The organism is Microcoleus sp. PH2017_35_SFW_U_B, from assembly GCF_020737865.1.
GTDB lineage: Bacteria > Cyanobacteriota > Cyanobacteriia > Cyanobacteriales > Microcoleaceae > Microcoleus.
In genome coordinates, this window is the sequence record NZ_JAEQDE010000021.1 from 115,344 (window position 1) to 230,686 (window position 115,343).

108 protein-coding genes, 1 tRNA gene and 1 pseudogene (1 of these 110 only partly in view) are annotated in these 115,343 nt (G+C 45.5%); 63 read left to right on the plus strand and 47 right to left on the minus strand.

Annotated features, from left to right (window positions below; all coding sequences use genetic code 11):
* From JGK36_RS01965 to JGK36_RS01975, 3 genes are all read left to right on the plus strand, one after another.
* Positions 1-89, plus strand: partial view of a hypothetical protein gene (locus JGK36_RS01965; RefSeq protein ID WP_293176437.1) — the final stretch only. 394 nt of this gene lie to the left of the window's left edge; 89 of the gene's 483 nt are visible here — the last part of the coding sequence; the start codon falls outside the window, past its left edge; it ends in the stop codon at positions 87-89.
* Between the two features lie 190 nt (positions 90-279).
* Positions 280-1,077, plus strand: a complete 798-nt coding sequence (gene cysE, locus JGK36_RS01970; protein ID WP_293176439.1) for a serine O-acetyltransferase — start codon at positions 280-282, stop codon at positions 1,075-1,077.
* Positions 1,078-1,085: 8 nt separating this feature from the next.
* Positions 1,086-1,250: a hypothetical protein gene (locus JGK36_RS01975; RefSeq protein WP_293195854.1), complete on the plus strand. Its 165-nt coding sequence runs from the start codon at positions 1,086-1,088 to the stop codon at positions 1,248-1,250.
* Positions 1,251-1,315: 65 nt separating this feature from the next.
* On the opposite strand, the gene JGK36_RS01980 is transcribed toward JGK36_RS01975, so the two are convergent.
* Both JGK36_RS01980 and JGK36_RS01985 read right to left on the minus strand, forming a co-directional pair.
* Positions 1,316-2,516 (minus strand): ISAzo13 family transposase gene (locus tag JGK36_RS01980; RefSeq protein ID WP_293195857.1). Its coding sequence is split into 2 segments (ribosomal slippage): positions 1,316-2,275 and positions 2,277-2,516, totalling 1,200 coding nucleotides; the frame shifts between segments, so codons are not numbered across the junction.
* A gap of 122 nt (positions 2,517-2,638) precedes the next feature.
* On the minus strand, positions 2,639-3,220 hold the full coding sequence (locus JGK36_RS01985) for an Npun_F5749 family FMN-dependent PPOX-type flavoprotein (RefSeq protein ID WP_293190330.1): 582 nt from the start codon (positions 3,218-3,220) through the stop codon (positions 2,639-2,641).
* A gap of 381 nt (positions 3,221-3,601) precedes the next feature.
* On the opposite strand from JGK36_RS01985, the gene JGK36_RS01990 reads away from it, so the two are divergent.
* Positions 3,602-4,720 carry a tocopherol cyclase family protein gene (locus JGK36_RS01990; protein WP_293176445.1) on the plus strand — a complete coding sequence of 373 codons (1,119 nt, stop codon included), beginning with the start codon at positions 3,602-3,604 and terminating at the stop codon, positions 4,718-4,720.
* Between the two features lie 179 nt (positions 4,721-4,899).
* Here JGK36_RS01990 and JGK36_RS01995 read toward each other — a convergent pair whose 3' ends face one another.
* Positions 4,900-5,619 carry a pentapeptide repeat-containing protein gene (locus JGK36_RS01995; RefSeq protein ID WP_293176447.1) on the minus strand — a complete coding sequence of 240 codons (720 nt, stop codon included), beginning with the start codon at positions 5,617-5,619 and terminating at the stop codon, positions 4,900-4,902.
* 617 nt (positions 5,620-6,236) lie between these two features.
* Here JGK36_RS01995 and JGK36_RS02000 point away from each other — a divergent pair.
* Complete coding sequence (locus JGK36_RS02000; RefSeq protein WP_293176449.1) at positions 6,237-6,950, plus strand: tetratricopeptide repeat protein; 714 nt, start codon at positions 6,237-6,239, stop codon at positions 6,948-6,950.
* A gap of 129 nt (positions 6,951-7,079) precedes the next feature.
* Here the strand turns inward: JGK36_RS02000 and JGK36_RS02005 are convergent, their stop codons facing one another.
* Complete coding sequence (locus JGK36_RS02005; protein WP_293176451.1) at positions 7,080-8,435, minus strand: peptidylprolyl isomerase; 1,356 nt, start codon at positions 8,433-8,435, stop codon at positions 7,080-7,082.
* A gap of 480 nt (positions 8,436-8,915) precedes the next feature.
* Here JGK36_RS02005 and JGK36_RS02010 point away from each other — a divergent pair, with 480 nt between their 5' ends.
* A complete protein-coding gene (locus tag JGK36_RS02010; RefSeq protein ID WP_293195860.1) occupies positions 8,916-10,163 on the plus strand; it encodes a transposase in 1,248 nt (415 codons plus the stop codon).
* A 79-nt stretch (positions 10,164-10,242) separates the two neighbouring features.
* On the plus strand, positions 10,243-10,794 hold the full coding sequence (locus JGK36_RS02015; RefSeq protein ID WP_293195862.1) for a peroxiredoxin: 552 nt from the start codon (positions 10,243-10,245) through the stop codon (positions 10,792-10,794).
* A 552-nt stretch (positions 10,795-11,346) separates the two neighbouring features.
* Here the strand turns inward: JGK36_RS02015 and JGK36_RS02020 are convergent.
* A complete protein-coding gene (locus JGK36_RS02020; RefSeq protein WP_293195865.1) occupies positions 11,347-11,886 on the minus strand; it encodes a phosphate-starvation-inducible PsiE family protein in 540 nt (179 codons plus the stop codon).
* Positions 11,887-12,258: 372 nt separating this feature from the next.
* Here JGK36_RS02020 and JGK36_RS02025 point away from each other — a divergent pair, with 372 nt between their 5' ends.
* The 7 genes from JGK36_RS02025 (at position 12,259) to JGK36_RS02055 (ending at position 22,920) form a co-directional block, all read left to right on the plus strand.
* On the plus strand, positions 12,259-12,861 hold the full coding sequence (locus tag JGK36_RS02025) for a superoxide dismutase (protein ID WP_293176460.1): 603 nt from the start codon (positions 12,259-12,261) through the stop codon (positions 12,859-12,861).
* A 998-nt stretch (positions 12,862-13,859) separates the two neighbouring features.
* Positions 13,860-18,203, plus strand: a complete 4,344-nt coding sequence (locus tag JGK36_RS02030) for an amino acid adenylation domain-containing protein (protein ID WP_293176462.1) — start codon at positions 13,860-13,862, stop codon at positions 18,201-18,203.
* A gap of 469 nt (positions 18,204-18,672) precedes the next feature.
* Positions 18,673-18,966: an ATP-dependent Clp protease adapter ClpS gene (gene clpS, locus JGK36_RS02035; protein WP_293145351.1), complete on the plus strand. Its 294-nt coding sequence runs from the start codon at positions 18,673-18,675 to the stop codon at positions 18,964-18,966.
* Positions 18,967-20,085: 1,119 nt separating this feature from the next.
* Positions 20,086-20,817: a cytochrome c biogenesis protein CcdA gene (locus tag JGK36_RS02040; RefSeq protein WP_293145339.1), complete on the plus strand. Its 732-nt coding sequence runs from the start codon at positions 20,086-20,088 to the stop codon at positions 20,815-20,817.
* Between the two features lie 188 nt (positions 20,818-21,005).
* Positions 21,006-22,412: a cytochrome c biogenesis protein gene (locus tag JGK36_RS02045; RefSeq protein WP_293195951.1), complete on the plus strand. Its 1,407-nt coding sequence runs from the start codon at positions 21,006-21,008 to the stop codon at positions 22,410-22,412.
* A 69-nt stretch (positions 22,413-22,481) separates the two neighbouring features.
* A complete protein-coding gene (locus tag JGK36_RS02050; protein WP_293176464.1) occupies positions 22,482-22,742 on the plus strand; it encodes a DUF4258 domain-containing protein in 261 nt (86 codons plus the stop codon).
* Positions 22,729-22,920 carry a DUF2283 domain-containing protein gene (locus tag JGK36_RS02055; protein WP_293176466.1) on the plus strand — a complete coding sequence of 64 codons (192 nt, stop codon included), beginning with the start codon at positions 22,729-22,731 and terminating at the stop codon, positions 22,918-22,920. Before JGK36_RS02050 ends, JGK36_RS02055 begins: the two co-directional genes overlap by 14 nt.
* A gap of 157 nt (positions 22,921-23,077) precedes the next feature.
* On the opposite strand, the gene queF is transcribed toward JGK36_RS02055, so the two are convergent.
* Complete coding sequence (gene queF / locus JGK36_RS02060; RefSeq protein ID WP_293176468.1) at positions 23,078-23,497, minus strand: preQ(1) synthase; 420 nt, start codon at positions 23,495-23,497, stop codon at positions 23,078-23,080.
* A gap of 145 nt (positions 23,498-23,642) precedes the next feature.
* Here queF and JGK36_RS02065 point away from each other — a divergent pair, with 145 nt between their 5' ends.
* Positions 23,643-24,233: a hypothetical protein gene (locus tag JGK36_RS02065; protein ID WP_293176470.1), complete on the plus strand. Its 591-nt coding sequence runs from the start codon at positions 23,643-23,645 to the stop codon at positions 24,231-24,233.
* Between the two features lie 293 nt (positions 24,234-24,526).
* Here JGK36_RS02065 and speD read toward each other — a convergent pair whose 3' ends face one another.
* The 5 genes from speD to JGK36_RS02090 all read right to left on the minus strand — a co-directional run bounded on the left by speD (position 24,527) and on the right by JGK36_RS02090 (position 29,894).
* Complete coding sequence (gene speD / locus JGK36_RS02070) at positions 24,527-24,949, minus strand: adenosylmethionine decarboxylase (RefSeq protein ID WP_293176472.1); 423 nt, start codon at positions 24,947-24,949, stop codon at positions 24,527-24,529.
* 288 nt (positions 24,950-25,237) lie between these two features.
* Positions 25,238-26,299, minus strand: coding sequence for a pentapeptide repeat-containing protein (locus JGK36_RS02075; protein WP_293176474.1), 1,062 nt, complete (start codon positions 26,297-26,299; stop codon positions 25,238-25,240).
* Positions 26,300-27,819: 1,520 nt separating this feature from the next.
* Positions 27,820-29,028: a general stress protein gene (locus tag JGK36_RS02080; RefSeq protein ID WP_293195867.1), complete on the minus strand. Its 1,209-nt coding sequence runs from the start codon at positions 29,026-29,028 to the stop codon at positions 27,820-27,822.
* A gap of 277 nt (positions 29,029-29,305) precedes the next feature.
* Positions 29,306-29,467 (minus strand): hypothetical protein, encoded by a 162-nt coding sequence (locus JGK36_RS02085; protein ID WP_293195869.1) that lies wholly within the window; start codon positions 29,465-29,467, stop codon positions 29,306-29,308.
* The gene (locus JGK36_RS02090) at positions 29,415-29,894 is read right to left on the minus strand and encodes a BON domain-containing protein (protein ID WP_293195871.1); all 480 of its coding nucleotides are present in this window, start codon (positions 29,892-29,894) and stop codon (positions 29,415-29,417) included. Before JGK36_RS02090 ends, JGK36_RS02085 begins: the two co-directional genes overlap by 53 nt.
* 582 nt (positions 29,895-30,476) lie before the next feature.
* Here JGK36_RS02090 and JGK36_RS33785 point away from each other — a divergent pair.
* Positions 30,477-30,587: pseudogene (locus JGK36_RS33785) on the plus strand (single-stranded DNA-binding protein); the annotation flags it as partial.
* Between the two features lie 44 nt (positions 30,588-30,631).
* Here the strand turns inward: JGK36_RS33785 and JGK36_RS02100 are convergent.
* Positions 30,632-31,177, minus strand: coding sequence for a hypothetical protein (locus JGK36_RS02100; protein WP_293176482.1), 546 nt, complete (start codon positions 31,175-31,177; stop codon positions 30,632-30,634).
* A 65-nt stretch (positions 31,178-31,242) separates the two neighbouring features.
* Here JGK36_RS02100 and JGK36_RS02105 point away from each other — a divergent pair, with 65 nt between their 5' ends.
* Both JGK36_RS02105 and JGK36_RS02110 read left to right on the plus strand, forming a co-directional pair.
* Entirely contained in the window at positions 31,243-32,643 is a 1,401-nt protein-coding gene (locus JGK36_RS02105) for an S-layer homology domain-containing protein (RefSeq protein WP_293176484.1), read from the plus strand.
* 493 nt (positions 32,644-33,136) lie between these two features.
* Entirely contained in the window at positions 33,137-34,171 is a 1,035-nt protein-coding gene (locus tag JGK36_RS02110) for a histidine kinase (protein WP_293195875.1), read from the plus strand.
* A gap of 195 nt (positions 34,172-34,366) precedes the next feature.
* Here the strand turns inward: JGK36_RS02110 and JGK36_RS02115 are convergent, their stop codons facing one another.
* Entirely contained in the window at positions 34,367-35,113 is a 747-nt protein-coding gene (locus JGK36_RS02115; RefSeq protein WP_293176488.1) for an FkbM family methyltransferase, read from the minus strand.
* Positions 35,114-35,278: 165 nt separating this feature from the next.
* Between JGK36_RS02115 and JGK36_RS02120 the strand changes: the two genes are divergently transcribed.
* The 5 genes from JGK36_RS02120 to JGK36_RS02140 all read left to right on the plus strand — a co-directional run bounded on the left by JGK36_RS02120 (position 35,279) and on the right by JGK36_RS02140 (position 38,050).
* On the plus strand, positions 35,279-36,325 hold the full coding sequence (locus JGK36_RS02120) for a M42 family metallopeptidase (RefSeq protein WP_293195877.1): 1,047 nt from the start codon (positions 35,279-35,281) through the stop codon (positions 36,323-36,325).
* A 90-nt stretch (positions 36,326-36,415) separates the two neighbouring features.
* Positions 36,416-36,488, plus strand: a tRNA-Glu gene (locus tag JGK36_RS02125).
* 188 nt (positions 36,489-36,676) lie between these two features.
* Positions 36,677-37,087: a HEPN domain-containing protein gene (locus tag JGK36_RS02130; RefSeq protein ID WP_293176492.1), complete on the plus strand. Its 411-nt coding sequence runs from the start codon at positions 36,677-36,679 to the stop codon at positions 37,085-37,087.
* Positions 37,066-37,455 (plus strand): hypothetical protein, encoded by a 390-nt coding sequence (locus JGK36_RS02135; protein ID WP_293176494.1) that lies wholly within the window; start codon positions 37,066-37,068, stop codon positions 37,453-37,455. The genes JGK36_RS02130 and JGK36_RS02135 overlap by 22 nt, the downstream gene beginning before the upstream one ends.
* 382 nt (positions 37,456-37,837) lie before the next feature.
* Entirely contained in the window at positions 37,838-38,050 is a 213-nt protein-coding gene (locus tag JGK36_RS02140; RefSeq protein ID WP_325315532.1) for a type II toxin-antitoxin system HicB family antitoxin, read from the plus strand.
* Positions 38,051-38,151: 101 nt separating this feature from the next.
* Here JGK36_RS02140 and JGK36_RS02145 read toward each other — a convergent pair whose 3' ends face one another.
* Positions 38,152-38,487, minus strand: coding sequence for a type II toxin-antitoxin system PemK/MazF family toxin (locus JGK36_RS02145; RefSeq protein WP_293176496.1), 336 nt, complete (start codon positions 38,485-38,487; stop codon positions 38,152-38,154).
* A 2-nt stretch (positions 38,488-38,489) separates the two neighbouring features.
* Positions 38,490-38,708: a hypothetical protein gene (locus JGK36_RS02150; RefSeq protein ID WP_293176498.1), complete on the minus strand. Its 219-nt coding sequence runs from the start codon at positions 38,706-38,708 to the stop codon at positions 38,490-38,492.
* Between the two features lie 120 nt (positions 38,709-38,828).
* Between JGK36_RS02150 and JGK36_RS02155 the strand changes: the two genes are divergently transcribed.
* The gene (locus tag JGK36_RS02155) at positions 38,829-39,128 is read left to right on the plus strand and encodes a DUF433 domain-containing protein (RefSeq protein WP_293176500.1); all 300 of its coding nucleotides are present in this window, start codon (positions 38,829-38,831) and stop codon (positions 39,126-39,128) included.
* A gap of 78 nt (positions 39,129-39,206) precedes the next feature.
* Here the strand turns inward: JGK36_RS02155 and JGK36_RS02160 are convergent, their stop codons facing one another.
* From JGK36_RS02160 to JGK36_RS02175, 4 genes are all read right to left on the minus strand, one after another.
* Positions 39,207-40,886, minus strand: coding sequence for an AarF/ABC1/UbiB kinase family protein (locus tag JGK36_RS02160; protein ID WP_293176502.1), 1,680 nt, complete (start codon positions 40,884-40,886; stop codon positions 39,207-39,209).
* Positions 40,887-41,442: 556 nt separating this feature from the next.
* Positions 41,443-43,656 carry a GAF domain-containing protein gene (locus JGK36_RS02165; RefSeq protein ID WP_293176504.1) on the minus strand — a complete coding sequence of 738 codons (2,214 nt, stop codon included), beginning with the start codon at positions 43,654-43,656 and terminating at the stop codon, positions 41,443-41,445.
* A gap of 110 nt (positions 43,657-43,766) precedes the next feature.
* The gene (locus JGK36_RS02170) at positions 43,767-44,957 is read right to left on the minus strand and encodes an RNA-guided endonuclease TnpB family protein (RefSeq protein ID WP_293176506.1); all 1,191 of its coding nucleotides are present in this window, start codon (positions 44,955-44,957) and stop codon (positions 43,767-43,769) included.
* Between the two features lie 552 nt (positions 44,958-45,509).
* Positions 45,510-46,379, minus strand: coding sequence for a hypothetical protein (locus JGK36_RS02175; RefSeq protein WP_293176508.1), 870 nt, complete (start codon positions 46,377-46,379; stop codon positions 45,510-45,512).
* A 178-nt stretch (positions 46,380-46,557) separates the two neighbouring features.
* On the opposite strand from JGK36_RS02175, the gene JGK36_RS02180 reads away from it, so the two are divergent.
* Positions 46,558-47,106, plus strand: a complete 549-nt coding sequence (locus JGK36_RS02180) for a 3-isopropylmalate dehydratase (protein WP_293176510.1) — start codon at positions 46,558-46,560, stop codon at positions 47,104-47,106.
* Positions 47,107-47,423: 317 nt separating this feature from the next.
* Here the strand turns inward: JGK36_RS02180 and JGK36_RS02185 are convergent, their stop codons facing one another.
* The gene (locus tag JGK36_RS02185) at positions 47,424-47,846 is read right to left on the minus strand and encodes an NUDIX hydrolase (RefSeq protein WP_293176512.1); all 423 of its coding nucleotides are present in this window, start codon (positions 47,844-47,846) and stop codon (positions 47,424-47,426) included.
* Here JGK36_RS02185 and JGK36_RS02190 point away from each other — a divergent pair.
* Both JGK36_RS02190 and JGK36_RS02195 read left to right on the plus strand, forming a co-directional pair.
* Positions 47,832-47,969: a hypothetical protein gene (locus tag JGK36_RS02190; protein ID WP_293189541.1), complete on the plus strand. Its 138-nt coding sequence runs from the start codon at positions 47,832-47,834 to the stop codon at positions 47,967-47,969. The two genes, JGK36_RS02185 and JGK36_RS02190, sit on opposite strands and share 15 nt — an antisense overlap.
* 43 nt (positions 47,970-48,012) lie before the next feature.
* Positions 48,013-48,180, plus strand: coding sequence for a hypothetical protein (locus JGK36_RS02195; protein ID WP_293195879.1), 168 nt, complete (start codon positions 48,013-48,015; stop codon positions 48,178-48,180).
* Positions 48,181-48,310: 130 nt separating this feature from the next.
* Here the strand turns inward: JGK36_RS02195 and JGK36_RS02200 are convergent, their stop codons facing one another.
* Positions 48,311-48,742, minus strand: coding sequence for a DNA-binding protein (locus JGK36_RS02200; RefSeq protein ID WP_293176516.1), 432 nt, complete (start codon positions 48,740-48,742; stop codon positions 48,311-48,313).
* 153 nt (positions 48,743-48,895) lie between these two features.
* On the opposite strand from JGK36_RS02200, the gene folD reads away from it, so the two are divergent.
* The gene (gene folD / locus JGK36_RS02205; RefSeq protein ID WP_293176518.1) at positions 48,896-49,771 is read left to right on the plus strand and encodes a bifunctional methylenetetrahydrofolate dehydrogenase/methenyltetrahydrofolate cyclohydrolase FolD; all 876 of its coding nucleotides are present in this window, start codon (positions 48,896-48,898) and stop codon (positions 49,769-49,771) included.
* Between the two features lie 303 nt (positions 49,772-50,074).
* Here folD and JGK36_RS02210 read toward each other — a convergent pair whose 3' ends face one another.
* Together JGK36_RS02210 and JGK36_RS02215 are read right to left on the minus strand one after the other, a co-directional pair.
* Positions 50,075-50,905, minus strand: a complete 831-nt coding sequence (locus JGK36_RS02210; RefSeq protein WP_293176546.1) for a class I SAM-dependent methyltransferase — start codon at positions 50,903-50,905, stop codon at positions 50,075-50,077.
* Between the two features lie 23 nt (positions 50,906-50,928).
* On the minus strand, positions 50,929-51,417 hold the full coding sequence (locus JGK36_RS02215) for a GNAT family N-acetyltransferase (protein ID WP_293176520.1): 489 nt from the start codon (positions 51,415-51,417) through the stop codon (positions 50,929-50,931).
* Between the two features lie 111 nt (positions 51,418-51,528).
* Here JGK36_RS02215 and JGK36_RS02220 point away from each other — a divergent pair, with 111 nt between their 5' ends.
* Positions 51,529-52,416: a LysR family transcriptional regulator gene (locus JGK36_RS02220; protein ID WP_293195882.1), complete on the plus strand. Its 888-nt coding sequence runs from the start codon at positions 51,529-51,531 to the stop codon at positions 52,414-52,416.
* 89 nt (positions 52,417-52,505) lie between these two features.
* Here JGK36_RS02220 and JGK36_RS02225 read toward each other — a convergent pair whose 3' ends face one another.
* From JGK36_RS02225 to JGK36_RS02235, 3 genes are all read right to left on the minus strand, one after another.
* Positions 52,506-53,912 (minus strand): family 2B encapsulin nanocompartment shell protein, encoded by a 1,407-nt coding sequence (locus JGK36_RS02225; RefSeq protein WP_293195884.1) that lies wholly within the window; start codon positions 53,910-53,912, stop codon positions 52,506-52,508.
* A gap of 394 nt (positions 53,913-54,306) precedes the next feature.
* The gene (locus tag JGK36_RS02230; protein WP_293195886.1) at positions 54,307-55,716 is read right to left on the minus strand and encodes a family 2B encapsulin nanocompartment shell protein; all 1,410 of its coding nucleotides are present in this window, start codon (positions 55,714-55,716) and stop codon (positions 54,307-54,309) included.
* A gap of 155 nt (positions 55,717-55,871) precedes the next feature.
* Complete coding sequence (locus tag JGK36_RS02235; RefSeq protein ID WP_293195889.1) at positions 55,872-58,139, minus strand: family 2 encapsulin nanocompartment cargo protein terpene cyclase; 2,268 nt, start codon at positions 58,137-58,139, stop codon at positions 55,872-55,874.
* Positions 58,140-58,595: 456 nt separating this feature from the next.
* Between JGK36_RS02235 and crtE the strand changes: the two genes are divergently transcribed.
* Both crtE and JGK36_RS02245 read left to right on the plus strand, forming a co-directional pair.
* The gene (crtE, locus tag JGK36_RS02240; protein ID WP_293176548.1) at positions 58,596-59,525 is read left to right on the plus strand and encodes a geranylgeranyl diphosphate synthase CrtE; all 930 of its coding nucleotides are present in this window, start codon (positions 58,596-58,598) and stop codon (positions 59,523-59,525) included.
* A gap of 14 nt (positions 59,526-59,539) precedes the next feature.
* On the plus strand, positions 59,540-59,998 hold the full coding sequence (locus tag JGK36_RS02245; protein WP_293176530.1) for a divergent PAP2 family protein: 459 nt from the start codon (positions 59,540-59,542) through the stop codon (positions 59,996-59,998).
* Positions 59,999-60,179: 181 nt separating this feature from the next.
* Here the strand turns inward: JGK36_RS02245 and JGK36_RS02250 are convergent, their stop codons facing one another.
* On the minus strand, positions 60,180-60,683 hold the full coding sequence (locus JGK36_RS02250) for a YbjN domain-containing protein (RefSeq protein WP_293176532.1): 504 nt from the start codon (positions 60,681-60,683) through the stop codon (positions 60,180-60,182).
* A gap of 203 nt (positions 60,684-60,886) precedes the next feature.
* Positions 60,887-61,792: a ferritin-like domain-containing protein gene (locus tag JGK36_RS02255; protein WP_293185554.1), complete on the minus strand. Its 906-nt coding sequence runs from the start codon at positions 61,790-61,792 to the stop codon at positions 60,887-60,889.
* A gap of 417 nt (positions 61,793-62,209) precedes the next feature.
* Here JGK36_RS02255 and JGK36_RS02260 point away from each other — a divergent pair, with 417 nt between their 5' ends.
* The 9 genes from JGK36_RS02260 to JGK36_RS02300 all read left to right on the plus strand — a co-directional run bounded on the left by JGK36_RS02260 (position 62,210) and on the right by JGK36_RS02300 (position 71,555).
* Positions 62,210-62,611 carry a fasciclin domain-containing protein gene (locus JGK36_RS02260; RefSeq protein ID WP_293185555.1) on the plus strand — a complete coding sequence of 134 codons (402 nt, stop codon included), beginning with the start codon at positions 62,210-62,212 and terminating at the stop codon, positions 62,609-62,611.
* 386 nt (positions 62,612-62,997) lie between these two features.
* Positions 62,998-63,135: a hypothetical protein gene (locus JGK36_RS02265; RefSeq protein WP_293200767.1), complete on the plus strand. Its 138-nt coding sequence runs from the start codon at positions 62,998-63,000 to the stop codon at positions 63,133-63,135.
* Positions 63,136-63,278: 143 nt separating this feature from the next.
* The gene (locus tag JGK36_RS02270; protein WP_293195892.1) at positions 63,279-64,445 is read left to right on the plus strand and encodes a GTP-binding protein; all 1,167 of its coding nucleotides are present in this window, start codon (positions 63,279-63,281) and stop codon (positions 64,443-64,445) included.
* Between the two features lie 246 nt (positions 64,446-64,691).
* Entirely contained in the window at positions 64,692-65,147 is a 456-nt protein-coding gene (gene dtd / locus JGK36_RS02275) for a D-aminoacyl-tRNA deacylase (protein WP_293195895.1), read from the plus strand.
* Positions 65,148-65,692: 545 nt separating this feature from the next.
* A complete protein-coding gene (locus JGK36_RS02280; protein ID WP_293195897.1) occupies positions 65,693-66,931 on the plus strand; it encodes a HetZ-related protein in 1,239 nt (412 codons plus the stop codon).
* Between the two features lie 13 nt (positions 66,932-66,944).
* Positions 66,945-67,094: a hypothetical protein gene (locus JGK36_RS02285; RefSeq protein WP_293189555.1), complete on the plus strand. Its 150-nt coding sequence runs from the start codon at positions 66,945-66,947 to the stop codon at positions 67,092-67,094.
* 334 nt (positions 67,095-67,428) lie between these two features.
* Entirely contained in the window at positions 67,429-67,911 is a 483-nt protein-coding gene (locus tag JGK36_RS02290) for a hypothetical protein (protein ID WP_293195900.1), read from the plus strand.
* A 196-nt stretch (positions 67,912-68,107) separates the two neighbouring features.
* Positions 68,108-70,609 carry a bifunctional serine/threonine-protein kinase/ABC transporter substrate-binding protein gene (locus JGK36_RS02295; RefSeq protein ID WP_293195903.1) on the plus strand — a complete coding sequence of 834 codons (2,502 nt, stop codon included), beginning with the start codon at positions 68,108-68,110 and terminating at the stop codon, positions 70,607-70,609.
* A gap of 226 nt (positions 70,610-70,835) precedes the next feature.
* On the plus strand, positions 70,836-71,555 hold the full coding sequence (locus JGK36_RS02300) for a PHP domain-containing protein (RefSeq protein ID WP_293185546.1): 720 nt from the start codon (positions 70,836-70,838) through the stop codon (positions 71,553-71,555).
* A gap of 237 nt (positions 71,556-71,792) precedes the next feature.
* On the opposite strand, the gene JGK36_RS02305 is transcribed toward JGK36_RS02300, so the two are convergent.
* The 5 genes from JGK36_RS02305 to JGK36_RS02325 all read right to left on the minus strand — a co-directional run bounded on the left by JGK36_RS02305 (position 71,793) and on the right by JGK36_RS02325 (position 77,727).
* The gene (locus JGK36_RS02305) at positions 71,793-72,167 is read right to left on the minus strand and encodes a type II toxin-antitoxin system PemK/MazF family toxin (RefSeq protein WP_293185545.1); all 375 of its coding nucleotides are present in this window, start codon (positions 72,165-72,167) and stop codon (positions 71,793-71,795) included.
* Positions 72,160-72,384 (minus strand): hypothetical protein, encoded by a 225-nt coding sequence (locus tag JGK36_RS02310; RefSeq protein ID WP_293185543.1) that lies wholly within the window; start codon positions 72,382-72,384, stop codon positions 72,160-72,162. The genes JGK36_RS02305 and JGK36_RS02310 overlap by 8 nt, the downstream gene beginning before the upstream one ends.
* A 195-nt stretch (positions 72,385-72,579) precedes the next feature.
* Positions 72,580-73,746, minus strand: a complete 1,167-nt coding sequence (locus JGK36_RS02315) for a CO2 hydration protein (protein ID WP_293185541.1) — start codon at positions 73,744-73,746, stop codon at positions 72,580-72,582.
* Between the two features lie 174 nt (positions 73,747-73,920).
* Complete coding sequence (locus JGK36_RS02320) at positions 73,921-75,435, minus strand: NADH-quinone oxidoreductase subunit M (RefSeq protein ID WP_293189627.1); 1,515 nt, start codon at positions 75,433-75,435, stop codon at positions 73,921-73,923.
* A 417-nt stretch (positions 75,436-75,852) separates the two neighbouring features.
* A complete protein-coding gene (locus JGK36_RS02325) occupies positions 75,853-77,727 on the minus strand; it encodes an NAD(P)H-quinone oxidoreductase subunit F (protein ID WP_293185539.1) in 1,875 nt (624 codons plus the stop codon).
* Positions 77,728-78,363: 636 nt separating this feature from the next.
* Here JGK36_RS02325 and JGK36_RS02330 point away from each other — a divergent pair.
* The 7 genes from JGK36_RS02330 (at position 78,364) to JGK36_RS02360 (ending at position 85,368) form a co-directional block, all read left to right on the plus strand.
* Entirely contained in the window at positions 78,364-78,675 is a 312-nt protein-coding gene (locus tag JGK36_RS02330) for a carbon dioxide-concentrating mechanism protein CcmK (RefSeq protein ID WP_006635059.1), read from the plus strand.
* A gap of 108 nt (positions 78,676-78,783) precedes the next feature.
* On the plus strand, positions 78,784-79,125 hold the full coding sequence (locus JGK36_RS02335; RefSeq protein WP_006635058.1) for a carbon dioxide-concentrating mechanism protein CcmK: 342 nt from the start codon (positions 78,784-78,786) through the stop codon (positions 79,123-79,125).
* A gap of 421 nt (positions 79,126-79,546) precedes the next feature.
* On the plus strand, positions 79,547-79,852 hold the full coding sequence (locus JGK36_RS02340) for a EutN/CcmL family microcompartment protein (RefSeq protein ID WP_293185538.1): 306 nt from the start codon (positions 79,547-79,549) through the stop codon (positions 79,850-79,852).
* A 176-nt stretch (positions 79,853-80,028) separates the two neighbouring features.
* Positions 80,029-81,657 (plus strand): ribulose bisphosphate carboxylase small subunit, encoded by a 1,629-nt coding sequence (locus tag JGK36_RS02345; RefSeq protein ID WP_293185537.1) that lies wholly within the window; start codon positions 80,029-80,031, stop codon positions 81,655-81,657.
* Between the two features lie 375 nt (positions 81,658-82,032).
* On the plus strand, positions 82,033-82,728 hold the full coding sequence (locus JGK36_RS02350; protein WP_293189569.1) for a carbon dioxide concentrating mechanism protein: 696 nt from the start codon (positions 82,033-82,035) through the stop codon (positions 82,726-82,728).
* A 340-nt stretch (positions 82,729-83,068) separates the two neighbouring features.
* The gene (locus JGK36_RS02355; RefSeq protein ID WP_293185534.1) at positions 83,069-83,845 is read left to right on the plus strand and encodes a BMC domain-containing protein; all 777 of its coding nucleotides are present in this window, start codon (positions 83,069-83,071) and stop codon (positions 83,843-83,845) included.
* Positions 83,846-84,312: 467 nt separating this feature from the next.
* On the plus strand, positions 84,313-85,368 hold the full coding sequence (locus JGK36_RS02360; protein ID WP_293185533.1) for a tetratricopeptide repeat protein: 1,056 nt from the start codon (positions 84,313-84,315) through the stop codon (positions 85,366-85,368).
* A gap of 392 nt (positions 85,369-85,760) precedes the next feature.
* Here the strand turns inward: JGK36_RS02360 and hemL are convergent, their stop codons facing one another.
* Complete coding sequence (hemL, locus tag JGK36_RS02365) at positions 85,761-87,059, minus strand: glutamate-1-semialdehyde 2,1-aminomutase (RefSeq protein ID WP_293189571.1); 1,299 nt, start codon at positions 87,057-87,059, stop codon at positions 85,761-85,763.
* Between the two features lie 327 nt (positions 87,060-87,386).
* Between hemL and hisIE the strand changes: the two genes are divergently transcribed.
* Positions 87,387-88,037 carry a bifunctional phosphoribosyl-AMP cyclohydrolase/phosphoribosyl-ATP diphosphatase HisIE gene (hisIE, locus tag JGK36_RS02370; protein ID WP_293195905.1) on the plus strand — a complete coding sequence of 217 codons (651 nt, stop codon included), beginning with the start codon at positions 87,387-87,389 and terminating at the stop codon, positions 88,035-88,037.
* A gap of 163 nt (positions 88,038-88,200) precedes the next feature.
* On the opposite strand, the gene JGK36_RS02375 is transcribed toward hisIE, so the two are convergent.
* Together JGK36_RS02375 and JGK36_RS02380 are read right to left on the minus strand one after the other, a co-directional pair.
* Positions 88,201-89,460 carry an MFS transporter gene (locus JGK36_RS02375; RefSeq protein ID WP_293195907.1) on the minus strand — a complete coding sequence of 420 codons (1,260 nt, stop codon included), beginning with the start codon at positions 89,458-89,460 and terminating at the stop codon, positions 88,201-88,203.
* A gap of 260 nt (positions 89,461-89,720) precedes the next feature.
* Positions 89,721-90,041, minus strand: coding sequence for a nucleotidyltransferase domain-containing protein (locus tag JGK36_RS02380; RefSeq protein ID WP_293185527.1), 321 nt, complete (start codon positions 90,039-90,041; stop codon positions 89,721-89,723).
* Between the two features lie 265 nt (positions 90,042-90,306).
* On the opposite strand from JGK36_RS02380, the gene JGK36_RS02385 reads away from it, so the two are divergent.
* Positions 90,307-90,813 carry a DUF4149 domain-containing protein gene (locus JGK36_RS02385; protein ID WP_293195909.1) on the plus strand — a complete coding sequence of 169 codons (507 nt, stop codon included), beginning with the start codon at positions 90,307-90,309 and terminating at the stop codon, positions 90,811-90,813.
* 79 nt (positions 90,814-90,892) lie between these two features.
* Here the strand turns inward: JGK36_RS02385 and JGK36_RS02390 are convergent, their stop codons facing one another.
* The 3 genes from JGK36_RS02390 to upp form a co-directional block, all read right to left on the minus strand.
* Positions 90,893-91,195 (minus strand): TMEM165/GDT1 family protein, encoded by a 303-nt coding sequence (locus JGK36_RS02390; protein ID WP_293176024.1) that lies wholly within the window; start codon positions 91,193-91,195, stop codon positions 90,893-90,895.
* 189 nt (positions 91,196-91,384) lie between these two features.
* Entirely contained in the window at positions 91,385-91,855 is a 471-nt protein-coding gene (locus JGK36_RS02395) for a TMEM165/GDT1 family protein (protein ID WP_293176022.1), read from the minus strand.
* 217 nt (positions 91,856-92,072) lie between these two features.
* Positions 92,073-92,723, minus strand: a complete 651-nt coding sequence (gene upp / locus JGK36_RS02400) for a uracil phosphoribosyltransferase (RefSeq protein ID WP_293176030.1) — start codon at positions 92,721-92,723, stop codon at positions 92,073-92,075.
* Between the two features lie 501 nt (positions 92,724-93,224).
* On the opposite strand from upp, the gene crtH reads away from it, so the two are divergent.
* Complete coding sequence (gene crtH, locus JGK36_RS02405; protein ID WP_293195911.1) at positions 93,225-94,769, plus strand: carotenoid isomerase; 1,545 nt, start codon at positions 93,225-93,227, stop codon at positions 94,767-94,769.
* Positions 94,770-94,947: 178 nt separating this feature from the next.
* On the opposite strand, the gene JGK36_RS02410 is transcribed toward crtH, so the two are convergent.
* A complete protein-coding gene (locus JGK36_RS02410; RefSeq protein WP_293195913.1) occupies positions 94,948-95,388 on the minus strand; it encodes a pentapeptide repeat-containing protein in 441 nt (146 codons plus the stop codon).
* 571 nt (positions 95,389-95,959) lie between these two features.
* Between JGK36_RS02410 and JGK36_RS02415 the strand changes: the two genes are divergently transcribed.
* Positions 95,960-99,286 (plus strand): EAL domain-containing protein, encoded by a 3,327-nt coding sequence (locus tag JGK36_RS02415; protein ID WP_293195915.1) that lies wholly within the window; start codon positions 95,960-95,962, stop codon positions 99,284-99,286.
* A 268-nt stretch (positions 99,287-99,554) separates the two neighbouring features.
* Here the strand turns inward: JGK36_RS02415 and sipA are convergent, their stop codons facing one another.
* A complete protein-coding gene (sipA, locus tag JGK36_RS02420; RefSeq protein WP_293176014.1) occupies positions 99,555-99,776 on the minus strand; it encodes a regulatory protein SipA in 222 nt (73 codons plus the stop codon).
* A gap of 148 nt (positions 99,777-99,924) precedes the next feature.
* On the opposite strand from sipA, the gene rbfA reads away from it, so the two are divergent.
* The 3 genes from rbfA (at position 99,925) to JGK36_RS02435 (ending at position 102,727) form a co-directional block, all read left to right on the plus strand.
* Positions 99,925-100,374: a 30S ribosome-binding factor RbfA gene (rbfA, locus tag JGK36_RS02425; protein ID WP_293176012.1), complete on the plus strand. Its 450-nt coding sequence runs from the start codon at positions 99,925-99,927 to the stop codon at positions 100,372-100,374.
* A 119-nt stretch (positions 100,375-100,493) separates the two neighbouring features.
* Entirely contained in the window at positions 100,494-102,140 is a 1,647-nt protein-coding gene (locus JGK36_RS02430; protein WP_293195917.1) for a glycoside hydrolase family 3 N-terminal domain-containing protein, read from the plus strand.
* 356 nt (positions 102,141-102,496) lie between these two features.
* A complete protein-coding gene (locus tag JGK36_RS02435) occupies positions 102,497-102,727 on the plus strand; it encodes a DUF4327 family protein (protein WP_293150704.1) in 231 nt (76 codons plus the stop codon).
* A gap of 86 nt (positions 102,728-102,813) precedes the next feature.
* Here the strand turns inward: JGK36_RS02435 and JGK36_RS02440 are convergent, their stop codons facing one another.
* The 3 genes from JGK36_RS02440 to JGK36_RS02450 all read right to left on the minus strand — a co-directional run bounded on the left by JGK36_RS02440 (position 102,814) and on the right by JGK36_RS02450 (position 105,517).
* Positions 102,814-103,224 (minus strand): hypothetical protein, encoded by a 411-nt coding sequence (locus tag JGK36_RS02440; protein WP_293176008.1) that lies wholly within the window; start codon positions 103,222-103,224, stop codon positions 102,814-102,816.
* Between the two features lie 442 nt (positions 103,225-103,666).
* A complete protein-coding gene (locus tag JGK36_RS02445) occupies positions 103,667-104,800 on the minus strand; it encodes an ABC transporter ATP-binding protein (protein ID WP_293176006.1) in 1,134 nt (377 codons plus the stop codon).
* 141 nt (positions 104,801-104,941) lie between these two features.
* Positions 104,942-105,517 carry an HD domain-containing protein gene (locus tag JGK36_RS02450; protein ID WP_293189575.1) on the minus strand — a complete coding sequence of 192 codons (576 nt, stop codon included), beginning with the start codon at positions 105,515-105,517 and terminating at the stop codon, positions 104,942-104,944.
* 77 nt (positions 105,518-105,594) lie between these two features.
* On the opposite strand from JGK36_RS02450, the gene JGK36_RS02455 reads away from it, so the two are divergent.
* From JGK36_RS02455 to JGK36_RS02470, 4 genes are all read left to right on the plus strand, one after another.
* A complete protein-coding gene (locus tag JGK36_RS02455) occupies positions 105,595-106,218 on the plus strand; it encodes a Uma2 family endonuclease (protein WP_293189576.1) in 624 nt (207 codons plus the stop codon).
* 288 nt (positions 106,219-106,506) lie between these two features.
* A complete protein-coding gene (locus JGK36_RS02460) occupies positions 106,507-107,943 on the plus strand; it encodes a thymidylate synthase (RefSeq protein ID WP_293195919.1) in 1,437 nt (478 codons plus the stop codon).
* Positions 107,944-107,981: 38 nt separating this feature from the next.
* Positions 107,982-108,851: a hypothetical protein gene (locus tag JGK36_RS02465; RefSeq protein WP_293195921.1), complete on the plus strand. Its 870-nt coding sequence runs from the start codon at positions 107,982-107,984 to the stop codon at positions 108,849-108,851.
* Positions 108,852-109,308: 457 nt separating this feature from the next.
* Positions 109,309-109,860 (plus strand): dCMP deaminase family protein, encoded by a 552-nt coding sequence (locus JGK36_RS02470; RefSeq protein WP_293176028.1) that lies wholly within the window; start codon positions 109,309-109,311, stop codon positions 109,858-109,860.
* Between the two features lie 122 nt (positions 109,861-109,982).
* On the opposite strand, the gene JGK36_RS02475 is transcribed toward JGK36_RS02470, so the two are convergent.
* From JGK36_RS02475 to JGK36_RS02485, 3 genes are all read right to left on the minus strand, one after another.
* Positions 109,983-110,486 (minus strand): hypothetical protein, encoded by a 504-nt coding sequence (locus tag JGK36_RS02475; protein WP_293175996.1) that lies wholly within the window; start codon positions 110,484-110,486, stop codon positions 109,983-109,985.
* Between the two features lie 76 nt (positions 110,487-110,562).
* Positions 110,563-111,168: a VWA domain-containing protein gene (locus JGK36_RS02480; RefSeq protein WP_293133918.1), complete on the minus strand. Its 606-nt coding sequence runs from the start codon at positions 111,166-111,168 to the stop codon at positions 110,563-110,565.
* A 123-nt stretch (positions 111,169-111,291) separates the two neighbouring features.
* Positions 111,292-111,768, minus strand: a complete 477-nt coding sequence (locus JGK36_RS02485; RefSeq protein WP_293133916.1) for an NAD(P)H-quinone oxidoreductase subunit N — start codon at positions 111,766-111,768, stop codon at positions 111,292-111,294.
* 432 nt (positions 111,769-112,200) lie between these two features.
* Between JGK36_RS02485 and rplC the strand changes: the two genes are divergently transcribed.
* From rplC to rpsS, 5 genes are all read left to right on the plus strand, one after another.
* Positions 112,201-112,836: a 50S ribosomal protein L3 gene (rplC, locus tag JGK36_RS02490; protein ID WP_293133914.1), complete on the plus strand. Its 636-nt coding sequence runs from the start codon at positions 112,201-112,203 to the stop codon at positions 112,834-112,836.
* Between the two features lie 137 nt (positions 112,837-112,973).
* Entirely contained in the window at positions 112,974-113,606 is a 633-nt protein-coding gene (gene rplD / locus JGK36_RS02495; RefSeq protein WP_293175994.1) for a 50S ribosomal protein L4, read from the plus strand.
* Positions 113,599-113,907 carry a 50S ribosomal protein L23 gene (locus JGK36_RS02500; RefSeq protein ID WP_293133910.1) on the plus strand — a complete coding sequence of 103 codons (309 nt, stop codon included), beginning with the start codon at positions 113,599-113,601 and terminating at the stop codon, positions 113,905-113,907. Before rplD ends, JGK36_RS02500 begins: the two co-directional genes overlap by 8 nt.
* A gap of 155 nt (positions 113,908-114,062) precedes the next feature.
* On the plus strand, positions 114,063-114,926 hold the full coding sequence (gene rplB, locus JGK36_RS02505) for a 50S ribosomal protein L2 (RefSeq protein WP_293175992.1): 864 nt from the start codon (positions 114,063-114,065) through the stop codon (positions 114,924-114,926).
* A 131-nt stretch (positions 114,927-115,057) separates the two neighbouring features.
* A complete protein-coding gene (rpsS, locus tag JGK36_RS02510) occupies positions 115,058-115,339 on the plus strand; it encodes a 30S ribosomal protein S19 (protein ID WP_041623488.1) in 282 nt (93 codons plus the stop codon).
* The last annotated feature ends 4 nt before the right edge of the window (positions 115,340-115,343 follow it).

Sequence of the window (115,343 nt, forward strand, 5' to 3'; positions counted from 1 at the left end):
CAGACTGGCAAGCAGGCTCATACAAAATTTGGGTCGGCACACTCGAACCCGGAGTCAAGTCTAACTATACGATCTCAGTACAGGAATAGGGTGCAGTGGCGCTGTGAGGTGGGGACAATCGAATATCTTCAAATTTTATCGCAATCTCCCCCAATCTGCTCCAGGGACACTCCCCCAATCTCCGACTCCCCAAATCTCGCGCTCCGCCACTAACTTCCCCCATCAAGTAAAATGTAAGATCGAAAGTGCCGTGTTTAACCAAAATTGGTAAATCCGAAAGTGCTAAAGACTCTTAGAGCTGACTTCAGTATAATTTTCGATCGCGACCCAGCCGCTCGCAACTGGCTGGAAGTTTTGTTTTGTTACCCAGGTCTTCAGGCCCTAGTGCTGCACCGCCTCGCACACTGGCTTTACGTACTGGGTCTTCCCTTCATTCCCCGCTTAATTTCCCACATTGCTCGCTTTTTGACCGGCATTGAAATTCACCCAGGGGCAACGATCGGCAAAAGCGTCTTCATCGACCACGGTATGGGGGTTGTGATTGGCGAAACAGCGATCGTCGGCGATTTTGCCCTAATTTACCAAGGTGTCACCCTCGGCGGCACAGGCAAGGAAAGTGGCAAACGTCACCCTACCGTCGGTGAAAATGTAGTTGTCGGTGCCGGCGCCAAGGTACTCGGCAACCTGCTAATTGGCAACAACGTTCGCATCGGCGCCGGTTCCGTCGTCCTGCGAGACGTACCATCTGACTGTACCGTTGTAGGGATTCCCGGCCGCATTGTTTATCGATCGGGAGTGCGCGTCAATCCCCTAGAACACGGCAGTTTGCCGGATTCCGAAGCTGCGGTAATTCGCTCTTTAGTCGATCGTATCGAATCCCTCGAACAGCAACTAAAAAGTTTGATTCCCCAACCATCTGCCTCATTAACTTCTGTTTCCGATTTCCATTCAGCATTCTCAACTTTAAATCAAACCAGTCATGTAGCTGTAGCTGAAAAAAACCAATTAGCTGTTGCCACCGCTTGTCAGTTAAAAGATAAAGCAATTCAAGAATTTTTCGACGGCACCGGCATCTAAAATTTGAATTGGGAATTGGGAATTGGGAATTGGGAATTGGGAATTGGGAATTGGGAATTGGGCATTGGGCATTGGGCAAACAGGGCATTGGGCAAACAGGGCATTGGGAAGAAGGCCCGCGCAGGGAAGAATGCCCGCGCAGGGCATTGGAACCAATAACCAATAACCAATAACCAATAACCAATAACCAATAACCAATAACCAATAAGAGGCCTCCACAAAAAGAATGATCCAATAGCTATGTGGGTTTAGCGAAAATTTCCACAAACCATTTGTGAAGATTGGGCAGACGATTTATCTGGGTTTCAATTTCTGCCATAGCTAACTTGTTAATTTTAACTCCCGTGGAATAAATTATTTCTACTAATGTCACTACTGGATTTTTATCGTTAAATGTGAGAGTTTTGGCGAAATTTACCACACTCTCAACACTGTCAAGTAAACTACCATTCCAATGCTTTTCTAACCAACCAAAACAACGCTCTACTGGGTTATATTTACTATGATATGGCGGATAATAAGCCAATTGTAACGTCAGTTGAGATTTCTGGGAAAAATCTAAAATTCGTTTCATAAACTGAGTACGACGAGAATGATTTTCCGGCCCATTATCCTGATTGATAACCAATTTTTGAATGTGACTAAAACGGTGTTTAACCGTTTTCCACCAACTTTCAAGTAAGTCAACTATACAATCAGCCGTCAACTTAGAAGTAACGAAGAATAAAAATAACTCGTTGTACTCAGGCAGAAAAATGCCATAGGGAATCACAGTTGATTCAGTCGCAAAATCGTGATCGAGTGCAATAGTTGGCGTCCGATTTTTACCACCTCTATCAAATTCTCCAATCTTGACGGAAGCCTTGGCATCAATGGAGATTCGGAGAGTATTAGGGTTATTATCAGCTTCTGTATTGATTTGTCCAAGTTGTTCAAAAATAGCTGATGTTTCCGGGATTTTTTTAATCGGTTTAGTTTTAAGAACTCGTTTTAAGGTATAACCCAAATCATTCAATTTTCGTCGAATTGTTTCTGTACTTGGTAGTTCTTCGTCACTATAACCAAATTGTTCAATTAATTGACGATGCACTTCCTTGGCAGTAATGCGTGTATATAATCGCGTACTCTTAAAGCTAGGATCAGTTTGACTGTGTGGGTCTACTAACGATTTAATATCTTTCAATAAGTTGGGTAATGAAAGTTTCAACCCGCTTTCGTCCACTGCGCTTGAAACCATCGACAATTGGCTCACCACTTTTCAATTCTTTCATCCCTTTACGAATGGTGCGTCTGTTCCATCCTAACTCCCGTTCTACTAACGTTTGTCCACCTATTCCTAAACCTTTGACTACCGATGCCATGAATTGTCGTCTGTCTGTCCCCTTGAGTTTTTGAGCTGTTTTGATGTAAAGAGATTTGGCGTGTTCGGTCAGTTTCATGATAGATTTTAGAGACATAAGATACGCTGCACACTGAAATTATCTTTGGGTCATTATAGGATCAATCATTCTGTGGTGCTCCCTAACCAATAACTAATAACCAATAACTAATGACTTCTTTTTCAGGGATTGACCGATCGCACAAACCAATTGCCATCCCCGTCGCGCCCGTAAAGCGATCGGTTCTGGGGTTCCCCCCGCAACTCCAAAAAATCCACCGTTTCCGGTTCCAACAGCAGCAAGCAAAAACTAGGCAGCGGCTCGATCGCATCTGGGGAAGCACAATCAAAAGCAGTAGCCTCAGCCTTGTCTTTCCCAGGTTCGGGCCAACCAAACTGCACCCGCGCCCCCTCAGAAAGCTCCTGCCAAGCTGTGCGGCGGGCTGCGTACAACTCTACATCTGGACAATCTGCCCCTGCCAAAATCAGTTGTCCAGCAATCCGAAATTGTTCCCGAGTTTTAGGGAAATACCAGCAAATCTCCCCCCAAGGATAGAGATTAATTTCCTCTGCCTTTTGACTGCGAATATCTGTAATAAACTTTAACTGGTTGGTGTTTTCCAAAAAGCCTCGAAACACCACAGTGCGGTTAGCAGGACGCCCGTCAGGACGAACCGTTGCTAGTTGCAAGTAGCGGGCATAGGCAAGACTGCGGTTGCGGTGGAGCGATCGCGCTAAGGGCGATCGCCAAAGTGCTAAAGACATAATGAATATCCTATTATATGGGTAATTGGCGATCGGTAGTTGGCAATCAGTAATCGGTAATCGGTAATGTACTAAGCCTGCTTCTTCCTTTTAGTTAATGACCAATGACTAATAGACCTCTTGCAAAAAAGATATATGTTATAATCAGAGGCTTTGAATTAAACATCTCCCATAATTGTGGAACAGGCATCCTGCCTGTTATTCACAGGCTTTTTGGGAGATATCTAATCAACTAAAGCAAAACTTTCCATTATATCAGAAAATTATTTTGCAAGAGGTCTAATGACTAATGCCCTATGCCCTATGCCCTATGCCCAATGACCAATGACCAATGACCAATGACCAATGACCAATGACTCTTGTTTTGCTATTAGTAATATTATGTCAAATACAGCCTCAAAACTCAAAACTATTGAAACTCCCCACAGCGGCTACCACTGGGACGGCAGTTCCCGGCGCTTTTTTGAAGGCTGGTACTACCGAATAACATTACCAATTCACGGACAATCCTTTGCATTCATGTATTCCATAGAAGACCCCAGAGGCGGTCAACCTTACAGCGGCGGTGCCGCCCAAATTCTCGGCCCCAAAGATAGCTATTTGTGCCGCACCTTCCCCGATGTAAATAAGTTTTGGGCGCACCGAGACACATTGGGTTTAGGACATTGGGGCAAAACAGATTTACAAATTAAACCAGAATATTTAGAACCACAAGTATTCGACAGCCGTATCGAAGAAGGCTATCAAGCTACTGCTACTTTGAATCAAGGTTATCTGCACGATCCAGGAACTGGAAATCACTGTTTTTGGCAATACGAAATCAAACCTGTTTACGGCTGGGGAAACTCCGACGAACTCCAAAAATCCACGGCGGGAATGCTATCTTTTTTGCCAGTGTTTGAGCCTGGATGGCAAATTTTAATGGCTCACGGTTTAGCCACGGGTTGGATCGATTGGAACGGCGAACGCTATGAATTTAAAGACGCTCCCGCTTACACCGAAAAAAACTGGGGCGGTGCTTTTCCGCAAAAATGGTTTTGGATAAATTGCAATTGTTTTCAAGGCGAAAGCGATTTAGCATTAACTGCTGGGGGTGGCAAGCGGGGCGTGCTGTGGTGGATGGAATCGGTAGCAATGATTGGCATCCATTACCGAGGCAAATTCTACGAATTTGTGCCTTGGAATTCCCAAGTAACTTGGAATATTGAACCTTGGGGAAGCTGGAAAATGCAGGCGAGAAACAGCCAGTTTGAAGTTGAGTTAAGTGGCAGTACAAAAAGTTCTGGCACCTATGTGCGAACTCCTACAGCCAAGGGTCTGGCTTTTTGCTGCCGCGATACGACGCACGGCGAATTGCGCTTGCAACTGCGAGAATTGTTGGGGGGAAATGTTGAGAAAAATGGCAAGCAGCGCTCTAAAATTATCTTAGAGGCTCAAAGTTCTTTGGCCGGTTTGGAAGTTGGCGGCGGGCCGTGGGATGCAGTTTGGCGATCGAATTAAGTCAGTAGTCATTAGTCATTAGTCATTAGTCATTAGTTAAATGTCTATTAATTACTGACTGCTGAGAACTCACAACTGCCAACTGCCAACTGCCAACTGCCAACTGTCAACTGTCAACTGTCAACTGTCAACTGTCAACTGCCAACTGTCAACTGTCAACTGTCAACTGTATTCAGACTTTACTTTAAATTAAAGCCAATTTCTTCATTATTAATAGAGCCGTCGGGCATTATCGCTCCATTCAGCACCGCACCTCTGAGATTTGCTCCCGTTAAATTAGCGCCTTCTAGATTAGCATTGCTCAGATTTGTGACTTGTTTGGAACCTCGGAAAAAGAAGCTGTGCAAATCAGCATTTGTCAAATTAGTGTCTGCCAGATTAGCATATTGCAAATCAGCACCGTGCAGGGTCGCATCAGTTAAATTAGCTTGGGTGAGATTGCTTCCCCAAAGTCTAGAATCCAACAAATTAGCATCTTGTAAATTGGCGCGACTCAGATTTGCCAAAGTCAGATTAGCATCCCACAATTTTGTGCGGTTGAAATTAGCTTCGGTCAAATTGGCTCGACTGAGATCCGTGCCCAAAATATCAGCATTTGCTAAATTGGCGCTGGTGAGATCTGCGTCAGAAAGGTCAGCATTTTTTAAATTAGCACCGGACAAGTTGGCGCCGCTCAGGTTGGCACCGCTCAAGTTGGCTTCTTGGAGATTAGCTCCTCGCAAATCGGCAGCGCTCAAATCGCATTGCTTCCACAGAAAGCTGACGCACCAATTATCTTTTAATAGCTGACTCAGATCCTCGGCATTCGCGGCAATCACAGGAGGAGTTAAGTAGAGACTAAATAGGGCGATCGCGAATACTGTCGCGAAGAAAGTTTTTAACGTCAGAACTATTTTCATTGACACTAATTGCAATAGATTCTTGATGTGTAATCAGAGCATATCAAAGAATAAGCAACTTTCATCGGCAATATTACTCAAAAATATCAGTGAAATGTCGATCGCCCTTAGCCCAGCCCCCAACTTAACTCGGCGAGTCGCGGGTGAATCCTCTTACCTAGAAAATGGGTTGCTTCACAGATGCGTCGGTGCTAGAGATTTTTTTTCCCTAAACCCTGTATCAGATGCTCGCAAGTGCGATCGGAATTTACTGATAGCATATATTGCGACAATGCAAGAAGCTGTTGCCCATTTAAATTGTATATTTTAATAAACTATTCTCCTCCAGCGTCAAATATTCTCAACCTCTTCCTCTCTCCCTCTTTCTCTGGTGAATCTGGCTAGCAAAAATAAATTGTTCAGTTCGCTTAAAACTACGAAATTTAGCGGTTTATAGACGCAATTATCCTTGGTTGTGACTGGCGTCACGAACTAAACCCAACTGTCATCACACAAATCAATCCCCGAGCATCACCAAATCTCCTCAAACTTATCACCTCCCCGAGAGTACGGATATCACTGTCAGTAGCTGAAAGATGCAAGAAAATTAGAGCATACAGTTAAACACCCGCCCTCCCATGCGTACTATCCCCTTTCTCCCGAGTCAATTAGCTGTCACAACTATTTTCAATTCGATCGAATTTTTGGGATTCGCCAATACTTCAGGTAAAGTATTTTCGGGCGAGCAAGCCCAAGCGCGACAAGAGGCAAATTTAGACGTTAGCACCAAGAAGGTTTACAGTGCAGGTTTAAAAAGTCTCGAACAAAAGGACTTGCACGCTGCGATTAAAAATTTCACCGCCACAATAAACATTAATCCGCAATTCGCACCAGCTTACAACGATCGCGGTGTTGCCCGCTACAGATTAGGCGACAAACAGTCTGCGATCGCCGATTTAACTACCGCCATCGAACTCAATCCCTATCGAGCCAAGTATTACAACAATCGGGCGTTTATGCTAGCTGGCTCAAAAGATTATGCTGGGGCGATCGCAGATTACAACTCAGCACTGATGCTCAACCCCAATTTGGCTCAAGCTTACTTTAACCGAGGCACTATCCACTTGCAAATGGAAAATTCCCTCGCAGCACTAGCTGATTTTGAATCAGCAATTCGCCTCGATCGCAATTTTGCCAAAGCTTACTTCAACCGAGGAGTGACTAGATATAAATTGAGAGAAGTTCAAGGAGCATTTGAGGATTTTCAGAAAGCAGCAGGGCTATTTAAGCAGCAATCGAGAATGGATTGCTATCAAGATGCTGTCTCTAAACTTAGAAAGTTATGTTATTAATTAAATTTGGCATAAGCCATAAAAAATAGATTGTATAACCAGGGGCTGGCATCTAATAAAAGATATGGATATTGAGCCGAAAAGTATTAGAAATTGGGTCGAGTTGAACTCAACCCAATTCACTTAAAACTACCCAATTCTTAAGGCTACATCGCCAGTGGGTAGGTCATTAGGACGAGGAACAATCGGAGACAAAGGAATTGCAAAAACTGCATTTCTGACGGAATCGACAGTAGCATTTTTTACAATAGCAGGAGACCCAGCTAAGTTAATTAAAGTATCGCTGCCAGATTGAGTGAATGTGGTATCCGATAATTTTCCTGTCAAAGCAATGCGATCGCCTTCACCTGGTTTAAAATCAAGTATTGTATGATTCGTTGGGAGTAGCAGAATAAAAGGCAGACTCGCAGGATCGACTCCGACCAAAACAAAAGTATCTGCACCACTACCTCCGGTGAGAGTATCGTTGCCTGTATCCCCAATCAAAATATCATTGCCATCGCCACCATTTAAGACATCATTCCCTTGCCCACCCCGTAAAAAGTCGTTACCAGCATCGCCATTAAGAGTATCGTCGCCGAAATTTCCGTTGATAATATCGTTGCCAACACCACCGCTAATTAAGTCGCTACCTTTGCCACCTCTGAGAAAATCGTCGCCTGCTTCCCCGGTGATAGTGTCGTTGCCTTTGCCGCCGTTGATGGCATCATCAATCGATGAACCGATAATGCGATCGTTGGCGCTACCTCCGCGCACGCCGCTGGGGTTTTGCTGAGAGTCTTGGGCAGTGACTTGATAGTTGTTCGGCGTATTAGGCAAGTTGAGCGATCGCAAAGGCAGATTTACAAAATTAGTATTATTCACAAAACTATTCAACACAGCAGCATTGGGAATAATACTCGAAACCCGACTGGGGACAATCCCTGCAACAACTTTGGCACTCGAAATGCGATCGCCCTGCTGCACCGCATTAACCGTCTCAAAACCTTGAATTACATTGCCAAAAACAGCATAATTGCCATCCAAAAACGGCAAAGCATCCAAAGTAAAATAGAACTGCGAAGAAGCCGTATTTAAACCACTATTAGAACGAGCCATTGCCACCGCCCCTTTCGTGTGAGGCAACTGTGGCTTTTGCGTGACAACTTGGTTGTAAACTGGCTGTGCCGCCCCTTGCGGCTTGATTTCCAAAGGAATAAAACGCGCCTGATTAGTATCCGGATCGATAAAATTACCCGTTCCCAATTGACCCGCCGGAATGCTAGTATCCTTGCTGCGCGGATCGCCCCCTTGCACCACAAAAGGATCCGGCTGGCGCACAACTCGGTGAAACATCACCCCATCGTAGGTGCCACGTTCAACTAAATCAACAAAATTTCCCCCAGTAATCGGCGCATTAGTGCCGTCTACTTCGATCGTCACCGGTTGACCATTAATTACCTGGACTACTGTAACTTTGCCTGTTAACGGGAGTGCAGCGCTCATAAGTAAATTGCTATTTGAGTAAGTGATATTTCGGTTTGATACCAAATCCTGGCTAAATGTTCCCTTTATTTCCTAGCCAGCAGAAGCGGGCATCCTCTGTATAAAAGCGGTTTTAAACACCGAATCATCAAAGGGGTGGGTAACTCAGATTTAGCAAGCACAGCAGAATCCCCACACCATACCTGTACTCAGGTTAGTGTGGGATGAATGCGAGGCAATGAGGAATTGACCGACGAGCAATATTGAACGCAGTTCAATTAGCGATGTCGGTCGGTGACTCATTGCCAATCTTTGATGTTGGCAATGAGTCAATCAGCTCTTCAATGACTTGAGTCATTGTCTTATCGGATTGAACAGCATATAGCCGTAACTTATGGAAACGTCGCTCAGACATCCTTAATCTTAATTGTTTATTTTTCATGTGGCTACACAATGGTTACACAATCATGCTACCATAGTGCTAACAGGAGGTAAAAGCAAATGAGGACGGCATACCAGTACAAATTACGCCCAGGCAAACAACAAGCAATAGAATTAGACAGGTGGTTGTCTATGCTTTGCGCTCAATATAACTATTTGTTGGCAGATAGATTTAACTGGTACGAGCAAAATCGTTGTCCTATCAATGCTTGTCCTCTTGTTTGTCACCTTCCAGAATTACGGGACAATCCCGATTACTACAGTCAAAAGAAAACACTACCTAACCTCAAGAAAACTCATCCTTGGTATGGCGAAATTTACTCGCAGGTTCTTCAGGATATTGTCAAGAGAGTCAAGGTAACTTTTGATAGATTCTTGAAGGGTGACAGTAACGGAAAACGTAGTGGCAGACCAAGATTTAAGTCTCGCAACCACTACAGAACCTTTACCTATCCTCAAATGAAGGATGGATGCTTGCAAAACAATTTAATCAATCTTCCGATGTTTGGAAAAGTTAAGGTTGTTTTGCATCGTTCCATTCCGAATGGTTTCAAAATCAAAACTGCTTCTGTCACTAAAAAAGCTGACGGTTACTATTTAACCCTCAGCCTGGAAGATGCGACAGTGCCAACAATTAAACCAGATTTCAATCCAGATTTAATAACTGGTATCGATGTTGGCTTAAAGGAGTTTTTGACAACTTCTGAGGGTAAAACTGTTGCTATACCTCAACATTATCGCAAATCTCAAAAACGTTTAAAAGTTATTCAGAAGCGTGTTTCCCGTCGTAAAAAAGGAAGCAATCGAAGATTAAAAGCGGTAAAACAGTTGGGCAAGCAGCATAAAAAAGTTGCCGACAAACGTAAAGATTTTCATTTCAAAACTGCTAACAACTTGTTAAAAAAATATGATGTTGTCGCGGTTGAAGATTTGAATGTCAAAGGACTTGCGCGTACATGGTTGGCAAAATCTGTTCTTGATGCCGGATGGTCAAGCTTTCTGTCGATACTGACAAACAAAGCCGAAAATGCTGGTTTGTTGGTTATCCCTGTTAAAGCGTCTGGTACAAGTCAAGATTGTTCTACTTGTGGCGTTAAAGTTCCTAAGAAGCTACATGAGAGATGGCACGACTGCCCCCATTGTGGATGTAGTCTTGACCGCGACCATAATGCAGCAATAAATATCAAAAACAGAGCGGTAGGGCATTCCGTTCTTAAAGCTCAGTTAACGTCCGAAGCAATAGCTGGAGTCGCTGAGAAGCCTACACTGTACTGTACGAGCGTCAGTGTAGGAGTATGTCACTATTAGAAGCAATTCGCGAATTGCCCCTACCCATTTAATCAGAAAACTGTAAACTTGTGTTAAGTACAGTTCTACTTGTTAATTTATGATTTCCCGGCGCAAGTTTTTTAGCACTTTATTGGCAATTTGTCTAGCCCTTCTGAGTTTCAACTTTGCCCCTCCAGCCTTAGCCCTCGGTGGCAAGCTGCCGGCGGTGAATCAAGCCGCACCAGACTTTAGTCTACCGACAAACAGCGGCGACGGGCAAATCTCGCTGTCCGATTATCGCGGTAAATGGCTCGTAGTCTACTTCTATCCCAAAGATTTTACATCCGGTTGTACGATCGAAGCGCGTCGATTCCAGCAAGACTTGCCGAAATACTTAGCAAAAAACACTCAAATCATCGGCATCAGCGCTGATGATGTCAACTCCCACGCAGAATTTTGTGATTCTGAAGGTTTGAAATTTCCGCTATTAGCAGATACCGACGGCAAAATAAGTAAAGCTTACGGTTCTTGGATGAGTTTTATCTCTTCCCGGCACAGTTTTATTATTGACCCTGAAGGAATTTTGCGGGAAACATTTGTTAAAGTTAATCCCGCCATTCACTCCAAAGAAGTGTTAGCTCGTTTAGGCGAATTGCAGACTAACAGCTAATATTGTGTCACCTCGAATCACCGCAATCAAATAGGTTCGTAGTGAGGACTTTAGTCCTTCCCCTCTGTTTTCAGAGAACTAAAGTGCTGACTGCGAACCCCAATCAGATAGGTTCGTAGTGAGGACTTTAGTCCTTCCCCTCTATTTTCAGAGAACTAACGTGCTGACGGCGAACCGCAATCAAATAGTTTCATAGTGAGGACTTTAGTCCTTCCCCTCTATTTTCAGAGAACTAATATCAATTCCGGCTGCGCCGGAATGACAAGCGAGGACACGGCAGTGCCGTTTCCCTACCGTGATTAATCGTAGGGACACGGCACTGCCGTGTCCTGATTTCGGGTAATATTAATTCAGATGCAACCGGAATTGATATAAAGTGCTGACGGCGAACCGCAATCAAATAGGTTCGTAGTGAGGACTTTAGCCCTTCCCCTCTATTTTCAGATGACTTTAATCCTCACAACGAAAGTTATCATGGTTATTTTACAAGAGACGATAAATGGTAACCAGACAAGCTGTAGAGCAAATCTAAAATCGCCTGTCTCGCCATACTCAATGAGAATTGAACTTACTATTTACCGCAACAGGCTCTGAAGAAGATTCCGGCTCTGACAGATTTCTTTTTCGGCTAGCAAAACGGCGTTCCGGGTCAATTCCCTCAAAAGTTGGCGGCAACCAAACTCGGATGACCAACAACACTCCCAAAACCAGCAAAAATCCACCTGTTGACAATATTTGAACCCAGGGAGTTTCCAGAACTCCCCGCACGATAACTTCTCGCAAAACTGAGACAATACAAACTTCAACCGCCACACCAATCGAAACGCGCTGCTCTTGCAAATAAATAATTAACAGCCGAAATAATTCCACCAAAACCAAGAGAAATAGAATGTCTGCTGTCACTTGCTGAAAATTCAAAGGAGGCAGCAGCGAGAAAAACATTTCTCGCAGTTCCAGTACCATGAAACAGAACAAACCAATACACAAAGAAATTACAATTAAGTCTTGAACTGTTTCCAGACCGCTGACTATTAGTTTCAAATTCAACCATTTAGGAGGGGAATTAGTCTGGTTATTTGAACGGTTTTCCATTGACTGCTCCGGGAATTTGTTGGACTTGCTTACAGCTTAAGTTAAATTGAGCTTATATTTGATAAAAAACAGGTTTAATTTATTTATAACCATCATTAAAATTCTGTCTAGTGACAATTTCCTACCAACTTTTATATATTGCCCAGGCGGGTTGACTTTTAGGCAATGTTTGTGCTATGTGAAACCTGGTATTAGTAGATTTGGTGAAAAGTAGAATTCAAACTTCTAAAATGCTGCAACTGAGATAAAATATGAGAATTGTCAAAAATTAATTACGAGAGCTTGATAAACTCAAGCTAGCGACTCTAGGCTCAAATCATACAAAAGCCGGAAAGTCAACCCAAAAAAGCCACCAAGAGAGGATTGAACACAATGGCATTTACACTCGCACCATTACCCTTCGCCGCTGACGCCCTAGAGTCAGGTCATATGTCGGCCAACACGTTTTCGTTCCACCACGACAAGCACCATGCTGCTTACGTGACCAATCTCAACAAACTGATTGAAGGCACCGAACTAGCCAGCAAATCCCTAGAAGAAATTGTAATGGAATCTGCCAAAGATCCATCCAAAGCCGGCATCTTCAACAATGCAGGTCAAGTTTGGAACCACAATTTCTTTTGGAATTCCCTCAAAGCGGGCGGCGGCGGCACTCCGACAGGAGCTTTAGCTGATAAAATCAATGCCGACTTTGGCAGCTTCGACAAATTCAAAGAAGAATTTAAGGCTGCTGCGACAACTCAGTTCGGCAGCGGCTGGGCTTGGCTGGTTGTGGACAACGGTACTTTGAAAGTTACCAAAACTGCTAACGCTGACACCCCGCTAGCACACGGCCAAACTCCTTTGCTGACTTTGGATGTGTGGGAACACGCTTATTATTTGGATTTCCAAAATCGCCGTCCCGATTACATTGCTAATTTCCTAGACAATTTGGCTAACTGGGATTTCGCAGCAGCAAATTTGGCTGCGGCTTAGTAACATCTGAGTTTTAGAACTGAAGTCCTCACTACGAACTTTTATCGGTTTGTAGTGGGGACTTTAGTTTTTGTTTCCGAGGACTGAAGTTCTCGCTACTAATACCGGTAATGGGTAATTGGTAATTGGTAATTGGTGAGGGGCTTTTAAGCTTTTAACCTGAAAGCTTTTTTCTGATTTCCGACTACTGATTACCAACTATCGATTACCGATTATCCTAATACCATCTTTCAGAAATCGTGCGACATAACAATTGTTGGATTTGTTGATTTTCCCCGATATCTAAGGTGCATCGCCAGTCGAAAAGTCGATTCAATGCCTGGCATTGAAAGAGAGCGACACACTCTGCAAATACAGTCGCATCATTTTTAACAAATGGTATATAGCCTTTCTCAAAAAGATGAGGTATGGCTGACAGCTTACATAAACGCTTAAATCAAGAGGGCCTTCTTCCCAACAACGTCCGCGAATCTTTGTGAGAACCGCTATAACTTAATAGGTTCGCTTAGTCCTGCAAAAGTAATGATGTAATTCGATGTAACCATTTCTATACAAGGATTAAGAATGCGAAAAACATTAATTGTAGACCACTAAGTAGGTCGGCGCTGTAAAATGCAAATATGTAAACGATTGTAAAGTATTCAAATACACATCTAGCAGCACTCGTTAGCCTTGTTTACATATTGTTACATAATAAAGTTTATTTAATCTCGCCTACCTACCTACTTAAATGGATGTAAAAATAGGTGTGGTATTTTAGGTATTTCCACTGCCTTGCACGGTATCTTAACCTGTGGAGATCGAGCCATGTGTGGGACGGAAGGGATAGTAAAGACCTCCCGACCTCGCAAAATCGGCACTTTTCCCCTTGCTATAGCAATTTTGTTGTAACAGATAGATGTGGGGACAGATAAATGTGTGGACAGATAGATGTCTGGAGAGATATATTTTAAATATTGGGTGCAGAAACTTTTAACATAACTTTGGGAGTCTAGAAAATGACAAAAAATGTATCGGTAGTGATTCCATCTTATAATTGCGCCCAATTTTTACCGGAAGCAATTGAGAGCATTCTGGAACAAAGCTACCCTCCGTTTGAGGTGATCGTAGTAGACGATGGCTCTACTGATGATACGAAAGAAGTCTGCGATCGCTACCCGAAAGTAACATACGTCTATCAAAATAACCAAGGTGTGGCGGCTGCACGCAATACTGGTCTGCGGGTTAGTACGGGAGAGTATATTCTTTTCCTGGATAGTGATGATTGCCTGTTACCTGAAGCGATCGAGATTGGAGTCAAGCATCTCAACGCCCTGCCAGAGGTGGGCTTTGTCTTTGGTCGTTATTTCTTCTATTCCATTCAACCTGATGGCTCCTACAAAGTAGAAGAGAAATATGAGAATCAGCCTGAAGTTGCTAATTATGAAACTATTTTAGCTATCCGGCATAGGATTCAATGCGGTTGTATTATGTTTCGCCGTGCTGCCCTCGATACTGTCGCCATTGAGTCTATCGGTGCATTTGATCCAAGTGTATTAGCGATCGAAGATTACAATTTATGTTTGCGAATTGCCCGTAATTTTCCTGTCTATTTCCACGGTGAAGTCGTTTCTCAATATCGCTACACTGGCAATAATATATCCAGTAAATCGACCTACTTTCTGATCCATGCAATTCGAGATCATTCTCAGCAATGGAGTTACGTTGAACAAACTAAAAAAGAAGAATATCTAGTTGCCTATGAAGAAGGAAAAAAACACTGGACTAAGCTTTTTGGCGATCGATTGCCTTACGAAATCCAGAAATATATACGAGCTAAAGAATGGGTTGCAGCCTTGGGGATCCTGAGATTAATCTTGTATTACGATCCCAAATTCCAATCTATCGATCGGGCAATCTACGAAACATCCTATGCAACTCTGATGTCAGAGGTACGAAAGCTCCCCCTTCAAGACTCCTTAGCCTATTGGAAAAAACAACTTGCTGGAGCCCCTCCTTTATTACCCCTACCCACTGACCGACCGCGCCCCCCAGAGCAATCCTTTCGGGAAGCTTCTCTGTCTTTTGGCATTTCTGGGGAAATCGCGACTGCCTTAGGTATATTGGCCGAGCAGGAAGGGGTCACTCTCTCAACAACCCTGTTAGCCGCCTTTAATATTTTGCTGTATCGCTATACAGGTACAGAAGACGTGATTGTTGGCTCCCCTTTTGTGAGCCGTGTGAATTCAGAAAATTTTGTGAATGCTGTCCCCCTTCGTACAGATATGTCCGGCAATCCCACGTTCCTAGAGTTTCTGGGACGAGTGCGGAAAGTCGTTTTGTTAGCGCAAGCCTATCAAGATGTACCCTATTGTTTGTTGGTCGATCAATTTTGTCCCGAGATCGATTTGAGCTATTCTCCTCTGTTTCAAGTGACCTTTGTCTTTGAGGAAAATATTCCCTTCCAAACGATCGATCTGTCAAAATTAACAGCAAGTCCTTGGGTGATTGAAAATAACGAAGGGAAGTTTGACTTAACTTTGTACTTAAAACCAACCAGCGAAGGATTGGAGGGGAGTTGGTCTTACAGCAGGGATTTGTTTGATGCAGAAACCATTGAACGAATGAACGAGCATTTCCAGATTTTGTTGGCTGGGATTGTGGCTCATGCAGAACAACCGATTTCTGCATTGCCGTTGTTGCCAGACAAAGAGAAAAATTTGTTGCTTGTGGAATGGAATCAGACTCAAACAGATGAGTCACAAGATCGATGCCTCCACCACTTAGTGACTCAACAAGCAGAAGCAACTCCAGAGAAAATTGCGGTTTCCTTTGAAGGTCAAACATTAACTTACCAAGAACTGCATCAACGCTCCAATCAACTAGCCCACTATTTACAAAAAAAAGGGGTAAAACCAGATGATTTAGTTGGCATTTGTGTCGATCGTTCTCTGGAAATGCTGGTGGGATTATTAGGTGTGCTGAAGGCGGGCGGAGCCTATGTTCCCATAGACCCGAACTACCCGGACGATCGCGTGGAATACATGATCGAGAATTCCGAAGCCAAACTATTGTTAACACAACAGCAGCTTGTCAAGAACCTGCCTACCAAAGCAGCCAAAGAAGCATTGGTCATCTGTTTGGATGCGGATTGGTCTCTCATTGCCCAAGAGAGTCAGGAAACACCGATCGCAAGTGTTACGCCAGAAAATATGGCCTACGTCATTTACACGTCTGGTTCTACGGGTAAGCCCAAAGGCGTACAAGTTCTTCACCGCGGCGCAGTCAATTTTTTACGTTCGATGCGCGAGCAACCGGGAATCTGTGAGGCGGATATTTTGCTGTCTGTCACCACACTCTCGTTTGATATTGCAGTCTTAGAACTGTACTTACCCCTGACTGTGGGAGCGCAGGTTGTCATCCTGAGTCGGGAAGCTGCCATGGATGGCAGAAAGTTATTAAGGACGATCGTCCAATTGGGGATTACGATCCTGCAAGCTACCCCAGCGACTTGGCGATTATTATTGCTGGAACCGGGTTGGGAAGGTCAGTCCCGGATGAAAATGCTCTCCGGTGGGGAAGCCATGCCCAAAGAATTGGCTGCCCAATTGTTAACCAAAGGTACAGAACTTTGGAATATGTACGGGCCGACAGAAACAACAGTTTGGTCAACGGTTTATCAAGTCAAAGATGCCGAACAGCGAATTTTAATTGGTAAGCCGATCGCCAACACCGATATCTACATCTTAGATCCTCTCCTGCAACCCGTTCCCATTGGGGTGGCTGGGGAATTACATATTGGTGGTTCAGGATTAGCCCGGGGCTATTTGCAGCGTGACGATTTAACCACAGAGAGATTTATTCCTAATCCATTTCGGGAAAGCGAACGAATCTACAAGACGGGGGACTTAGCGCGTTATTTGCCAGATGGAAATATTGAGTGTTTGGGTCGCCTAGATTTTCAAGTCAAAATTCGCGGTTTTCGGATCGAACTCGGTGAAATCGAGTCTGTTTTGGTCAAACACCCCAAGGTGCAGCAGGCCGTTGTCATCGTCAGGGAAGATGTTCCAGGCGACAAGCGTCTAGTAGGCTATATTGTCTCCCTCAACAATCAGAACCCCACCATTCAAGAACTGCGAAGTCTGCTCAAGGAGTACGTACCAGAATATATGGTGCCATCTATCTTTGTTTTCTTGGAAGCTCTACCCCTAACACCTAATGGTAAGGTCGATCGTAAAGCTCTACCCGTACCCGAACAATCTCGCGAAGCAAAACCAGTCGAATCCGCCACACCCAATCCTCCCGCTCCCTCCGAGACGACAAATAAAGTACAGCAAGAAAAGCCAAGAGAATTGGCCCGTCCCCAGGATGATTTGGAAATTCAACTCATCAAGATTTGGGAAAAAGTATTGCATACTTCACCCATCAGTACCACAGATAATTTTTTCGAGTTGGGAGGACATTCCCTATTAGCGATATCGCTAATTCGTGAAATAGAGGAAACCTACAAGAAAGAGCTATCTTTAGCTATTCTTTTCCAATCACCAACGATTCAGCAGTTGGCTAACACCCTTCGCGAAGAAGGATGTTTGTCTTCTGCACAGGCTTTAGTCACGATTCAGGAAGGCAGTTCCAAACTACCTTTATTCTTCATTTACGGCATATTTCTTTACTATGATTTGTCAAGACACCTCGGCAAAGACCAGACCTGTTATGGAGTTTATCTCAACGAGGAAGTCAGTATGTTCCAAAAGGATAAACTTGACAAATCACCAACGGATTTAGTGAGTGTTGCAGATATGGCAACTCGCTATCTCAAAGAAATCCAAAAACATCAACCTAAAGGGCCTTACCTCCTAGCGGGTGAGTCATTAGGTGGCTTAGTAGCCTTTGAAATGGCACATCTACTTCATTTACAGGGTGAGGAGGTAGCTTTACTGGGTCTTTTGGATAGTGCGATTCCAGGAAAAAACAAACTGTCATTCAGCCAGAAGCTGGCTTTTCATCTCAAAAAGCTGCGCCAACAAGGGCTTCCCTATTTGTTAAAAAAGATCCTAAAATCGAAGACTAAATCGACTTCTGGCATGATGATTAATAATCATAAGGTAGATCCTGGAGTAGAGTTTCGGAATTACGCTTTCAACAGTTACAAGCCACAACCTTATCCAGGCAGGGCGGTTTTGTTCCGAGCGAAGGATGAAAGTCACTTTAGCACTTTGGAAAACTGGAAGGATCTGGCAGTTGGAGGATTAGACATATATGATATCCCTGGAGATCATCTAAGTATTCTTCAAGAACCCAATGTCCCTGTCTTGGCCGAAAAAATGAAAGTGCATATCGATCGAGCCTTAGCAAAACTTTAGGCTGTTGAGTTGAACGACTTATAAAAGCGATTCAACAGGCTATGACAGATCGAACAATGCGTCAAAGCGTCGCCAATCTGGCGGCGCAAATCCAATCTGAAAATGGTATTTTGCCAATGCAGTTGCTATCGTACAGGAAATCTAAAATCCTGATACTGTTTGCGAATAACCGGTATTTTAGTGGAGGAATTCAAAAGGGAGCATCTCTTTTTTGAAAAAATTAATTATTATAGTGCGCCCTGTCGCGAGCTCGCGAGTGCTGCAATACTCGCTCTTCGGGGATAGCACTATAGTAAATGCAAAACTGAGATGCTCCCATTCAAAATCCCGTAAGTCATTCCCGAATCTAAAATCTAAAATCCGCGAAGGGGACAGTAAGTGCCGAGTTCGGTTCAGAAATCTCAAATTGTGTTATAGTGCTATCGGTAACTCTTTTACAAATTTTGTAGTTTCAGTGGCTGTTCGCGCGATGACCTCTTCACCAACCATAGCACCCGTTCGATCGAGTCAAGTTACCCGCAAGCCTTATCCAAATTATCGGGTAATAGTCCTCAACGACGATTTCAACACGTTTCAGCACGTTGTGGAATGTCTGACTAAGTACATTCCAGGCATGACGAGCGATCGAGCTTGGAAACTCGCCGACCAAATCCACAACGAAGGCCAGGCCACCGTCTGGGTTGGCCCGCAAGAGCAAGCAGAACTTTATCATATGCAATTGAGCCGTGCTGGGCTGACAATGGCTCCCCTAGAGTCTACTTAACTGCTATTGGCAATCCTGGACGCATTTTAACCAAAATCTCTCCTGGGCTAGCCGTGCGATGAAAGCAATCTCAGCCTCAAAGAGATTGCTTTCATCGTATTGCACCTCAGACAAGGAATCTTGGTGTTGGTGCTGATTTACCAACTCAAATTGTTGATATTTTAGGATTTACACGCGCGGGTGAGAAACCCGGTTTCTTCTTAAATACTGCGCTTCCACACCAATATTTCTCGCACAAACCGGGTTTAGAAGAGCGTTTAGTGTATTTATCTACTTAAATTTTTAAGACCACACTTTGGTTAATACATATAGCCTTTCTTAGAAAGATGAGGTATGACTATAAATGGAGTTTTTAATGCGACCTCGCTTACTATATAATAAATATAAGAGCGCTCGCATCCCAACAACGTACCTCACTTTTTTGAGAACCACTATAGATCTACAGGCTGATTTAAACCCAGAACTTATTGGAGTCCGCTTAGCTAAATTTGAAACCTGCCAAAATGGCAACATGACTCTATCTTGATGATTTAGATTATTGGAAAAGGTGAATAATCTTGCAATCACTTAGGAATGAGAATTAAATAACTTACAAATTGATGGTTTTTGTGGGATGGGCGTCCCGCCCGTCCTCTCATGACTGGCGGGACGCCCATCCCACAAATATGTATAAATTATTTAATTCGCGATGCTTATTGGGCTGGAATTGCCAAAGTCCTTTGAATCAAATTTTCGGACGGGTTCGTCTGTCCATCCCACAAGAAAAAAAAATTGTGGATGGGCTGGCGAACCCGTCCTAGCTATTTTTGCAACAAGTCTATTATCGCAGTTGACGATCGCCCGCGAGCACTCTCAATCAGGCGATCGCGCTCACATCTCAAATCTTGAACCGAAGCGACCCGAATCTGTTACAATTTTCAACATAGCCAGAACATCACACTCGCCGGAACTCACTTGCATAGGGATATAAGCCCCGACTTAAGTCGTGGAGAACCGAAAAAATAGATATTTAGTTGAATATCCCAGATTCATCTGTAGAGTCAATCTAAAATCTAAAATCTCAATTCGATGACACCGGAGTCAATCTAAAATCTAAAATCTAAAATCTAAAATCGACCGATGGAAACCCTGCAAACCCAACTTTATCAACTCGCACAATTTGCTAATAATTTAGTCAACACTCAACTGACACACCTGAGTTTAGTCAGTGTCGGAGTGATTTTTCTGGCAGGGTTGCTAACGAGCTTGACGCCCTGTATGCTTTCCATGTTGCCGATCACGATCGGCTACATCGGCGGATACGAAGCAAAAAGCCGCCTGCAAGCTGCTGCCCAGTCGGCATGGTTTGCCCTGGGATTGGCGACAACTCTTGCGGGTTTAGGCATTGTAGCATCATTTGCTGGTCAAGTTTATGGCAAAATTGGTCTGGGTTTGCCGATCGTTGTCAGCATCATCGCGATTTTAATGGGGCTGAATTTACTGGAAGCCTTACCCTTACAAATGCCGTCTTTTGACGCTGTGGGCTGGGTTCCGAAAGATTTGCCTGCGGGCGTGCGATCGTACTTATTAGGCTTAACTTTTGGTTTAGTAGCTTCTCCGTGCAGCACGCCGGTTTTAGCTACCCTTTTAGCTTGGGTTTCCAAAACTGGAGATCTAGTTTTAGGCGGTGTGTTGCTGCTGTTTTACGCTGCGGGCTACGTGGCTCCGCTGATTGTAGCAGGTACTTTTACCGCGAGCATTAAAAAGTTGTTAGAATTGCGCCGTTGGTCGAGTTGGATTACGCCTGTTAGTGGCGTTTTATTAGTAGGATTTGGCGTGTTTTCTCTGCTTTCCCGCATTCTTCCCGCCTAAAATTCGCAGTAAGATTCGTAGTAAGGTTCGTAGTAAGGACTTCAGTCCTTTAAGAATTACCGAAAACAATACAAAATTGAAGGATACAGAGAATTAATTAGTTGTGATTGGTAGTGTGTTACCCAATTACCAATTACCAATTACCAATTACCAATTACCAATTACCAATTACCAATTACCAATTACCAATGATATCAAAAGAAGTATTTCTATCTAAATTATCAGACTGGGCGACTGCGCCTCTAAAGTTTTTCAAGCGAGAACTTTTGCCAGTGCTGGCAGATTTGCGGCTGGCAATTATCTTGCTGCTGGCGATCGCATTTTTCAGCATTTCCGGCACCGTCATCGAACAAGGTCAATCTGTAGAATTTTACCAATCCAACTATCCAGAACACCCGGCTTTGTTCGGCTTCCTAACTTGGAAAGTTGTGCTGATTTCAGGACTAGACCACGTATACCGCACTTGGTGGTTTTTGTCAATCCTAATTTTGTTCGGCAGCAGCTTGACAGCTTGCACTTTTACCCGACAATTTCCTGCCCTAAAAGCCGCCCGCCGCTGGAAATTTTATGAAGAACCGAAGCAGTTTGAAAAATTAGCTCTCAGTGCGGAATTAGAAACAAGTTCTTTGAGTTCGTTAGAACAACTTTTGCAGCAAAAAAATTACCGCATATTTCGAGAAGGTGAAAAAGTTTATGCTCGCAAGGGCATAATTGGTAAAATCGGCCCGATTATTGTTCACGCGAGTATGCTAATTATTTTAGCTGGGTCGATCTTTGGCTCGATGACTGGATTTATGGGTCAAGAATTGGTTCCTAGCGGTGAAACGTTTCGGGTGCAGAATATCACTGATGCTGGGCCTTGGGCGGGGCCACAAATACCGAAGGATTGGTCGGTGCGTGTGAATCGGTTCTGGATCGATTATAGTCCGAGCGGGGCGATCGACCAATTTTACTCGGATCTGTCAGTTTTGGACAAAACAGGCCAAGAGGTCGATCGGAAAACCATTCACGTTAACGAGCCCCTCAGATACCGGGGAGTAACCTTTTATCAAGCAGATTGGAGCCTAGCCGCTGTCCGAGTTCGCCTCAACAAAAGCCCGGTTTTACAATTGCCAATGGCTCAGTTAGATACCCAAGGTAAAGGCCGAATTTGGGGTGCTTGGATTCCGACAAAACCAGATTTGAGTGCAGGAGTTTCTCTGCTAGCAAAGGACTTGCAAGGTACAATGTTAGTCTACGGTACTGATGGCAAATTGTTAACTACAGTTCGCGCCGGTACAGCGGTGGAAGTTAACGGAGTGATGCTGGCAATTGATGAAGTTGTTGGCAGCACGGGATTGCAAATTAAAGCCGATCCAGGAATTCCGCTCGTTTATACTGGCTTTGGGTTGCTAATGCTCAGCGTGATGATGAGCTATCTGTCTCACTCGCAGATTTGGGCTTTGGAAAAAAATGGCAAGCTATACGTCGGCGGGCGCACTAATCGCGCTCAGGTGATATTTGAACGAGAAGTTGTGGAGATTTTGGACAAGTTGGCAGAATTGAAAACAGCAGAGACCAAAAGTGCGATTACTGAGACTTCTCTAGCTAATTAAAACTAATTGTAGGGTGGGCAATGCCCATCTTACATCCGGGTAAAAACGATAATTAAACAGGAAATAAAGGTGATAAAAAGGATTGAATTCAGTCAACACGCCTTACTAAAAATAGAAATTCTAGAAAGTCGCGGGGTGACAATATCAACAGATTTGATTTCGGAAACTATTAGAACTCCTAGTAAGTTAGAATCAAGTGGTGAAGGAAAGTTTATTTGTCAACAAAGATTGAATGGACTTGTCCTGAGAGTGGTTTACCAAGAATATAATGATAAAATTTTAGTAATTACTGCTTATCCGGGTAAGAGGTCAAGATATGAAAAAGATTAGATACAGCCAAGATGTAGATGCGATGCTGATCGAAATTTCCGATAGCCCGATCGCCTATGCCGAAGATGAAGGGCAAATGATTCTGCACTATTCTAGCAGCGGAGAACTGGTATTGATCGAAATATTAGATGTGAAACAATTTATCTCCTTAGAATCTCTCTCCGAAGCAATTAAGTAGGGTGTTCTACTCTAGCGTTATTTTCGAGCCAAACCAACAATCTCACTGACGCACCGAAAGCAAAAAACGGTGCGTCAGAATCATGCTTTCGGTGCTGATTGAGAATCTCAAGGACGCCCCTACCGCAATCAGTACCAGCCGCAGAAGACTCAACCTTCTACTTCTCGTGCCGCACCTCAACCACAGTGTGCACGTTCCCCCGTGGCAGAAAATCGCCCTTAATCGTCACTTCCAGCGGCGCGCAAGCTGCGACAAAATCATCTAAAATTTGATTGATCGATTCTTCGTGAGAAATGTAGCGATCGCGATAACTGTTAACGTAGAGCTTCAGCGCCTTCAACTCGACCACCCGCTCGTCGGGCACGTAAGTAACGTGAATCGCCGCAAAATCGGGATAGCCTGAAAACGGACACTTGCAAGTAAACTCCGGCAAGGTAATGTTAATCGTATAGCGCCGCCCGACTCGCGGGTTCGGGAAAGTAATTAACTCTCCTTCCAAAATCTCGCGTTCGCCGTATTTCATTTCCTCGGTACTTGACTTTTGCGACATACTTTGTGCAGTTGGGTGGTTGTTCATAGCGATCGACTGAAAACTTCTAAGATTTAATTAAACTCACTCTCAAAATCTGTAACAAATATCTTGACGAATTGTGTTGCGATCGATCTAATTGCAAATACTCTCAGGCTAAACTTAAAAAAGTTCACCCTCGCCATCTACAATTATGCAAAATACTACCTTATCTGACAATACGAACCCTGAAAACTCAAATAGTTACTCTGCATCGGTACCGATTTCCCTCTATCGAGAAGTCACGGCGGAATTGCAAGCAGCCCAAGCAATGCTCGACTCCCTCAAAACCCACAACCAGCAATTAGTTCAACAAAATCAACAACTGCGGCGAGAAGTAGAAACAGTAGTTCAAGTATCCCAGCAGCTACAACAAGTAGTCAACTCGGCTCAGAACGTCACCCAGACTGGGATGCCTCAAATGCCCTCAGTCAAATTCAATTTCAGCGTTGAACCGGAGCCCCCAGCACCTGTAACCTCGCGGACTAGCTCTGCCGTACCTCAACCACCTCAGAAAGTGGCTTTCCCCTTCCCTCTACCGGAGCCAACAGCCCCTCCCATGCCGGATACACTGCCAGAAAAATTATTTGCAGAGGTGCCGGAAACTCCTTACCGCATTCGATCTCAACCCAAAAAAGCCTCAGACTTAAGTGGATTGTGGTTGGCGATCGCCATTTTTCTGATTGTTATTGCTGCCTTCGGTGCAGGTTATTTAGTTGTTCGCCCTTTGTTAAAGGGAAAGTGACACTCCGCGTCCTAAACGCGTGGGGATTCTTGGTTCCGGCGTTGCTTAATCAGGGTATGAAAAAAAATAAGTTAAAAATCCCCAAGCTTTGTCGATAGTGGTTTCTATGACTGGCATATTTAGCCTTTCATACCGTAAATCAGCAACGCCACAAAAGATTTTGAAAGCCGCCCTAGAACGGCGGGACTTTAGACCCAATTCTTCGGTAAATTTCAACAAGAATCCCACGGCTCGAACCGTGGGATTTTAACGAAAACCTAGCATAAAATATTCAAAGTTACGCTAATTGGCTATCATCCTCTGGCTGCACTCGTTTCTACTAAACGAGGTGCATACTGCTCTTCACAAGCAGAACCTAGAATGCCCACCCCGGGCTCGAAACCGCGCGTGAACTCAGTGAGTTTTACCTGTTTAGCTTCCAAAGCTGTCTGTAGCACCTTCATGGCTCGGTGAGGGTCGCCGGCTCCGCAGAAAAATAAGTCTGCTGCAAAATAACCGTGTTCAGGCCAAGTATGGATTGCTATATGAGACTCTGCCAAAGTTGCAGTAGCCGTCACTCCGTGAGGACTAAACTGGTGTACGCACAAATCGATGAGAGTAGCTCCTCCGGCTTCGATCGCATCGAGTATGGCGCGGCGGATACGTTCAGGATCGTTGAGGAGGTCTCCAGGAGACTCCCAAGCATCAGCGACCAGATGGGTTCCCAATTGTTTCATTCTGCGGGGTTTTACCTCTAACTCACAATGTCTCAAACCTTTTGACAATAGCACGGATTCTAGAAATTTTCAAGTAAATTACCAAAAAAATTCCAAAAAATAGTTGCGAGGGCCCTCGCAACTATTTTTTGGGGCGCTTTGTCGCCAGTCAAACGCCGGTGCGAGATCTCGCACCGGCGAGTAGCGCGCCACTGCAAAAAAGCGACGTAACGTAAGTGAAGCTTTTGACTTCACGCGCGATCGCTAGCCTGCTCGCAACTGACAATCAACACGCTACCGGACATCCGATCAATCGCGGCTGTGAGTAGCCCCATTCGGCAAAATAGCCCCGCTCAAAGCCGCTTGGTTCAAATTAGCAACATTCAAGCTAGCCCCAATCAAATTAGCCTCCGACAAATTAGTTCCTGTCAAATTTGCCCCTGTCAAAGAACTCAGCAGCAAACCCGCTCCCGACAAATTGGCGTGACTCAAATTCGCTCCCCGCAAATCTGCTTCCAGCAAGCTAGCACCCGATAAATTTGCACCGCTCAAATCAGCTCCCCTGAGAGAAGCTTTGTTCAAATTCGCAGCCCTCAAATCAGCATTATGCAGAATTAAACCATTCAAATTAGCTTTACTCAAATTAGCGCCTTGCAAGTCAGCACCGCTCAAATTAGAACCATTTAAATTAGCTCCTTTCAAGTCAGCACCGCTCAAGTCAGCACCGCTCAAATTAGCAGCACAAATACAAGCCTCCCGCAGACTTGCTTCGCTCAAAATCGCCCCAACCAAATTGACACCGCTGAGATTTCCGCGATTGAGATAAGCCCGAATTAGATTTGCACCGCTCAGGTTTGCTCCGTTCAAATCTACTTCGCTCATAATTGCTCTAGTCAGATTTGCTCTGCTTAAATCAACCCCGCTCATAATTGCTCGGCTCAGCGTCGCCCCGCTCAAATTAGCCTCAATTAGTTTCGAGCCACTTAGCAAACAAGCTCCGACTAAACTCGCTCCAGTCATCACAGCTTTGCTCAAGTCAGCGCGAGACAATATTGCTCCGCTGAGATTTGCTCCGCTAAAATCGGCTCCGATCGCCACAGTTCCCGTTAAACTACAACTGCCTAGGTTCGCTTCAATTAATTTCGCCTTAGATAAATTAGCCCCGCTCAAGTCGGCACCATTTAAATTAGCTCCTATTAGTTTACTTCTAATTAAGTTGGCCCCTTTCAAATTAGTGCTGCTCAAATTAGTTCGACTGAGATTAGATTCAATCAAATGAGCGGCAATGAGGTTGGCTCCTCGAAAATCTCGTTCCCCGTTTCTATGTCTAGTTACAAGTTCATCGGCACTTAAAATCTCAGTGAAATTCATAAAAAAATTGAGTGAGTTTCCTTAATTTCTCGATGTTCAATGTTGTCTGAAAGTTTGTATGCTCGTGTTTGCTAGTCAGTTCTTAAACCAATACTGCCGCAGTAATAATTATCAAAACTGGTTGATTTCTAGCATCACCCTGATAATTTACGTAGAACTCACGAAAAGCCACCCGGTTTTTCGTAAAAGTAGGGCTTGGCTAGGGGCATTTATGAAGAAACCGAGTTTCTCGCTTCCGCCTGTAAGTCTTATGCTGCTAAGAGTTAGTTGCGGCTGATGTTAGTTGTTAATTGTTAGTTGTATTTATACTAACTGCTAATCACTAACTATTAACTACTAACTATTTACAAAATATCGATAAATCGATAAGTTGTCGATCGCATATTTTTGGGGTTCTTGCTGGCGGCACCCGCGCCACATTCACAGCCCACAAATTGCTGGTACAGGGGAGCAAATCTATTCTATTAGTTCCCGAAAGAAATAAGGACTCGAAGCTTCAACTCCGAATATCTTTTAGTTTTTGCCTTCTTTCTTCGATCGCCCATGAAAGCAGAGCCCGGTCAGCTCAGCTAGTGTCACCTCCCCCCACTGTGCTCAATGCAGCGTGAAATCGAACAGGAAGGCTGTTTCGCTCGCCTGGCCGATCGAGTCCCAGGCGAAACCAGCAATAGGCTGCCATGGGCCTGAGATTTCGCCAAAAAAAGCGCCGCGAGCCGTTCCCGTACTCCCGCGCTGCTGTGCTTGTTGTTAATGTTTACTCGATCCATGAGCGCTTGCGCTTCTAATTAACAGAACGCCCGACACCAGACGCGCTCCCGGACATAAAAGCTGTTCCTGGGCTGGAAAAAATGCTTCGCTGAGGCATTCCCAGAAAAACTATATTCCTTTAGCCGGTCTTGCCAAAGGCAATTGGGCTGCTACAGCCAACCAATGACCAGCCTAAGTCTTGCCCCAAGGCGACGACAATAATTATTCTAATAATTGCCGACCACCGCAGGCCGTACTCGGCGCGCGGGACTGGCTACTTCACCTGATATAATTTGCTGAAATTAGCCACCCCATAATTAAAGATAGTCGCTCTTTGACTAACGGGGCAATCTCTGCTGCAATTTTAGTCATCCAATTTGATAATACTCCAGGGTTTGCAACCCTTGCAGTAGTGAGTGTTACAGACTCACAAATCGCTGCGGATTTAGAGTGTAAAAATTTATAGAGCCGATCGACCAGCCGACCCAAAGCCCAGCTCGCACTCTCAAAATTCAACTTTTGCTTGGTCGCTTTTTTGAGGTTTCCCGAACAAAACAAAAGCCGGCTTTCACAGAAAAAGCCGACTTTTGAGAGAATTTTACCCGCATTCGGCTAAACGCCTGCGCCCTAAACAATCCGAGTGCGCCAGTGCGATCGTCCCAGCCGTCGGTAGAAATAATAGACATCTCCAATAATTATTGTGGAACAGGCATCTTGCCTGTTCCAGACTTGCTTTTTTGGAGAGATCTAATACCCAAACAAAGTCTGAAGGATCAAACCCGACGCTTGCCAGCAACGCCCTGATTGGGGTCGTAAATACCAGGCGTAGTATCAGCGCCGGGAGTGCCGGGAGTGCCGTAATCTGCCCGAGCGGTATCCACGCTGGGAGAGTCGTAGGTGTTCCAATCCTGAATGCCTCCGCGGCTCAGAACAGCCCCAGCTTTAGCGACTTCTGCTTCGCTGCCGTCAACCAGTACCAAGTAATCTCCCCTCGCCACTCGATCGTTATAAGCTCTGGCTTCCTCTTCAGGAATTCCCAAACCGACTAAAGCTCCGATCAAGCTACCCGCAGCCGCACCCAAAGCAGTACCTGCTAGCGTAGTGGCGATCGCCGTAGCCGAGGCTCCAGCCAGCATAATCGGCCCGATACCCGGAATTGCCACCAAGCCGAGACCTACCAACAAGCCAGTCAAACCGCCCAGGGTTCCGCCTGTGAGCGCACCCTTAGTCGCCCCTTCATCGGCCTTGTTGTCTGCGCTGTCGTGCACGTCAATGCCTGCGATATCCCCTTTAGAATCGCCATCCTTAGCAATGACCGAAACCCGATCCATGTCGAAACCCCCTGTTCTCAGTTCTCCCAGCGCGTGTTCAGTCTCGCGGCGAGTGGAAAACACGCCCACAGCGCGCTTGTGGCGACCCATCGATCTGCGGCCGGTGTCTGTAGGCACATCGTAAATGCCCCAATCCTGAATGCCCCGCACGCTCATAATTCCTTCGGCGGTGGCCAACTCAGCATCCGTTCCTTCTACGAATACCAAATATTCTCCGCGCGAGAGGCGATCGTTATAAACTTTAGCTTTGGCTTCGGGAACACCCAAACCCACCAAACCGCCGACCAAACCGCCCGCAGCAGCCCCGATCGCGCCTCCGACTACAGTATCAGCAAGCAGAGTGGCGATCGCGCCCCCCGCCATCACCGGGCCAACTCCCGGAATCGCCAGCGCCCCAATACTTCCGAGCAACCCAATCAAACCGCCCGTCACGACTCCCGCTGTCGCGCCTGCTTTTACGCCGCCGCCGACTTTCTCGTCGGTACTCTTACCAGCGGTAGCGCCCGCAATTTCGCTGCGATCGAGATTTTCTCCAACTACCGAAACCTGATTCATCGGAAACCCGGTACTTTGCAGTTCGAGCAAAGCTAGTTCCGTATCGCGGTAATTAGAAAACGATCCTACAGCCCGTTTGTGTTGACCTAAAGCCATTTCTTTTCTCCTTCAAAAAATACTGTTTTTACACAACTACAGAATTTACGATCTGCTTGCTGCAATCAATCACATTTAGTCATTTTTCCCAACATTTTTCATCGGTCGCTGGGAATAAACTCCGTCTCTATCTTTCGACCTGTTTTCTCTAATTATCAGGTCTTGGCAATCAGAAATTTGGAAGAAAAAATTGCGGGTATTAGGCGAGTTTTGAGTTTGACTTTAGAGTACCTGCTTAAACTCTATAAATTAAAACCCCGCTACCCGGAAGAGTCACCTAAGCGTTACGATCCGCTTTGAAAAAAATTTTATAATTCCCAACTTTCCTTCTTCCTTCTTCCTTCTTCCTTCTTCCTTCTTCCTTCTTCCTTCTTCCTTCTAATTTATTACTTGGTAGGCGATGCGGCGGGTGCAGCGGGGGCGACAACAGCCGTAACATTCACGCTTTTGACACCCTTAATTTCTTTAGCTAGCGGCTCTATTTTAGCTAAATCAGTTTGATTTGGAACTGTGCCACCTACGGTGACAGCCCCGTCTTTTGCGTCCACAGTTAGCTGACCTTTAGTAATGTTCACTTCTAACTTAGAACGAACTTCACTTTGCAGATCGCCATCGGCTCTGATGGCATCGCCACCAGTCACGTTGTTGCGCTGTTCTCTGGCTCTGATATCAGAATTTGCTTGGGCTTTGCGAACATCGCTAGTTGCGTCGGACTGAGTTTTTTGAACATTCTCGGCTGGGGGCGGGCTCTTGACATTTTCTGTGGTAGAATTAGGAGCATCGGCGCTAGTTTTAGCCCCCTCAGTGCAAGCAGCAGCTCCAAATAATAGGAGACCGCTGATGAGAATTGGTGTTAGTTTATTCATAATATGTTAATACCCTCCGGGTAAGCTGTCGATGAGTGAGACTTCGTTGAGTGAGATTAAGCCACACAGAATTTTAGCTGCTGCTTTCTGCTCTCTAAAAAGCCTTATATCAAACATATATAATTGAGCAATCCGCTACATCGCTCTACAGGTGTAAAATTTACCTCTGTCTTTAGATAGAGTACAAAAAAGAAAATAAGGTCTTAGAGTATTTTAGATTTTAAATTTTAGATCCTAGATTCTAGATTTTAGATTATAAATTTTAGATTTTAGATTTTAGATTTTAGATTTCGGCGCGAGCGCTTGTCGGAGTGTCGAAGGATTTGCGATTGGGGATGAGTTACTGAATATGGGTTTGAAGCTTCTAAGCCAGTTGCATTCTTTTTTCAAACTGGTATTAGATTAAATTTAACTTAATTATTCCGGGACGCACTATTCATCATCAATCAGGTTGATTCCGAGATTTTTAGTTACCAAACCTAAAATTTTCAGAAACACCAAGTTGAAAAACGTAAGTTTTATTAATAGATTCGATCGCCACTCAAAACTAATTTTTTCTGATTACCAATTACCAATTACCAATTACCAATTACCAATTACCAATTACCAATTACCAATTACCAATTACCAATTACCAATTACCAATTACCAATTACCATTACCAATTACCAATTACCAATGACTAATGACTGATGACTGATGACCGATCGCTGACATCCGTTGCCGAACTTCCTGCTTCAATACAAACGAAAAGAGTCGAGAAATTTTTGAGCATTTTCTGGCTCTGGAGTAGTAGCAACCAGCCCGTAAACGCGCTTTTCGACCAAAAAAACTTGACCGACACCTATAGGTTCCTTGGGAGAAAGTGGCTGAAACTCAAACTCTTTTCCCGGGTAGCCGCCCAGGGAAATATCACGCACTTGCAGCAATTTAGCATTTGCAGCCACGACAAAAAAATTTACTGCATTATTTAAAGTAATTTTGATATTCTTGTTGCTAGTCCGAAAATCTAGGTCAAAATATTGAAGTAAATAAGTTTCTTTGTTTTTTAAGATCGACCTGTATGTATGAGTGGTAATTTGAGTTGAAAAAGTTTCAGTATTAATTTTGGGATTTCCCGGCATATCGATCGCAAACTGACCCATTGCCGAGCAAAACGGCTGCCACTCCGGCTGAGGAAGTGGCGCCCGCAGCGGGGCTGCTTCAGCTTTTGCGGGACTGCCAAACTTGACGGCCGAAACAAGTAACGTAGCAGTAACTAGGATTATATGCAGAAATTTCATTTGGGTAAAAATTATATTTGTCCGATCTGCGCTAGCCTAGAAATATATCCGCAAACGAGGGATTTATGCTGAATATTATACGTACTCAACGGCGAGGCAACTCGATCGGCCCAACCAAAACCAGTAAAACTAATAAAACCAATATACTCGCTACTGCAAAGACTTGGCTGGCTATCAGTCTGCTGGTTTCTGTGACAGCTTGTGCAAACAGCCCCAACAGCAAAGCCCTCGAAGAATCGGTAGCCGCCGATCCGAAATTAACCGAAACTCCGCTTCCCGTCCCTGTTGCTCCCCCAGCGACAGCAGTTGAAACCAGCACAACCGCCAAACTTCCTGCCGATTTCCCGACAGAGATTCCACTCTATCCTAATGCTCAGTTAATCGAAGTTGGTGCGCCCAGCGATGGACAGTCAAAAAACGTGCGGCTGCGCTGGGAAAGCACAGATCCGGTTAATTCGGTTCAGAACTTTTATCAGACAGAATTTGGGCGCAGGAATTGGCAAATAGTCAGCCGCCCAACCGCCGAAGGACAAGGTTCTTTGGTAGCAACCCGAGATAAATTGCGGGTAACAGTGTCGCTTTCTGGGACTCAAAAAGTAGGAGGTTCTACAGAATTTGCGATCGACTACAGCAAAGAGGGCCCAGAAATAGCAGCCAGTCCCCAACCTAACAATTCCGAGTCTAGCCCATCTCCAACCGCTTCACCAAGTCCATCAAATTCAGAAGGAACTACTCCAACCCCATCCGCCTCGCCAAAATCAGAAAAAGTTAGCCAACTAGACACCAAAATTCCTCAACAGTTGCAGCAGTACGTGGCAGATTTGGCTCAGTTAGAAGCACTGAAAGTGCGATCGAAAAGCGGTGCCAATTTAGAAACTGGCAACAGTTTACCCGAACCCAACAAAATTGTCACCCGCCGCGAATACGCCCGCTGGTTAGTAGCAGCAAACAATCAGATTTATGCCAGCCGTCAAGCAAAACAAATTAGATTAGCAGTAGAATCTAGCGAACCGGCCTTTTCTGACATACCCAAAACAGATCCAGATTTTGCAGCAATTCAAGGTTTAGCAGAAGCCGGTTTAATTCCGAGTTCGCTTTCTGGAGAAACGAAAGATATGAAATTTCGTCCGGATGCACCTTTAACCCGCGAAACAATGATTCTTTGGAAAGTACCATTAGATACTCGTCAAGTTTTGCCCACAGCTAACATTGACGGAGTAAAAGAAAAATGGGGTTTTCAAGATGCTTCTAAGATTGATTCCCAGGCGTCGCGAGCAGTTTTAGCTGATTTCAACAATGGAGATTTGGCGAATATTCGTCGGGTTTTTGGTTTTACTACTCTCTTTCAGCCCAAGAAATCCGTGACTCGCGCCGAAGCTGCTGCAAGTTTGTGGTATTTTGGCGTTCAAGATCAGGGATTGTCGGCTAAAGATGCTCTGCAAGCCAAGTCTCAACCAGCCCAGTAGAGTTGTTTGGGATGATTAAAAATTTTAAACAAAGCATCAACTTAAACAAAAAAAGGTTCGTAGTGAGGACTTAAGTCCTTCTTTTGCTGAGGACTTAAGTCCTCACTACAGGTTCGTAGTGAGGACTTAAGTCCTTCTTTTGCTGAGGACTGAAGTCCTCACTAAAAACCTGTTAGATTATCATCCTGACTCTGGTAGAAAAGTCTCGCTACTTTAATTTCTCTGCCCGAGTCACCGCCACAAATCCTTGCAAACGCCATAAATCATACATCTGCCTCTCTGTGCGCGGTGCGCGCGCTACGGGATAGATGTTTTCTATTACTCTTGCTTAGTCTTAATTTCTGTATCCTGCCAGACAAGCGCTGCATTTGGCTGGCAAACTTTGTACATATTTTAACTAACACTTGGAAAAACTCTCAGTAGAATTCCGGATGGGGTAACGGACGTAAGGATAAATGAAAAAGAGTGTTTGAGTCTGGGAGAGCGTTTTCTAATGTACGATATTACCCTATTTACCCCGCAAGACATCGCGAAATGCAGTTTAGTGCTGCGCCAGTTCGGTAGAAATTCTGCTAGTATGGAAGCTAGCAGCCAGAAAATTGTCAAGTATATTTACCAACATTTTTGCGATTCGCAAACTGGAGAAAATAGCTGTGTTTTGGTGCGTTTGTTCAAAACTCATCCCTACGGGGAATTAGAAGAATCATTGCAACAATCCGCCCGCCGCTTAATGAATGGCAAATCCCCTGCCGCCGACATGAAATGCTGGACTCTACTAGCAACCGCAGGCATAGAACCGCAGTGGAATTCTCGGCACACAGCAGTAGAAAATACAGCTATTCCCTTAGTTAGCACCGAAGTAGTAGCCAAAATGCCGGCGATTTCGGAAACCATCAGACAGTTCGGTTTAGATATTCCTACAGTCCTCGGCATCGAGGGAGAAAGGTTTCTGCAATTAGAACCAGCAGTATTAAATATTTTTCACGTATCCGAGGCAAAAGGCAGCCCCTTTATTCCGGAACAAGATTCCTTAATTATCCCGTACAAAGTCAAGTCTGTCTTGGCATTTGGGGGACTTTTGCGATCGGGAAGTTTGTTTACTGTAGTCATTTTCCTTAAAGTAAAAATTCCCCATAGCACAGCTCAATTGTTTAAACATTTTGCACTTAGTGTCAAAACTGCTCTGTCTTTGTCTGACGAAAAAGATGTTTTTAATAATTCAAAAACATCGGCAAATATTGTGCAATCTCACAATGCTTACGAAAATCAATTACTGGAAAATCAAATTGCTAGTTTGATTCAATTGCTGGATTTTTCGGAGCAGGAAATGCTCAGGCAAGCAGCTCGTTTTGAACGGATAATTGATAAGTTGCAGCGCGAACTTGCCGATCGCAAAAACAAGGAACAAGCTTTGCAAGCAAGTCAAGAATCATTCAAAGGCATCATCAATACTCCCGAAGATGTTATTGTGCGCGTCGAGGAAAATCAAGGAATGCACAGTTTTAATCAAGGTGAAGAACAGATTTAATCCAAGTTCAGCAGTCCTGGGCGCACTCCGACAAAGAAACCGGGTTTTTCCCTAAATCTGCGAATCACAACAAAGTTTTCTCGAAAAAACCCGGTTTCTGGCTCCCGCGCGTAAGTCCTATTCTGTTAAAATTGGTTTGTAGTTAGGACTTCAGTCCTCATAAAAGTCTGAGGACTGAAGTCCTAACTACGAACCTTATTTAGGGTTGGGGGTTCGGGATGCTAAGATCGAGCCGTACCATTTATCTATTGGCGTTTGCTTTGTGACCCGAAATCCTAAATTTTCAATAACTTGTCGGGTTTCGGCGTGAGTGTGACCAGACCACAAGTGATATTCTAAAGACAGGTTTTGCACGAGTTGCCAAGAATCTCGGTCTTCAAATAACAGCCATTCTGCACCTTCGCAGTCTACTTTGGCTAAATCGACGCTGCCGCCAATGCGATCGATCGCCCTTTTCAACGATACCATCGGTACATCACCGTTTTCGCTGACGCGCGATCGCGTTTTTCCCGATACTTCCCGAATATCCAGAACTACTCTACCATCTTCGGCTCCCACAGCCTCCATAAAATAGGTAAAATTGGCAATTTCAGATTGATGTTTGAGGTAAATTTCTAAGTTTGGATTAGCTTCGTAGGCGTGAATTACAGCTTGAGGAAATCGATTCCGGGCGGCGATCGGAAATAACCCGACATTCGCCCCGATATCGAGAACTTTCATCAGCGATTCAGATAATTGTTCCACTCCGTAACAGTCATCTAAAAGCACTTCAATAAATTCTCCATCCATGCCTTTCTCCTCCGGCAAGTTTACTTGTTGGCGATTTCCTTGCACAATTAAATTACCGGGCAAATTAAAGCTAGCAACTCTCTTGAATTCTACACCTAACTTTTGGGCGCGGATTTTACGTTGCAAAAGTTGCAGTATTTTATTGACAAGCATAGAAGAATATTAAAAAAAAATCATTTTTATAATAACGCTCTCTGCGCCCTCTGCGCCCTCTGCGGTTCAAAAAAAATCAGATTCACTTCAGAAAATACGATTCCTACCCAGAAAAAATCTGCTTTAATATATGTCAAAATACGCTCCCAAATCCGGGAATCAAAAATGTTAGAGTTCGATCGCCTATTTCAAACAATCGAAGAATTAGTCATGCTGCACTCACCCAGCGGTGCGGAGTCGGAAATTAACCAGCGGTTGATGGAAAAGTTCGCCGCCCTGGGAGTGAATGCTTGGATCGATCGCGCTGACAATGCGATCGCCCTCATTCCCGGGCGCAATCCCTCCAAGTCGATCGCCATTACCGCCCACAAAGACGAAATTGGCGCCCTAGTTAAAACAATAGGCGAGATCGGCCGCGTCGAAGTCCGCAGGTTGGGTGGCGCGTTTCCTTGGGTTTATGGCGAAGGCGTCGTCGATTTATTGGGCGACAAGCAAACAATTAGCGGCATTCTCAGCTTCGGGAGTCGCCACGTTTCTCACGAATCACCGCAAAAAGCTCAGCAGGAAGATGCTGCTGTCAAGTGGGAAAATGCCTGGATCGAAACCAAGTGTACCGCCGAGGAATTAGCCGAGGCCGGAATTCGGCCGGGCACCCGGATGGTGGTGGGAAAGCACCGCAAACGCCCGCTGCGCTTGAAGGATTGGATCGCGAGCTACACCCTTGACAACAAGGCTTCTGTGGCGATTTTGCTGGCTCTGGCGGAATATTTGAAAGAGCCTGCGGTGAATGTTTATTTGGTGGCGTCGGCGAAGGAGGAGGTTGGGGCGATCGGAGCTTTGTATTTCACGCAGCGCCAGCCGTTGGATGCGCTGATTGCTTTGGAAATTTGCCCGATCGCGCCGGAATACCCGATCGCAGATGGCGAAAACCCGGTGTTGCTGGTTCAGGACGGCTACGGAGTCTACGATGAAGGATTGAACGGCCAATTAGGCGCAGCAGCCGCAGCAGTCGATGTAGAGGTGCAGTTGGCGGTAATTAGCGGTTTTGGAAGCGATGCTTCGATCGCCATGAAGTTCGGCCATGTGGCCCGCGCCGCTTGTTTGAGTTTCCCCACCCAGAATACCCACGGGTTTGAAATTGCTCATCTCGGGGCGATCGGCAATTGCGCCGCCATTCTCAAAGCCTACTGCGAGCAACTTTCGGACGACTAGAAAAAAACTTTCGCAAAGTAGTTGACAAATTCAGAAAGATTAGTTAAGGTAATAAAGGTGCGGAACACAAGCAAACGCAACGCAAAACGCGCCCCCATCGTCTAGAGGCCTAGGACACATCCCTTTCACGGATGCGACGGGGATTCGAATTCCCCTGGGGGTATTGAAAATCTAACTCTGATATCAAAATGATATCTAGCAAGTGGTAAAGGCAACAACCCCAACCCACACGCTAGGTATCATTTTTGCATTTGGTTGGTTGAACTTCCTCTCGTATTGGATAATTGTAAATCCAGACGCGGTTTCAACCGCCCGGTCTTCTTGCTGATTTCATGGAGGTAAGCTAAACTTTTGAATAGACGAGATTTACAAAACATCGCACTCACTCGACTTAAAGAAGTAGAAGTGCTGCTCGAAAATCGTCAATACTCTGGTGCTTACTATCTCAGCGGTTATGTTGTTGAATGCGCTTTAAAAGCTTGCATCGCAAAACAAACGCGGAAATTCGACTTTCCTGACAAAAAAACTGTTTTCGACAGTTACACCCACGATTTAGAAAAACTTGTTAAAGTTGCTAAACTTGATTCCGAATTAAAAACTCTGCTAAAAGATGTAGAGTTTTTAACTGCATGGGTAGTTCTTAAAGACTGGTCAGAAGAAAGCCGTTACCAAAAACATGACCGACAAAAAGCCCTCGATATTTACTCAGCAATTACCGACAGCAATCACGGAATTTTACAATGGGTACAGCAACATTGGTAAGTCAAGAAATAGCAGAAGGTCAAAGACTAATAGACGCTCTTAATGCAGCAGGTGTATCAGTTGATTCTGCTCTCTGGTTCTACGCACCAGAACCCGAAACCTGGCGATTGATGCTCACATCGCCTTCATATGATAAGAAAGGCCCACTTAAAACTTACCACGAGATACTATCAGTCTTTCGCGAGGTAGAGCCAGAATTGAAAATTGATTGGACAGCCCTTGTCGCAGTCAGTGTCAAAGATGAATTAATTCAGGGATTGCGCGAGTTACAACAACGTTTCAAATCAAGTTTCTCAGGGAGACGGATAACGAATCAAAGCGTCAATCATAGGTACATTGATGATGCTTACATTTATCAAATCAAGTGAATCAACTCTCGATCGAGCTGATATATCATGCAATAATGTTTACTTAATTCGTAGGGTGTGGATCCACGAAAAATTCCTAGCTACCTATCGACAATTTAAGATATCCGCACCTGAACACAATGGTTTTATAAATAAACACAACATTTATTCGGCAGTATTTTTTTGTTGAAATTCAGATCGCGACTGAGGCGGTGCGTGACCAATAATTTTTTGATGGTACCCGCCACGTGATTTATCCGTGGAATCAATCCCAAATCGAAAATCTAAAATCCTCTCTTCCCCCGAATTTATCCGTCTGTACATATTTTCCTGGTTTTGATGTAAAGATTTATCGCCGTCACACACCCTACAATTAACTAATCAACTCTAAATTCGAGACTAAATGATGCGTTATGCGATCGTCATTGAAAAAACACCCAATAACTATTCAGCTTATGCGCCAGATTTACCTGGATGTGCAGCCACAGGCGCTACCCTTGCGGAAGTACAGCAGGAAATTAAAGAAGCGATCGAATTTCACTTAGAAGGGTTGCGAGAGGAGGGTTTACCAATTCCCGAACCAACTACTCTCTGTGAGTATCTAGAAGCACGGTAGTAGGACAAAATATTTCATAAATTAAGTCGGCAAAATTCAATTATAATCTACTCTAAAGAGGATATTGTCGAACACTTCTTCGTCCAACAGTAACAACTATATCATTCCAAATCCGCAAGAGCGACTTTCAAGCAAGCACGAACTTCCTTCCAGTCACGTTCCGACAGATGACCAATTAGAACTAAGTTGGAAGATGGCGGTAGAGTGACAATAAAACTGCGAAAAACCGAAACGACTCGTAAACCTGCTGTGGCCCAATCTTGGAGTATATAATCAGTTATACCTAAAGCAGTTGTCTGTGTAGTCAGTAGTCCAGCTATTACATCGCGGCGGGTTGTGTTATAGGTAACTGATGATAGAATTACCGCCGGACGACGTTTAATGCCAGTGACACCAGGAAAATCTACTGTCACCACATCACCAGGATTAAAAGACACTATTAAATCTCCTCGTTTTCAGGAAAAATGGTGGCCGCATACTGCAAAGAAAATGTAGTCACATCGAGTTTATCTTCTTCAGTCCAAGTCTCGCTTTCATCGACAACCGATAGATTTTGCTGCACCAAATCGTTGAGAATAAGAGTTGCCAAGCGCAGTCTATCCTTTGGTGAAAGGGTAGAAAGAACGCGATCGTAAACTTCTCGAACAGTAGTTGACATAGCAAATCCTCCTGCTGCTTATCTTCTGGAACACTTAGGGCAGGTTGATTAGATTATAGCTTAAAAAATTAATAAATTTATGCTAGAATTGAATTCTAATTTTTAACCCCAGATTCACCTATGCCAACTTTAACTGATATTGGCACTCTCATTATCCGCGATCCGCACCTTCGCGGTGGCATCCCTATTATTGCAGGTACTGCCACATCGGTGCAGCGAATCGTAGTCTTATACAAACAAGGTAATAGTGCTGAGGAAATAGCAGCGGATCTGGATCATCTCACCCTAGCGCAGGTTTATGCTGCACTGACTTATTATCACGCAAATCGACCAGAAATAGAAGCAAATTTAGCGACCCAACAAGCAGAATATGAACGTTTTGCAGCATTAAATCTGCTAAAAATGCAGGAGACAGCATGAGCTGAATTCGTCTTTACTTTAGTGTTTTAAATGAGGACTAAAGTCCTCACTACGAACCTAATTACCAAGTAAGTATATTTATTTTTCGGCTATTCGATCGAGCTTTTCCCTCACTAACAAATCTAGCAAAGAACGCAGCACAAACAAGCCAGCGCATCCCGACACAGCAAAAGCTACGATCGCCCCCGTTTGATATCCGCCCACCAGCAGCACCGCACCCGTCAGCCCCCCAAAACCAGCCATACAGGCAAAAATCAGAGTTTTCAGGGCGAGATTGATGCGTTTCAGGGCGCGATCGCTCTCGATATTGCGGACTCGAATTTGCAACTCCCCATCTTCTATCCGCTGTTCCAAACGCTTGATAAAAACTTGCGATTTACTCGGCTGCTGCAACTTGTAGGTGATAAAATTTCGTGCTTGGAGAGCCAATTCTCCGATCGCACTTCTGCGCCCTTTACTCACCGCAATACTCTTGACAAAAGGCTGAGCGCATGATAGGAAATTGTAGTGAGGGTCGAGAGTTCTAGCAATGCCGTCGAGAGTCGTCAGCGACTTGACAATAAACATCATTTCTGCTGGTAAGCGAAACGGTTGTTGCTCGAACATGATGTACAGTTCGTTCTTGATTTCATTGAATGCTTGAAAGTCGATCGGCTTATCAATAAACTTATCCAACAGAAAAGCAATCAGCCTGCGTACCGGCATCATATCCGGCATCGGCTCCACTAAGCCGATCGCAATTAAAGTATCCAGTACCCGATCGGTATCCTTTCTCAGCACAGCAAAAAAAGTCTTGACCATTTCGTCCTTAGCCAGAGACTTCACTTCTGCCATCATCCCAAAATCGTAAAATATCAAGCTACCATCTTCTGTTACCGCCAAATTTCCCGGATGCGGGTCAGCTTGAAAAAAACCGTCAATTAACAACTGCTTCAAGTAACAGGAAATTCCGAGTTGATTGAGCTTCGTAATATCTACTCCAATCGCCTCTAAACTGATCCTGTCGTCCACCTTAATCCCCGGCGCGTATTCTAAAGTCAGCACTTTTTTAGTCGTGTATTGCCAGTAGACTTTCGGGACAATAATCTGAGGATATTCTTGAAAATTATGGCTGAAGCGATCGGAATTTTTGCCTTCTTGTACGTAGTCAATCTCTTGATATAAAATCTTAAAAAATTCGTGATAAAGAGATTCTAGGTCGTACTTGCGCGTCCCTGGTAAATAGCGATCGCACAAACGCATTACTTGGCGCACCGCCTTGACATCCAAATCGAATAACCTTTCCAAACCCGGACGCTGCACCTTCACAATCACATCTTCCCCGGTGTGCAGCCTCGCTTTGTGCACCTGGCCCAGACTCGCCGCAGCAATGGGCAACGGGTCAAAATCCCGGTACAAAGCGTAAATATCTTTGCCTAACTCTGATTCTACAAGGGCGATCGCCTCTTCGGAACTAAACTCAGGAACCCGATCCTGCAACTGTTCCAACTCCTTCACGTACTCCAGTGGCAGCAAATCGGCGCGAGTGGAGAGAGACTGCCCGATTTTAATAAAAGTCGGGCCCAAATCCAGCAAAGTATTGACCAACCAATGGGCACGAATTCTTCTAGTATGAGCAGACTTATCTTGCAGCAGTCCATCCCACCACAAAAAAAACATAAACTTTGCCGTCGCAGCAAAAACGTCTATTTGTCGTGCCAGCGGCGAATATTTAGAACGTTGCCAACGCAGGAGTTTAGGTGCAGCTTTTGTGAGCATAAGATTCGTCGCGATCTATTGAGGTGCACCGCAACGATTTTAACTGGAAATTGCAGCAAGCGATCGGCTCAGATAGAAATACCCGACAAATAACGGAATTTACTTGCAGCCAAACACCTTCAACAGTTGACAGTTGACCTGGGACAGTTGACAGTTGACCTGGGACAGTTTGAAAGCGAACTCTACCTAGAAGGAAGAGGATTGGAGTAATGAATAGTCTGATTTTAATTTCTCCCTCAAAGACTTGGGGCTTTTAACCAATTCTTTCTGGTCAGTTTATTTCACAGCCAGATGCTTGCGTTTTTGAATCAACAATCCAATTCCAATGCTAAGCCGGGAATTACAGTCCCCTCCGGTACCGGTACGGGTGTCGAGTCGTCGGCTATGCGGTAAACAGCCCCTCTTCCCACGCGAAACTCAGAGAAGTTCCCGCAATCAGACAAACAAATCAAAAAGGATGATTTGGTAAGGTTTGCTATATTTTCTAATCTCCCTATTAACGCAAGTTTTAGCCTGTTCGCTGGCAATTCAGGGCCGCTTCTCAACCGAACTATTATTATAGATTCAACAGTTCCGCTGGAATTTTTGGCAAAGTCAGAGTAAAAGATGTGCGGCACAACTCGTCAGATTCAGAACTTTCTGCCGGACAACTAGACACATCAATAGTACCATTCAAGTGCTGCACTAAAGACTTTACCAGGGCTAGACCCAAACCCGTACCGGCGATCGCTTTGTTGGTAATGCCAGTACCGCGACGGAACTTTTCAAAGATGTGGGGCAAATCAGCATCAGGAATGCCACGCCCGAAATTAGACACACTCAGGACAATATCGCTGGCTACCTCAGACGCCTTGAAAACTACCGTTGTTTCTGAAGTCGAGTATTTTCCAGCATTCGTCAGCAGTTCCAGTAGTACCCGCTTAAGACTGTCCGGGTCGCTTTCCAAGGAAGGGGTAAACTTCGGCACATCCACCTTCAGAGTCAATCCCTTATCCGCCCACTTTTTCTCAAAATCCACAACTAAATCTTTAATTAAAAGGTTGAGATCGATGTTGACTGGATAAAGAGGGAGTGGCTGACGCTCTAATTGCTTGAAGGTTAGCAAATCCTGAACCAGGGCGGCTTCCTTAGCACAATGCTGCTCTAGAATGTCGAGATAATTAGCCCGACTTGCTGATGGCTGTTCGGCCTGTTTGAGCATCAGAATCGCCAGATTCATGATTGTCAAAGGGGTTCGCAACTCGTGACTAACATTGTCGATAAACTCGTCTTTGATCAGCTTCAATTTGCGTAGTTGATCTAGTTGATTGGCAGATTGTTCGTGCAGTTTCTCCTGCACGTTGATACTTTCTTCCAACTCAGCATCTCTTTTTTGGACTTGGGTTTGCACTTCCTTGAATATCTGAGTTTGAATAATCGCCCTGCTCGCTTGAGCGCAGACTGATTCCAGAATTTCTAATTCTTCAGGGTTCCAAGGGCGCGGCTCGGAGTGCTGCAAAACCAAGAACCCTAAGACAATTTCCTGTCTGCTTGCGTGCATGATGGGAATTACCAGCAACCCCCGAATACCTTGGAGTTTCAAGATTTCTGCGGCTCCCTCTTCTTCCTTGTCGATTAATTCGCTGGCGTCAGCAAGGGCGAGAGGTTGGGGTGCGCTCTGGAATGCTTGACCGCACAAATTAGATTCCGACAGCCAAAAAGCGGGAGAGTTATTTTGTTTGGAGTTAGAACTTTTGGATTTGGAATTAGCACTTTTTGCCTGGGTTTTGGGTTTGGCTTTCGAGCTTTGTTTTCCAGAATTTTTTGGTTCTATTGTTAGTTTACCTTCATTTTTGGTTGATGCAGATTCGCCAATTAATACTATTTTTGCTTTGGGAGTTTGATTGACGGAGGCTTTTGTTAAGGGGAAGTCTGTATCTTTGAACAGCAGTATTTGACCTCTATCTACTTGCAAGGTATTGACGGTATTTTCAATAATTTGCTGCAAAAATTGATCGACTTCTGAACTGGTGTCGATCGCAGTAGCCACTGACCTGAGTAGATTTTTGTATTTAGCTTGTTGCTGTAACTGTTCGTTTAAACTGGCAATTTCTTGAGTTTTTTGAATGTGAGCAATCGCGATACCGATCGCCTCTGATGCTGCTTCTAAGCGCTGGCGATCGGTTGCTGACCACTCGTGAGGTTGCAACTTACCAAGAACGATCGTCCCATTTACAGCCCCTCCAAATCGCGCAGGCGCTGCCAAAATTGCCCGACAAGGCAGCGGTGTCACAGGGGAATTGGGCGATGAAGCTGTCAAAGGAGTATCAAGATAGTCGGAGATCCCTACTATCTCGCCGTCTGCTAGCAGGTTTGCGAAAACAGGATGTTCGAGCGATATGCTAGGCGATTCTAATTTTGTGCTTTGGGAGTCTTCGGGTATCTTACTTGCATCCGCAGCGTTTAGCAGATCGCTCTTCTGAAGCCAGCAAGCATTCGGAATTACTACTTTCTGGTCAGCTACAGCAGCAACCAAACAGAAATCTACCCCACAAGCAACCCCCAAAGTTTTTGCTATTTGTAGCAGCAGGATTTCTCGATCGATGTTGGTCGCGAGAATTTGGTAAATTTGCCGCCCGACAAGGGCAGGATCGACCTGGTACTGCATAAGACGATCCAGAAATTTTTGGACTGATACTGGTTCTGCCATTTGTGGTAGATGCAAAGTGCGAGACTCTGAAGGCGATTGGTCGATCGGAGTAAAGTCTTGATTTCCCTGGTAATCGATCATGGCAACGAAGTCTTTCTTTTTTTTAATGATGTTTAAGCAGATTCGTGCTGCATATATAGAACCTATCTTTGACATCCTCCCCGCCTTAGAAGAGCGAGGATTCCCAAGCCTCACGATTTGGGTTTCTGCTTCCTTCCGGATCGGTTTTTCGCACCTGCCTTAACAGATTTACTCTGTTCTGGTCTTACAGTCGCTCCACAGACTGTTACCGCAAGCCCTGCGGCCAGAATATTCTTACTGGCGTTGATGTCTCGGTCATGGTGTGACCCGCAATTAGGACACTTCCACTCCCGAACATTTAACGGCAGTTTTTCAACAATATATCCGCACTCAAAACACCGTTTTGAACTCGGGAACCATCGGTCAATCTTGATTAAAGTGCGACCGTACCAATTGCACTTGTATTCAAGTTGCCTGACCAATTCACCCCAACTTGCGTCGCTGATGGCAAGAGCCAGTTTTCGATTTTTTACCATGTTCTTCACAGCTAAATTTTCTACGGCGATGGTTTGGTTTTCACGCACCAACCGCGTTGTTAACTTGTGAAGATTATCTTTCCTTGCATCGGCAATTTCTTGATGCACTCTCCCTACTTTCAGCCTTGCTTTGTGTCGGTTATTTGACCCCTTCTGTTTTCGACTTAAAGCTTTCTGCGCTCTTCTAAGTTGGCGATATTTTGCCTTAAATCCTTTGGGGTTGACAATTTTTTCGCCTGTGCTCAGTGCCAGCAAACTGGTAATTCCCAAGTCAATACCGATTTGGTTGTCTGACTCGTCGGGTAATGTTTCAATTTCCACATTTACCAACAAAGAAACTGACCACCTACCAGATGGTGCCAGCTTTACCGTAATCGTTGATGGTCGGCAACCGTCCGGTAGTGTTCGACTCCAACGAATAGGTAAGGGGTCAACAGACTTGGCTAAGTAAACTTGTCCGTCCTTGAACTTAAATGCCGACGCAGCAAATTGCGCGCTGCCACCGTTGCGTTTTTTCTTGAAATTGGGATATTTTGCTCGCCCGTCAAAGAAGTTATTGTAAGCAGTTTGCAAATGTCGCAAGCACTGCTGCAACGGTACTGAAGAAACTTCATTTAGGAATTCTAATTCAAGAGTTTTCTTCCAGGAAGTTAGCATACTTGAAGTCTCAGTATATGCTACCCGTTTTTGTTCTTCATACCAAGCTTGAGTCTTTGCAGCTAAGGCACGGTTGTAGACCAAACGAACACAACCTATCGTGCGTCGCAACAGGCTTTCCTGTTCTGGCGTTGGGTAGAATCGATAGCTGAAGGCTTTGAGTGTCATGTTTCCAGTTTCACACCTCAATCGTAAGCTGCCTGTAAAATCTTGTAAAGCCGTCGTAGAACGACGGGTTTTCAACCCAGTTTTCTGATAACAGTCGGTTGGACTGTTATGAGCCTGCTTTCTGCGTTGGCGCAGCCCGTCGGCGGGTAACTAAATCTTTAAAAGACTTACTCAGATCCGACCGAGTTCTATTTTGCTGTTTTCTACCCTTGGATCTGTACGGGATGAACTTTAGCATCCTTGACCAGATGAGGATAAATCCCATTCCCACTAATTTGAACTGTTCTGAGAATGAATTTATTTTTGAGACTGCTTTGTGAGACCCCTCTCCTGATTCTGTGATGTTTCTTATTTAAGTTTGTGATCCTGATAAAATTTTATTGTGATATAAATCATGCGATCGAGTGACGCCGATCGCAAAAAATAAAAAATAAAAAATCCTCCCTCAGGATCGATCTGAGAGTTACGAAGTTTTTGCTCGACTACTCATCGATCGCAAGTTCTAGAAACGCGCTTGCTAGTTCTATTGTTAAATTTATCCGACTTCCCTGCTTACTTATTTTGTGCTTCCTGTTGGGCTCGATCGCTATTTTGGCGATAAAGTACCGTCCGGTTAACAGCCGTTGCAGAGCGGGGATGATTTGGGGATACGGCGGCCATCAAATCCGAAGCTTGCTGCCACTTAGCGGCCACTACTAACCAATTTTCGCGAGATTGAGCGGTTTTGCCCTGGGTGGCTGCTTGCTCTGCCACCCGCACTGCTTGGGAAAAAGAGTCAACAGCAGAATTAGGATTTTCCTTAGAAGTTTTGACAGCAGGTGTTGCTTCTGAGGAACTGGGACTGGCAACTGCTTGGGTGGTGGCGGCTGTGCTGTTTGGCACTGGGGAATTGAGTCCTTTGTAGATGGCGGCCACCGCAACCAGCAACAACACGCTCAAGCTGACGCCGCCGACGATACCGCGCTTAAATTGCCGCGGTTGCTGCATCGATCGAGGAGCAGCGATTCTGGGCAAAGCCCGCTCTTCAGCTTGGCGTTCGTGATGGGCGGCGGCCAAACGCTTGAACAAATTTGGCTTTCTGAGTTTAATTTCTTGGGACCACAGCAATTGATTTTCTGGATCGCGGCTAATTTCTTCGAGCCACAGCAGTTGGTGTTCTCGCACCAGCCGGGTGTTGATGTTGACTCGGCGAATATTGCGGGGCGAGAGATTCTCCAAAATTTCTCGGATGCGATCGACCAAACTAGACTGTTCGAGCAGTTGGGGTGTTGCAGCTTCGCACAGCAGTTGCAGTATCCCAGAAGCAAACACGGCTCTAGCTCTGACACCTACGTGTGCCAGTTTGTCGTTAAGGATTTGAATAATCGATGCAACGGAGCCCTCGCGAGCTTGCCGAGCAATGTCATCTATTTGATTCGCCATAACACTATTTTGACGCTTCGCAATCTGTTAATTTTTAATCCAAAGTCTCGGATCTAATTTTTATCTATACACGTTATCACTGACAGTGCCAGGTTAAAATGAACAGATGCAAATCTTGCATACCGATCCCACTTAACACGATCGCCACAGAATTGAGCGAGACAACAGGAAATAAACTATGGGTAAAGTAATTAGCGGTCAAATTTTTGTTCTAGATGACAACATCGATACAGATCAAATTATCCCAGCCGAATACCTGACCTTGGTTCCCTCGAAGCCGGACGAGTACGAGAAACTAGGCAGTTATGCGATGATTGGGTTGCCCGATCGCTACGGCAAGTTTATGGAAGCCGGCGAAACCAAAACCCGGTATCCGATTATCATTGCGGGCGAAAATTTTGGTTGCGGTTCTTCGCGGGAGCACGCTCCGATCGCTCTGGGGGCTGCGGGCGTCACAGCGGTGGTAGCCTTGTCTTACGCGCGGATTTTCTTTCGCAATTGCTCGGCGACTGGCGAATTGTATCCGATCGAATCGGTCGATCGACTTTGCGACCTATTTGTAACAGGCCAAGAAGTGACGATCGACTTTGCGGGCGATAAAATTATCAACCACACTCAAAATCTCACTTACTCCCTCAAGCCTTTAGGAGATGTCGGGCCGGTGATTGATGCCGGAGGGCTGTTTGCCTACGCACGGCAAACGGGAATGATTGCTGCTCGCTCTTAACTGCTAAGTTAATAGACCTCCTGCGAAAGTCCTCACCTAATCGACAAAACCGATAATTACCAGTATGTCTGGCCAATCTTTTATTATTAGTTAATAATGGCTGAAATGGCGACTGTTAAAGGATCGATAAAATACTTTCGCAGGAGGTCTAATGTAGGGTGCGCCACAAGCACCTTACAAATCATTAGACTTCTTGCAAAAATATTTAGGACGGGCTAGAAGCCCATCCCACAATTTTTTTTTCTTGTGGGATGGGCTTCTAGCCCGTCCCAAAATATGATTAAAAGGACTTTTGCAAGAGGTCTATTAATAGAATATCAAATCGACTCAATAAAATTCAATAAAATCCGCTGGTGAGGAATGCCAAAAGGTCGTACATCTCCAGACTTTTCAGAATAGCATTTACCAGCCCGAATATCCTGCACTGTCAACAACTGCATATCCCAACCCTCGTGCAAAACTAAATCGTTGACATCCGCAGTAAGTTGTGAGTGAAAAACATGGCGCACAATATCTCCTTCGACATCGCGACAGAAAAAAGAGGCACTTGCAGGAACCCAGGAAATTTCCTCTAGTAACTCGCGCAGCAGAGCCACTTCGGCAGTTTCTCCCGGTTCCAAGTGTCCGCCAAACAAAGCCCAATGTCCGGGATACCTGATATGAGGAACATCGTCCCGCAACTGGCAGAGAAATTTGCCGTCTTTGTGTAAAATGGCGATCGCAACGTGAATTTTAGTCATAAGGAAGAAGGAAGAAGGAAGAAGGAAGAAGGAAGAAGGAAGAAGGAAGAGAAAAGAAGGAAGAGGGAAGGGGTGCATCTCAGTTTGGCGTTTGGCAAATATGTGTGTAGGGGCGAAGCATGACCGCAATCAATATGAGATGATAGCTAATAACTTATATGCGGTCATGCTTCGCCCTCTTCTCTTCAAAAGTGAAATGCACCGAGAAGGAAGAAGGAAGAAGGAAGAGGGAAGAATTTTGACTAGAGACGGGTTCACCCAAATTTGTAATAAAAACGAACAAGCTCATAAACAAGCCCAGTCAAAACTTTGTTTCACCCAATCTGTAATATAAACGAAAGAGCTCGTAAACGCGATCGCATTTCATCACCAATAACCAAAGCCAAAGCGCCCAAGCGCAACTACATACCTTGGATTTTCATGAAATACAGGTACTTAATTATTGAAAAAAAATTAGCGTGTAGCTATTTTGCTTTATCAGCCGCTGGAGTGCGGTTTAATTGTTCCATTTCCTCAATATAAACTTCACCTAAATCCTTCCCTGCCAATTCCTTGACGGTGATACTCTTAAAGCGGACTTCTCCCTTGAGCAACACTTCATCGCCAAGCTTGGGCAAAGCTTGCTTAGTTAAAATCCAAATCTTACCAGTACCGTCTTGAATTTGATAAGCCGCATTCCCCACAAACGGAGCGCGATTTTCCACCTTCCCTCGGAGATAAACTTCACCATCAACTTGCCGCTTTTGTTGAATGTCGCCAATGCTAGCAACATTCAAACCGAGATTGAGTTGAGACATGGGTACATTGCCACAACTGAGCAAACCGCTAGTCAGTATTAGCAATAAAGAGCCTATGGAGTATCTTTGAATCCAAACTTGCTGAATTATAGTAGTCATTTGTCAAAGGATTTGATATTTTAGATTGTGAGATACGACTTACTGTAACAGAATCCTCAGAGTCGATCGCGAGTCAGAAATTTCTCGCTTTGTAGTCCTTGACGGCAGTTAAGCTAAAATTTAAACTCGTCAGCCCCTAACCTAGAGTCTACAATGGATGCCAAAACTGCTCAAATACTAGATGGCAAAGCTTTAGCGACAAAGATTCAAAGCGAACTGAGCGAAAAAGTCCGCGCCCTACAACCCCAGATTGGGCGTCCTCCGGGACTTGCGGTGCTGATGGTGGGCGACAACCCAGCCAGCGCGGCTTACGTCCGCAACAAAGAGCGAGCCTGCGCTAAAGTTGGCATAGCTTCCTTTGGCCAGCATTATCCAGCAAACGTGACTCAAGCGGAACTCGAACTTGCAATTCATGCACTCAACGAGGACGATCGAGTAGACGGCATTTTAGTACAACTTCCGCTACCAGAAAACCTAGACGCAATTTCGCTGCTGTACCAAATTGCACCTGACAAAGATGCTGACGGACTTCACCCGGTAAATTTAGGTAGCTTGGTACGGGGTGAGCAAGGTTTGCGGAGTTGTACTCCCGCCGGAGTGATGCGGTTATTGCAGGAATACCAGATTGATTTGAAAGGAAAAAATGCTGTTGTTTTGGGCCGCAGTATTTTGGTGGGTAAACCGATGGCGCTGATGCTGTTAGAAGCCGATTGCACTGTTACTGTAGCTCATTCGCGATCGCAAAACCTAGAATCAATTACCAGCCAAGCCGATATTTTAATTGCCGCCGTCGGCCGCACCGAAATGATTGCAGCTAATATGGTAAAACCGGGAGCAGTAGTAATTGATGTTGGCATTAACCGCGTCGTCAATCCAGATGGTACTAGCCGTTTGGCCGGAGATGTAGATTTTAATGCTGTGAAAACAGTAGCCGGAGCGATTACGCCGGTGCCGGGAGGAATCGGGCCGATGACTGTTGCTATGTTGTTGGAAAATACAGTTTCTAGTTATACGAAAAAGATGGTTTGACGAGCGCGCGAATCATAGCGGAAATGTGCAGTTTTGCCTTGACATGAGATTGCTGTATCCGCTCTTTTGATTGCAGAAGCAGGAGCGGATACAGGAATAAAATCAGAAAATGCTTTCGGTACATCTAACTTGTGAAGAGGGCGAAGCATGACCGCATATAAGTTATTCGTTATAATCTCATATTGACGGAGGTCATGCTTCGCCCCTACAAAAATATTTTCCAAACCCAGATGTACCCAAATGCTTTTTACAAAAATGAGCGGTTCCTACTGAGATAATTCCGGCTAATTTGGGTAATGCCGACTATTTCTTGACAGCAACAACGCGAATTCGGCGATAATCTGCACTCCAATTACCATCGCGGTAAAGAGCGGGCCGCAAACGTTCTTCAACTTGTTTAATTGCGCGCGATCGCACGAACGGCGACAAACCCGACAAAAACCCGCCTGCAAACATCTCGATCCAATTTACCATACCAGCGCTGCCGCCTTCTAGGGGAGTCGGGCGATCGAACAAAACCGCATAACTCACATCAAAACCGTGGTTTTCCAGCAGCAGAGCATACTCGCCGATACTCGGAAAATACCAAGGATTAAGCGATTGGGGCTCCTCGCAGCCAATTTCCGACAAAACATTCAAAAGCGCGCGGGCGATCGCCCCCACATTCCCCTTACCGCCAAACTCAGCCACAAAACGCCCTCCCGGCTTCAGCGCTTTTTCCACGCAAGCGATCGCAGCATCCGGTTGTTTTATCCAGTGCAAAACCGCATTAGAAAACACAGCATCTAACGGCTCTTCCACTTGAAAATTCCTCGCATCCGCCGCCACAAAGTTAATGTGAGGATAATTTGATTTAGCAGTGGAAATCATCGCCAAAGAAGAATCAATACCTTGCACAAAAGCACCACTTTCAGCAATCTTTGCAGTTAACTGTCCCGTACCGCAGCCCAAATCCAGAATTCCTTCTCCCGCCTGCGGAGCCAGTAATTCTAAGAGCGATTCGCCGTATTGCCAAACAAAAGCGTGTTGCTGTTCGTAGAGATCCGTATTCCAAGAATCTTGTGTCATCATAACTACTCTAAACCTTTCTTCTCTCTCTGTGTTCTCTGTGTTCTCTGCGGTTAATAAAAAAATCCTCCTTCACAAAAGCGAGCGAATCATTTGCTAGCGAGTTCCGCGATCGCATTTTCATCAATCCTGCAAACCCTAATATTTTCCAAAATCCGCGCTCCCTGCTTCTCATAAAAAGCAACTCCCGCTGAATTTTTAGCATTAACAGTCCATTCAATTCGCCCGCAATTTGTGGATTCAGCAATTTGTGCCAAATGTTTCAACAAAGCTGTACCCACTCCCATACCGCGCATGGGAGCTTGCACAAATAAATCATCAAGCCACAGACAAGGCTGCGCCAACAAACTTGAATAGGTAGCATAAAACATCGCAAATCCTACAGCAGTGCCTGCAACTTCAGCCAATACTACCCGCACTAGCGGAGACTGACAAAATAACGCTTGTTGCAATTTATCGGCTGTTGCTGCCAACAGATTTTTAGCTCCATCGAACTCGCTTTTTTGCGCGATAAAAGTCAGAATTAGTTCTAAATCTCCAAGTTCTGCTTCTCTGATTTTAATATCCAAATTAACCATTGTTTAATTCTCAATCTCACCTATTAATTACTGTATTAAATGCCATCATCAATGTCCAATATCTTTTTAGCTAATAACTTATACTTTTAAAATATTAATGATTGGGAAGCTATGGAACTGCGACATTTGCGTTACTTTATTGCCGTTGCAGAGGAACTGAATTTCACTCGTGCAGCGGAAAGATTGCACATGGCTCAACCTCCGCTAAGTCAACAAATTCAGCATTTGGAGGCAGAGTTGGGCTTTCAACTTTTTCGTCGCACCAAGCGGACAGTTGTGCTAACGGAAGCCGGACAGGTTTTTTTTGAGGAATCACAGAAAATTCTGCTACAAGTCGATCGCGCTATTCAACTTGGCAAACAAACCAGCCGCGGGGAACTCGGCCAACTCACTGTAGGCTTTGTGAGTTCCGCCGCGCACAATGTAGTTCCAGCCATCTTGCAGGCGTTTCGCACTCGGTGTCCCGCCGTCAAGCTCGAACTGCACGAACTCACAACTAACGAACAATTGCAGCGACTGCGGTTCGGGCGCATTGATATCGGCTTCGTGCGCCCTCCGATCGAGGAAGATGGCATAAATTCCGAAATCGTTTTTCGAGAACCTCTGATCGTGGCGCTGCCAGAAACGCATTATTTAGCCGATCGCGCTGTTGTAGAATTGCGCGAACTTTCTGCCGAACCTTTCATACTATTTCCCCGTTCCCTAGCTCCAGGATTGTACGATCCGATCGTCAGTCTGTGTCTGCAAGCAGGTTTTAGCCCGATCGCCGGTCAAGAAGCGATTCAAATGCAGACAATTATCAGCTTGGTAGCCGCCGAGATGGGGGTGGCGATCGTCCCCGCATCGATGCAAAACTTCCAGCGCACTGGGGTTGTTTACAAACATTTACAAGAACCAAGTCCGATCGTCTCAATTGCTCTAATTTGGCGCGACAATCCCACGCCAGCGGTGCAGCGGTTTTTGCAGACAGCCAGAGACTTGTCAAGTCTTCAATATTAGGGATTAGAGTCGTACCGATCGATCGCCACCGTAAAAGTCGGCGCGATCGACCTCGATCGCCGATCGATTAGTCCCAACCGGAATCCCTCCTAACGCCCGATTTCAACATCTTCAAGGATACCAAGTGCGTCAGGTACTAGCACGGCTGCGGAGTAATATGCAGTAACAAGGTAGGACATAATGGCCTTTTCACTAATACCCATAAATCTAACAGATAGGCCTGGTTGATATTCGTCGGGTATTCCTGTTTGCTGTAAACCGATCACGCCCTGATCTTCTTCACCAGTACGCATCACAAGAATAGAACTGGTTTGGTTTTTGGTGATGGGTATCTTATTGCAAGGAAGAAGAGGTACACCGCGCCACGCAATAACTTTACTTCCGTCCATGTCGATGTTTTGTGGATAGATACCGAGGCGGTTACACTGCCGGCCGAAGGCTGCAATAGTGCGAGGATGAGCTAGGAAGAACTTCGACTTTCTGCGGCGAGTAAGCAATTCATCTAAGTCATCAGGAGTAGGCGCACCAGTGCGGGGGTGAAGACGCTGTTTAAGATCGGCATTGTGCAGTAAACCAAATTCACGGTTATTGATCAATTCATATTCTTGACGTTCCCGTAATGCCTCAATCGTCAGACGTAATTGTTGTTCCGTCTGGTTCATTGGTTCATTATACAAATCAGCGACGCGAGTATTGATCCTTAACACAGTTTGGGCAATACTTAACTCATATTCGCGGGGAGAAAGTTCGTAGTCAACGAAAGTCCCTGGTAATTGAGTTTCTCCAGTATGTCCTGAAGATAAAGCAATGGTGGCTTCACCCTGCTTATTCTGTGGTAATTGTGCGCGAGTTACGGCTCGATCGATCTGAGTCTGCAAAGCCGCCGACTGGTTCAGAATTTCCCTAAACGCTTGTTGTGGTAAGCTTAATACTGTGCATCGAGTCACAGCTTTAACCGTAAACTTCCAATTGCTTTGAGACGCTACTAAAACCTCATCGCCAAAATGATCCCCATCAGCTAACGCGCCCAATAAAGGTTCTTCTTCATATTTGGGAAGACCAAATTTATTAACTTTACCATGAGCGATCAGGAAAAGCCGATCGACTGGTTGACCTGACTGCACGATGATATCATCGGGTGCAAACTCCTGTTGCACAAATCGACTGGCCAAAGCCGTCAACACTTCAACATCATCAAACCCTCGCAGCAAGGGCAATTCACAAAGTTCTTGGGGAATTACCTGCACAGTCGCGCCTGTATTGGTGAAAGTAATTCTCCCATCACCCACGGTATAGGTTAAACGACGGTTTACCCGATAATTACCACCTTTGATCTGCACCCATGGCAACATCTTCAACAACCACCGCGAGGTAATTTCCTGCATTTGCGGTGCAGATTTGGTTGTCGTCGCCAAATTACGGGCTGCGGCTGTACCTAAACTCAGTTGAGGTTGCTGACCTTCAACTTCCAAACTCGAATCATTAGAATATGTCATTACCTCATCCTTTACTTACTAACAAAAATACCCGCTCTAATAGGTGAGAGGTTAAGGCAATTGTTTTGTCAATAATTACTAGACATCTCCCATAATTATTGTGGAACAGGCATCTTGCCTGTTCCAGACAAGCTTTTTGAGAGAAGTCTACTGTATTTAACGCTTAAAATAGAGCGTAATTACCGATCGACAAAAATCATTTGCCTTAACCTCTCAGCACCAATAGACCTCTTAGACCTCTCCAAAAAAGCAAGTTTTGAACAGGCAGGATGCCTGTTCCACAATAATTATTGGAAAAGCAAGTTTTGAACAGGCAGGATGCCTGTTCCACAATAATTATTGGATTTTGAACAGGCAGGATGCCTGTTCCACAATAAATCTGGTCGAGGTCTAATTAACGACCGACTTCTACATCTTCGAGAATGCCGAGGGCGTCAGGTACTAGGACGGCTGCGGAGTAGTAAGCTGTGACGAGATAAGACATAATTGCCTTTTCGCTGATGCCCATGAAGCGGACAGACAAGCTAGGTTGATATTCGTCAGGGATACCAGTTTGATGTAAACCGATAACGCCTTGTTTTTCAAGACCAGTGCGGAGTAAGAGGATAGAACTGGTGCGGGTATTTGTGATGGGGATCTTGTTGCAGGGAAAGATCGGTACACCACGCCAAGCCGGTACTTGGTGGCCGCCCATGTCAATGCTTTGTGGATAGATGCCTATGCGGTTACACTCGCGAGCAAAGGCTGCGATCGTGCGAGGATGAGCCAGGAAGAAGCCAGGGTCTTTCCATACCGTAGCCAGCAATTCGTCCATGTCGTCTGGAGTAGGTGCGCCAGTGCTACTGTAAATGCGTTGTTTGAGGTCAGCGTTATGCAGCAACCCAAATTCGGGGTTGTTGATCATTTCGTGTTCTTGACGTTCCCGTAATGCCTCAACAGTCAGACGCAATTGTTGCTCGGTCTGATTCATTGGTTCATTGTACAGATCGGCTACCCTGGTACTGATCCGCAACACGGTTTGGGCAATGCTCAAATCATATTGGCGGGGTGAGAGATCGTAATCAACGAAAGTACCAGGCAACTCAGTCTCGCCGCGATGACCGGCAGATACATTAATAGCAGCTTCACCTTCAGTAGTTTGTGGCTGGCTGAGGATGGCGCGGAACTTATCGACCTGAGTTTGTAAAGCTTCGGACTGGTTAAGGATTTGCTCAAACGCCTGTTGAGGTAATGCTAATACGATACATCTGGTAAGAGCTTTGAGGGTATACTGCCAGGTGTCTTGAGATTCTACTAGAGATTCATCACCGAAACGATCGCCATCAGCGAGTACATCTAAAACAACCTGTTCGTCATACTTGCCAAGACCAATCTTGTTAACTTTACCACGGGCGATCAATAATACTCGATCGGCTGCTTGACCTATTTCAACGATCGTGTCCCCGGCCGCGTACTCTTCCTGCACAAACTGGTTCGCCAACGCAGTTAAAACTTCTGTGTCCTCAAACCCTCTGAGCAATGGCAACTCAGTAAGTTCTTGGGGAATTACTTGTACAGTTGCGCCAGTGTTGGTGAAAGAGACTCTTCCATCACCTACGGTATAACTTAAACGACGGTTAACTCGATATACGCCACCCTTTGTTTGCACCCACGGCAACAGTTTCAACAACCACCGTGAGGTAATTTCCTGCATCTGCGGTGCAGATTTGGTGGTCGTCGCCAAATTACGGGCTGCTGCTGTACTTAAACTCAACTGAGGCTGCTGATTCTCAACATCTGAACCCGAATCATTGGAATAGGTCATAACTTAATTCTTCACTTTCTAGTTACTCAAAAAACAACTTGGTTTTACTTCACCGAAGGGCGATCGAGAAAAACCTAAGTTAGCAAGACAGATTATCTTGTAAAAAGAGACAATCAAATCGTATCTTTGACAAAAAGATACAATTCGATTCAAATTTACCGATTATTGGCCAAAAAACTGCTTGCACCGACCAAAGATTTGATGTGTGCTGCCGAAGTGCCAAACCCTGTGGGCCCGTTGAGCAGTCGCACTACTGGGGAAGCACTATTACGCAATTCAAATTCCTTATAGCGGTCTACTTTCGTATGCCACTTGAGTACGCCACACATCCATTGTTCTAGTTTCTCGACATATGCAAGCAGTTTCTCGCGAGTGCTTTCATCCAGGTTGAAATCCTCAAAAAGGGCTGGCAGTTCGGTGGCGACAATGTGTTGAAACTGCTGCGCCCGCGCGGTCATCAGATTGTTCACAATCTCGACAGCCTGGATCATATCGCAGTTGAGGAAATTCTGCACAACCAGTACGATATTATGGATTTCCCCTTCAAATTCGATTTCTTTCTGGTAGGAGAAGATATCGTTAGTGAAACAGGCAAAGTCGGCCGCGGAATTTTCCAGCGATCGCATTGGCCGACTGTAGTAAATCTCCATTGGTATCTCGCCGCCCTGGGCTAGTCGAGACAAGCTCATTGTCAAATCCGAACCAAACGTCTTACGACGCATTTCAATATAATCGATCGGGTCTGGAATCCGATTTTGAGTTTGATTGGCAAGTTCCCACACCCAACTGTCAGTCATATCCTGGATCGCACGGCGGAACTCAGTCCGCGCATTAGCAGACATCGGGCCAGCAGTTCGAGACCAAATATCTGCCAAGCCACGTTCCACCGGATTAGTCGGCACGGCTGGGGGGGTGGAGTCGTCGAGAGGCATAAACGCCGACAGTCGGGCGTTGAACACTTTCGCGCCAGCCATGTCGCGGTTATTCCCGTAGAGTGCTGGGAAGTAATCATCGGCATAGGTTCCCCAAACCAGCCAGCAAGCTGTTAAATTTAGCTCATACTCAGACCCATTCGGATGTATCCACGCACCGCATAGGGCTACATCAGCAACATCAAACTTGTGGTCATTCCAGATGAAAGCATCAGGAATGCCAGGTAGTGAGTCCAGCATCCCCATTTGGCGCGCCCATTCCTTAGAATGATTCCGCGCTGCATCCAGATTGGGATTCAAAGTAGTAGAGAAGGGCATATAAAAATTGGGCAATTTCACTGGCCCTACAGCCTGGTAGGGAACGTGAGTAAAGCTCTTGAACCTTCCTAAACCCAAGTTGGCGTATAACGACTCAAGCCGCGCCGCCGATGTGCCTAGTCCAGTAGGCCCACCCAGAATCGTTGGTGTCGCAGAATTATCCGCTTCCTGTTTGTTCATATAGCGGCTCGATCGCATATGCCACTCGTGACCGCCCGACTGCCAGTCCTGAAGTCCTTTGATATAAAGGAGAACATGGGCACGCTCTACTGGATCTACTCCGTACTCCTCAAACAGGGAAGGTAACTCGGTGACAGCAGTATTATCAAACTGATATAACCGTGAGTTCAGCAGTTCATTAGTGAGGTTAGCCGCCTCTTGGGTACTCACATTGAGGAAGCGTTCTAAGACCAATACACAGTTCGAGTTCTCGCCTTCATCTTCTACTTCTCTTTGATAGGAGAATAGGTCGTTGCGTAGATGTACTCCATCGGCAAATGTTTCTTTCAAGACCCGCATTGGTCGAGTTGCGGCAATTTTGGCCGGAACTTCTACAAACGCGGCGTGTTCCACCAGATCCGCAGACCAGGGTGCGCCGCCAACTTTACGCCGCATCTCAATGTATTCGATGGGGTTGGCAATTCGATTTTGGTTGATATTGTCAAGTTCCCACATCGACTCATCCAAGAGGTTTTTGGTACTCTCAAAGAATCGTTGCCGCCATTCCACAGACTTAGTAAAGGCGGTGCGAGACCACAGGTTTGCCAAGCCCCGCTCTACTGGGTTGGTGGGAACGGGAGGGGTGTCGTTAGGGTAGATCGGCATAAATGCTGGCAGTCGATCGAGGTATTCCTTCGCCCCAACCATGTCTTGACTACGCTTGTAGATTTCCAGAAAGTGGTCGTCAAAAAAGAATACCCACACATACCAGTCGGTTACTAAGTCTAGTTCCGTTGCTGGTGCGTCTGGATGGGTATAGGAGCAAAGCAAGGCGTAGTCATGGGCATCGAATTTGCGTTCGTCCCAAATAGGCTGGCCTTGGGCTTCTTCTTTTGAGCCAAGTATCCCCATCTCGTAGGCCCATGCTTTGGAATGAACTCGCGCGGCTTCCAGGTTTGGGTTCAGCCGCGCCGGCCAAGGCATATAAAATTCTGGCAGTTTAAAGGGTTGCATGATCTACCGTAAGCTTCTACTGAGTATTCTTGCTATTTTTTGCTGACGAACGGCTGATCTTTTGCGGTTGGCGAGGATTCTCGCTGCCCTAGCCACGTCCCATATGTGGTTTGTTTTTGATTGTACTGTAGGCTAGTTCATATCCACGGTAGCGATCGACTCAATAAAATTTAACAAAATAGTTTGGTGAAGCAGAGCGATCGATCGCACATCTCTTGACTGCTCAGAAAAGCAGATTCAGTCCCGAATCTGTTCCGGTGTCAACAACTTCATATCCCAACCCTCAAGCAAAACTAAATCCTTGACATCCACACTAATAAGTTTCTGTGCAACAACACCCGTAAAATGATTAAATTGAGTCTCAGATTTCGAGCGATCGCCCCCCTAAAAGTCGGCGCGATCGACCAAAACAACTCACAGTATCCTTTCGTCACATTCAGTACAAGAGAGCAAGGGATGGTATTTGCAGCAACAGAAATGGATTCGTCTCAACCGGAATCCGCTTTCGACTTATCTACTTACCTAGTCGAACAAAAAAAGGCGATCGAGGTAGCTCTCGACGGTGCGATCCAGGTCATCTACCCAGAGAAAATTTACGAAGCCATGCGCTACTCACTGCTAGCAGGGGGCAAACGGCTACGTCCGATCCTGTGTCTGGCTGGGTGCGAAATCGCCGGTGGCACTTCCCAAATGGCAATGCCCACAGCTTGCGCTTTGGAAATGATCCACACCATGTCGCTAATTCACGACGATTTGCCGGCAATGGACAACGACGACTATCGGCGCGGCAAACTGACTAACCACAAAGTCTACGGCGAAGACATCGCAATTTTGGCTGGCGATGGTTTGTTGAGCTATGCCTTTGAATTTATCGCCACTAAAACTGAGAACGTACCCCCCCTACAGGTGTTGCAGACGATCGCCCATTTAGCGCGGGCATCTGGCGCTGCTGGACTCGTAGGCGGTCAGGTACTTGACCTGGAATCGGAAGGATTGAAAGATGTTTCTATAGAAACTTTGACCTACATTCACGCTCACAAAACCGGCGCGCTGTTAGAAGCCTGCGTGGTTTGTGGGGGAATTCTGGCTGGGGCTTCTGCTGCGGATTTGCAGCGGCTTTCGCGTTTTGCTAAAAATATTGGGCTGGCTTTCCAGATAATTGATGACATTCTGGATATTACTGCTACTCAAGAAGAATTGGGCAAAACCGCTGGCAAAGATGTTCAAGCCGGAAAGGTGACTTATCCGAGTTTGTGGGGAATTGAGGAGTCTCGGCGCCAAGCCAAAGAGCTTGTTGCTGATGCTAAGGCTCAATTGGCAGTGTTTGGAAGTAAAGCCCAGCCTTTATTGGGAATCGCCGATTTTATTACCAGCCGCAGTAACTAGAAATACTAAAGAATATGCAGGAAATTTGCAGCGGCATCTTACACAATCATGTACTGATAGTTGCTTTGATCGCTTGTCTGTCGGCTCAAATCATTAAATTGCCGATCGAATTAATCAAAAATCGTAAGTTTAATCTGCGGTATTTGGTAACAACGGGCGGAATGCCCAGCTCTCACTCATCTTTTGTGGGCGCTTTGGCTGCGGGAGTCGGACAAACGATGGGATGGGAAAGTCCAGAATTTGCGATCGCAGCCATCTTTGCAATTATTGTCATGTACGACGCTGCTGGAGTCCGCCAAGCAGCAGGGAAACAAGCTCAAATCCTCAACCAAATTATCGACGAGTTTTTTGAGGAAGACCACAACTTTAATGAGGCTCGCCTGAAAGAGTTGCTGGGACACACTCCTTTTCAAGTGTTCGTCGGTTTGGGGCTGGGAATCGCGATTTCTTGGATCGCAGGGCCTGCATATTAGTCATTAGTCATTAGTTAACAGTTGACAGTTGACAGTTGACAGTTGACAGTTGACAGTTGACAGTTGACAGTTGACAGTTGACAGTTGACAGTTGGTTCAAATTACCAATGACCAATGACCAATGACTAATGACCAATGACTAATGACTAATGACCAATGACTAATGACTAATGACTAATGACTAATTACCAAATTCTGCTTGCAGCAAGTCATCGTTGTCATCGGCGATGGTGGCTACAATAGTAATAGCGCGTGACATTTCCCCAGCAGAGATTTCGGCGATCGTCCGAGTTGATATTACGGCAACTTGGTTGTCAACGATCGCAAAATGAGATTCTAAAGTAGCCAGCCAATTCATTTCTAGCAGTTTCCGCATTAATTCAGCTTCATTCTTTGCCGGCAACTGAAGCACAAAAGCCCAAACAGTTAAAGTATCATTTTCGGTTTCGCCCGTGAGTTGCACGAACACTTCAACGCTCCCGTACTTGAATTTCCAAAGATGTCCGCCAGCTTCATTTTGACCGACCATCACTTTTTGGTCTACAGCCATGCTGGCAATCACAGTTTCAATTTCTTCGGCATAGCTCACTGCTGTGGCTTTTTCGACCTGCTCGGAGGCGATCGCGCTTTCGCTAGAGAGGCTTTCTGCGGAAGGTGTTTGTGGGTTTGGCTCGCTGTTAGTCATGATTAATATTTAAACGGAAAAGTGTTCCAATAATCTTTACCAATACAGTTTACTTCCTCTTCAGGACTTAGCAAAATAGGACTTATAGGATTTTGGATTTTAGGTTTTGGATTTTACATTAAAGAATTCGGTATGACTTAAATAATGACTGGTTCCCAGGCACAGCCTGGGAACCCATATCCTGAGCTCTCCCTCACCTGTATCTAAGCCTTGGGCTTAGCAGCCGCGGGCTTCTTCTCAATCGGTTTTAATCCATTGAGGAACATCGGCACAAATTTCTCCACAAATGCTTGCGGATCTCGGTTCCAGGCCCGCTGAGCTACATCGACTCTGGTCATTTGCAAATCGGGGGCGAGCAGAGTGGCTGGCAAGCGTTCCATCAGGTATTGTGGGCGTTCCCACATCGGCATCGTGTTGGCAATGTCCACGAGACGGGTGACGCGACGCAGTTCTGCTCCCAGCATGATATCCATTCCCGATGCAAATGCTGCTTGTTCGATCGCTGCATACTTGCGTTTCGCCTGTTCCACCTTCTCGCGGTGTGCCGGGCTCTTCGCAGCAATTTTACCCAGCCAGCGGTTGCCCCAGCGGACGTGACCAGCTTCTTCGGGAAAAATCTTTTCGATGGTTTCGCGGATTTTGACGTTTTCGTCGGTTTGAGGAGCATTTTTGAGGGCGTGGATGTGCGCTGAGAAATACTCGCATCCCCGCTTCTCGGTGACGTTAATCGCCGCTAGGGAAGAAATTACAAAATCTTCGCGGTCTTTGGTAGGGTCTTTTTGGTCGCTGTCGAGCAACCTTTCAAATTCGTCAATGTAGGAGACTCCTGGCGGCGTTCCCACCTTCTCGCCGATGTCTGCGAGCAAGTCTGTAAGCCACATGGCGTGTCGCGCTTCGTCCGAGATATGCCGGGAAAGATCCCGCACGAGTTCGGCCGGTTCGCCGTCTAGCTGCTCGATCAAGTCGGTGAGGTCTTTGCAACTGCGCTGTTCGCTGTAGCGGTAGCGGTTGAGGGTAATCAAGTGGATTTCGCGATCGCGCACCACTTGACTTAAAATCTCGCGCGCTCCCATGCCGTTGCGAAGCTTGCGGGGATAGGCAACTGTCATGTTTGTATGTTGTTTTGTAAAGATACCTGTATAAGTGTAACGCAGTTTTTAGGATACCAATGACCTCAGCAGGCAGAAACTTTGTGTGCGCTTTTGGCAAAGATCGATCTTGAAGGTTTTGCCAGCTCAGTTATTTATGTCGATCGCTCTGCGTTTACATTTCATACTGCGCCTGGGCGATCGCACGATTCGCGATCGGCTTACCAATGTATTTAGGAACAGGTTGTTTTGCATTAAAATACAATAAAATTTCGATATTTTTATCTACCTTTAGACAGGTATTTTATAAGTTATTTCTAGAAGAATATTTTGCTATTTATATCAGAATAACTGAATAAATAAAAGAAAAATTTAGGTAGCTAAATTAACTTTTAAGCGTTATATTGATTTATGGAAGACAAAACCTAGGTGACTCACTTGGCTGACATCGTTGATACCGCCGTTTCGGCAGGCTCTTTTACAACTCTGGTTGCTGCCGTCAAAGCTGCTGGTTTAGTCGATACTCTCAAAGGCACCGGGCCCTTCACAGTTTTCGCACCCACAGACGAAGCTTTTGCTAAGCTTCCCGCAGGTACTGTAGAAGCACTGCTTAAGGACATTCCTAAGCTCACAAAAATCTTGACTTATCATGTCGTTGCTGGCAAAGTTATGGCTGCTGATGTAGTCAAGCTGAAATCTGCCAAAACAGTTGAAGGTTCAGAAGTGAAAATTGATGCTTCCAATGGCGTCAAAATCAATGATTCTACCGTTACCACAGCCGATGTTGCTGCTGATAATGGCGTCATCCACATCATCGATACAGTCTTGCTTCCTGCGTAAGCACAGATTTAGATAGTGCAATAATACTATCTTGAGGGCGGTGGCTGTTGTTAGCCACCGCCCGATTTTAATTGATAGTTAAAAATAAATATCTTACCATAAAGAATTGGGGTGCATCTCACTTTGGTAAATATGTTTGTAGGGGCGAAGCATGACCGAAATCAATATGAGATTATAACTAATAACTTATATGCGGTCATGCTTCGCCCTCTTCAAAAACCAGATGCACCCAAGAATTGGTTAAAAGCCGGAACCCTTTTAAGGAGAAATTAAAATCAGACTATTCATTACTCCAATCCTCGGACTTCCAGGTAGATGTCGCTATCAACTGTCAAGCGGTCAACCCTTCGACTTCGCTCACGACAAGCTGTCAAGCGGTCAACTGAATGAAGCAGCGCGATCGCAAAAACCATCATAGAGCAGGGGGAATTGGTCGATCGCACGAAGCGATTGTCTGCCCCAAATTTGTCGCCGCTGGATTTACCGGAAAAACAGGCTGTAAGCCAATAGCATTCGTACTCTGAAGCTTATTTGCGGTTGATGCGTAGATGCCATGCCGCGAAACCCAAAATTTCTCCCAGAAACCGGGTTGATGGGGGCTGAGCTTAAATAAGATACAATAAGAACCACAAGGAAAGTGCGATCGACATTATTTGACAGTCAAGTTATGCAATCTACAACTCAGTCCGAGACAGAAACGGCGATGGACGCTCCCAAACACGGATTGCCCGTTACAATCATTACAGGATTTCTCGGCAGCGGCAAAACAACCCTGCTCAACCACATCCTGACCAACCAGCAAGGTTTGAAAACAGCAGTTTTAGTCAATGAATTTGGTGAAATCGGCATCGACAACGAACTGATTGTCACTACAGACGACAACATGGTTGAGCTGAACAACGGCTGCATCTGCTGCACAATTAACGAAGATTTGGTTAATGCAGTTTACAAAGTTTTAGAACGTCAAGAAAAGCTCGACTATCTAGTAGTCGAGACCACCGGACTCGCCGACCCGCTGCCAGTAGCTCTGACTTTTTTAGGCACAGAACTGCGCGACATGACCCGTCTAGATTCAATAGTTACAGTAGTAGACGCAGCCAACTACAGCTTAGATTTGTTCAACTCAGAAGCAGCCTACAGTCAAATAGCTTACGGCGATATTATTATTCTCAACAAAACAGATTTGGTTGAAGAAGCAGATTTAGATTTGTTGGAAGTTAAGATTCGCGATATCAAAGAAGGCGCTCGAATTTTGCGAACGGTAAAATCGCAAGTTCCCTTACCTTTAGTCCTCAGCGTCGGATTGTTTGAATCTGACAAATATTTTCAATCTGAGGAAACTGCTAGCAGTCACGACCATCACGATCACGGTCATCACGATCACGACCATCACGATCACGGTCATCACGATCACGATCATCACGATCATCACGATCATCACGACCATCACGATCATCACGATCATCACGATCATCACGATCATGCCCATCACGACCACTCCGGCCATTTAGACAATGACGGATTTACCTCAATTTCTTTCCAAAGCGACAAGCCGTTTTCTCTGAGGAAATTTCAATATTTCTTAGACCACCAAATGCCAACAAACGTGTTTCGCGCGAAAGGGATTATGTGGTTTGAAGAAAGTCCGAAACGGCATATTTTCCACTTGAGCGGCAAGCGATTTTCAATGGATGACGATCAGTGGAAAGGTGAGCCAAAAAACCAACTTGTTCTGATCGGTCAGGGTTTGGATACCGAGACTTTGCGATCGCAAATCGAAAACTGTCTCTGTATGCCTGCACCCAATCGCGGCAAAGGATTCGGGAAAAACTAACCTGGACGCAACTGTCACATTAAATCCAGGTACGTAGTTGCGCTTAAGCGCTCTTAAAATCCAGGTATGTAGTTGCGCTTAAGCGCTCTTAAAATCCAGGTACGTAGTTGCGCTTAAGCGCTCTTAAAATCCAGGTACGTAGTTGCGCTTAAGCGCTCTTTTTGGGATATCGGAAAGAGCGCTGAAGCGCAACTACGTACCTAAGAATTTATCCCTATATATGTCCAGGACTGTTTGAGATTTCCCATGCGAGTCATCATCCAGCGAGTCAAATCATCTCAAGTCCAAGTTAACGGTAAAATTATCGGCAAAATTGGCTGCGGACTCAACTTGCTTGTAGGTATTGCAGACACCGACACCGAAGCAGAACTCGACTGGATGGCTCGGAAATGCCTAGAATTGCGTTTGTTTCCCGACTCGGCCAGCGACGGCGGGCGCTGGGACAAATCCGTACAAGACATCGGCGGCGAGTTCCTGGTTGTCAGTCAGTTTACCCTCTACGGCGACTGTCGCAAAGGTCGGCGCCCTTCCTTCGATCGCTCTGCCGCCCCTGAAGCCGCCGAAAAACTTTATGCAAAATTTGTCGAAAAGTTGCGCCAGAGTGGCTTAAAAGTTGAAACAGGTTTGTTTGGAGCCATGATGCAAGTGTCTATAGATAATGACGGCCCGGTGACTTTGGTGTTGGAGAGAGAATCGGCGTGAATAGGTTTGACAGGCCTCTGTACTTCTCTTATCTTCCTTCGCCTCCTTTGCGTCTTCGCGGTTCGTTCAAAAAAAGCCGTTGCCCCTTTTAAAAGAAAATTTCTAAATTGACCGGGTTTCCCAACTGCTGTGGCGTAGGTTCTGAAGATAGTGCAGTTCGCTACATTCTGCCGAGTCTCAATTCCGCAATCTCCGACGCCGAAAACCCCCTCAAAAGGCCAGTTGCTAAATTGTCCACTCAGCGGCCCCGGAACACCGTCCATCTTTGTCGCGATCGCCACACCCGCATAACAGCTCAGAAGGCTTGTACAGTCAGGCTTTGAAGGCAATAAAATCTATCGTCAACAGCCAGCGCTTAAAATCAGATTCGGCAGCCAAAAAATGTTGCATGAGAGAGTGGAACACTGGCATCACTGTGCCTATCTGTATTTCCCTATATTCAATACATAGAGAGTTGAATCAGCCGTGCCAAGCGAAACCGCCAGCAACTGCCGCCTCGCTCCCTGAAAAATGTCCTCGCACTGCGCTACCACCCGATAAACGCCATGACTGTCACAACTGCCACCAACCCCGTCAACTGCAACACTGTTTCTAACCTCAACTTCATTCCAGCCGCCTCCACCGAACAAACCGCCGAAATCAATACAGTTTCCAGCATCGATGTCTTGGCTTTGGCTGAATTCGCCCTCAAAGAGTTGGAAGCAGAAATGAAAACTGCCAGCCGCAGCGCTCAAGCAGTGGCGATGCGAATTGCTAAGGAAGTCGAACGGATTTGCCAAAAAAGCGATCGCATCCAAATTTCCGGCGAAGTTGAAGCTTGGCAAATCACCTTGGCCGAACACCGGTTGCAAAAAACTCTCGAATTCTACCGCCTCGGTTCCAAACAAGGCCGCGTCCAACTGCACTCTCACCTCGCATCGATGATTTACCGTCATGTTGCTTCTTTCCGATCGAACTTGAACTTCCAAGCTCGCTACAACATGATTGAAGACTTTTTGCAAGGCTTTTACATCGAAGCTTTGCGCGCTTTCCGCCGCGAACACCAACTGGATCTCAACTACACTCCCCGCACCCAGATTGAATTGGCTGAGTACATGGCTTTCACCGAACAATACGCCAAGCGCCAAATCGGTTTACCCGGCCGCAACCGCCAACGCCTGATCGTGCTTCGCGCTCAAGGATTTGCTAAGGGCCAACCTCCCGAAACTGCGATCGACATTGAAATGGCAGTAGAATCCGGCAAGGGAGAAGATGCAGAAATGTACAGCCGCTCTCCGGCGCTGCAACAAGTCCGCGAACAAATGGTTTCGGAAACTGTCGATCCGGCTGATGCTGTGTTGCGTGATCGAGTAGTCGCTGAATTGATCGCCTATCTGGAATCGCAAAATCAGCCAGAATGTGTTAGCTACTTAACTTTAAAATTGCAAGATCTTTCGGCTTCGGAAATCGATCGCGTTCTCGGTTTGTCCTCCCGCCAGCGCGACTACCTGCAACAACGGTTTAAGTACCACGTCGAAAAATTTGCCCGCACTCAAAACTGGAAACTCGTTCACGAATGGCTGGGTGCTGATGTAGATCAAAAACTGGGCATGACTTCGGACAAATGGGAAACATTTCGCGCTCAACTGTCGCCCGAACAACAAGAACTGTTAGCAATGAAGCGGAATCAAGAATGCGATAAGGCGATCGCCACTGCACTCAACTGCACCCCCAAACAAGTCCAAAAACGTTGGGCGCAACTGTTGGATCTGGCAAGCCAGACTCGCAACAGCAGCCAAGCATAACGGGTGATCCAACATGAACGCAAGTGTTTTATTGAGATTGGAAAATGCGATGGGTGCGGCACCGGAACCGGAATGCCCGCCCCGCAGTCCGCTCTCAAATCTACCAGTGCTGCTCGATTATTACCCAAATTATCGCCGCTTTCCGGCAAATTCAATTTATTAAAACAACATTACTTTTATTAATATTTCCCATTCCCAGGTTATGCCTGGGATTTTTTTTATTAGTAATCATTAATCATAATTTATTAAAAATACAGGTAAAATTGGTTCGTAGTGAGGACTTCAGTCCTCATAAAAATTAGAGGACTGAAGTCCTCACTACGAACTTATAAAGATGATTTTACCAGACGTGATGTCAGTCATAACTTATTAGAAAATACCAGCCCAAAGGAGAGTACATCCCTGGGTTGAAAAGTGCTGTATCCGCTGCCTCCCCCCAATAAAAGATCTATAATTTTTATGCAGGTCTAAAAATTTTTGCTTTGAGGTGCGTAGTCATGTTTCCAGTGTGGTTGCAGGCAGAATTTTGGGGTTTAGTGGGTGGTTCGGCGCTGCTACTGGGAGCGGCGGTGGGTTACTTTATCAGGATTCCCCAGCGCGCGATCGCCACAATTATGGCTTTTGGCGCCGGTGTGCTGATTTGGGCGCTATCTTTTGAGTTGATGGATGAAGCTTACAAGCGCGGCGGTTTTGACTCAACGGCGATCGGCTTTTTGGGCGGCGCTGCTGTTTATACAGCCGCCAATTGGTTTTTGAATCAGCAGGGAGCAAAACACCGCAAGCGATCGGGCTCTTTGCACCCTGCTAAAACAGAATCAAGCGATAGCGGATTGGCGATCGCCGCAGCAGGGGGTATTTTAGCCACGATCTCAGATACGATGATTCCCGAAGCATTCGAGGAAACTCACGATTTTGCTGGCTTAATTACTGTCTGCGGGTTTTTAGCTGCTTTTGTTCTTAGCAAGTTAGGGGAAACATAATTAGTCATTGGCGATCGATCATCAATCATCATTATTTATTAGTCAGTGACAACTGGAAATGAGAAATTGCTGAAAGTTATAATGTTTTTGATATGGGCACAGACGAACTTGATATGTTGCCAAAGTGTATCTAGGAACAAAAAAGCGTATAATCAACATCAAAGACCGGAGCCAGTCAACAGGTGCTGAAAAATATATGTGTCTAGAGCCAGGGTATATCCTTCACGAAAGGTACCAAATTATCAAGAAATTGGGACAGGGAGGGTTTGCGATTACCTACAAGGCTAACGATCTAGCCAAACCCGGAAATCCCGAGTGCGTTGTTAAGGAAATTCCTTTTCCTTCATCGAATGCTCCGCACGTCTTGGAGAAGGCAAGGACGCAATTTGAAAAGGAAGCTAGTGCTTTGCGCTGTCTCGGCAATCACCCGTGCATTCCCCAATTATTCGCTTACTTTGAAGAAAACGACCATTTTTACTTAATTCAAGAATACATTGAAGGACATCAGCTCAAGGAAGAACTCACTCCAGGTACACAGTGGGAAGAGGATCGGGCGATCGCCTTGTTGCTGGAAATTCTGGAAATTTTAAAGTTCGTCCATAAACAAAATATTATTCATCGCGATATTACACCTTCTAACTTAATTCGGCGCACAACAGATAACAAAATTGTTTTAATTGATTTTGGGGCTGTCAAAGAAATCAGCACTTTGACTGCTGACTCTACAGGTAGAATATTCACATCGCAGGCGATCGGCACCAGCGGTTATATGTCTCCGGAACAATCAAATGGGCGTACTGCCCATGCTGGTAATGATATTTACTCCGTAGGGATGATCGTGATTCAAGTTCTCACCGGGAAGCATCCCACAGAGCTCAAAAACTACGATGGTGCTGGTGAAATTATCTGGCATGACTCCACGTCCGATCGCACTCCGCTACCAGTGAGTGATAATCTAAAAAATATTCTCGATCGGATGGTTCGCTTCCACTATCGAATAAATCGATATCAATCTGTGACTGAGGTTTTGCGAGACTTGAACGCGATGCGATCGCCTCTATTACTCGAACCTGCGCCGAATTTGGGAGCGTCTGATTCTGATGAAGTTTCGCCAAACCAGGATTCGCCACCGAGCAAAGAACCCGAGTCAGGCCAAACTCCGCCGCAGGGGCGATCGCGCTTTCGCTGGCTGCTGTTGGGTGTTGCGGTAATTGCCGCAGGGGCGATCGTAATTTCAATCCCCAAAATTTACCCGCTAATCCCCAGAATTTCCCAGCCACAAACGCTACCTACACCCTCCCCAGATGGTGTAAGTTCTGGCGAAAAACTTCTAGTGCAAACCTCCGCCCTTTGGTCAAAACAAAGGGGAATCAATGAGTTTGCCGAAGCCAATTATTCTGAAGCTTTAAAATTGCTCAAACAGTCCTGGCGAGAAGACCGCAGAGACCCAGAAACTTTAATTTACATGAACAATGCCCTGCTCAAAGCAATCAATGCAGAGTATTATACCATCGCAATTGTTGTTCCCATCCGCAGAAATCAGGACGGTAGCATTGTCAACGCAGATTTAGCCGAAGAACTGCTGCGAGGTCTTGCTCAAGCTCAAACTGAAGTTAATTTAGGTCTCCTCGTTGCAAATAACAGCAATAAAGATTTTCCCGGTCAAGGCTTTCTCGAACCAAAAGCTATTAGGAAAAAAGGTCTCAGAATCATCATCGCGGATGACGGCAATATCAAATCCTACGCAAAGCAAAGGGCAAATTACCTAGTCACTCAGCCCGATATTTTAGCCGTCATCGGACACTACACCAGCGACATGACCGTGGAAACAGTAGATATTTACAATCAAAATAAACTAATCGCCATTTCTCCGGGAAGCACAACAGAAGAACTAACGCGCAAACCTCGGAAATTTTTCTTTCGGACAGCCCCAACAACTAGCAAAGAAGCTGAAGGCTTAGTAAATCAACTGATTAAAGTCGGTGCAAAAAAAGTAGCAGTTTTTTACAATCCCAACAGTCCGTTTAGCGCTTCTTTGTGGGAAGAATTCAAAAAGCAATTTGAAGCCCAAGGAGGTTCTACTTTTAGAACCAGTAATTACGACTTATCTAAAAATGATTTTAACGCCGAAGCAGCAATCAAAGAAGTTGAGAAAGCCGGAATAACAGCCCTAGCTGTCTTTCCAGACGGTCAAGTTACTAAGGCTGGAGAAAATGCGATCGAAATGATTAAAATCAACAACAATCGCAATTGGATGGTCGGCCCTTGGACTCTGTACGATCCGAGAACTTTAAAAGCAGTAAAACAGCTAAAATCTGTTGAAAAACTCGCCGTATCCGTGTTTTGGCATCCGTTAATCAGTTTTGATAAAAAGTTTCCAGTTAATGCTGAAAAATTGTGGGGAGGCCCAGTCAATACTCGATCGGCTTTAACCTACGATGCCGCTAAAACGCTGATTAAATCCCTAGAATTACAGCCAGAACCCAGCCGTGAAGGAATGCAAAAAACCTTAGCATCTCCAGACTTTAAAGCTGACGGTGCCACGGGTATAATTGAGTTTGACTTGACAACTGGAAATCGGAAAAACCCTCCTAAAGCTTTAGCGCACGTTGTTCCGTGTGCTAGAGAACAATTTGGTGTTACGTTTGTGCCGATCGAATTTCCGACAGCCGCCGCCGCAGGTTTAAAGTGCGACTAACGCTTTGCCAGAAAGAATTGGTTGAAAGCCCGCCCGCCCGGGAGAAATTAAACTCAGACTATTCATTACTTCAATCCTCAGACTTAAGGGTAGAGGTTTCTCTCAAACTGTCAACTGTCAACTGTCAACTGTCAACTGTTGAAAGTACCTGTGGGTATCAGCCCCCAACATTTAAAGAAAAAATTAGATATAGTTAACAAAGCTAGTTTTTTTTATAATAATGCTTATGACGGTCAATCTCGCTCCCTCAACAAGTTCTAGCCTCAAACCAGAATCCCAGAATATCTCGGCACTCAAACAAGTCTTGCAGACGATTGATGCCGATAGCTGTCCGGGTTCCTATAACTTCCATATGCACACAGTCTACTCCGACGGGCGATTGAAGCCCGAGAAATTGATGGAACTTGCGATCGCAGGTGGCCTCAAAGGCTTCGCTATCACCGATCACCACAGCACCAAAGGCTACGTTCAAGCTCAAATTTGGCTGGATAACTGGAAATTAAAGCATCCCGACAGGACTACCGCAGCGCCGACTCTTTGGACTGGCGCTGAAATTAACGCTGAATTGCTCAAAAACGACGTACACATTCTCGCTTACGCCTTCGATCCTGAACATCCCAGTCTCACACCTTACTTGCGAGGTAAAGGCACTGAAGGCCACGCTTCTTATTCCGCAGCCAGGGTAATTGAAGCGATTCAGGAAGCAGGAGGTTTAGCGGTTCTAGCACATCCTTGCCGGTATCGATCGATCGCAGATCAACTAATCCCAGAAGCAGCCCGTCTTGGCATTGACGGCGTAGAAATTTACTATGCTTACGGTAATCCTAATCCTTGGAAACCGAGTCCCAAACAAACTGCTTTAGTCAAAGATTTAGCTGAAACCTATGGTTTACTGGGAACTTGTGGAACTGATTCTCACGGCCTGAGTCTTCTTGTCCGAATCTAGATAGCATTAAGGTGCGTCATGGGATTTGGTATTTGAGCTTTTAGATTGGCGATCGGCGATCGAAATTATCATGCTGACCGCATTTTCGTTTGCTGGTTCAAAAGAGTTTGGGAAACTATAGCCTTTCTCAGTAACATGAGGTACTCTCAGATCGAAAGCATCGGAGGAGCCAGCGTACCTCACAGCGCTTGACAAACGTTATAGATAAACGAGCGAAGCGAGAAAACGAAACCTCAATCATGTTTCTTTAAATACCAAATTAAAACCCAGCTCAATACAGACAGCCTTCTCAATTTCTTCCCAATAAAAATCTTCTAAAACTCCCTGTTTGTTTTTAATTCTTTGAGCATCTACAGCTCTCATTTGACTTAAGTTTATGTGCCGTTCTCCGTTTAGTCCATTTTGCGAAGTTGGAACAACATTCACAACGAATGGATAAGTTTTTTTCCAAGGCAATAAAGGGGCAACTATTGTAGTTGTCCCATTTTGATTGCCAACATCATTCTGCAAAATTAGACAAGGACGCTGCTTACCGGTTTCATGACCGGTCGTGGGTTCTAGATCGACCCACCATATTTCTCCTCGTTTGTAAGTTAATATCCCGTTAGGCATTTAAACCATCGCCTACCGCAACATCCCAAACGGAAATCTCTTCTTGAAAATCAGGATCGCTAGCCTGCTCTTTATAAGCATTTTCCAGCTCTTGCATCATAATCCTCCTTTTTTCCTTCCAGAGAATTTCATTTATGAAACTACTACGATTACTTGCTAGCCGATCGACAAAATCTAGAATTGTGTCATCCAAAGTAATACTGACTTTTTTGCTCATAAATTATTAATTTCATGCGACTGACGAGTATGACTGTACTATCATACTAACCAATGCTACAACCTTTGTCAAGGTTAATCTAGAGCTTCAAGAAGAGGTAGCAGCCCGGAGCCCAGCCTTTCATAGATGTGACGTGCTGGATTCCGATCGAGATTGCTTCCGCTCCCGATCGTAGCAACAGACATCCAGCCTCTTTCATCTTTCCGGGAACAACTGACAAGCCCTGATAGTTGGCTGATTTGCCCAATCCAAGCGAGAAGTGCCAAATCGATCCATCCAACCTTCTAAATAAGCCCGATTAGCCTTTTTTTCCTCAGGATCGGAGGTGTTCATCGGATGAGGTGCTAAACCGAAAATAGTCGCTGTTGTCACGCAAAACATCGACTTCTGAAAACTTTGGCAAATTTGTACGCGCAAATCGTCTTCACCGCGACAGCTAGTTCGATAAATTTCGTGCAAATAATCGGGCAGATAATGCCGCATATCTTGCATCAATTGAGTTGGTGGAATTCCTGCACCTCCGATGGGTAAAGGATCTGCAAACAAAGCCCCGTAGCTAAATTCTTTTTGTTCTTCTGGGATTTGATGTGCTTGGGCGTTGTAGGAAACTGTGCCAAAAAAAGCTGTTCCTCTAAAGAAAACTGCTTCTACATAAGGTACTGCTACATCTGCTAAAAATGTCAAGTTGGCCGATGCGGGCAGGATATCGTAGACTTCGCCGCGAATCTTGACGCTGTAGGTGATTGGTAGGGCTGCGGCGCTTACTAAACCGGCTAAGACGAAATCTACTATCTCTGCGATCGACTTAATTGTACCGGCTTCGTAGCGATCGGACAAATCGATAAATAAATCGCTCATTACCCGCCAAAACTGCCCCAAACCCGTGTAATAAGCCAACATCCGCACTTGTTCGGGTAAAAACTCTGGGAATGCTTTGTGGAGTCCCTGCATCAAAAAGTTGCCTTTTAACTTAGCTGCGATCGCCTTTTCGGCCAAATTGCTAAATTCTGGAGTATCCAAATAACTGTCCAAACCGCCGCCGCCGTGCCACATCATGGTTCTCATGCAATATTCGGCATACTCAAAATTTATGCGATCGTGCCACAAATAGCGCAGTAATTTCGGCGCTGTCACTTCTCCGTTGAAATATTTAAAAAACGGGAAAAGCACTAAAAATTGTTCTTCTGCGATGTAGTTAAGATTGCGAGAATACGCATCAAGAACTATGGCGTAACTTTTGAGAACTCCAACCACTTCTACTACATTTTCGGTAGATTCTGGAAGTAAAGCTTTGCCTGATTCCAAGATGTCAATGTAGGCGGATAGGGGATGGGAAGATGGTTTTAATACGGTACTTGTCATTTGATTTCCTCAACCTTAATTGAATAACTATGTTTTAGCTTTGGTTCGTAGTTGCGCTTGAGGGTTCATGAGAGCGAGTCAACGCACAACTACATTGAATAACTATGTTTTAGGTTTGTAGTTGCTCTCTTCGCCGGCCGGCGCTCAAGCGCAACTACATACCTATGAAAGATTTCACTCCAAGTTTTGAGCAACTTGTTTAACTTGTGCGGGTACAGTCGATACTAAGCCGATCGCAGTTTTCTCACTCAAAGCCACTAAAACTCCCGGCTGCAATCCCATGATGGTGATGATTACGGCTAAAACTAGCGAAGGAATGCGATCGCCCCAGCGGACTTGCGGCAAATTCACCACCAAATCGGAAAGGCGCCCGAAAAAGGCGCGGTTGACCATAATTAAAAAGTAAACTGAAGTCAAACCAGTCCCGATCATGCAGAGCAAAGTTTGGATCGGAAACACTGGTAAACTGCCCCTAAATATCAAAAATTCAGCAATAAATCCCGACAACCCGGGAATGCCGGCACTCGCCATTACACCGACAATCATTAAACTGCCAATTACCGGCAAACCGCGATCGGGATTGAACAAACCTTTGAGCACATCTATGTTGCGACTGCCGGATTTTTTGTAAACAATCCCGACACTCAAAAATAGCAACCCGGAGATTAAACCGTGGCTAACCATTTGCAACACAGTTCCTATCATACTAATCTCAGTAGCTGCGGCGCTAGCTAACAAAATGTAGCCCATGTGCGCGATCGAACTGTAAGCTACAATTTTTTTCATGTCTTTTTGGGCGATCGCGCAACTAGCCCCGTAAAGCACACTCACCACCGCCCAACTCGCCAACCAAGGCGCAGCCACCGCCCACGCATCCGGGAACAAACCCAAACCAAAGCGCAGCATCCCGTAGGTTCCCAGCTTCAACAGCACCCCCGCCAGCAGCACCGAAACCGGAGTCGAAGCTTCTACGTGAGCATCTGGCAGCCAAGTATGAAAAGGCACTAATGGAATCTTAATCCCAAAAGCGAGCAATATCCCTGCCAGCAACACAATTTGTCTGACCAAAGGCAACGGCGAGCCTCCTTCCAAATGCGATGCACCGGCTGCACCAACCATATCAAAACTAGAAGCACCGCTGAGCCAAGCTACACCCAAGAAAGCAGCCAGCAATACTATTCCCGAAAATGCCGTATAGATTAAAAACTTAGTAGCGGCATAGCCTCGGCGCTCGCCTCCCCAAATTGCAATTAACAGGTAAAGCGGAATTAGTTCTACCTCGAAAAACAGGAAAAATAGCAACAAGTTTTGAGATAAAAAAGCTCCGGTGACGCCGCCACTAATTAACAGCATCAAAGAATAATAAAGTCGAGGTCTGCGGATCGCCTCATCCGTAGCGTAAATCGCTACACCTGTCAGTAGGGTATTTAAAATTACTAAGGGCAGAGACAAACCATCAACGCCGAGATTGTAATTAAATCCCAAATCATCGATCCAAGGAATAAATTCCGAAAACTGTAATTGACTGCTGTTGGCATCAAACTGAGCTGCCACAAACACCGATAGAATAAAAGTTACACCCGCAATGGCGATCGCGGCATTCCGAACTATTTTAGAGGCGATCGCACCGGGCCAAAACCCAATCAGGGCGGCCGCCAACATTGGTATCCAGATTAAAGCACTGAGCATCAATTAAAACTTTCCTTTATTACACAATATTTAGAACTATATTTAAGATTAACCCAAAGCCACTGCATAAAATAGCGATCGGTTAATTTTCTTATTACAATAGATGCAAATTTCTCGAAAATCCTCCTATGACTTCTAGTCTTACAGATCGAGAAGATTTGCAAGTTAAATGGGAGCATCTCATTTTTGCAAAAAATATCTTTTCTGGGAGTGCTGTCCCCCCCGAGCAAGGTGTACAATACTCGCTCGGGGGCGACAGCACTACGACATAATTTCACTGCCCGAACTTTTACCCGGTTGGGAAGTTCCGGTTATAGAATTGTGGCCGATCGACTTTGAATAAAACTAGGGACAAAGCAGACAAACCAAAAACAATTTATCTGCGTTTATCCCCGTTCATCCACCAAAATCTGCGGTTTAGAATTGCCAAATAATCAGCGCCAGTAACGCCGCAACTCCCCCCGCAATAGTCAACACATAAAACTGCGATTGACCGGTGCCGCTGTATTTCAAACCTTCACCGCTGAAAATTGTGGCAAAACCGAACAAATTCACCGCCCCATCTACTACATACTTGTCAGTCCAAGCGCTGACTTTCGCAATAGAAGCTACGGCCCAAACCACAGTCAAGCGGTAAACTCGATCGATATAAAAGTCGTAAGCAAACAAATCCTGCACCGCTGGAATCGGCAGTCGTACCGGTCGAGGTAAAACGTTGTACCAATAAATCGCCACGCCAGCCCCAACCCCAATCAAGCCAGATAACACCAACAGTGGAGTATCCAGAGTCTTCAACAGCAAATTTAAACTATCAAAATCCCCAGTTTCCGCCCAAGGCCCAGTCCAACTAATTAAAAGTTGCCACTGCTGCAACATCCAAGGCACTAACAGCCCAATCACCGTCAAAATTACCATCGGCAAAGCCATCGGCCAACCGACTTCGGGAGCTCTGCGAGTTTTGGGTTGCGGTTTTCCGACAAATACTAAGGCGAATACGCGAGTTAAATTGAGCGCAGTTAAACCGTTAACTAACAGCAGCACAACTACCAACCACAATGGCACTGTCCAAAAACCGTTCAGCCACCGTCGCATTACCCAAAAGTTGCCCATCGGCAATAGGGCTACCATCCCCGCAGCGCCAACTAAATAAGCCATTGTCGTGGCGGGCATCTTTGACCACAACCCACCCATTTCTGTTAAATCTTGAGTGTTGGTTGTGACAATCACTGACCCTATGCTCATGAATAATAGTGCTTTGGCGATCGAGTGCGCGAACAGCAACAGCAATGCAATGTCAACGTGATTCTGCCCGACCGCGATAAACACTAAACCCATAGAAGCGCTGGTAGAATGCGATAGTGTTCTTTTGATATCGATTTGGGCGATCGCCACTAAGGAAGCCCCAACAGCCGTCACCGCACCCAAAACCACCAGCACCAAACCAGTTATCGGCGACAGCGCTAAAACAGGCTGAAGTTTAATCAAAACATAAGCCCCACCACCCACAACCACCGTATTCCGCATAATCGAAGCCGGGTTCGGCCCTTCCATCGCCTCGTCGAGCCACAGGTGAAACGGAAATTGAGCGCACTTGGCTGTAGGTGCGGCAATTAAAGCCAAGCCTAAAAGAGTCGCAACTAAAGGAGATAAAGTTGCAGTTTCCGCCCATTCTTCTAAATCAGAAAAATTCAAACTTCCGGCTAAAGTTGAAAGCGTCACTACTCCCATCAGCAGCGGTACATCTCCTACACGCTTGGTTAAAAACGCATCTCTAGCCGCCGTCACTACCAGCGGTTGAGCGTACCAAAACCCGACTAGCAAATAAGTTGAGAGTGTCAGCACTTCCAGCAAACCGTAGGTTAGCAGCAGCGAATCGCTAATCGCAATCCCGCTAATTGCCGCTTCAAAAAAACCTAGCAGCCCAAAAAATCGAGCTAGCGCCCAGTCTTTTTCCATGTAGCCGAGAGCGTAAATTTGTGCTAGCAAACTCAAAACTGTCACTAGCTCCATTGCTCCGACGCTGGTCGTGGAGATTTCTATGGCAAAAGACAAATCTAAATCTGCTGCTTGCACCCAGTGGAGGAGCAAATGTTGGGGCGCTCGATCCCAAGTTGCTGTAAAAATCACTGACCCGTGGATGAAAGCCAACACACTCATCAGTAAATTGAAGTAAGCCGCAGGTCTTGGCCCTGTTGTGCGAACGGTTCCCGTAGACCACGGCAAAGTTAGAATCGCGCCTATTAAGCCATATAAAGGTATCCACCAACAGGTTTGGAGGAGAAATTCTGTCATTTAATTTATTCCTTAAACTTCAAATTACCGGCTACCTTTATACAAAGGCAGTTCCGGGCGATCGCGCCACAGTGTAAAAATTTGACGTAAAACTTTGACTAAACCCGATCGTATAGCTTTAGCAAAATAATTTGCACCCAAAATTAACTATACATTAAAGCATCAAAACTTAGTATTCTCTGAATACCAAATTACAGGCTGCTGGGGGTCGGCACTCAAAAAAAAAAGCCCGCATCTCGGCCAAGACTGTCTTTTTTGTCTGTTTACCCGCGATCCCCCCTGGGAAATCTCGAAGTTGACCGACACCGACATCCCCAGCCCCCACCCACCGAACTCTAGTTTACAGGTATTTGTACTTACTTGACTGCCAGCTCGCCGCCCGCATCTACTCCTCTATATATTAAGATTATTAAATAAATATTAAAATATTTGAAGTAACATAAAAAAATTTAATTTTTGTTATTAAACATTATGATGTTAGTTTATATTGTCAAGGTGGACAGCTTCCCCTATTCTATAAGGATAGGAAGCTTTACACTGCATTCCTAAATAATGTGGGCCTCCCCGTCCAAATTTTTAGATTTCTCAAAGATTTGTTACGGTAATTCCGCTAATCCTCAACTTGGAGATTCAAAAATGTCAATTGCCGTGGGAATGATTGAGACAAAAGGTTTTCCCGCTGTTGTGGAAGCTGCCGACGCTATGGTTAAAGCTGCTCGCGTTACCCTCGTGGGCTATGAAAAAATCGGCAGCGCTCGCGTCACCGTAATTGTGCGCGGCAACGTGTCGGAAGTCCAAGCCTCAGTTGCAGCAGGAGTGGAATCCGTCAAGCGGGTGAACGGCGGAGAAGTCGTCTCTACCCACATCATCGCTCGCCCCCACGAAAACCTAGAATATGTTCTACCAATTCGTTATACAGAAGCAGTAGAGCAGTTCCGAGGCTACTAAGTTCTTAGCGCGCTAAAAATTCGTTTGACGAAACGTTTGACGAAAAGCAGCGCGATCGTCAAAAATTTACAGTTTAGTTCCCAAAATATTCAATCAGGAGTAAAACCAATGGCAATTGCAGTTGGCATGATCGAAACCTTAGGCTTCCCCGCAGTTGTAGAAGCCGCTGACGCGATGGTCAAAGCAGCCCGCGTCACCTTGGTAGGATACGAAAAAATCGGTAGCGCTCGCGTTACTGTCATTGTAAGAGGAGATGTCTCGGAAGTGCAAGCTTCCGTAGCCGCCGGAGTAGAGTCAGTGAAGCGCGTTAACGGCGGACAAGTGATGTCCACCCACATTATCGCCCGCCCTCACGAAAACTTGGAATACGTGCTACCCATTCGCTACACCGAAGCTGTAGAACAGTTCCGCGAAGGCGTGAGCGGCATTCGTCCTCTCAACAGATCTTAATACAAGCCCGAGGCTGTTAGGGGCGTTTGGTAATTAAAAATTAAAAATTAAAAATTAAAAATCGCGATGTTTTTGATTTAATATTTTTAATTTTTAATTGAGGTAGTCATGGGATATTGGTTATTAGTCAGTCGATTTTAGATTTTAGATTTTAGATTTTAGATTTTAAAATTGACTCCACAGATTAATCTGGGAGATTTAAGTTTAAATCTAAGATTTTGGAATCGACAGTCAAAATCGTCTAGAGCTTGTATCCGTTTGTTTTACGGGTCATGAGTTATGAGTTATGAGTCATTAGTCATTAGTTAGTAGAAGAAACTACTATTTTATGCAGAAATTAGACTAAAAAAAACTCATAAAAAAAAGACAAGTGACGGTGTAAAAATGACAATTACCAATTACCAATTACCTATTACCTAAAATGCAAATGGCCAAAGTTCTCGGCACAGTTGTCAGTACCCAAAAAGAGCCGACGCTGAGAGGATCGAAATTTCTACTGCTGCAATTCATCGATGAAGAAGGTTCGCCAGTTCCCGGCTATGAAGTAGCCGCTGACTGTGTGGGCGCTGGTATAGATGAATGGGTTTTAGTCACCCGCGGCAGCGGGGCCCGGATCGCGCCAGGGAGCGAAAACCGTCCGATCGATGCTCTGGTAGTAGGCATTATAGATACTGTCAATGTAGAAAATCGCCTCATTTACAGTAAAAAAGACGACCCGTACCGCTAGTTGACAGTTGACAGTTGACAGTTGACAGTTGACAGTTGGCAGTTGACAGTTGACAGTTGACAGTTGGCAGTTGACAGTTGACAGTTGGCAGTTGACAGTTGACAGTTGACAGTTGACAGTGAACAACTAACAACTAACAACTAAAAAAAATTTTCAGTTTTAGGAGAACTTAATTTATGGCAGTCCGCAACGTTGCGGCTCCCCCGACGCCTTGGTCGAAAAACTTGGCTGAGCCCAAAATTCATGACACCGCCTACGTACATTCCTTTTCTAACATTATTGGGGATGTGCATATCGGTTCTAATGTGATGATTGCCCCCGGGACATCTATCCGCGCCGATGAAGGCACTCCTTTTTATATCGGAGGAGGAAGCAACATTCAAGACGGAGTAGTGATTCACGGTTTAGAACAAGGCCGAGTCACAGGAGACGACGACAAATCCTATTCTGTGTGGGTGGGGAAAAATACTTCCCTCACCCACATGAGTTTAATTCACGGCCCGGCATACGTGGGCGACGAGTGCTTTATCGGCTTTCGCTCTACGGTGTTCAATGCCAGAGTGGGCAACGGCTGCATTGTCATGATGCACGTATTAATTCAAGATGTGGAGATTCCTCCCGGTAAGTACATACCTTCGGGAGCCATCATCACTAATCAGCAGCAAGCCGATCGCCTGCCTGACGTTCAAGATTCAGATGTTAAATTTGCGACCCACGTCATCGGCATCAATGACGCTCTGAGAACGGGTTATCGCTGCGCTGACAACATCGCTTGTCTAGCACCAATTCGCAACGAGCAAGCTAAAAACTCAAATATCACTCAAATGAATTATTCTACCTATGCCGGCACCCAATTGAGTTCCTCTCTAGCCGATAGCATCCGCAATTTGCTAGCCCAAGGATACAGCGTGGGAGCGGAATATGCCGACGCCCGTCGGTTCCGTACCGGTTCTTGGCGCACTTGCGGCCCAATTTCCTCAACTCGCGACTCTGAAGTAATCGCAGCTTTGTCGGCTTGTATGGCCGATCACCAAGGAGAATACGTCCGCTTGATCGGGATTGACACCAAAGCCAAGCGTCGCGTACTCGAAGAAATCGTCCAAAGACCGGGAGAAAACGGCTCTAACGGTAACGGCGCCACAACTCACAAATCTAACGGTAAAGTTGCACAAACTGCCTATCAAAATGGCGGTTCCGCATCCAGCAAATTGAGCGCGGAAACAGTGGCTCAAGTTCGCGGCTTGCTAGCTCAAGGCTTCAAGGTTGGCACAGAACACGCCGACGCGCGCCGCTTCCGCACCAGTTCTTGGCAAAGCGGGGCTTCGCTGCAAGTCAGAAACGAATCTGAGGCGATCGCCGCTTTAGAATCTGTGATGAACCAATATCCGGGCGAATACGTGCGCTTGATCGGGATTGACCCGAAAGCTAAGCGCCGCGTAGTTGAAGAACTGATTCAGCGTCCCGATGGCCCTGTGGCTCAATCGGCTAAACCGGGTGCAACATCAGCATTCAAAGCCACGACGACTGGTTCGGCTGGAAGTGGAAAGTTGACCGGCAAGACGATCGACCAAATCCGCAATCTGCTCTCCCAAGGCTACAAAATTGGCACGGAACACGCCGACGCGCGCCGTTTCCGCACAGGTTCTTGGAGCAGTTGCGCGCCGATCGCCACCAACCGCGAATCCGAAGTAATTTCGGCTCTCGAAAGCTGTATGACAGAACACAGTGGCGATTACGTCCGCTTGCTCGGTATCGACTCCAAGGCCAAGCGCCGGGTACTCGAAGAAATTATCCAACGACCATAATTTGTCAGGTAATTAGCTGCTTTCTCCCGTTAAGTGCTCGCGTTGGGCTAGCGGGAGAATCAGTTGACAGTTGACAGTTGACAGTTGACAGTTGACAGTTGACAGTTGACAGTTGACAGTTGACAGTTGACAGTTGACAGTTGACAGTTGACAGTTGAATGGGATTGGAGTAATGAATCGTCTGATTTTAATTTCTCCTTAAAAGGCTTCCGGCTTTCAAGCAATTATTTCGGGTAATTTGTAAGTCCAAATCGAGCTTTTCATTATTAGTAAATAATCGTTTATTAGATTGATAGAGTTAAAGAAATCATTCTAAAAAGCGATAAATTAAAGTCGTTTTATCTAAAATCATAGCTCATTTCAAGGTGAAGTTGAATGTATTTATCGCCACTGCAATTAAGTAGCAACTCTCAGATTTTCCTGAGTGGCGATGTAGTTGTGAATGAAGGTGTGGCGATCGCCCCAGGAGTCATCCTCCAAGCAGATCCGGGTAGCCGGATCTCGATCGCCGCCGGTGCCTGTATCGGTATGGGAGTTATCCTTCACGCCCGCGAAGGTACTCTCGAAATCGCAGCGGGCGCAATGCTGGGTGCAGGAGTGTTGGTGGTAGGTGCGGGGAAGATTGGCGCAAATGCCTGTATTGGCGCGGGAACAACGCTGATTAATCCTGCGATCGACCAAATGCAAATTTTGCCCGCAGGTTCTCTGATCGGAGATACCAGCCGCCGAGTCGCAGCAGAACCAACCGCAGAAACCGCAGAAACCGCAGAAGCCCAAACCGCTGCACCGGAAACCCCCACAGGCACTACGCCACCAGTTGAACCAACCGTCGATCGCCCGATCGACGACCCGCCCGAACCCGCCCAAACACAGCCTCAAACACCGCCAGAGACAGCCCCAGATCCATCACCAGAAACCGCCGCCAATCCGCCTCCCCAACCAGGAGAAGTCCCAACTATTCTGTACGGTCAAGCTCACATCAATCAGTTGCTGGGGACGCTGTTTCCGCACCGACAAGCTTTTAATCGATCGCAGGACAACGGTCAAACTCTCTCGGGCGGTACCGGATAGAGGTCATTGGATTTGAGATTTTCCATTTTTCGATTTGAGATTTATTCCACAGATGAATCTGAGACGTTAAAATATTGTCTAAATTTTCGATCTCGACCCTCATGAGTGTCTGGTGCTGGTATCCATTTTGGGGCATGGTAATTTCTACAAAAGGCAGTTATGCTTAAGGAAGAATCAAAAAAATATAAATAGGTAATCTCATATTATTTGTAGCTCAGCAATTTTTAAGGTCTTGCAGCATAAATATGTATCTTGCAGCTCGTGCAGTTTGTCTTCTCATCTGAGACACTAAAACTATCAACAAATTTTTATTTTTGGAAGTTTCTAAGGGTAATCGAAGATGGACGGACAAATAGATCGTAACAGCAGTGACTCCGGGCGATCGCAGCGCCAGGAATATTTCAAAGACACCGCTTTGGGCTTGGTATCTACCAAGAGTTTTCCGGCAATTGTCGGGACTGCTGACATGATGCTGAAGTCCGCAGGGGTCATTTTAGTAGGATACGAGAAAATAGGTTCCGGTCACTGTACGGCGATCGTCCGCGGGCGCATTTCCGACGTGCGTTTGGCTGTGGAAGCAGGAGCTCAGACAGCCGAACAATTCGGACAGTTTGTTTCTAAGCTGGTGATTGCTAGGCCTTTGGCTAATTTGGAAGTGGTTTTGCCGATCGGCTTTCGCCTAACTCAACTGTCGGAAAGCGGTAGTTATTCTCGACTGAGCAATCAGGCGATCGGTTTGCTCGAAACGCGGGGATTTCCCGCAATGGTCGGCGCTTGCGATGCTATGCTCAAATCCGCCGACGTACACTTAGCCGCCTACGAGAAAATTGGCGCCGGTTTGTGCACGGCAATTATTCGCGGTGCAGTCGCAGATGTCGCAGTCGCCGTAGAAGCCGGGATGTACGAAGCTGAGCGCATTGGCGAGTTGAACGCCGTGATGGTAATTCCCAGGCCTTTGGAAGATTTGGAACAAACTTTGCCGCTGGCGAGTTGCTGGATAGAACAGCGCACACCTGTGAGGGTGCCTATCTCTGTTCAGGAAAAGGAAAAAGAATTGGTCGAACTTCCCGATTTGGAGAAATTGAGAGTTTATGTGGAAGAGGAAATCAATCGCTAATTGGTAATGGGTAATCGGGAATTGGTAATTACCCAACAAAAGTTTGTAGAGACTAGGTGCGGAAAATACTGAGACCAATTTGAGAATCGAGATATAAATCTTACCAGAACAGAGTACGTGTAGTGATTTGTAGCCTCGCAGCCTCGTAAGCTGAATTTGGTGATTAGCCGATCGCCTCGGCATCTAGAGACAGATAACGCCAACGAAAACTCGATTTTTGCTCAAAAGTCGATCGGGTAAAAAATCGAACTCACGAAGTAAATGCAGCCGAGCTACAGGCTCTTTTAACAGGATTTAACTGCTGTTAAGATAAACCTAAAATCCTGTTTCGGGTAGATTTCCTGGAATCAGTTAAGAGTTAATCGGGGTGCTGTGTGGATGCTCTTTCAACAGATTAACCTCTGTCGAACTCAACACTGAGTGCAAAGGAATCAATCCAGAATCCAGCAAGGAATGAAAGTTGACCTATGAACATCAAAGAATCGAACCTCAACCATTTTTATAAGCGCGGGTTGCACAGCGCCAAGCAAGGCAACTACGAAGCGGCACTTGAGGACTTCGATCAGATACTGCAAGTCAATCCCGCCGATGCCAAAGCTTACAACAATCGCGGCTTGGTTTACTATTATATGAAAGACTACCAAAAGGCGATCGCAGACCTCAGCCAAGCACTAGATATCAATCCTAATTTGTTCGAGGCATACTTGAATCGAGGCAATGCTTGGCGCCATCTCGGAGAAAACGAAAAAGCCATTGACGATCTCAACTGTGCTTTAGTAAATAAGCCTGACAGCCACGCTATCTACAACAACAGGGGACTCGTACTTGCTAATTTAGGACATTACGAAGAAGCAATAGAAGACTACGATCGAGCTCTCTCTATCAATTCGCAAAATTATAAAACCTATTACAACCGAGGCCGCGCTTACTACCTTTTGGGAGAAAAACAAGCAGCAACGGAGAACTTTAACGAAACGCTACGGTTGAATCCAAGATATATCAAAGCTTACATAAATCGCGGACTCTGTTATCACCAATTAGGAGACAACACCCAGGCGATCGCCGATTATAACACAGCACTCGGCATCGACCACAACAATGTTTATGCCTATTATAACAGAGGATGCGTTCGCTATAAATTAAAACAAATGGAGCTGGCGATTGAAGACTTTAACAAAGCAGTGGAACTCGAACCCAACTACGTTAAAGCTTATCTCAACCGGGGTTTAGCGCTGTACAAATTGGGAGATATTGCAACAGCAAATAGGGATTTTTACCACGTAATGTGTATTAATGCTGAAGCTTATTTGTACTATCAAGCCCAGCGCTGCACGCCTGATATTAATTCCTATTTCAAAGAAGCCCCACAGATGGAACTTAATAATGCTGTAGAATACTACAACACCACATTAAATACGATCTCAAGTTCTTTAAGTTCGGCAGCATTAAATGCGATTTGGAATCAAGAAGATTTGGAGAACAGAGACTCGATTATCTGTGAAGGTGAATTTCTTAATGAGTAAATTAGTCAGTTGACAGTTGACAGTTGACAGTTGACAGTTGACAGTTGACAGTAGTCATAGTGCTGTCCCCGCGATCGAATAGCAGTCATTAGTCATTAGTCATTAGTCATAGTGCTGTCCCCGCGATCGAATAGCAGTCATTAGTCATTAGTTATTAAATAGGTTGTCGAAAAAATAAAAAATTCTCAGAAACCTGGTTTCTTCATAGATTTCTCATTACTAAACACAAAATTTTGTAGAAACCGGGTTTCTCGCCTTTTGCTACAGCCCCGAGAGGTTTTTAACGCGGATTGGCTATTTGTTAAAAATTAAAGTCCTGACTGCAAAAAACAGTCAGGACTTTAATTTTTTATCTCTGAGTTTTAAGAACTTGCATTCCTGACTGCAAAGCCTTAAATACTAGCCATCACTTCGCGCGCGGCTGCTAAAGTTCGATCGACATCTTCGTCAGTATGGGCCAAAGAAGTAAATCCAGCTTCAAACTGCGAAGGAGCGAGATAAATTCCGTGCTCCAACATTCCCCGGTGAAAGCGGCCGAACTTTGCTACATCAGACTTTTTCGCATCATCGTAATTGTGAACCGGGCCCGCCGCAAAAAACAAGCCAAACATCCCGCTAATTTGTCCGCCGCAAACAGCGTGTCCCGCTTCCTTACCAATTTTCAGCAATCCCTCGGACAGTTTTTTCGTAATCCTGTCCAACTGTTCGTAAGTGCCGGGTTTTTGCAGCAATTCCAAAGTTTTAATCCCAGCAGTCATCGCCAAAGGATTTCCCGAAAGCGTACCAGCTTGATACATCGGGCCTGCGGGAGCCACCATCCCCATAATATCGCGCCTTCCGCCGTAAGCTCCCACGGGCAAACCGCCGCCGATAACCTTACCCAAGGTTGTCAAATCTGGGGTGACACCGAATTTTTCCTGAGCTCCGCCGTAGGCGATGCGGAAACCAGTCATTACTTCGTCAAACACCAACAAAGCACCGTTATCTTTGGTAATTTCCCGCAAACCTTCGAGAAAACCTGCATCCGGTACAATAAAACCGGCATTTCCTACAACAGGTTCTAGCATCACGCCTGCGATTTCGCCAGGATGTTCGGCAAATAAAGCTTTGACTGCTTCTAAATCATTGTACGGAGCGTTGAGGGTGTTGGCGGTAACGGATTTCGGCACGCCGGGAGAGTCTGGAAGGCCGAGAGTTGCCACGCCGGAACCTGCTTTTACCAGGAACATATCGGCGTGTCCGTGATAGCAGCCTTCAAATTTAATCAGTTTGTCGCGCCCGGTGAAGGCTCGCATCAGCCGCAAAACGGCCATACAAGCTTCGGTACCGGAATTGACAAATCGTACCATTTCAATGCTGGGAACGGCATCGATGACCATTTCGGCGAGGACGTTTTCCAAGAGGGAGGGTGCGCCGAAACTCGTACCTTTTTCTAAGGATTCGTGGAGGGCTTTGATGACTTCGGGGTGGGCGTGGCCGCAGATGGCGGGGCCCCAAGTACCTACGTAGTCAATGTATTGGTTGCTGTCAACATCCCAAATGTAGGCTCCGTTTACCCTGTCAAAGACGATGGGCTGTCCGCCTACGGATTTGAAGGCGCGGACGGGGGAACTAACGCCACCGGGCATCAATTTCTGGGCGGCGGCGAATATTTCTTCTGATTTGGTGGTTTTCAAGGTTGTAGAAACCAATGTTTTCTCCTTAGTGAAGGTCTGTTGTTGGTAGGATACTTAATATAGCGACTTCTGGTTAAAGGCTAAGCCGATTCAAGGAAACTATAGTAGTAGATTTTAGGATACAAACCAATCAGTAGCAATACTAGCTCGGGTTTTTTAGGATTTGTCGCACTAGCACTCCTAGGTCTCAATTGTAATAATTTGTAAAATAGTTCTTGACAATTGGCCAATCACTTGCCTAATCTCCTCTCTTCTCTCTGTGTCCTCTGCGCTCTCTGCGGTTAATAAAAAAAAATATCCGACACGAAAGCGTTAATTTATATGAAAAGCTGCAATAAAATTATGTCTGGTACTGATTTATCTAGTTTGAGCCGATCGATCCCAATTGAAAAGATCCGTTATGACGATCGCGGTTTAGTGCCTGCGATCGTCCAAGATTACTTAGACGGCACAGTGTTGATGATGGCGTGGATGAATCGGGAGTCGCTCGAAAAAACCATGAAAACCGGTCAAACTTGGTTCTGGAGCCGTTCTCGCGCCGAATTGTGGAACAAAGGGGCGACTTCGGGACACGTTCAAAATGTCAAAGGGCTGCGTTACGACTGCGATAGCGATGCTTTGCTGGTGACTGTCGAACAAGTGGGAGATATTGCTTGTCACACGGGTGAAAGAAGTTGTTTTCACCAAGTTGACGGGGAAATTGTGGCGCCGCCGGGGGATATGTTATCTCAATTGTTTGACGTAATTTGCGATCGGCGTGACAATCCTAACGAAACTTCTTATACTTGCAAGTTGTTCGAGGGCGGGGATAACAAGATTCTCAAGAAGATTGGCGAAGAGTCGGCGGAAGTTGTGATGGCTTGCAAAGATGATGATAAAGACGGAATCGCCGGGGAAGTTGCGGACTTATTTTATCACGCTTTGGTTGCTTTGGCTCACCATCAGGTTGATTTGAGGGCGGTTTATCGCAAATTGGGCGATCGGCGAAAATAAGTTAATCGGAATGATTAAACCGCGAAGACACAAAGAGCGCGAAGGAAGAACCGGATCATCTTCTTTCTCTTCCTTCGCGTCCTTAGCGCCTTCGCGGTTCGTTTAATCTTACTCCATTGCCAACGGATTTGACATCAATCGCCATTTATTCTATTTGATATGATTAGATTCTACTTTTTAACATTCGATCGACCTTTTGCAAAATTGCGATCGCCAGTATCACACTAATAGCCAAGCCCAACCAGAAATTATCCGCCGCCCATTTACCTCGATCCAAAGCGAAACCGCCCAGCGGTGGGCCGATTAAATAGCCGATCGCCCAACACTGAGAATTAACCGCTAAATACACGCCGCGTAAAGACTCCGGTGCTAAATCCACCACCAAAGCCGAAGCAAAAGGCGTATAAGCAACCGTTGCCACCGACAAAAAAGTCAAGCCAACAACTGCTAAAAATAGATTGCCAGTTGCAGCCATTCCCGTCAAGCCGATCGCAATAAACCCCATTCCCCACAGCAGCGCCGAAATCATCAAAGCTTGGGGATGAGAAAACCGCCTCAAAGCCTTAACAATCGGCATCTGCAAAGCCACAGTTAAAAATGTGCTAAAAGCAAACAAAACCGTAATTGTACCCGTAGAAAAGCCTGTTCCCGATGTCCCCGCCTGCACAAACTTGCTAAAATACAACGGCATCGTGGTTTGAATTTGGGAAATGTAGAGAGTAAACAGAGTATTGACTAAAGCATAGACTAGCAAAGTGCGATCGCCCAACGCCACCATCCAGCCATTTTTGAGACTTTTTTTGCCTGTATCCGTTGAATTAGCTGGTTTGTAGGTTTCTGCGATCGCACTTGCAACCACCGCAAACAGCACTAAAAACGAGATACCATCGATCATAAAGAGCGATCGATAATTCCCCGTTACCGCAATCAAAACACCGCCCAAAATAATCCCAACTTGCAAACCCAAATTATCAGCAAGCCGCGTCACAGCAAAAGCCTCCTGTCGCTGTGCGCCCTCAGTTAAATCCGCAACCATACTTTCCGTTGGAGGCCAATACAAACCCACACCAAAACCCATCAATAAATTAGCAGCAACTAAACCTGGAAAATCATGAGTCGCCGCCAACAGAAAAGAAGCGACAGCCGAAATCATTGCCGCCAGCAATAAAGTTCGCCGCCTTCCCCAAAATTGGGAATCGCAAAAAGAACCGCCCAAAATGCGGCCGAATATTCCCGAGATTGAACCGCTACCCAAACCAATCCCAACAGCAGTTGCAGACAAGCCGACGCGATCGACAAAAAAGATCGGCGCGTAAAATAAAGTAAAGCCGCTACCGCTTTGCGAGAGGAATCTGCCGGCGGCGAGAATCCAGACTTGAGTGGGGAGACGGGGAAGCCAAGATGAGAATTGAAATTTAGGCATATATTATAGCCTTTCTCAGAAAGATGAGGTACTCATGGGGATAGGGCATAGGGCATAGGGCATAGGGCATAGGACTAGCGGGCATACATCACTTTTTTGAGAAAGGCTATATTTATAAGAGTCTGCGGTTGAAACCAGGTATGTATAAACGATGTCTGCCTCCGCAGACTGAAGAATTAAAATAAAATTAAAGCATAATTTAGGTATTGTCGAGTCAAACCAAACCTCAACCGTATTTGTTTGCAAGCTTTTCGATGAATTCAAGTGTCAGCGGATTCATAAATCACCTTTCCTTTTTCGATAATTTCCCTGAGAAATAAATCATTCCAAGCTAGCCGTTGTTCAATTTCAGCAGGAGTTCGCACTAATAAATCTAGAGCAAATTTCGGTTGAATTTTACTTAGTATTTCCCAAGTTTTGCGAAAATTATTACCTTCTGAAGATAAAATTACCAACATATCAACATCCGAATCGCTCGTGGGATTCCCATAGGCGTAAGAGCCGAACAAAATTATTTTTTCTGGTTTAAATTGATTGGCTATTGCCGCACTTAATTCCAGAATTTTGTTTATTTCAATCATTGGCTAATATCTTTGATATTTGGCAATTTAACTGTAATAATAACACATAAATTTGATCGGTATATTGCTGGAATGAGTAATTATCAATCGTTTTTGGCGATCGCCACAATTTTTCAACTGTTACTTTTCGCCGACAAGCTTAACAATTCTTCTAATTCAGTTACACAAAAGTTACCATTAATTTAAAAATACTTAACACGATTTTAGGAAAAAGTTCGTTAAGCTCTAGAAAAGGCAGAAGAAAATTTTAGAGGGTCTAATTTTTATGACAGCTATTACATCGTCGAGAGTAGAATCAATCAGACCCCGCTGGCAAGCAATTGTCATGGTAGCCTTAATTTTCTGGCTCAGCGGTAGCCTGATTATCGATCTAGTTATTATGCCGAGTCTCTACGTATCTGGCATGATGGTATCTTCTGATTTTGCAACAGCCGGAAATTTAATGTTCTGGGGATTCAACCGCGTTGAGTTAATCTGTTCGGGATTCGTAGCAACGGGTTTGATGGTTTTGAGCAATTTAATGGGTGACTCCGGCAAGCGTACCCGCACAGCAATCGTATTATCATTGGTACTTCTGGCGATCGCCCTGGTGGACACCTACGGGCTCACACCTCAAATGAGCGCCTTGGGAATGCAGCTAAATCTGTTCGACTCCGCAGCAGAAGTGCCCGCCGGCATGAATACACTGCACCAAGGATATTTTGTTTTGGAAGCGCTAAAGTTGGCTGTCGGCGGTACGCTGCTTGGCTGGTGCTACCAAAACGAAGTTTAATCAACCATAAAAATTAGGACACGGCAGTGCCGTTTCCCTACAATGAATTGGGGTAGGGAAACGGCACTGCCGTGTCCTCTTATTCGGATTCTTCTGACACATCAGATAATTCAGATTTCGGCCACAACAAACGCAAGCCCATCACCGCAAATCCGATCGCAGCGATCGTCTTTACCAACCTCTCCGGTAACACCTCCGCCGTACCTTGTCCAACCAAAACACCAAGGAAACTCGCCAGCAGCAGCGCCGACGCCGTACCAAAAAATACAGCCCGCGGCGAGTTGCAACTGCTACCAAGGGCGATCGCAGCTAATTGACTTTTGTCACCCAATTCTGACAAAAACACCGTAATAAAAGTTATGCCTAAAAGTTGCCAATCCATATTTTTTTTAGTTATCAGTTAGCTTTTTAGAAATCTACAACTTACCCACAGGCTCCCAGAAAACGGGTTTCTGTCCAAAATCCTCGGTTTAATCGCTAAATTTAGCCAGAAACCCGGTTTCTTTGGACTTACCCAAACATAATCAGTAATTCCCAAATCTAAAATCCAAAATCCAAAATCTAAAATCGTTTAACTCAGCACTTCCCAAAGTAAAACCGCCGAAATCGCCAGCAAAATCACTCCCGCAGCCTTCTCCAAAGTTTTCGGATCGATTCGAGTCGCCAGCCACCTTCCCAGCAAAACTCCCAACAAACTCGTTGCAATCAAAGCCGAACCCGCACCCGCAAACACAATCCAAGGATTCCGAGATTCAGCCGTCATCAACAAAATCGCAACTTGAGTTTTATCTCCAACTTCAGCTAAAAAGATAGTTACAAAAGTCGAAGCAAAAATTGCCCAGTGCTTCGGCTTCAGTTGCTTTTCTTCCTGACAGATATCGGGGTTTGCACTCACTGAAACTTCTGCCTGCTCCGGGGTTAAAGCAGCACAAATCTCAGAAGTCTCTTTAAGTTTTTGTAGTTGTACTTGTGGTTGCAAATCAGAATTGGGGGTTTCTGAGTCAGAAGCAGACGAGTTTGGCGGTACAGAATCAAGTTTCACGGGCAATGAGTGCTAAACGCTATTTATTTTTGACTTCTACTTTGGATTTTAACTTTATCTGTGCCTGCTTTTACCTGCGCCAGGCCCATCTTTTTTTCCCGGAGATTCCGCAACCAATTCCAGAAACTGCTCGCCTCACCCAAACACGGATATAAGCCCCACAGTTATCTGTCGAGTCAATCCAAAATCCAAAATCCAAAATCCAAAATTCCCTGGTTTATGTGCCGTAAGTTCGATCGCCCGCATCACCCAAACCAGGTACAATAAACCCCTGTTCGTTGACTATTTCGTCGATCGTTGCCGTATAAAGAACCAAACTCGGGTACTCCGTACTCAGCCGCTTCAAAGCCGGAGGAGCAGCCACCACAGAAATAATCCGAATCAAACTCGGATCAATTCCCCGTGAAATCAATTCCTGCATCGTCGCCACAATCGTCCCGCCAGTCGCCAGCATCGGCTCGCTAATTATCACCCGCGTTTGGGGGTTAAACTGCGCCGGCAATTTATTCAAATAACAAGTCGGCTCCAGCGTCTCCTCATTCCTCGCCATACCTAGATGGTAAATCGAAGCCAGCGGCACAACCGTCTGAATTCCTTCCAGCAGTGACAAACCAGCCCGCAAAATCGGTACCACAACCAACGGAGCTTCCGGGTTAATAAACGTCGCCGCACATGGGCTCAAAGGCGTCTGCACCGTTGCTTCCACTGTCGGTAGCCAATCTCGAATTGCCTCGTAGGCCAGCCAGCGTCCCAATTCTGTCATCGCAGAACGAAAAAGTACCGATGGGGTGGCGGCGTCGCGGGCGACAGCCAGCCAATGTTTAATTAACGGGTGGGGCGGAACGTAAACGCGCAGTTGCAGGGGCATGAGGAAATTGGGGAAATTGCTAGATTTGAAGGATTTGATGCGGTGCGATCGTTTTCGTTGGCGTAGCCCCCCGTAGGGGCGGACTTCGCTAACGATCGCTCTGTGCAACTTATCACAATCTTCCATTCTTTGAATCTAAAATCTAAAATCCTATAAGTCTCTTTGTTTGTAGACCTTCGTCACTTTATTGAAATATATTTTCAATAGTATTGACATAAATTAGCAACAAGGCTATAGTAATTTTTAGTGTTCTCCTCTCAAAGGATAGGCAGACGGGGGCAGTCGGCAATGGTAGACTGTTCCCGCATTTTTTTTGAAGCAGGGGCACGGGGAATTGGTAATTGGGCATTGGCCAAACAGGGCATTGGGCCTTATAGCATCGGGAATTGGTAGCCACTAACAAATAACTAATGACTGCTGACTAATGACTAAGGACTAAGGACTTCTTCCTTCTGGAGCGATCGACTGTAAAATTGTAAAAATATTAAGATTTTTAACCTAATGTCAGCCCCTACCCAATCCCAGTTATTCTCCGCCAACTCCCGCCCGACAGAGCAAGAGTTTGATGTGATAGTCATCGGTTCCGGCATTGGCGGACTCGTGACTGCAACCCAGCTAGCAGCCAAGAAAGCCAAAGTTTTGGTGCTCGAAAGCTACACAATTCCGGGGGGTAGTGCTGGATATTTCGATCGAGAAGGCTACAGATTTGATGTCGGAGCCTCCATGATATTTGGGTTCGGACAGCGCGGCACCACCAACCTCCTCACCCGCGCCCTCAAAGCCGTCAACGTCACCCTAGAAACAATCCCCGACCCGGTACAGCTTCACTATCACCTACCCTCAGGTCTCGATCTGGAAGTTCCCCAGCCTTATGACAAATACTTGCAAGAATTAATTGACAGGTTTCCTCACGAGCGCGAAGGCATCCAGAAATTTTACGGCGAATGCTGGAACGTATTCAACTGCCTCAACGGCATGGAATTGCTATCCCTAGAAGAACCTGGATATCTAGTTCGAGTCTTTTTTCAGAATCCTTTAGCCTGTTTGGGATTAGTAAAATATCTCCCTCAAAATACTGGCGACATAGCGCGGCGCTACATAAAAGACCCGACTTTGCTGAAATTTATCGACATGGAATGCTACTACTGGTCTGTAGTACCCGCAGACTTAACGCCGATGATTAACGCCGGAATGGTATTTTCTGACAGACATTACGGCGGTATCAATTATCCCAAAGGCGGAGTCGGTCAAATTGCCCAAAAATTAGTAGAAGGATTAGAAAAATGCGGCGGGACAATTCAGTACAAAGCTAAAGCCAAAAAAATTATCACAGAAAACGGCCGCGCTGTCGGAGTCGAGCTAGTAACCGGCGAAGTTTACCGGGCAAAGCGGATAGTTTCTAACGCCACCCGCTGGGATACTTTCGAGAAACTGCTACCTGCTGAAGAGATGCCAGCTAGCGAGAAGAAATGGCAGCAGCGCTATCAAAAAGCCCCCAGTTTCTTGAGCTTGCATTTAGGAGTAGAAGCCAGCGTCATCCCTGCTGGCACTGCCTGCCACCACATTTTGTTAGAAGATTGGGACAAAATGGAAGCGCCAGAAGGAACTATTTTAGTATCAATTCCGACGGTACTCGACCCAGATTTAGCTCCGGCAGGATATCACATTGTTCATGCTTTTACTTCGAGTTGGATGGAAGAGTGGGAAGGACTTTCGCCACAGGAATACGAGGATAAAAAAGAAGAGGCTGGCGGCAGAATTATTGACAGATTAGAAAAGATTTTTCCGGGTTTAGATGCTGGTTTGGATTATATGGAAGTTGGGACGGCGCGTTCTCACCGCCGCTTTTTGGGCCGGGAAGATGGAACTTACGGGCCGATTCCCCGCCAGAAGTTAATGGGTTTGTTGGGAATGCCGTTTAATCGAACTTCTATGCCAGGTTTGTATTGTGTCGGCGATAGTACGTTTCCCGGACAGGGTTTAAATGCGGTGGCATTTTCTGGGTTTGCTTGCGCCCATCGAATTGCTGTGGATTTGGGTTTTTAGTGGTAGGGTTCGTCACATTTAAAATAACCCCAATCAGGTTTGTAGTGAGGACTTCAGTCCTTATCCAACAAGATAGGACTGAAGTCCTCACTACAAACCTAAAGACTAAAAACCCGGTTTCTGGAGAGAAACCGGGTTTTTTAACTTAAAATTGGCACTTCGCATTATTTAAAAGAGTTTACTGCTCGTAGCTGCCGCCTACGCCGATTTGGGTATTGTAGATTTTGGCATCAGTAATAGTCATGTTTTCCATTGATGCGCCTGATACGTCAGTGGTGTTGATGATGGCGGCTGTCAGATTTGCCCGATCGAGGTCTGCGCCATTTAAACTGGCGTTAGTCAGGAAAACTGCGGTTAAGTTGGCACCCGTCAAGTTAGCGCCGGTCAAGTCAGCGCCTTCGAGGTTAGCATTGGAGAGGTTTGCGCCTTGCAAATTCGCTTCTCTCAAATCTGCACCAATCAAATGAGCCTCCGCCAAATTTGCTCCTGACAAGTCACACCCAAAGCATTGCCCAGTGGAGAGTAGCTGCTTGACCTGAGCGGGATTTGCAGCGCTAGCGGGCCCGGCCAACAGTAGGGGAGTAATTAAAAAAGTTGCGGCTAATAGATGGCGTTTCATAATCCCTTTTCCTCGCCAGACTTGGTGTTTAAGTTCTTCTGTTTATATCTACAAGCTTACCACGGTCGTTTTCGCAAATTTGCGATCGAATTCACAGACCTGCTGTGATATTCATTGTCCTCCGCAACTGGCAGGTGGTCTAGAAAAGCTCGCAAAACTTAATATCGTAAAACTTAACACTGCCGAACTTAATACGGTCTGTTTTTGTAGTTACCTTTTCTAGGTTAGCCCGGACAGCAAACAGACGTTTGCTTCTAAAGATGGATATGATTAGTGATGAATGATGTTATAGGTTGATTCTATCGAAAAAAGTTCCCCCAATACATATTTGTTAATAAAACTGTCATTGGACAGAATTTGCACACTTAAAATCCATATACGGTTATAACTTTAGAGGTAGAGGCAGAGCTGTCACCGGCCAGTTCGCCAACCACAGATCGGGTGGATTTTTAACAAAAAAATTTAATTATGTCTCAGCAGCGCTGTAAAAATCCACGCACTGCATGGAAAGCAGGGCTTTTTATGACTGTGGTAGAGTCTGTGCGACGATCGCCAAAATGAATTAAATCCTATGATAAAAAATGATTCCTCCAAGCATCTGCCGACTTTAGATCAAGTAATTGACCGCTACCCCTTGACAGTTGCGCCCGATACCCCATTAGCAGAAGTCATTACCCTGATGGGCCAACGGCGCGGAAGTTGCTCTCTAAACGCAGACATTCCACCCACCGATATCTACCCGCAACTCACAGAAATCCCAAATCCCCTCACCTCAAGCGCCCTCAGAGACGCCAGAGGTATCTGCGTCTTTGTCGTCGAACAATCCCTCGAAAAATCCGACTCCCAATCTGCTCAAAATTCCCAATTGCAAGGAATCTTCACCGAGAGGGATCTCGTCGATTTGATTGCATCGGGCAAAAACTTAAAAAATGTTACGATCGCAGAAGTTATGCAGCAGCCTGCTGCAACTCTGACGAAAGGTGAAGATCGAGACATTTTTAGCGCCTTAATTCTGTTGGGGCAACAACGAATTCACCATTTGCCAATATTAGACAGTGACGGTCAACTTTTAGGAGTAATTACGCCAGAAAGCATTCGCCAAGGCATGGTGCAACCGGCAAATATCTTAAAAATGCGCCTGGTGAAAGAAGTAATGACTGCACAAGTTATTCAAGCGCCTGTTACCTCGTCAGTTATGAGTTTAGCCGAGTTGATGGCGCAGCACCGCGTTAGCTGCGTGGTAATTACAGCGCCAACAGAATTATCGATGAATTTGTCGTTCCCAATTCCTCTAGGTATAGTCACGGAACGGGATATTGTCGAATTTCAAGCTTTAGATATAGATTTGTCGCAGACGATCGCCGAAACTGTAATGAGTAGCCCTTTATTTAGTCTCAAGCCAGAAGACTCGCTTTGGGTGGCTCATCAGGAAATGCAGCAGCGTTTAGTCCGCAGGTTAGTAGTCACTGCCGAAGGCGGAGAACTGCTGGGAATAGTTACTCAAAGCACTTTACTGAGCGTACTTGACCCGATGGAAATGTCCGGGGCGATCGATATTTTGCACGCCAGCGTCCAAGAACAGACTAGCGAATTGCAAAAAGCGATCGCATCTTTGAGCTTGACTAACAGCCGACTGGAACAGGAAATCGTTACCCGCAAGCAGGCAGAGGTGCGGCTGCAACTGTTAGAATCTGCCGTAGTTAACGCTAACGATGCGATCGTAATAATGGATGCGGGATACAGCGATATCTCCGATCCCACCATCATCTATGTCAACGAAGCTTTTACCCAAATGACCGGTTATCGGCCCGCAGAAATTATCGGCCAAACACCGAGTTGTCTGCGCGGGCCCGACAGCGATGGTTCTCAAGTTGCAAAAATTCGTCGCGCTTTCTCTCGCCGAGAACCCCTGCGCTTGGAATTGATCAACTACCGCAAAGACGGTTCAACTTATTGGGTGGAACTCAACAGCGTACCCGTTGCTGACGAGTCGGGAAACCTGACTCACTGGGTATCCGTGCAGCGGGATATTAGCGATCGCAAGCGCATGGAACAAGCTTTTTTTAAGGAAAAAGAACTAGCTCAAGTTACTCTGCAATCGATCGGCGATGCAGTAATTGCTACTGACAGCCACGGCTACATTTCTACCCTCAATCCAGTTGCCGAAAAACTCACGGGTTGGTCAACCTCAGAAGCTAAAGGTTTGCCCCTCGCGGGCGTGTTGAGAATAGTTGACGAAACTACTCGGATGCCGATCGAAAATATCGCTCAAATTGCTTTGTACGAAGGTCGGATTGTTGACCAAGGACACAACAGCTTGCTGATTGCCCGCCACAACCGCGAATTTGCGATCGACCATTGCGTCGCCCCCATCCACGCCAGCAACGGCACAATTGTCGGGGCCGTCGTTGTATTTCGAGATGTCACCCAAGTGCGAACTCAAGCGCGACAACTCACCTGGCAGGCAACTCACGACCCCCTGACGCAATTGGTTAACCGTCACGAATTTGAGTACCAGCTAGAACACGCCCTGCACAGTTCTCAAGGTTACGGTCAAGAACACGTGATGCTTTACCTGGATCTCGATCGCTTCAAAATAGTTAACGATACTTCTGGTCACGTTGCAGGCGACGAACTGCTGCGCCAAGTCAGCCAGCTACTTAAAAGCAATATCCGCAAAACCGATATTTTGGCGCGCCTGGGCGGCGATGAGTTTGCTGTACTCCTGTACAATTGTCCGCCAGAACAGGGCTTAGATGTTGCAAAATTGCTACTGCAAAACATTCAGGAATTTCGGTTTGCGTGGCAGGACAAAACTTTTGCGATCGGCGTCAGTATCGGTTTGGTGGCAATTAATCGCAAAACAGTATCGACTTCTGCGGTGTTGAGCGCGGCAGATCTAGCCTGCTATGCTGCTAAAAATAAAGGCCGCAATCGGGTGCAGGTTTATCAACCGGGCGATCGCGAATTAATCAAACAGCACGGCGAAACCCAGTGGGTGGTCGAAATCAATCAAGCTTTAGAAGATAATCGGTTTCGCTTGTACTCTCAGCCGATCGTACATTTGCTCAACTCTCCGACCACCAGCACCCACTGCGAAATCCTCCTCCGCCTTCAACTTCAGACTGGTCAGTTAGTCTCACCAATGGCATTTATTCCGGCAGCCGAACGCTATAACTTGATGCACGCGATCGATCGCTGGGTAATTCGCACTTTATTTAGCAATTTATCTCAAATTTTTACAGCAAATCTCTTAGTCCAAAACCCGGGGGCAGACAGCGATAACATAGTTACATTGCCTGCCTACTGTTCCTTATCTAATTCACAATCTTCATTTGACAAATATTCTAGCCTTTATGCGATCAACCTTTCTGGGGACAGCATTAACGAAGAAAAATTCATCGACTTTATTCAAGAGCAGTTTTCTCTCTATCAAATACCGCCGGAAATAATTTGTTTTGAAATTACCGAAACCGTGGCGATCGCGAATCTCAGCAAAGCAGCCTGCTTAATTTGGAAACTCAAGGAACTCGGCTGCCAGTTTGCCTTGGACGACTTCGGTAGCGGGATGTCTTCTTTTGCTTACCTGAAAAATTTGCCTGTTGACTATATCAAAATAGATGGCAATTTTATTAAGAATCTTGCCGAGAATCCTATTGATATTGTCATGGTTGAAGCTATTACCAAAATTGCCCACGCCATGGGAATTAAAACTATTGCCGAGTATGTGGAAAGTCAAGCAGTTATGGATAAACTCAAGGAACTTGGGGTAGATTACGGTCAAGGTTATTATTTGGGAAAGCCTCAAACTTTTACTTTTGGCTCTCCTATTGTAGAGGAAGTTTTGGGAGAATTTTCGGTTGATTCTTTGGGTTTTGAGACCAAGTTAGCTTCTTGAATAGTTGACAGTTGACAGTTGACAGTTGACAGTTGAGAGGGGAGCATCTCAGTTTTGCTATAGTGCGAGCGTCCCCGCTCGCGTGCTTGTACACACGCGAGCGGGGACGCTCGCACTGTAAGAAAAAATGCTTCTTGCAAAACTGAGATGCTCCCGTTGAGAGAAGGAAGAGGGAGAATTTCCCAATTACCAATTCCCAATTACCAATGACAACTATTCAACAAGCCAACCGCCAACTGCTTTCCTGTCAACTGCCAACTGCCAACAGTCAACTGATAGCAGCTTCAATGTACTGACTGTCTAAGAGAAAAGCACCTTTTTCAAATCGAATGCCCCAATAATTGCCGGGACGCCGATCGATCACAACACCCTGGGCCCCGATCGCAATTACATTCGCAGGCCGCAGCATCGGCATCGGTTCGGCAGTTTTCACGAAAGGTGGCATCGCCACAACTCGGACTTTTTGACCGATGGTAAATTCTTTATCCATAGTTTTTATGTTTTTATTGGCGATCGGGACACGGCTAGGTTAGCCAAAATTCATTGTGGCGTACTTTTGGCAGAACTCCCGCCTACGGCTTTGTGTCAAACTAAGAATTGATAGAAAATGGCTGATATAAAAGTAGGGGATAATTGGTATGGCTACAAGTCGTCGCATAGAGCGCGTAGCTTCAATGATTAAGCGGGAAGTCAGCCTGATGTTGATCAACGGCATTAAGGACGATCGAGTCGGTGCAGGTATGGTTAGCGTTACCGATGTCATTGTTTCGGGAGACCTTCAGCATACAAAAATCTTTGTCAGCATTTACGGTACTGATGAGGCCAAGGCCGAGACTATGGAAGGTTTGAAATCGGCAACTAGCTATGTCCGCAACCAGTTAGGCCAGCGGGTACAACTGCGTCGGACGCCGGAAGTGATATTTCTCGAAGACCGTTCCCTGGAACGGGGTGATAAAATGGTGATACTGCTGAATCAGCTTTCTGCCGATCGCAAACCAGGTATGTTTGACAACGAAGAATTGACGGATGATGGCGAAAAATTGGCAAATGATGATGATGATGATGATTTAGAAGAAGACGAGGATTAATCTCAAATCCGGTGGCATTGGAATTATGTAATGCGAGTGTCCAAATCTATAATTCCAATGCCCAATTCCCAATTCCCAATTCCCAAATCCCAAATCTAAAATCCCAAATCTAAAATCGAATGATTGACAATCTTTCCTTGCCCGAACTTGTAGCCCAGATGTTCGTGGTGCGCGCTTCAGGCTACTTGTTTGACCACCAAATTCGCTATCGGGCCTGGGAACCAACGGCCGACAAACTCCGCTATTATCTGGAAAATTTGGGCGTGGGTGGGGTAATTTTGGTGGGGGGAAGTGCTGCGGAATTGGCTGTTCGATCGCACCAATTGCAGTCTTGGGCAAAATTTCCGCTGCTGCTGGCTGCTGATATTGAGGAAGGTGTCGGCCAGCGGTTCGCCGGAGCGACTTGGTTTGGGCCGCCGATGGCTATTGCTGAAATTGCGCGGCACGATGCAGGTAAAGCCGATCGCTATGCGGAACAAATGGGGGCTGTGACTGCGATCGAAGCTAGGGCGATCGGTCTCAATTGGATTCTCGCACCGGTGGTCGATGTTAACAACAATCCCGACAATCCTGTGATTAACGTCCGCGCTTTTGGCGAGACATCGGAAATTGTCGGAAAATTGGCAAGTGCTTTTATTCGCGGTGCTCTCGAACACCCGATTTTAACTACGGCTAAGCATTTTCCCGGCCACGGAGATACGGCGGTTGATTCTCACTTGGAATTGCCGGTTTTGCCGCATTCGCCCGATCGATTGGCTGAGATTGAGTTGCCTCCTTTTGTAGGGGCGATCGCCGCCGGGGTCGATGCTGTGATGAGTGCTCACTTGCTGATTCCGGCTTGGGATGACCAGTTTCCGGCTACTCTTTCTCGCAAAATTTTGATCGGGAAGCTGCGGGAAGAGTTGGGATTTGATGGTTTGATTGTAACGGATGCTTTGGTGATGGGCGCGATCGCCAATAAGTACGGCGCTAATGAAGCTGCTGTTTTGGCCGCTGAGGCTGGTGCTGATGTTTTGCTGATGCCGCTTGACCCAGAAGGGGCGATTCTGGCTGTCTGCGAAGCTGTCACTCAAGGGCGACTCGACATAGCACAAATCAAGGAATCTGTCAATCGAATCTGGAAGGCGAAAATTAAAGTGGGTTTGTCGATCGACCAAACAGCGACAAATCCCAAATTCGACCCCCCTCAACCGCCTCTGAGCAAGGGTGGGAGTTCCAGCGACTTAATTTTGCTGGCAACAGCAGAGGCAAGGGCGACGGCTGCCGATATTTTGCGAGATTCTTTAAAATTTGGTGGCGCTTTGCCTTTAGTGGCTAAAAAACCCTCGGAAAAGCAAATTTTGCGGAATTTGATTGTGGTAGATGATGTTTTGGGTTGCGAGTTTTTGGGAAAACACACTCCGGCGATCGCTATTCCCGAACAGTTTGGTTACGAATTGCAACTAATTGACGATCGGACAGGCGATTTGAGTCATAATTCAAGCGCAGAGCATTTTTCTCCGACACTGCTGCAAATTTTCATTCGCGGCAATTGCTTCCGAGGTAGTGCCGGATTGACCCAAGCGGCTCAAGATTGGTTTAAGAATTTATTAAAGACGGGAGAACTGCAAGCTGTGGTAGTTTACGGAAGTCCCTACGTTTTAGAACAATTTTTGCCGCACTTGCCTCCGACTATTCCTTATATATTTTGTTTCGGACAAATGCCCGCAGCGCAATCTCTCACTCTAGAGTTGCTGTTCGGCATTAACAAAACGGGGAATGCTTGATCTGCCAGACTGCTGAGTCTTTCCTTGGCTTCATCAGCACTTAAATCGATCCACCCGGTTTCTGTCAAAAATTTTGCTTTTGCGGCGCAGCATCCAGAAACCGGGAATCTGTCGCAACTTTCTAAGTCCTGAATGAAGCTTTGCCGTATATTCGCGTGTTAGCCTGGAATATCTGCCACGTCTCAAAATCCCCAAGCAGATCCCATTGCTCGCTCATCATCTCTATAAGTTTTTCAAATTAATCTGCAAACAGTATCTCAGTATACAGAAAAAAAATTAACTTCCATAATCCTAAGTTTGGATTATATTATTAACAGGGCCATAATTTTTTAGTAGTAAAACCTTGAGGGCGCATTATGATTCAGTCAACTATCAGAATCCAATACTCTTTAGATGTTATCCAAGACGAAGCACGCCACCTCGTCCATGAAGGCGTACTCAGCAGGCAACAGCCTATTTACACACTGTGTCAGTTCATTCCGCCCCGAGAATGGGCTTGCGTAGAAGGAGAATTGGAAAAATGCGATTTCTTGTTGCGCGATCGCATCGCCGACTTAATCGGTACTGAAAACTGGGACAACGACTAAATTGTGGTTCTGTTTAATAAGTTTGCAAGTGGGTTTGCAAGTGGGTTTCCAACTAAATTCGGGCTGTGTTAAAGATGCTTGATCCTTTAATCAGGGTAATTTTCAGCGCGCAAATTTTCCAACTCTATTCTGAGCGCTGCCATCTGTGCAGTTAATTCTTGAATCTCTAGTTTTACATCAGGCTGTACAACCAACTCGGGAGGAGTGTCAGTTGCTGTATCCGATTGCTGATGCGATCCGGATTCCTCGCTGCGTGCATTCTCCCGATCGCCTGGTTGAGAGAAAATAGTATCGACAAAATTACGGGCTTCTCGATCGGTCATTTCTCCTTTTTCAACCAACTCCGAAGCTAGTGGACTTAAATCCGACTGACGAAGTTTGTCCAGATTTTCTTCTCGCTTCTGGGGATCTTGCAGTGTCTCAAGTAAAAAGGAAGTTGCACCTAAAGTTAGGTGAAATCCAGTTTGCAGCATTTGAGGCAGGTTATCGGGATTCATCTAAGAAATGCCGCTAGAAAGTTTTTCGGAGTTTTTGGTTCGCCAGTTAATCCCTATGCGGCGGGATTGCCGCTTTTCGAGCGCAGATGCGAAGTTGTTGGTCGCGATGCCCGTTCACAAAAGTACGCCTTTAGAGGGATGATTTTTTTTCGCAATACAATCATTCTATCATTACTGCGTAAATTCCGAAACGTCAAGTGTAAAGTTTTGTGAAGAAGACTGAGACCTAGCCTGTGGATGGAACAGTCGAGCGATTTGAGATTTGAGATTTGAGATTTGAGATGGAACAGGAGTTACCGACTGCGATCGCAGAAAGCCGGGGCTAGAAACCCAGTTTCTGAGAAAAATTTGCAACGAGAAACGAGAAATATTCGTAGAAACCGGGTTTCTGAGGTTGCAAGTGCATAAATCAAATCTATTTGACCTTTGAGATTTAATGCGGTTAGGGATACAGCGCCTCGCCGGTGGATGGGTCAAAAATAAATAGTCGATCGAAGTCAAGCTGTACCGTCAGCCGATCGCCCGGACGCAAGCGAACACCCGCCGGTACTTGTAACTGTACAGTAGTTTCAGCACCCAACGCAGGTAAACTCGCCCGGATTAAAATTTCTCGCCCCAGAGGTTCAACTACTTTTACCTCTACATCGAGAGGGACTTTTTCTAAAGCCCAAATATCCCTATTGAAATCATCCTCTTCTGCTGTTTGTGGCGTAAAGATTTCTATATTTTCTGGACGAATTCCCAAATCAAATGCTTGTCCTTCTTTCGCCTGCAATCTTTTATGAATCGAGGGCGGACAGGCTAAAGATTGACTTCCTACCTGAAAAGATTCGTTTGCATAAATTGCAGGTAAAATGTTCATAGCAGGATTGCCTAAAAATGTGGCAACCATCCGATTAGCTGGTTTAGCGTAAATGCTTTGCGGGTCTCCGATTTGCTGAATTTTGCCTCCATTTAAAACTACAATTTTATCAGCTAAAGTCATCGCTTCCACTTGGTCGTGGGTGACATAAACTGTGGTAATTCCCAGCCTTTGATGGAGTTGTTTGAGTTCGGCCCTAGTGTCGTCTCGCAGTTGGGCGTCGAGGTTGGAAAGCGGTTCGTCTAAAAGAAATACTTTGGGTTCGCGGGCGATCGCCCTTCCGAGTGCTACCCGCTGCTGCTGTCCGCCTGATAGCTGTTTCGGCTTGCGGTTGAGGAGGTGATCGATCGAGAGCGATCGGGCTACAATTTCGACTCTTTCTTTAATTTTTGCAGCATCAACATTCCGCATCCGCAATCCAAAAGCCAAATTTTCGGCGACAGTCATGTGCGGGTAAAGCGCGTAATTTTGAAATACCATTGCGACATCGCGCTGTCTCGCCGGAATGTTATTAACTAAATTATCTCCAATATAAAGATTGCCAGAAGTTGCAGTTTCCAAACCTGCAATTGTCCGCATAATTGTAGACTTTCCGCAGCCGGAGGGCCCGACTAATACCCAAAATTCTCCATCCGGGATTTTGAAACTGATGTTTTCAATCGCGGTGACATTTTGGTAGCGTCTAGTAATATTTTCTAAGCGAACGTTTGCCATTTGTTAGTAGTTATTGGTTACTGGTTATTAGTTATCTGCTAGACCTCTAGGGTGCGTCAGACGAAGTTATACAACGATTATCTAGGGTTCCAGATTTGACGCACCTACGATATGTGCCAGTTGGCATTAGTCCTATGGCTTTTACCTTTTATCTTCGGAAAGCTTGTTCAATTCTAAAACTGTGCGGGCTAATTCTTCAACGATTGGTGTAGATTCAGCTTGGCGTAATGCTTCTACTAAAGAATTGTAATACCAGAGAGTACCATCTTTTTTGCCTTTGAAGCGTTCCCAAACGCGATCGCCTAATTCACGGTAATCTTTCAGGATCGATCGCGCATTATAAAGTTTATCAGCCGCCGAGACCAATCTGACGGAGTGGGAAGCTTGAGAAATGCGATCGATATAAGCTTGTTTGCGATCGCGCCAAGGGGGTTTCGCCGTCGCATCGCTGTCGGTACAGCCGTCTACAATCGCTGTGACGATATCCCCAAAGTGGTTGCGGATGGCTTCGCGGGTGGTGGGGCCGCCTCGATCTTCGATCGCATCATGAAGCAAAGCTGCGATCGCCTCATCTTCCGAAGCCCCGTATTCCAAAGCTATACTAGCAGTACCCAATAAATGAGCGATATACGGAACACCAGAACCTTTGCGGACTTGAGTTGCGTGCAATTCGGCGGCATAGGTGAGGGCTTCAGAAAATCGGTTTGATAGTATCATAGAAGTTACCTTATTTAATCCAGTCATCAAAGGCTAATCTCCTGTAAACTTAAAATATTCAAAGAGAGGTTGCGATCGTGACAGCTACTATAATCATACCAAAAAATGCCGACAAAAAATCACAGCCAGAATCACCGCCCGAATTAGAAAATACACCACAAATTCAACCCAAATCTGATCCACAAACAATCATATCTCTCGAAGATTTTTTAGTCAAACCGCCTGATAGAATGGAATGGGTTGACGGCAACTTAGTAGAGAAAACAGGAATGACATTCAAACACAGTTTGGCTCAATCTAAACTATCTACATCCTGGAGAAATTACCAAAATTCCAGCGGACAGGGAGGAGAAGTTCTGACCGAAATACTTTGTCGCACTAACAAGCAGGGCCGCCGACCAGATATCGCTTACATTACTCCCGAACTGCTGCCACAATCAGGCAATTTTACAGCATTTTCCCAAAGTTTTCCCTTGATAGCAGAAGTTGCTTCTCCCGAAGATAGCGGCGAAGAATTATTTGCAAAAGCTCACGAATATTTGGAGTCGGGCTGTCAAGAAGTCTGGCTGCTTTTTCCTGAAGCTAGATTAATATTTGTGAATGCCGGGGAACGCTGGCTGTTGTTTAATGCAGATGAAGTTGTTAACACTCAAACTGTACTTGCAGGTTTTAGCGTAGCTGTCAACGAACTACTCATTTAAAAAACTTAAATTGTTTTGCTAAATATTCAGATTTTATTGAAATTAATGATTGCTTAATCTCTCTCTTCTCCTCCACTGCACCCTCTGCCCCCTCTACCATGCGGTTCATTCATAAAAATCTTGGTAAAATTTTAGCAAAAATGTCCTCAAAGTTTGTTAAGCTGTTCTAGCAGTTTTTTTTGACTTGTAGTCACCATCACAGTAATGAGTCAGCAGGCAACCCTATTCCAGTACAAACCACTACACAAGCCAAACCAACTGATTTGCGGAACTGGTCAAACCGCTGTAGTGACTGGATGGACTGTAAAGCAAGCGATCGCCAAACACCTTCACGCCCATGAGTTTGCTGTGATTGGACAGTTGTACAGTTCAACTCGTGGAATTAGCTTTCTGATTCGGAATCTTTTATTCAATCCCCATGTCCGCTTTTTAGTAATCATGAACGCTACAAAAGAAGACCTCAATGCTGGTGGATGTAAGTGCCTGCTGGACTTCTTCCGTAATGGGTTTACAGAAGGAACCAGTGATACCGGACGAAAATGTTGGGTGATTAATTCTCCTATTACTGGGTATATTGATATTGAAATTCCAGCTAGTGCTTTGGAACAATTACGACAATCGATAGAGGAACCTGTAGAAGCAAAATCCATTTCTGAAGCTGTAGCCTCTGTCAAGTCTTACTCACAACAGAACATACTTGAACCGTGGGGTAATTACTTAGAATTTCCTATCTCTGAAATCGTTCCTACTATTCAACCTGGACCGCGTTACGGTCATCGGATAGAAGGAACAACTATTGCAGAAACTTGGGTTAAAATTATTCATCGCATCAAAACAACAGGTACAATTCGACCGACTGGCTACGATGGCAAATGGCAAGAATTAATTGATTTAATAGCTGTGGTGAAAAATGAGCCACCAGGCTTTTATTTCCCCGAACCAAATTATCTGCCCATTGACCGTCCTTTTGTTCAAGAATACACTTCACAAATATTAGATGATTCAGTGAAACGAGAAGGTGTTAAATACACTTATGGGCAGCGTCTTCGTTCTTGGTTTAATGGACGCGACCAGATTGAACAAGTTATTAATAAATTAATAGGTGAGATTGACGCTGCTAGTGCAGTTATGTCGCTGTGGGATGTAGCCGATCACGATTCAGGTGGCAGTCCATGCCTTAACCATATCTGGCTAAGAGTTGTGGATAACGAACTGTCAATGACTGCTACTTTCCGCAGTAACGATATGTTTAGCGCCTGGCCTGCTAACGCTATAGGATTGCGAAAATTGCAAGAACACATTCGAGACGCGATCGCCGATCGATCGGAGTACGATCTCAAGATGGGTCCACTGATTACCATTAGTCAGAGTGCTCATATCTACGATGATACTTTCGATTCAGTTGACCGGATTATCAACCAGCACTATCAAAAAATAGTTGATGCAGAACGTAGACGTTATTTCGATCCAAGTTATTCTGATTGCGATTCAGTGGGAAACTTCATCATCAAATTGGAGGATAAAACAATAGTTGTTTCCCAAACAACTCCTGGTAGTGGTGAAATTACCAAGCATTATAGTGGCAGAGATCCTCTCAAGCTATTACGAGAAATTTGTGCTAATTCTCCGGCAATACAGCCTGAACATTCAGGTTACTTAGGGCTAGAAATCCAGAAGGCTTTTGGCTGCATTGCAACTGGCAAAAAATATATTCAGGATCAATAAATCTAAGCGTCGTAAAGTTAAAGCATAGGAAATAGTTTATGTCGGTTCTAAGCGAGTGGGATATTATCAATGAGCTAGGTAGAGGGATATTTATTTATCCTTTTAAAGGGAGAGAACATAGCATCAGAGGTTGCTGTTTACGCCTAACGGCAAGTGAATATGCTTATACATTTAACATAGATCAACAGACTCAACAGAAACAAACATTGCTTTTAAAAGATCGACAGGATAATAAACTTATTAAAATTCCAAGCCGAAAAACAGCTATAATATGGACTAATGAGTCAGTATTTGTTAACAATTATTTATGTGGAGTAATTCATTCACAAGTAAAATTAGTGTCACAGGGAATAGGACATCTTGGAACAAGAGTTAATCCTAATTATGGAGGTGTGATGGCTATAGCTCTTCATAATTTATCAGACAACGATATACAGATTAAAGTAGGTGATACTATTGCATATTTAAGAATTCATAGGTTGAGTTCAAAATCTTCTTTTTCTTCGGCATATAGAGACGATCCTGGTAAGCTTCATGATGCTATTCCTGAAGACTATCCAACACCGCCGGAACTTAGAAGCTGGTTAAACGATTCACAAAATCTGTGGAGAAAAGGAGATAAAAATGATATTTTAAAAGCGTTAGAGCAATCGTCTGAATATAAAAAAGCCAAGGATGAGCTTAAACAGAAATCTATTCGCTACCGTTTAGTTTTTAAGTATTTGCCACAGTGGGAACCGATGGTTTGGGCTACGATTGTCGCGGCATTAGCAGCAATTGGGGGAGCAATTGGGACATGGGTAGCAGTTTTGAAACCTTCTTCACCACCTTCTTTTGATCCAAAACCAATCATCACACCAAAGACACAAATAGCACCCACCCCTAAAGCAACCTCTGTTCCAAAATAATACTGTTGAGAAAGCGTAAAAATCAATGAACAAAGTATATATATCTGGTGCTTTAACAGGAATTGAGAAACCAGCAGAAGTCAAGAGTTTCTATGAAGCCATTGGTCTGCTTTGCCAAGAAATAGGTTTTCAAGCGTATGTTCCACATATGTATACCGATCCCATCAATAACCCTGACATTAGTCCTAGCCAAGTATTTGAGAGAGACAAACATCAAGTTAGTACATCAGATTTAGTCATTGCTTACCTTGGCTCCTTCTCTTTTGGTGTGGGAATGGAGCTAGCTTATGCTGAAATGAATAATATTCCTATTGTGATTATTTATGAAAAAGATAAAGTTATATCAAGATTTCCACTGGGTATCCCTACAGTAATTGCTGAAGTTCAGTTTCAGACTTATGAAGATGCTTTGAACCAACTTAAAAACGTTTTGGAACAGAAAAAAATACAGCAGCTTATGAATAAAACCTATCAAAGACCAAATTGGGATGAATACTTTTTGATGTTGGCAAAATTGGCCGCAACGCGATCGACTTGTCTGGCATTTCCCGTCGGCGCGGTAATCGCTAAAAACAGGCAAGTTTTAGCTACGGGTTACAACGGTTCCCCCTCAGGTTCGGTACACTGCACGGCTCAAGGCTTCTGCTATCCGGGTTTGAGCAGTTGCGATGCTAGCAAAACTTTGCCGTCGCGGGCGGTTCACGCTGAAGCAAATGCGATCGCCACTGCTGCCAAACACGGCATATCTACGGCTGGAGCTAGCATTTATGTGACTTTAGAACCCTGCATTTATTGTTTGAAATTAATTATTTCCGCCGGCATTCGCGAAGTATTTTACGAAACTGTTTTTAACAGCGGAGAAAAGGCGGCCTTGAGAGATTCTTTTATAGCCGATGGTATTGTTGAATTCAAACAAATTAAGCTATCTGAAAGTACAGCAAAAAGATCGGCTTCATTTCTGCTGAATCCTACATCTGTTCCAAAAGACGATCGACCATTCGGTTCGTAGTCAGGACTTTAGTCCGCATTCAAGAAGGACTAAAGTCCTCACTACAAACCTTCTCTCTTGGGTTGGTAGTGAGGACTTCAGTCCGCATTAAAGAAGGACTAAAGTCCTCACTACAAACCTTTTCAATCAAACTCATTCACAGCTTGCAAATAGTCGATCGCCGCATCTATCCTCGAACTATACTTAAAAGCAAACTGATCGAACCAATATCTCTCATCGGAATTTTTATCCAAATTCTTCAGCCAAACCTGAGCTTGCCTAACTTTCTGCCTGTGCGTTTGTACGTCTAACTCTGACTGCACAATCTTTTCTGCTGGCTTCGGTGCTAGTGCCGTCACTTCCTGAGGTTTATTTTCTGCTTCGTGCAGAGGCTGAAGCGGTTGTTGTGCAGCCACTTCCTGAGCTTTATTTTGTGCTTCGTATTCAGCCTTGATTTCAGCTAAATCCTTGTCAAAAGTACCAGAATACTTGATATCTGCTGTTTTAAAAGTTTGATTTGACGGCACTGCTGCTGGTTGGGAAAGCGGTTGTGCTTCCACTGGCGGCTGACTTGGCGCGTCGCGATTTTTTTGAGATGCTTGATATTCTGCCCTAAGTTCAGCTAACAGGCGATCGATCGATTCCATGACTTAAAACCCCCTTTAAAAAATCCTGCCCAGCAACCAGGCACAAATATAGTCCCGCAAACAACCCGCAGCCTCCTCAATCAGTTATTGCATTCAGCAATACTTCCGTCAGGGTCATTCCTTCGATATCATCCATCGTCACTGTATCAACGATATCGAATTTAGCTCCGGCGCTTTGCAGTTCGTCATCCAATATCTTGAGAAACTTAGTCGCTTCCGGGGCATTCCCTACTTGAATGAAGGAAATCGCCAGCTCTTCATCTCGATCGAGCTTCCGCGATGCCTCTATAATTGTTTTCATTACTTCCTTGCGATCGTCCGGTTCGCCGTCCGTCACCACTAATATGGTTTCGCCATTTGGCTTGGTCTTACCGGATGCTTTGCGCTGAAAATAATTGTTGAGAGAATCTAGCAGCACCGCAGCCAAATTTGTAGTCCCGGAAGGTTCGTTTTCTTGGAAGATTTGCACTACTTTAGCTGATGTTACATTTTCGTAGCGTTTGAAGCGACCAGAAAAAACGTAAACTGTGATGCCGTCTGGGTCAAGTTCTTCGCATTTATTCGCCAGTGCGACAGTCGATTCTTGCATCAGCGCCCAGCGACTTTTTCCTCCCATCTGGTCTTTGGTGTACATACTGCCGCTTTTGTCAATGATGATTGTATAATCGCGGTTCTGAAGCATAAGATTTTTCCTGTTAATTAAGAAGTTTTTCCAAAAAAGAGCAAAACCAGCGAGCATAAGCGGTTGAGCTTGATTTTGCTCGCTGCGTTTTTTTAGTTGATTTGCGATCGCAAATACCCGAATTTAAGCTGCAACTAAAGCGTTTTTAAGCGGCTTCCAGCTAAAAGCTCGATCGCCCCCCATCTCTACTGCTATTTTAACTCGCGGCTCTAGCGTCGGCAAAACAGTCAAATACTCAACTTCCTGACTCGACAAAACCTGCCCTTCAATAATCCAAAGCACCAGTCCTTTTGATTTTGGCGGCAAATTATCTAATTGAGTTTGCAACATCGGAGGTACATAGTAGGTGTAACCCACAGCCCCTTCATTACCAGTAGTTTTCTTGCCCAAATGCGGCGGCCGCACCCCGTGAACTCCGGTCAAATACATCGCCAAATCGCCCAAACCCCGCGCCGTAATCGTGTACGCACCGTAGCCGGCAGCCCGCAGCCGTCGCAGGTAACGGCCCTCAAATCCTCCCTCTAAAGGAACGTACAGGGCTAGCGACCCCGACTTTTCCAAATCCCGAATCATATCCGCACCAGTTGTAATCAGTCCCATAAATTTGTCTAGCCTGCTGTTTAAAATTTGGTCGATCGCCCATTGCGAGCTTAAAGTATTATAAATGCTAAAGCTGAGGCGAAAAGTTATCAAAAAAGGCCTTGACAAATAACAAACACTTCATGTAATATTGTTAACTGGCGCTGTGAAAGGATACTGAGTAGCTTGCTATTCAAGTCCTAGCCCAAATAAGCAAGACCGACATTAAACTCGGAGATCGAATAGGTAAAAAACCTAGAATCTCAACCCTTGCAAGACTTCCACAAGCTCGCTCCCAAATTTAAAACTCAAATTTTAAACACCGAGGAAAGCTGTTGGTTGATAACAGTTAATTGCAGGAACACTGAAATAGATGTTTCTGCACAAGAGCAAGCGGATTGACGTAAACTTCGCAATCCGAAACCTCTTGCGTAAATAAAAGGAAAAAAATCCGTGTCTGTAGGCATTCTTGGCACTAAACTAGGCATGACTCAAGTGTTTGACGCTGAAGGGAGAGCAATCCCCGTCACCGTCATACAAGCAGGGCCTTGTACAGTAACTCAAATCAAAACTAAACAAACTGATGGCTACACTGCCATTCAGATTGGATACGAAGAAGTAAAACCAAAGGCTCTCAACAAGCCAGAATTGGGACACCTTGCCAAGTCGGGGGCGAATCCATTGCGCCACTTGCACGAATACCGCTTGGAAGATACCAGTTCCTTTGAATTAGGCCAACAAGTAAAAGCAGACGCTTTTACACCGGGACAAATCGTAGATGTCATCGGTACCAGCATCGGTAAAGGTTTTGCAGGCTTTCAAAAGCGCCACAACTTCAAACGCGGCCCCATGTCTCACGGTTCTAAGAATCACCGCGAACCTGGATCGATCGGACCTGGAACCACTCCCGGACGCGTCTATCCCGGTAAAAGAATGGCAGGACGCATGGGCAACGTTCAAGTTACCGTCCGCAAACTGACAATTGTCCGGGTGGATGCAGAGCAGAATTTGTTGCTGATCAAGGGAGCAGTTCCCGGAAAAGCTGGCGCCTTAGTCAATGTTGTTCCTGAGAAAAAAGTTGGGTGGTAGTTATTGGTTATTGGTTATTTGTTATTGGTTATTGGTTATTAGCAACAACTAACAACTAACAATCAACAAATAACAACCAACAACTGACAACTAACAACTAACAACCAACAACTGACAAAGGAAAAAGGACAAAAGATATGGTTAACTGTGTAGTGCGAAATTGGCAAGGCGAAGAAGTTGGAGAAACAACTTTAGAGCTTCGCGTAGCCAAAGAAGAAAATGCGTCTCACATCGTTCACAGAGCCTTGAGACGGCAAATGGTCAACGCCCGTCAAGGGAATGCTTGCACCAAAACTCGATCGGAAGTTAGAGGCGGCGGCCGCAAACCCTGGCGTCAAAAAGGCACAGGTCGAGCCAGAGCAGGTTCGATCCGTTCTCCGTTGTGGCGGGGCGGCGGTGTCATCTTCGGACCGAAACCCAGAGACTTTGAAGTCAAAATGAACAAAAAAGAACGCCGTCTCGCTTTGCGGACAGCATTCTTTAGCCGTACCGAAGACATCATTGTGGTTGAAGAATTTGCAGAGCAATTTCCGAGACCGAAAAGCAAAGAATTGCTAAGTGCGATCGCCCGTTGGGGTATCGAAGCCCATAAAAAAGTTCTGTTAATCTTGCCAGAACCGCAACTCAACGTTTACCTGTCAGGACGCAACATCGAATTAGTCAACGTCATCTTGGCAACTTCTCTGAATGTTTACGACGTTCTCGCGGCTGACAAAATAATCGTCACCTCTACAGCCATAGCAAAAATTCAGGAGATTTACGGTGAGTAAAATCGACCCCCGCGACTACGCAGATTTGATCCAGCGTCCGATTCTCACCGAGAAAGCTACCCGAATGATGGAATTAAATCAATTCACATTTGACGTAGCGCCAAAAGCGACCAAGCCTCAAATCAAAGCTGCAATCGAAGAACTATTTAAGGTCAAAGTCATTGGCGTCAACACCCAAAACCCGCCGCGAAAAAAGCGCCGAGTAGGTAAATTCGTCGGCTTTAAACCTTGCTACAAGCGAGCAACAGTAACTCTGCTAGACGGAGACTCGATCCGCAAACTCCTATTCCCAGAAGTTTAGCCAATTTTGGATTTTAGATTTTAGATTTTAGATTCCAGTTAACTGATGCAAACTTCCTATCCAGGAAACTCGCAAGTTAACTTAATCCCAAATCTAAAATCCAAAACTGTCAAGTCCAAAATCCCAAGTCTAAAATCTAAAATCTAAAAGCGATTATGGGCATTCGTTCTTACCGACCTTATACCTCCAGCACCCGGGAACATACCGTCTCGGACTTCGCTGAGATTACCAAGTCAGAGCCTGAAAAGTCTCTAACTAGCAACAAGCACACCAAACAAGGCCGCAACAACCGAGGCGTCATTACCTGTCGCCACCGGGGAGGCGGTCACAAACGGCTTTATAGAACGATCGACTTCCGCCGCGACAAACACAGCATTCCTGCTACCGTCAAGGCGATCGAATATGACCCCAACCGCAACGCCCGCATCGCCCTTTTGTTCTACAAAGACGGCGAAAAACGGTACATCCTGCACCCGCTCAACTTAAACGTCGGTACAGTAATTGTCTCAGGCCCAGACGCGCCGATCGAAATTGGCAACGCCCTACCCCTGAAGAACATTCCCCTCGGTACCAGCGTCCACAACGTCGAGCTAGTACCAGGAAAAGGCGGACAAATCGTCCGTTCCGCAGGCTCCAGCGCTCAGCTAATGGCAAAAGAAGGTAGCTACGTCACCCTCAAACTGCCATCCGGCGAACAACGGAAAGTCCGCGCCGACTGCTACGCTACGATCGGTCAAGTTGGCAACACAGACGCCAGAAACATCAGCCTCGGTAAAGCAGGCCGTACCCGCTGGAAAGGTCGCAGACCAACCGTTCGCGGTAGTGTAATGAACCCGGTGGATCACCCGCACGGTGGTGGCGAAGGCAGAGCGCCCATCGGGCGTCCGGGGCCTATGACTCCTTGGGGCAAACCAGCATTGGGTGCCAAAACTCGAAGCAAAAACAAGCGCAGCGACGCTTTAATCGTCCGGCGCCGTCGCAAATCTTCCAAGCGTGGGAAGGGCGGCAGACAAAGTTAAGGAAGAAGGAAGAAGGAAGAAGGAAGAAGGAAGAAGGAAGAAGGAACAACGAAAAAGTTGTCCGTACTCTTTTATTCCTGCAACTTTCTTCCCTATTCAATTCCAACTACTAATTACTAATTACCAAAACCATGTCTCGATCGTTAAAAAAAGGCCCATTTGTCGCAGATCATCTGATGACAAAGATTGAAAAACTCAACGCCGCAGGCCAAAAACAAGTAATTAAAACTTGGTCGCGATCTTCCACAATCCTGCCTCAAATGGTAGGTCACACGATCGCAGTTCACAACGGCAGACAGCACGTCCCAGTCTACCTGACAGACCAAATGGTAGGTCACAAACTCGGAGAATTCTCCCCCACTCGCACCTTTAGAGGTCACGCGAAAAGTGGTGATAAAAAGGCGAAAAGATAGCCAA

Coding starts and splice junctions, on each gene's coding strand:
- JGK36_RS02085 (WP_293195869.1), bottom strand. CDS start 29,467: ATGTTACGGCTGTTGTCGCCCCCGCTGCACCCGCCGCATCGCCTACCA.
- JGK36_RS02030 (WP_293176462.1), top strand. CDS start 13,860: ATGACAAAAAATGTATCGGTAGTGATTCCATCTTATAATTGCGCCCAA.
- JGK36_RS02010 (WP_293195860.1), top strand. CDS start 8,916: ATGAGGACGGCATACCAGTACAAATTACGCCCAGGCAAACAACAAGCA.
- JGK36_RS02200 (WP_293176516.1), bottom strand. CDS start 48,742: ATGACTACTATAATTCAGCAAGTTTGGATTCAAAGATACTCCATAGGC.
- sipA (WP_293176014.1), bottom strand. CDS start 99,776: ATGGATAAAGAATTTACCATCGGTCAAAAAGTCCGAGTTGTGGCGATG.
- JGK36_RS02355 (WP_293185534.1), top strand. CDS start 83,069: ATGGACGGACAAATAGATCGTAACAGCAGTGACTCCGGGCGATCGCAG.
- JGK36_RS02315 (WP_293185541.1), bottom strand. CDS start 73,746: ATGACAAGTACCGTATTAAAACCATCTTCCCATCCCCTATCCGCCTAC.
- JGK36_RS02450 (WP_293189575.1), bottom strand. CDS start 105,517: ATGATACTATCAAACCGATTTTCTGAAGCCCTCACCTATGCCGCCGAA.
- JGK36_RS02285 (WP_293189555.1), top strand. CDS start 66,945: ATGAACGCAAGTGTTTTATTGAGATTGGAAAATGCGATGGGTGCGGCA.
- JGK36_RS02290 (WP_293195900.1), top strand. CDS start 67,429: ATGTTTCCAGTGTGGTTGCAGGCAGAATTTTGGGGTTTAGTGGGTGGT.
- JGK36_RS02310 (WP_293185543.1), bottom strand. CDS start 72,384: ATGAGCAAAAAAGTCAGTATTACTTTGGATGACACAATTCTAGATTTT.
- JGK36_RS02105 (WP_293176484.1), top strand. CDS start 31,243: ATGCTGAATATTATACGTACTCAACGGCGAGGCAACTCGATCGGCCCA.
- JGK36_RS02300 (WP_293185546.1), top strand. CDS start 70,836: ATGACGGTCAATCTCGCTCCCTCAACAAGTTCTAGCCTCAAACCAGAA.
- JGK36_RS02005 (WP_293176451.1), bottom strand. CDS start 8,435: ATGAGCGCTGCACTCCCGTTAACAGGCAAAGTTACAGTAGTCCAGGTA.
- JGK36_RS02235 (WP_293195889.1), bottom strand. CDS start 58,139: ATGCAACCCTTTAAACTGCCAGAATTTTATATGCCTTGGCCGGCGCGG.
- JGK36_RS02015 (WP_293195862.1), top strand. CDS start 10,243: ATGATTTCCCGGCGCAAGTTTTTTAGCACTTTATTGGCAATTTGTCTA.
- JGK36_RS02295 (WP_293195903.1), top strand. CDS start 68,108: ATGTGTCTAGAGCCAGGGTATATCCTTCACGAAAGGTACCAAATTATC.
- crtH (WP_293195911.1), top strand. CDS start 93,225: ATGTCAGCCCCTACCCAATCCCAGTTATTCTCCGCCAACTCCCGCCCG.
- JGK36_RS02270 (WP_293195892.1), top strand. CDS start 63,279: ATGCAATCTACAACTCAGTCCGAGACAGAAACGGCGATGGACGCTCCC.
- JGK36_RS01990 (WP_293176445.1), top strand. CDS start 3,602: ATGTCAAATACAGCCTCAAAACTCAAAACTATTGAAACTCCCCACAGC.
- JGK36_RS02175 (WP_293176508.1), bottom strand. CDS start 46,379: ATGGCGAATCAAATAGATGACATTGCTCGGCAAGCTCGCGAGGGCTCC.
- JGK36_RS02375 (WP_293195907.1), bottom strand. CDS start 89,460: ATGCCTAAATTTCAATTCTCATCTTGGCTTCCCCGTCTCCCCACTCAA.
- queF (WP_293176468.1), bottom strand. CDS start 23,497: ATGAACAACCACCCAACTGCACAAAGTATGTCGCAAAAGTCAAGTACC.
- JGK36_RS02160 (WP_293176502.1), bottom strand. CDS start 40,886: ATGCTCACAAAAGCTGCACCTAAACTCCTGCGTTGGCAACGTTCTAAA.
- rplB (WP_293175992.1), top strand. CDS start 114,063: ATGGGCATTCGTTCTTACCGACCTTATACCTCCAGCACCCGGGAACAT.
- rpsS (WP_041623488.1), top strand. CDS start 115,058: ATGTCTCGATCGTTAAAAAAAGGCCCATTTGTCGCAGATCATCTGATG.
- JGK36_RS02265 (WP_293200767.1), top strand. CDS start 62,998: ATGAAGCAGCGCGATCGCAAAAACCATCATAGAGCAGGGGGAATTGGT.
- JGK36_RS02280 (WP_293195897.1), top strand. CDS start 65,693: ATGACTGTCACAACTGCCACCAACCCCGTCAACTGCAACACTGTTTCT.
- JGK36_RS02335 (WP_006635058.1), top strand. CDS start 78,784: ATGGCAATTGCAGTTGGCATGATCGAAACCTTAGGCTTCCCCGCAGTT.
- JGK36_RS02115 (WP_293176488.1), bottom strand. CDS start 35,113: ATGCTTGTCAATAAAATACTGCAACTTTTGCAACGTAAAATCCGCGCC.
- JGK36_RS02385 (WP_293195909.1), top strand. CDS start 90,307: ATGACAGCTATTACATCGTCGAGAGTAGAATCAATCAGACCCCGCTGG.
- JGK36_RS02195 (WP_293195879.1), top strand. CDS start 48,013: ATGCTTCGCCCTCTTCTCTTCAAAAGTGAAATGCACCGAGAAGGAAGA.
- JGK36_RS02135 (WP_293176494.1), top strand. CDS start 37,066: ATGGGTACAGCAACATTGGTAAGTCAAGAAATAGCAGAAGGTCAAAGA.
- JGK36_RS02100 (WP_293176482.1), bottom strand. CDS start 31,177: ATGAAATTTCTGCATATAATCCTAGTTACTGCTACGTTACTTGTTTCG.
- JGK36_RS02055 (WP_293176466.1), top strand. CDS start 22,729: ATGAAAAAGATTAGATACAGCCAAGATGTAGATGCGATGCTGATCGAA.
- rbfA (WP_293176012.1), top strand. CDS start 99,925: ATGGCTACAAGTCGTCGCATAGAGCGCGTAGCTTCAATGATTAAGCGG.
- JGK36_RS02305 (WP_293185545.1), bottom strand. CDS start 72,167: ATGCCTAACGGGATATTAACTTACAAACGAGGAGAAATATGGTGGGTC.
- hisIE (WP_293195905.1), top strand. CDS start 87,387: ATGTCTGGTACTGATTTATCTAGTTTGAGCCGATCGATCCCAATTGAA.
- JGK36_RS02445 (WP_293176006.1), bottom strand. CDS start 104,800: ATGGCAAACGTTCGCTTAGAAAATATTACTAGACGCTACCAAAATGTC.
- JGK36_RS02180 (WP_293176510.1), top strand. CDS start 46,558: ATGGGTAAAGTAATTAGCGGTCAAATTTTTGTTCTAGATGACAACATC.
- JGK36_RS02090 (WP_293195871.1), bottom strand. CDS start 29,894: ATGAATAAACTAACACCAATTCTCATCAGCGGTCTCCTATTATTTGGA.
- JGK36_RS02165 (WP_293176504.1), bottom strand. CDS start 43,656: ATGATCGATTACCAGGGAAATCAAGACTTTACTCCGATCGACCAATCG.
- JGK36_RS02230 (WP_293195886.1), bottom strand. CDS start 55,716: ATGACCTATTCCAATGATTCGGGTTCAGATGTTGAGAATCAGCAGCCT.
- JGK36_RS02250 (WP_293176532.1), bottom strand. CDS start 60,683: ATGACTAACAGCGAGCCAAACCCACAAACACCTTCCGCAGAAAGCCTC.
- JGK36_RS02470 (WP_293176028.1), top strand. CDS start 109,309: ATGAATAAAACCTATCAAAGACCAAATTGGGATGAATACTTTTTGATG.
- folD (WP_293176518.1), top strand. CDS start 48,896: ATGGATGCCAAAACTGCTCAAATACTAGATGGCAAAGCTTTAGCGACA.
- JGK36_RS02440 (WP_293176008.1), bottom strand. CDS start 103,224: ATGAATCCCGATAACCTGCCTCAAATGCTGCAAACTGGATTTCACCTA.
- JGK36_RS02430 (WP_293195917.1), top strand. CDS start 100,494: ATGATTGACAATCTTTCCTTGCCCGAACTTGTAGCCCAGATGTTCGTG.
- JGK36_RS02215 (WP_293176520.1), bottom strand. CDS start 51,417: ATGGTTAATTTGGATATTAAAATCAGAGAAGCAGAACTTGGAGATTTA.
- JGK36_RS02220 (WP_293195882.1), top strand. CDS start 51,529: ATGGAACTGCGACATTTGCGTTACTTTATTGCCGTTGCAGAGGAACTG.
- upp (WP_293176030.1), bottom strand. CDS start 92,723: ATGCCCCTGCAACTGCGCGTTTACGTTCCGCCCCACCCGTTAATTAAA.
- JGK36_RS02415 (WP_293195915.1), top strand. CDS start 95,960: ATGATAAAAAATGATTCCTCCAAGCATCTGCCGACTTTAGATCAAGTA.
- JGK36_RS02185 (WP_293176512.1), bottom strand. CDS start 47,846: ATGACTAAAATTCACGTTGCGATCGCCATTTTACACAAAGACGGCAAA.
- JGK36_RS02255 (WP_293185554.1), bottom strand. CDS start 61,792: ATGACAGTTGCCTATCCCCGCAAGCTTCGCAACGGCATGGGAGCGCGC.
- JGK36_RS02120 (WP_293195877.1), top strand. CDS start 35,279: ATGTTAGAGTTCGATCGCCTATTTCAAACAATCGAAGAATTAGTCATG.
- JGK36_RS02245 (WP_293176530.1), top strand. CDS start 59,540: ATGCAGGAAATTTGCAGCGGCATCTTACACAATCATGTACTGATAGTT.
- speD (WP_293176472.1), bottom strand. CDS start 24,949: ATGAAACAATTGGGAACCCATCTGGTCGCTGATGCTTGGGAGTCTCCT.
- JGK36_RS02140 (WP_325315532.1), top strand. CDS start 37,838: ATGATGCGTTATGCGATCGTCATTGAAAAAACACCCAATAACTATTCA.
- JGK36_RS02325 (WP_293185539.1), bottom strand. CDS start 77,727: ATGACAGAATTTCTCCTCCAAACCTGTTGGTGGATACCTTTATATGGC.
- JGK36_RS02045 (WP_293195951.1), top strand. CDS start 21,006: ATGATATCAAAAGAAGTATTTCTATCTAAATTATCAGACTGGGCGACT.
- JGK36_RS02040 (WP_293145339.1), top strand. CDS start 20,086: ATGGAAACCCTGCAAACCCAACTTTATCAACTCGCACAATTTGCTAAT.
- JGK36_RS02350 (WP_293189569.1), top strand. CDS start 82,033: ATGTATTTATCGCCACTGCAATTAAGTAGCAACTCTCAGATTTTCCTG.
- rplD (WP_293175994.1), top strand. CDS start 112,974: ATGGTTAACTGTGTAGTGCGAAATTGGCAAGGCGAAGAAGTTGGAGAA.
- crtE (WP_293176548.1), top strand. CDS start 58,596: ATGGTATTTGCAGCAACAGAAATGGATTCGTCTCAACCGGAATCCGCT.
- JGK36_RS02075 (WP_293176474.1), bottom strand. CDS start 26,299: ATGAATTTCACTGAGATTTTAAGTGCCGATGAACTTGTAACTAGACAT.
- JGK36_RS02410 (WP_293195913.1), bottom strand. CDS start 95,388: ATGAAACGCCATCTATTAGCCGCAACTTTTTTAATTACTCCCCTACTG.
- JGK36_RS02465 (WP_293195921.1), top strand. CDS start 107,982: ATGTCGGTTCTAAGCGAGTGGGATATTATCAATGAGCTAGGTAGAGGG.
- JGK36_RS01985 (WP_293190330.1), bottom strand. CDS start 3,220: ATGTCTTTAGCACTTTGGCGATCGCCCTTAGCGCGATCGCTCCACCGC.
- JGK36_RS02340 (WP_293185538.1), top strand. CDS start 79,547: ATGCAAATGGCCAAAGTTCTCGGCACAGTTGTCAGTACCCAAAAAGAG.
- JGK36_RS02485 (WP_293133916.1), bottom strand. CDS start 111,768: ATGGGACTGATTACAACTGGTGCGGATATGATTCGGGATTTGGAAAAG.
- JGK36_RS02345 (WP_293185537.1), top strand. CDS start 80,029: ATGGCAGTCCGCAACGTTGCGGCTCCCCCGACGCCTTGGTCGAAAAAC.
- JGK36_RS02150 (WP_293176498.1), bottom strand. CDS start 38,708: ATGTCAACTACTGTTCGAGAAGTTTACGATCGCGTTCTTTCTACCCTT.
- JGK36_RS02170 (WP_293176506.1), bottom strand. CDS start 44,957: ATGACACTCAAAGCCTTCAGCTATCGATTCTACCCAACGCCAGAACAG.
- JGK36_RS02380 (WP_293185527.1), bottom strand. CDS start 90,041: ATGATTGAAATAAACAAAATTCTGGAATTAAGTGCGGCAATAGCCAAT.
- JGK36_RS02000 (WP_293176449.1), top strand. CDS start 6,237: ATGCGTACTATCCCCTTTCTCCCGAGTCAATTAGCTGTCACAACTATT.
- JGK36_RS02390 (WP_293176024.1), bottom strand. CDS start 91,195: ATGGATTGGCAACTTTTAGGCATAACTTTTATTACGGTGTTTTTGTCA.
- JGK36_RS01995 (WP_293176447.1), bottom strand. CDS start 5,619: ATGAAAATAGTTCTGACGTTAAAAACTTTCTTCGCGACAGTATTCGCG.
- JGK36_RS02110 (WP_293195875.1), top strand. CDS start 33,137: ATGTACGATATTACCCTATTTACCCCGCAAGACATCGCGAAATGCAGT.
- JGK36_RS02155 (WP_293176500.1), top strand. CDS start 38,829: ATGCCAACTTTAACTGATATTGGCACTCTCATTATCCGCGATCCGCAC.
- JGK36_RS02065 (WP_293176470.1), top strand. CDS start 23,643: ATGCAAAATACTACCTTATCTGACAATACGAACCCTGAAAACTCAAAT.
- JGK36_RS02320 (WP_293189627.1), bottom strand. CDS start 75,435: ATGCTCAGTGCTTTAATCTGGATACCAATGTTGGCGGCCGCCCTGATT.
- JGK36_RS02025 (WP_293176460.1), top strand. CDS start 12,259: ATGGCATTTACACTCGCACCATTACCCTTCGCCGCTGACGCCCTAGAG.
- JGK36_RS02080 (WP_293195867.1), bottom strand. CDS start 29,028: ATGGCTTTAGGTCAACACAAACGGGCTGTAGGATCGTTTTCTAATTAC.
- JGK36_RS02360 (WP_293185533.1), top strand. CDS start 84,313: ATGAACATCAAAGAATCGAACCTCAACCATTTTTATAAGCGCGGGTTG.
- JGK36_RS02225 (WP_293195884.1), bottom strand. CDS start 53,912: ATGACATATTCTAATGATTCGAGTTTGGAAGTTGAAGGTCAGCAACCT.
- JGK36_RS02435 (WP_293150704.1), top strand. CDS start 102,497: ATGATTCAGTCAACTATCAGAATCCAATACTCTTTAGATGTTATCCAA.
- JGK36_RS02020 (WP_293195865.1), bottom strand. CDS start 11,886: ATGGAAAACCGTTCAAATAACCAGACTAATTCCCCTCCTAAATGGTTG.
- clpS (WP_293145351.1), top strand. CDS start 18,673: ATGACCTCTTCACCAACCATAGCACCCGTTCGATCGAGTCAAGTTACC.
- JGK36_RS02475 (WP_293175996.1), bottom strand. CDS start 110,486: ATGGAATCGATCGATCGCCTGTTAGCTGAACTTAGGGCAGAATATCAA.
- JGK36_RS02330 (WP_006635059.1), top strand. CDS start 78,364: ATGTCAATTGCCGTGGGAATGATTGAGACAAAAGGTTTTCCCGCTGTT.
- dtd (WP_293195895.1), top strand. CDS start 64,692: ATGCGAGTCATCATCCAGCGAGTCAAATCATCTCAAGTCCAAGTTAAC.
- JGK36_RS02480 (WP_293133918.1), bottom strand. CDS start 111,168: ATGCTTCAGAACCGCGATTATACAATCATCATTGACAAAAGCGGCAGT.